Below are 115,343 nucleotides of genomic sequence, written 5' to 3'. Positions count from 1 at the left end.
GCCCGCCCGGACTATGTGGCCGATCAAGGCGCCATCTATCTGCGCGACCTTGAGCTGGTCTCGGTCAAGACCGAGCCGGCCGATATCGGGGCTGCCCTCACCCCGCTGCTGCCCACCTTCAATCAGTCCCTTTCCCTGTTCCTGTCGCAGACCCCGGTCTATCGCCTCGACAGCAGCCGCAAGAACGAAGCGAGGATCAAGGAGAAGGTCGAAGCCCTCAAGGTGGAGCCGGGCCGTCTGGTCATCCCGTTCAAGCTGCTCTGATCGCCGCCACACTGGCACTTTCATCGCAATAAACAGATAACCGTCCTCTTCGACAGCGCACATCCGGTTTAACGTGCAGCCGAATGGGACGGTTTTTTACTTCTCAAGTCCCCGTCAACACAGCATAATGCAGACCATTCTCATTTAGATTCGTTATGAGAAGCGTCAATAATAAAACCAATGGTGAGAAGGGACATGAGAAAAACCGTACTGGTTCAGGCGATCGCCTGCGCATTGATCAGCGGCGCCGCAAACGCTGCCGTCAAAGTCGAAGACAAGACATTCAATACCGCCGCCAACATGCTGGCCTATACCGAATTCGAGCTCTCCGGTGAGCCGCTGGCCGAAGCGCTGGGGCTGGATCTGGATGTGCTGGATGCCAACCGTGCCGATGAGCCGACCCCGTTCGACTTCGCTGCCGGCATCGAATCCTACGAATACTCCGAAGAGGCGATGTACGCCCTCAACTACCAATCCGGCATGGGCCCACATCTGGTGAACGGGCCGCAAAACCTGGCCCGTGGTGGCACCATGGCCTCTCTGGGGCAACGGGTGCTGGCCATGGCCGATGCGGTCGGCTTCCCGGCCGATGAAGTGCCGCAAGGCATGTATCCCCTCTCCCTGCCCTACGCCTCCGCCAATCCAGAGTTTGCCCAGGCCGTCAACGCCACTCCGGTCAATGGCGATCAGATCACCATCAAGACCGCCAAAGGGACCGAGAAGACCATCAAGACCCAGGTGCCCGCCTACTTCCGTGACTACAGCACCCTGCGCTGGAGCGGCAGTGACAACCTGCTGGTACCCGCAGCCGTGGGCGGCATCCTGCTCAAAGAGGTGATGTGGTCGCAAGACTTCCTCGGCGGCATGCACGTGGCCGAGACCGATGAAGAGGTAGAAGCCGCCTCCGCCACCATGGATCAGGATGGTAAGCACAAGCTGGGCGTCTCTGCCGCCGATGGCTTCAATGGCATGATGCTGACCGAGCAGTCCATCGACAAGCTGGCCATCATGCAGAACCAGCTCGGCTTCGATGGCAAGCAACTGGGCGCCAAGATCACCCCGCAGTACGATCCGGCCAAGGGCGTGATTTACTTCCCCCATCAGGTGAAAGTGACCGAAACCAGCAACAACGATGCCGGTGCCATCGGCAAGCTGGAGGTGGTAGATGGCTCCGCCCAGCTGCGCGATGCCTGGATGATGCTGTGGCCGCTCTCCGAGTTCTATGCCTTCAGCGATCAGCGCAGCGCCAACACCAACCAGAACCCGGCCTTCCACGCCGTGTTTGACGGCGCGCCGTTTGCCGCAGCACCGGCTGCCAACAAGGCCAATGACCTGGGCAAAGCGGTCGCGGGCAGCGATGCCTTCTCGCTGGCGATCAATCTCTCAAACCTCACCTTCAAGAACCTGGCGGCCCTGCACTTTGATGCCAAGGCTGGCACCCTGGTCGACAGCTGGCAGGCAGGCAAACAGGGCAAGCATGTCACTACCTTTGACGCCGCTTACGCACTGGTCGCCCTGCAGATCTTCCAGCGCGCTCAGGACGCGCTGCCGGTCGGTTACGCCGCCGGTGACAATGGCGAGCTGAACCTCAAGACCAAGCAGGGTCAAGAGGCGCTCGAGCTTATCCGCAAACAGGCCGATTTCATCCTTGCCAACCTCAAGGGCAAAAATGGGCTGGTGCATGATGGCATCACGCTAGGTGGCAAACTCGATGCCGGCCACTCCATCGATGCGCAGTTCGCCGCCATCCGTGGTCTGACTGCCGCCTTCCTCGCTACCTCGGATGCCAAGTACCGCACTGCCGCCCGCGAGCTGTTCATCGCTGCCGACAAGGCCTACTTCAATGCCAAAGCGGGCACCTGGCTGGTGGGTAAACAGGGTGAATACACCCCCTGGACCCAGGCTGCCATCTCCGGCGCCCTGCGCTCTGCCATGCTGAACCTGCGCAACGAAGGGGCCGAGAAGGCGCCCGAGCTGGAGCTGGCCAAGCTGACCGGTCAGTACGTCAGCTGGTTCCGTGGCACCGTCAACGGTGGCATGCAGATGGCCGAGTGGATCGGTGACTCCGGCGAGAACATCATCGAAGGTGCCGGCAGCGACACCGATGAAGATGGCGTACCGCAAGTGACCGCTGCCGGTGGCAAGCACGGCACCGCCATGGTGATGGCTGCTAAAGCAGTGGTTAGCGAGTAATCCTCGCCATTCACCAGCATGAAAAAGGGAGCCAAATTGGCTCCCTTTGCATTACAGCGTCTGACACAGTTTCAAGGGCCTTCCTCAAACCAGCTTGTCCAGCATCTCCTTGGTCACCAGCACAATCCCCTGCTCGGAGCGGTAGAAGCGGCGGCTATCCTCATCGGCATTCTCGCCCACCACCAGCCCATCGGGCAGCACACATCCCTTGTCCACCACCACCCGGCGCAGACGACAACCGGCGCCAATCTCGACCCCAGGGAAGATGATGGCCTGATCCAAGGTGCAGAAGGAGTGCACCCGCACATTGGTAAAGAGCACCGAGTTGAGCACGAACGACCCGCTGACGATGGTCCCGCCCGAGAACATGGAGTTGATGGTCATGCCATGCTGACCGTTGCGGTCCTGCACAAACTTGGCCGGTGGCGTCAGGGTCTGGCTGGTCCAGATGGGCCAGTTCTGATCGTAGATATCGAGCTCGGGCAGCACGGAGGCGAGATCCATGTTCGCTTCCCAGAAAGAGTCCAGCGTACCCACGTCACGCCAGTAGGGCTTTTGCCCCTCGCGCGCCCCGACACAGGACATGTTGAAGGGGTGAGCAAATGCCATCCCCTCCTCCACGATGCGGGGGATCACATCCATCCCGAAGTCGTGTTTGGAGTCCTGATTGTGAATATCCTCCTCCAGCAGTTGGTAGAGGTACTCCGCCTCGAAGATATAGATCCCCATGGAGGCCAGCGAGCGATCTTCACAACCCGGCATGGCGGGCGGATTGGCCGGTTTTTCGACGAAGGCGCGGATCTTGCGCTGCTCGTCGATATCCATGATCCCGAAGGCGGATGCCTCGGCCCGCGGCACCTCGATACAAGCGACCGTCACCTTGGCACCGAGGCGCACATGGTCGAGCAGCATGGCGGCGTAATCCATCTTGTAGATGTGATCCCCCGCCAGCACCACCAGGTATTTGGGGCCGTAGTCACGGATGATATCGACGTTCTGATAGATGGCATCGGCGGTGCCGCGATACCAGTGCACCTCGTCCACCCGTTGCTGGGCAGGGAGCAAGTCGATGAATTCGTTCATCTGGTAACGCAGGAAGGACCAGCCCGATTGCAGGTGACGCAGCAGGCTGTGAGACTTGTATTGGGTGACTACACCAACGCGGCGGATCCCCGAGTTGATACAGTTGGAGAGCACAAAATCAATGATCCGGAATTTGCCACCGAAATGGACGGCAGGCTTGGCGCGGTTGTCAGTCAACTGCTTCAGGCGACTACCACGTCCACCCGCCAGCACCAGTGCCATACTCTGGTTCAATAATTGTCGTGCTTTGGCACTATTTTCGGGCTCTAACAACATGATTTACCTCTGCCTTGTTTGATCTATTTTCAACTCATCTTCGCCTGTTTCGGCACCTGTGAAAGTGGTTTCACTCACATTTAACCGATCTCAATTGACCCTTTTCACCGAGTTGCGAGGAATAGCATGCTTTGCTCCGCCAGCTTGGTTAAAATTCCCCCACAAAGCAGCCACTTCAAGGATGACAAGATGGTTCACAAGCTCGGACGTACCCTCTTTCTGATCGCCACCATAGTGACCATACCCCTGCTGCTCCTGCAAGCAGTTTGGTTGGCCCTTCAGAGCACACCGCTCACTTTGGTGATTATTCTGGCCACCACACTGCTTGGCATGATCCTGCTGTTGATGCTGGCCATCCGCACCATGGATGGCATGATCCAGCATCAGGAGCTCACCTGGGTCAAGGCGATCAGAGGGCGGGATCCCTCACAACTCGATGAGCCCGCCTCCCGGGAGGTGCTGCAACAGCTGCTGGAGCAGTTCGAAAGCGCCGAGCAGAGCGCCCATCGCCAGCTGACCGAGCTCAGCAACCTGGCCACCACCGACGAGCTGACCCAGCTACTCAACCGCCACGCGTTTCGCCGCGACATGACCGAGTTGCTGCAGCGGGATCAGGACACCCAGACCGCGACCCTGGTGCTGATCCGTGCCACCGAGCTTGGCAAGATCAACGCCCAGCGCGGCTTCCAGTCTGGTGATGCCTACATCAAGGACATGGCGGCCCTTATCAAGCGGGTGGTAAGCCGCTTCCCGGGCAATCAGGTCTATCGCATTTCGGGGGCCGATTTCGCCGTGCTGGTACAACCGGTGGCCAATATTCCCCCCCATCTGCTGGGGCAGGATTTGAAGGTGGCCTTCGATCACTATCAGGATCAGCACGAGCTGGAGAGCACCGGTTACTCGGGGCTGACCAAGCTCAGCAGCGGCCAGAAAATCGAAGCCGTACTGGCCAGAGCGGATCTGGCGCTGGCTCGCGCCCAGACCGAAACCATCAACGGCTGGGCCATCCAGCAGGATGACAGCGCCTCCGATCTGCAGGGCCAACACCACTGGCGCGACGTGTTGACCGAAGTGCTGGCGCAGGAGCGCCTCAGCTTTACCTACCAGCCGATCCAGCCCCTGCACCGCAGCATGCTGGCTTACAACGAGATCTACACCCGCTTCAGCGGCAATGACGGCACCGCCCTGCCCACCGACACCCTGTTTGCCATGGCCCAGCGGCTGGATATGGTGATGCGGCTGGAGCAGCTGGTCATTACCCACATCATGCGCCAGTACCGGGCCTTTGGTGCCAACCAGAGTCGCTGGGGGATCAACCTCTCCCCCAACCTGCTGCAAAACAGCGCCTTCCTGATCTGGCTTGACCGTCAGCTGCTCAAAGATCCCAATACCAGCGCCAATCTGGTGTTCGAACTGGATGAAGAGCATCTGGAACGCAACTTGACCGGCGCCAAGCGGGTGTTTGAACTGCTGCGCCGTAACGGCAGCCGCTCGGCCATCGCCAATTTCGGCAAGGGGATCGGCTCCTTTACCCTGTTTCGCGAGCTCAAGCCCGACTACATCAAGCTGGACCCTGCCCTGATCACCGGGCTGGAGCAGGATCAGACCAACCAGCAGTTCGTGCGGATGATCGTCGATGTATCACATCGGATGGGATGTCAGGTGATTGCAGAGGGGGTGGAACAGCTTGGCCAGAAACAGCTGCTGCAGGGGATGTACGTGGATGGTTTGCAGGGCTATCTGATCGCCCGGCCGCAACCGCTGCGACCGGATATCAGCCAGCTGGGACTCTTTACTGAGGATGCTTCAGCTTCAAAAGGGTCAGAATGATGTCATTGAGCTGGCGATAGCGCTCCAGCTCTTTCTGATCGTAACGGGTCGCCAGTGTGGTGGGGTTGTGGCGGTTCTTGAGGTAACGGTTGATTTGCAGGCGATTGAACCCCGCCACCTGATAGACCAGGCCAAGCAGGGAATTGAGCTCATCGTGCTCCAGACCGGCTCTGGCCAGATAGTCCCCATCGGCGGGACTCTCGGTCTGGTGACTCCACTTGCCAATGCGACCGCTCTCTTGCAGATAGCTGAGCCACTGCTCGATATAGAGCGGTTTGCACCCCGCCAACAGGTTGAAAAAGCCCACCGCATCGCAACGACAACCGCTCAGGAGCACGACCGCCAGCTGATCGTCATCGCACTGGAAGGTCACAGGTCCGGCTTGCGCCCAATCCAGCGCCTGCACCCGAATGCTGGCCTTCTCACCCGCAGCTCCCGTTACGTCGAATACAAACATGGCGCTCCTCCCTTGGCAAAAGGTTGATGATGGACCATCCCCCTGACAGGTGCAAAGGCAAATCGGCTTTTAACTCATCAATCGGGCCATTCGACCATAAAAAAGACCGGAACCCTCACGGGGGCCGGTCTTTGTCCCGATTGCCTGTGCATTCAGGCCATCAATGGAGGCGCTTTCAGGCGTCCAGCTCAACTAGTGCCTTGGCCAGCTCGATAGGTTCGAGCTCCTGACCTTCAAGATCGGCGTTCCAGTTCGGGCCGACCAGTACATCGTCTTCGTCCAGATCGTTGATCCAGATATCGAGAAACTCTTCCAGATCGATCACTTCCGGCTCGTAATCGGCCCACTCGTCGACGCAGTGCAGACGGGCGTCCTCTTCGGCAGACCAGAGCGGCATCACGTCGGCATCTTCAAATTCGGCGGAGCGGCAGACGACCCAGTCTTCCCCATAGCGCAGACCCCACACCTGACCCGACTCGCGGACTTGTTCGATAAACAGTTGGAAATTGGCGTCAAGGTTGTCGTTAAGCATGCTCATGGGATTCTCTCTTTCTTTCGGGTGCTGCGGCATTGTCGGGCGACAATACGATGGCCAAATGGTGTCGCAAAAGTGACATGGACTCAAGCATATTGGGGTTATTCTGGGAAAAAAGCCGGGATAACCCCCATTTGCCTGCAAAAACGCCTCCCGATGGAGGCGTCTTGCAGATTCAGGAGATCAACGCTCCCAGTAAACCTCTTCCAGGCTGTCCTCTTTCTCAGGCAAACCGCGGGAGAGACGGGGGCTGCTCTGGGCCAACACCTCGTAGCTGACGCGGTTGGCGTATTTGCACACCTGGGCCAGTGAGGAGTAGGTCAGGAACTCGGAGATGTGCTTGGCGGAGTTGGGCACATTCATCCGGTGATAGGAGTTGGCCACCATGTCGTGCAGCACGGCGGAAAGCGCGCCATCCCCTGCCCCGTTGGTGTTCTTGATCTTCTCCGGGCCCCCCATATACGGGGAGATGTGGGAGTAGATGCGGGCCGGTTTACGGCACTTGGCGCGGGCCATCGGGCGGCTGAACTCATACATGTTGAACTCGGGGATAACGCCGGGCAGCAAGGTATGAGTGGTCTCGCGCTTGTAGTCCTCGTCGGTATAACTCGCCATGTAGAGGCCGATGGGGCCAGCAGTACAGAGCACCATATCGGCCCAGTCGAGCGCCTTGTCGGCAGCACCGAGCGGATCAGCGATGCCGGTCAGGGCTTCCCCTTCGTCTTCGTTCATCGCCAGCACGGTCACGTTCTCGGCAATGAAGTCGCGCCACCACTGGGGATTTTCGTCGATGACGAAACGGGTGCCCAGGGTCAGCACCACGGGAATACCGGCCTCACGGGCATAACGCACCGCGGTCATGGCCGCCTCTTTCATCGGATCACCATCGTCACCGCGTACCAGATAGGCGGTGATCACCAGGGCAGACGCCCCTTTGATCACATCCTCCGGAATGTGCTGCACATCCAGCTGGTTCATCTTGCCGGCGTTGATACCGAAGCTGCGCTCGCCGCACTCGGTAATGAAAGTGAAGCAACGGCCGATGGGGCCATCCACCGGCTGCAGATAGTCCAGATTGACGCGGGAAGAGGTGTTGCACAGATAACGGTAGGCGTAGCAGCCGATACGAATATCCTGACTCATCACACCCAGCAGGATGGAGTGGGAGTCGGCCAGTACCGAGTAGTTGTGTACCGTGTTGCCAATGGTGCCACCGGCAAACTCGCTCACTACCATGTTGTTGGCCTTGAGCTCGTCATAAATCCGTTCGGCCACGTCGTCATTGATGACGACGGAGTGCCCCTTGCTCAGACCATAACGGGTCAGAAAGTCTTCATCCACATGGGCTTCAATATCAACCAGGGTCTGATCAATCCCGACGACGTAGGCTTTGCCCAGCTCGGTTAACAGGGGATTTTGCGGAACCAGGGGATCGCGTCTGTCGACAGGGAAGTAGTGTTTGGACTTGCGCTGACCGGGAAATTTCATGGCAATGTTCTGTGCTCTGGGGGAAAGAGGGGCGGGATTTTAACACAATCCGTAGCCCCGAAAAGTCGCCCTGTTTAAATAATGGAGTCAGTATAGACAAGGCTTGCAAGGAAAAACGTTTGCCTTTTCACCATAAAAAAACCACCCTGCCCGGGGTGATTCCATAGCATAAAAAAGCGTCGGTTTTCAGGCGGCCGCCATCCCCTGCAACAGGGCCAGCAGCGAGAAGAGGCCGAGGGCTAGCCAGAACAGCAAGGTGCCCAGAAAACGGGGCACATTGGGGGCTTTGGGGATCTGGATGCCAATGGCATGCAGGATGCGGCCGACCAACAGCATGGCGCCACCGGCATGCAGCCAAAGCGCACCGGCACCGGATAGCTCGCACAGCGCCATCAGCAGCAGGGTCAGCGGCACATACTCGGCAAAATTACCGTGGGCCCGGATCGCCGCCAGCAGCTCGGGGGCCTCCCCCTGCCCTATCATCACCCCGAACTGGGCGCGGCGTTTGACCACCCAGAAGGAGAGCCCCAGAAACAGCAGCCCAAGCAGGCCTGCGTAGATCAGCGTGATATGTACCATGACTCGACTCCTTGTTTGACTGACTGCCGGTCACTCATGCCAATTCGCGGCAGATGAGCGAGACCATCATCCTGATGTGGGCCTGATCGCTGTTGAGGGCCGGAATATATTCAAACCGCTCGCCACCGGCCTCCATGAAGATCTCCCGATTCTGTACCTGAATTTCCTCGAGGGTTTCGAGGCAGTCGGCGGCAAAGGCAGGACAAATCACATCGAGCCGCTTGATACCCGCAGCTGGCATACCGGCGATGGTCACGTCTGTGTAGGGCTTGAGCCACTCCTCCTTGCCAAAGCGGGACTGGAAACTGGCCGTCCACTGCCCGGCCTCCAGCCCGAGCGCCTCGGCCAGCAAGCTGGCGGTATGGCGACACTGGTGACCATAGGGGTCCCCTTCGTTCTCGTAGCGCTCGGGAATGCCGTGGAACGACATCAGCAGGTGATCACCCTGACCGTGCTGCTCCCAGTGACGGCGCACGCTCATGGCCAGCGCCTGAATGTATTCGGGGTGGGCGTGATAATCACGAATGAGCCGTACCACCGGCAGATTGCGTTCTCTCTTCATCGCCTTGCCCCAGGCATCGAAGACCGAGGCGGTGGTACTGACCGAATATTGCGGATAGAGCGGCAACAGGATCACCCGGTTGACCCCTTTGGCCTTGAGCGCCTGCCAGCCATCATTCACTGACGGGGAACCATAGGTCATCGCCAGCTCCACCGGCACATCGACGCCCTCCCGCTTGAGCTCCTGCTCCAGCGCAGCACGCTGCTGCTTGCTTATCACCATCAGCGGCGAGCCCTGCTCGGTCCACACCTGCTGATAGAGCTTGGCCACTTTGGGCGAGCGCGTCGGCAAGATGATGAAGTGGAGCAGCGGACACCAGAGGTAACGGGGCAGGTCCACCACACGGGGATCGTGCAGGAACTGGCTGAGGAACGCTTTGACGGCAGCGGTGGTCGGTGCGGCTGGGGTACCCAGATTGACCAGCAATATTCCGGTTTTCGTGGTCACGTTGGCTTCCTGTCTATCTGTCATTATGCAAAAAGGGCCCGACAGGGCCCTTCTCTTTATTTATCTGATGGCACGGGAAACAGTGCCGGCAGCAAAGATCAGCCCAGAATGGTGGCAAGCTGCTTGCTGACCAGATCAACCGGCTGGGTGCCGTCGATCTTGACGTAACGGGTGTGGCCCGCTTCCGCCTCTTTGCCGTAGAAACCGATCAGCGGCGCGGTCTGCTGATGATATACATCCAGACGCTTGCGTACTGTGGTCTCTTCGTCGTCGGCGCGGATCACCAGATCTTCACCGGTCACGTCATCCTTGCCTTCCACTTTCGGCGGGTTGAACACCACGTGGTAGGTACGGCCGGAGCCGGAGTGAACGCGACGGCCGCTCATGCGCTTGACGATCTCTTCGTCCGGCACATCGAACTCCAGCACGAAATCAACCACGACACCGGCGTCCTTCATGGCTTGCGCCTGGGGAATGGTGCGCGGGAAACCGTCCAACAGGAAGCCTTTGGCGCAGTCCGGCTGAGCGATGCGCTCTTTCACCAGACCGATGATGATGTCGTCAGAGACCAGCTGACCTGCGTCCATCACAGCTTTGGCTTTCAGACCGAGCTCGGTGCCCGCTTTGATCGCCGCACGCAGCATGTCGCCGGTGGAGATCTGGGGAATACCGTGTTTTTCCATGATGAACTGAGCCTGGGTACCTTTGCCGGCGCCCGGAGCCCCCAACAGAACAATGCGCATACACGCTCCTATTGATTGGTTATTCAAATCTTGCGAAGGCAAAAAAGTACACGGTTTCGCCCGTTTCTACAAGGGTGAGCCACCTGAATGAGCACTTTATCACCACAATAACCGGCTGATCGAACAGGATTTCATCGCAAGGGGAAGACGCAAAAATAGCCAGAGATTCAGCATAGAGCGCCAAAAGCAGGAAGGAGGTACGACAGAAAAAAAGATCCCGGCTCAAGGCCGGGAATTGCGCTCAAAAGTAACTACTTGTCGCTCGTAGTAGGAACAGGGCAATAGTAGTTTGCCCCCTGTGCGTCAACAACTGTCAGATGTGACAGGCAGGCCGCTATGGAACCGGAACTGCGGATCCGGCGAGCAGATTAGCTCGGCTTCCAGCTTGCCAAAGAAGGCCACCCGCTCGCTGATATCCTCCCCAGCGTACTGTTCGGCCAGGCTCAGGTAATCCTGATAGTGACGCGCTTCGGAGCGCAGCAAAGAGACGTAGAAGCGGCTCAACTCCTCGTCCAGATGGGGCGCTAGCTTGGCAAAGCGCTCGCAGGAGCGGGCCTCGATGTAAGCGCCGATGATCATCTTGTCGACGATGGTGGCCGGCTCATGGGTGCGCACATGCTGCATCAACTGGCGGGCATAGCGGGAGGCCGTCACCGGCCCGTATTCGATGCCGCGGGCCTGCATGATCTCCAGCACCTGCTCGAAGTGATGCAGCTCCTCCTGAATGAGCCGCACCATGGGAAACAGCAGCGGATTGCGTTCCAGCTCGGCAAAGACGGTGCGATCAGACTCCCCCATGCTGCGTTTGCCCAAGATCTCGGCCTTCTCCGGAATGGCATCCAGCTCGCGATAAAACTCCAGCTTGGGCAGCAGATGGCGCTTGCCCTTGGGCAGGCAGTAGCGGCGCACCAGACTGTGTGCAGTGAGTGCGGCCTTGGTCTCGCAGTTGGCGTGATCGATAAGCAGGGTCGGTAAACGGGCCGGATCCCGCGCCATCTCTACCCACTCATCCGGGGTCTCGCACTGCAAAAACTGGCGCACTGGGGCTAGCAGATCATCCATCTGAACTCTCGTCTCTTAAAAGAGTATCGGTCATATATGTTGCCGCCTATGCTAGCGGATCCCGCTGGCCATGCCCATATCCGGCAAGATAAGCGGATATTTTTCAAACAGATATCTCCTCCCCCTTCTGCCGGTGTGAGGCAAAAACGACAATGGGGGCTACGGGCCCCCATCTCGCTATCCCATCCGGCAAAACCGCAAACGTTTAACTGCCTTCGTTAAAAATTTCCAGATTGCTGGTGCCTTCCTGCCATTCACGCACCGCTTTGGTGTCATCGTTGCGCAGGGCATTGAGGTGATCCAGATAGGACTGGTCCACGTCGGAGGTGACGTAGTGGCCATTGAAGACCGAGGTCTCGAAGTGACGCAGATCCGGGTTGATCTCCCGCACGGCGGCTTCCAGATCTTCCAGATCCTGGAAAATCAGACCGTCAGCGCCAATCAGCTTGCACACCTCTTCCACTTCGCGACCGTGGGCGATCAGCTCGTTGGCGGTGGGCATATCGATGCCGTAGACGTTGGGGAAGCGAATTTCCGGCGCCGCCGAGGCGAAGTAGACCTTGGCTGCCCCCGCTTCACGGGCCATCTGGATGATCTGCTCGGACGTGGTACCACGCACGATGGAATCGTCCACCAGCAACACCTTCTTGCCCTTGAATTCGGAGCTGATGGCGTTGAGCTTGCGACGCACCGACTTCTTGCGCTGGGTCTGGCCCGGCATGATGAAGGTACGGCCGATGTAGCGGTTCTTCACGAAGCCCTGACGGTATGGCAGATCCAGGGTGTGGGCGATCTCCAGCGCCACGTCACAGGAGGTCTCGGGGATGGGGATAACCACATCGACGTCGAGATCTTCCCACTCGCGGGCAATCTTCTGACCCAGCTTGCGACCCATGTTGAGGCGGGCAGCGTAGACCGAGACCTTGTCGATGCACGAATCGGGACGGGCGAAATAGACATATTCGAAGATACAGGAGCTCATCTGCGGGTTCTCCGCACACTGCTCGGAGAAGAGCTGGCCCTGCTCGGTGATGTAGATGGCTTCACCCGGCGCAATATCCCGCACCGTCTCGAAACCGATGGCGTCGAGCGCCACGCTCTCGGAGGCGAGCATGTACTCCACCTGGCCCTGCTCGTCCTGACGACGACCGAGGATCAGCGGGCGAATGCCGTTGGGATCGCGAAAACCGATGAGACCATGGCCAATCACCAGCGAGACCACCGCATAAGCACCGCGGATCTGCTGATGGGTTCTGCGCACCGCAGCGAAGATATCTTCGGGACGCAGGGCCATCTTGTCACAGCGATCCAGCTCGTGGGCCAGCACGTTCAGCAACACTTCCGAATCGGAGGTGGTGTTGATGTGACGACGGGCGACCTTGAACTGCTGCTCCTTGAGCTCCTTGGCGTTGGTGAGGTTGCCGTTATGGGCCAGCACCATGCCGTAGGGAGAGTTCACATAAAAAGGTTGGGCTTCAGCGGCACTTGAGCTGCCTGCGGTGGGATATCTGACATGACCTATGCCGATGTTCCCTTGCAAACGCTGCATGTGGCGCACTTCAAACACGTCCTTCACCAGGCCATTGGCCTTGCGTTGCCGGAAGTTTCCACTATCAATGGTCACGATCCCGGCGGCATCCTGTCCCCTGTGCTGCAACACCGTCAAGGCGTCGTAGAGGGCCTGATTGACGGGGGTGGTGCCAACTATACCGACAATACCACACATGTCTTTGCTACCTCGAAGTCACTATACCTGTTTAAGAAAACTGGATGAGTTCAACATGAACCCGAAAAACCACTGGATCACCGGCTTGAACTCCGGCACCAGCTTGGACGCCACCCACCAGTCGCTCTGGGAGAGGCTGGTGAAGGTATCCATGAAAAAAAGCAGGGCACTGACGATCAGTACCCCGCGAATTGCGCCGAAGCAGACTCCAAGCACCCGATCGGTACCGGAGAGCCCCGTCTTGTCCACCAGCAGACCCACCACGTAGTTCACCACGCTGCCCAGGATCAGGGTTGCCACGAACAGGGCCGCGATGGCCAGACCGTTGCGCACCAGCGCATCGGAGAAAGAGGTAAAATAGGCGGCGAGATCAGGATAGAAGTGGCTGGCAATAAAGAAGGCAACGAACCAGGTGACGAGAGACATGGCCTCTTTGACGAAGCCGCGCACCAGGCTGATGAGTGCAGAAAAACCGACGATGCCGATGATGGCGTAATCAATCCAGACCATAGAAAAAGATGTCCTGCGAAATTGCGGCGCAGTCTAACAAAAACGATTGCGCAATGCTTGATAAAATTGTGTTACATGTTCAAAGAGGCGCCGGAAACGCAGATTTATTCACGATAAAAACGGTTGAGCGGCGCCAGAATGCACAACGCCATGGCATGGCCATGGCGTTGTCGTCTGCAACGAGCGCTTACCCGATGTGGGTCAGGCCGCCCATGTAGGATTGCAGCGCAGCCGGGATGGCGATACGGCCATCTGCCTGCTGGTAGTTCTCGATCACGGCGACCAGAGTACGGCCTACAGCCAGACCGGAGCCATTCAGGGTGTGAATGAGCTGCGGCTTGCCATCGACACGCACGCGAGCCTGCATGCGGCGCGCCTGGAAGTCGGTGCAGTTGGAGACGGAAGAGATCTCGCGGTAAGTGTTCTGGGCCGGCAGCCACACTTCCAGATCGTAAGTCTTGGCCGCGCAGAAGCCCATGTCACCGGTAGAGAGCGCCATCACGCGATATGGCAGCTCCAGCAGTTGCAGCACCTTCTCGGCGTGACCCACCATCTCTTCAAGCGCTTCCCAGGATTTCTCCGGGTGAACCAGCTGCACCATTTCGACCTTGTCGAACTGGTGCATACGGATGAGGCCACGGGTATCGCGACCGTAAGAGCCCGCTTCGGAACGGAAGCAGGGGCTGTGAGCGGTCATCTTGATCGGCAGCTCCTGCTCGTCGAAGATCTCGTCGCGCGCCATGTTGGTAAGCGGTACTTCGGAAGTCGGGATCAGGGAGAACTTGCGCACCTTGCCCTCTTCTTCCCCTTCGCCGTCAATACCGGTATTGAACAGATCCTGGGAAAACTTCGGCAGCTGGCCGGTACCGTACAGGCTGTCCGGGTTGACCAGATAAGGTACGTAGCACTCGGTGTAACCGTGTTGCAGGGTGTGCAGATCCAGCATGAACTGGGCCAGGGCGCGGTGCAGACGGGCAATCTGGCCCTTCATCACCACGAAACGGGAACCGGAGAGCTTGACGCCGTTCTTGAAATCGACGCCCTTGGCCGCTTCACCCAGATCGATGTGATCGCGTACCGGGAAGTCGAAGTGACGCGGGGTACCCCAGCGACGCACTTCCACGTTGTCGTTTTCGTCACGACCAACAGGGGTAGTTTCGCTCGGCAGGTTGGGGATGGCATCGGCAATGGTTTTCAGCTGGGCCAGCAGGGCATCCAGCTCAACCTTGCTGGTCTCCAGCTCGTCGTTGATCTTGGTCACTTCAGCCTTGAGCGGGGCAACATCTTCACCGCGACGGGCAGCCTCACCGATGGACTTGGAGCGGGCGTTGCGCTCGGCCTGCAGCTCCTGGGTACGGGACTGCAGATCCTTGCGCTTCTCTTCCAGAGCATTGACAGCCGCTACGTCCAGAACGTAGCCACGTGTCGCCAGACGAGCGGCAGCTTCATCGATGTCGCTGCGCAGATATTTGGGATCCAGCATGGGTTACCTACTTTTTTAATAAGGGATCTGGGCCTGAGTCATCATGACGGGCTAAAAAACAGATCCGGAAGTTAACATCGGTTGGCCCCCGTCGCCTTGAGAGTCAGGCCTTCGAAATCAAGAAGATGGTATCAGGCCGAAACCAACGGGGTCAGAGGGGCAGTGTAGCAGACCGCCCCCCTGCCCGAACAGGGACTATTTGGGTCGTTTTTGCCGACTTGTGGGGTCAAACACCCCAATTATTCCGGTACCTGACCAATTTTCATTCTGCTGACAAACAAGCGGGGCTATCGGCCCCGTTTTTGCGGGCTCTGTCGATCCAGCTCGTGGAGATAATCGAGCTTCTGGCCGATCTGCTTTTCAAGGCCACGATCGGTAGGCTGATAGTACTGCTTGCCTGCAAGCTCGGGGGGAAAATACTCCTCGCCCGCGGCATAGGCGCCCGGCTCGTCATGGGCATAGCGATACTCGGCGCCATAGCCCAGATCACTCATCAACCGGGTCGGCGCATTGCGCAGGTGTACCGGCACCTCGAAGTCAGGGAGGTTTTTGGCATCATTGAGCGCTGCCTTCCAGGCGGTGTAAACCGCGTTGCTCTTGGGCGCACAGGCGAGATAGACGATCGCCTGGGCGATAGCCCGCTCCCCTTCCGCTGGCCCGATGCGGTGGAAACAATCCCAGGCAGATAGCGCCACCTGCATGGCCCGGGGATCGGCATTGCCCACATCTTCCGAGGCAATCGCCAGCAAGCGGCGTGCAATGTAGAGCGGATCGCAACCGGCACTCACCATGCGGGCATACCAGTAGAGTGCCGCATCCGGCGCCGAGCCGCGAATGGACTTGTGTACCGCCGAGATGAGGTCGTAGAAGTGATCCCCCCCCTTGTCGAAGCGGGCCACGTGCTCCCCCACCACGGCAGCGAGCAGGGCACTGTCGATCACCCGCATCCCACTGCTGTCGGTTTCGGCCATGTCGGCCAACAGCTCCAGATAGTTTAGGGATTTACGCCCGTCCCCATCCACTGCCTTGGCCAACGCCTCTTTGACGCCGGGGGCGAAGGTGAGTGCCGAATCATTGAGACCACGGGGATCGGTCATCGCCTGATCGAGCATGGCGAGGATATCCTCCTCCTCCAGTCGCTTGAGCAGATAGACCCGAGCTCGTGAGAGCAGTGCGTTGTTGAGTTCGAACGAGGGGTTTTCGGTGGTGGCACCGATAAAGGTGATGGTGCCATCTTCGATGTGAGGCAGGAACACATCCTGCTGGCTCTTGTTGAAGCGGTGCACCTCATCCACGAAGAGGATAGTGCGCACTCCGCGCCAGCTGTTCTCTTTGGCCTTGTCGATGGCGGCGCGGATCTCCTTGATGCCGGAGGTGACCGCCGAGAGCCGCTCCACTTCCGCCTGGCAGTAGTGAGCCATCAGCTCCGCCAGCGTGGTCTTGCCGGTACCGGGTGGTCCCCACAGGATCATCGAGTGACAGTGACCGGCCAGGATCGCTTTGCGCAGGGGCTTGTCAGGCCCCAGGATATGCAGCTGACCGATATACTGGTCGAGGTTTTGCGGCCGCATCCGGGCCGCCAACGGACGAAAGTCCGACGAGAAATCCAGCGAGAGATTGCTCATCAGCGCTGATCATCCAGCTCGACCCCCTTCGGGATCTTGAAGACAAATTCGTTACCCTTGAGCACCGGCTTGCGGTTGAAGCTATTGAGGGTAAATTCGGTCCACTGCCCCTGCGCCTCTTTTACATCAAAACGACTGATATTGTTGTCGCGATCGAAGGTGACGCGGAAGGAGGCTATAAGCTCGCTCGGATCCCTGCTGGTGACGGTGTAGACATCCCCCTGCTGGGTCACGTCGTAGCGCTTCCACAGCTTTTCGTCATTGCCAGTGATCAGCACGAAGGGGGTATTGAGCACCGCATCCTTCAATTTAAGGGCTGTCACCTGCTCGACGAAGGGGTCATATACCCAGACATCCTTGCCATCAGCCACGATAAGGTTCTCGTCAGGCGAGGTGGTATGCCAGTTGAAATGGTTGGGGCGCTGCACCAGCAGATCGCCGCTGGCGCGCTGCAACTCCTTGCCCTTGCTGTCGTAGACAGTCTGGGAAAACTTGGCAGAGAAGAGGCTGACACTAGCCAGCTTCTGCTTGAGATCGCTGGCCGCATCGGCCCACACCTGGCTGCTGGCTATCAGCAGCACGGTACCCATCAACAGTTGTTTTTTCATCACGCTCTTCATAAAGACGCTCTCGATAAAAGGCCACGCCCGTGGAGGGCATGGCCAGGGATAGTATGAAACGGTGAGGCTTAGTCCCGCACCGGCGGCGGTGCCAGCACGTCGCGCTGACCATTGCCACCCGGTGAGCTGACGATGCCCTGATTCTCCATCTGCTCGATGAGACGGGCTGCCCGGTTGTAACCAATCTTGAACTTGCGCTGGACGCTGGAGGTCGAGCCACGGCGGGACTCCACCACAAAAGCGACCGCTTCGTCGAACAGGGGGTCCAGCTCTTCATCGCCACCACCGCCATATTCGCCGCTGCCACCTTCACCACCCGACTCACCGGAGAGGATCTCCTCGATGTAGTTCGGCTCGCCGCGCAGTTTCCAGTCCGCCACCACCTTGTGCACTTCGTGATCATCGACGAACGCACCGTGTACCCGGGTCGGGTTGGAGGTACCGGCCGGCATGTAGAGCATGTCGCCCATACCGAGCAGAGATTCGGCACCACCCTGATCGATGATGGTGCGCGAGTCGATCTTGCTCGACACCTGGAACGAGATCCGGGTCGGGATGTTGGCCTTGATAAGACCGGTAATGACATCCACCGACGGACGCTGGGTCGCCAGAATAAGGTGAATACCGGCGGCCCGCGCCTTCTGGGCGATACGGGCGATCAGCTCTTCCACCTTCTTGCCGACGATCATCATCATGTCGGCAAATTCGTCCACCACCACCACGATGTGAGGCAGTTTCTCCAACTCTGGCGGCATCTGATCCATGGAGTCACCCGGGCGCCACAACGGATCCAGCAGAGGTTCCCCCTCCTCGATGGCCGCCAGCACCTTGTCGTTGTAGCCCTTGAGGTTGCGCACCCCGACTGCCGACATCAGCTTGTAACGGCGTTCCATCTCCCCCACACACCAGCGCAGGGCGTTGGCGGCGTCCTTCATGTCGGTCACCACCTCGGTCAGCAGATGCGGGATCCCTTCGTAGACCGAGAGTTCCAGCATCTTGGGGTCGATCATGATGAAGCGCAGATCATCGGGGGATGACTTGTAGAGCATCGAGATGATCATGGTGTTGACCCCCACCGACTTACCGGAACCTGTGGTACCGGCCACCAGCAGGTGCGGCATCTTGGCCAGGTTCACCACCACCGGCTCGCCGGCGATGTCCTGACCCAGCCCCATGGTGAGCGGGTTGCGGCTATCGCGGAAGGCATCGCAGTCAAGGGTTTCGCGCAGGTAAACGGTCTGGCGCACCCGGTTGGGCAGCTCGATACCGACATAGGTTTTGCCCGGGATCACCTCAACCACCCGCACGCTGCTGGCAGACAAGGAGCGGGCCAGATCGCGCGAGAGGTTGGTGATCTTGCTCGCCTTCATGCCCGGCGCCAGATCCAGCTCGAAACGAGTAATGACCGGGCCCGGATAGACACCGACCACCTTGGCCTGCACGTTGTAGTCGGCAAGCTTGGCCTCCACCAGACGGCCCATGCGATCCAGCTCATCCTTGCTCATCATCTGGGTCTTGGCGGGTGGACGGTCGAGCAGCTCGATGCTAGGCAACGGCGGCATTGTTGACTGCGGACGACGCTTGGGCTTGGTCGGTGCAACGGCTACCGGCGCGGCAACCTCGTCGTCCCCTTCGGCCCACGGCAGATCCAGATCGTCCTCATCATCGTCATCGGCCACAGCCAGTACCGGCTGGCGGCGACCATTGGCAGCCGCCACCGCACGTTTAGGCTTGGCAGCCGGAGCCGGCTCATCATCTTCATCATCAAACTGGGGATCGAACTCGAAGGTATCGTCGTCGAGTTCCGGCAGCCACTCTTCGGTGGCAGCCTTCTGATTTTTGGCCTTGGGCTTGCGCGTCCAGCTGGTGTGTGGCTCATCTTCCTCATCATCAAACGCGATGGCCCCTACCCCGCCTTCCAGCAAGGGATCCGGCCCCTCGTTGCGGGGTTGACGCCAGCCACCGGTCAGCCAGCGGCCGAGGGTGGTCGGGAAGTGGTAAACAGCGCTGACCGAACCGGTACAGGCCGCGCCGATCTGCTCGACGATGGTGAGCCAGGACCAGCCGGTAAACAGGGTGATACCGGTTGCCACGAAGCAGAGCAGCATCAGGTTGGCCCCGACGCCGCCAAACAGCGGCACCACGGCAGAAGCGATCACATCCCCCACCAGACCACCGGCGGAGAAGTTCTGCATATCGTTGAAGTTCATGCTGGCAATGGCCGACATGCCGAGCACGGTCAGGATAAAGCCGATGATCCGCACCCCCAGGGTGAGGTAATCCACATCGAGCAGACGGCTCGGGCGCCAGAACAGACTCCAGCCCAGCAGTACCACCAGCGGCGGCACCAGATAGGAGAAAGCACCAAAGGTAAACATGGTGATGTCGGCGAGCCAGGCACCGGCACTACCGGCGAGGTTCTTCACCTCCCCTTGCCAGGAGGTCTGGGACCAGCCGGGATCAGCGGGATGATAGGACAACAGGGCAAGCAGAAGATAAGCAGCCATCAGGGTGATGGCGATCAAGACGGCTTCGAAGATCCGTTGTGTACCTGATAAAGGAGTAAACAGCTTTTTATCGGCCAAACTCCGGCTCCTTTCTGAAAACATGTAATGCAGGAAATAAGGGGGCCTAGTATCCCCGAAAAGCCCATCGATTGTCAGCCAGAGCCTGATGGGACGGGGCCATATTTGCAATTATCTTTACAAGAAGAAACGAGCGGACCGGCCGCTCGTTTCTGACTGTCATGGTGTCTCATATGGAAAAGATACCACGGCATAACCTGCTTTATCGGGTGCTGATCACCAGACGACTGCTCTGCTTGACCTCTTCCATCACCACGTAGGTGCGGGTGTCATTGACACCGGGCAGACGCAGCAGGGTTTCCCCCAACAGACGGCGGTAAGCCGACATGTCGCTGACTCGGGTCTTGAGCAGATAGTCGAAGTCACCGGAAACCAGATGACACTCCTGGATCTCTTCGAGCACCTGAACAGCCTTATTGAACTGTTCAAACACATCAGGCGCCCCGCGATTGAGGGTTATCTCTACAAACACCAGCAGAGATGCGTCCAGATAATGAGGGTTCAGAATAGCGGCATATCCTTCGATATAACCTTGTCGCTCGAGGCGACGAACCCGTTCCAGACACGGTGTAGGACTCAGGCCAACTCGCTTGGACAACTCAACATTCGAAATCCTGCCATCCTTTTGCAGTTCATTAAGAATGTTGCGGTCAATCCTGTCCAAATCCTTTAGCCGACTCTTAGCTTCCATCATTTTATTCCATCCTTTGGCTATTTTTTGGTAAGAATCACCAGTCATTTTATAATTATGGTCACAAATCCTGTCAATACCTGAATATACTAGGCGCAAATGTTGGTTAACATTTTGGCAACATGAAACACCAATCTATAGACGAGGGATAGCATGATTATCGGTGTACCTAAAGAGATAAAAAACCATGAATACCGCGTAGGCATGGTTCCGGCCAGTGTACGTGAACTGACAGCACGAAACCATACTGTTTTCGTCCAAAGCGGTGCCGGAAACGGCATTGGCTTCAGCGATGCAGATTATATCGCTGTTGGAGCCGAAATTTTGGCCTCTGCAGCAGAGGTTTTCGCCAAAGCCGAGATGATCGTCAAGGTCAAGGAACCTCAGCCTGTCGAATGTGCCATGCTGCGTCCGGGTCAAACCCTGTTCACCTATCTGCATCTGGCGCCAGACTTGCCCCAGACCGAAGCCCTGCTGAAAAGCGGCGCCATCTGTATCGCCTATGAAACCGTCACCGACGGCCGTGGCGGCCTGCCCCTGCTGGCCCCCATGTCGGAAGTCGCAGGTCGCATGTCTATTCAGGCGGGTGCCCAGGCGCTGGAAAAATCGCGCGGTGGGAGCGGTGTGCTGCTCGGCGGCGTACCCGGTGTCGAACCGGCCAAGGTGGTGATCATCGGCGGCGGCGTGGTCGGCTCCAATGCAGCCCGCATGGCCATTGGCCTGCGCGCGGATGTGACCATCCTCGACAACAACGTCGATACCCTGCGCCGTCTCGATAACGAGTTCCAGGGAGCGGCCAAGGTGGTTTACTCCAACAGCGAGACGCTGGAGCGCCATCTGCTGGCGGCCGATCTGGTCATCGGCGGCGTGCTGGTGCCGGGTGCCACTGCGCCAAAACTTGTCCGCCGTGACCACATTGCGCGCATGAAGCCGGGTTCTGCTATCGTCGATGTCGCCATCGATCAGGGCGGCTGTGTGGAAACCTCCCACGCCACCACCCACCAGGATCCGACCTATATTGTCGATGAGGTGGTGCACTACTGTGTCGCCAACATGCCGGGTGCGGTAGCCCGTACCTCGACCGTGGCACTCAACAACGCTACCCTCCCCTTTATCATCAAGCTGGCTCAACAAGGTTACCGCGACGCCCTGTCGTCAGACGTGCACCTGCGTCATGGCCTCAACGTGATGGAGGGCAAGCTCACCTGCAAAGAAGTCGCCGTGGCTCATGGCCTTGCCTACACGGATCCCTTGACCCTGCTGAACTGATCTGCGCTGGCCTGAGCCAGTCAACGATAAGTGAAAATCCGCCCGCGATGGGCGGTTTTTTTATCTCTTTTTCATGCCCGACCGGACTGCGCAGTGATGCAGGAAGCCGATTGAAACAATCGACTCACTGGCCTTTGACCCCGGATCACGAATTACCTACAATCGCGCAAACTCATCACGTCTCGGAAATCACATCATGAGCCAAGTCACTCACAGCAAATTGCTGATCCTGGGGTCAGGCCCGGCCGGTTACACTGCCGCCGTCTACGCCGCCCGTGCCAACCTCAATCCCCTGCTCATCACCGGCATGCAGCAAGGTGGCCAGCTGACCACCACCACAGAGGTAGAGAACTGGCCCGGCGACCCGGAAGGGCTGACCGGCCCGGCGCTGATGGAGCGCATGAAAAACCATGCTGAGAAGTTCGATACCCGCATTCTGTTCGATCACATCAACAGTGTCGAATTGACCCAGCGCCCGTTCCGCCTCAAGGGTGACAATGGCGAATACACCTGTGATGCGCTGATCATCGCCACCGGTGCCTCCGCCAAGTATCTGGGCCTCCCTTCCGAAGAAGCCTTCAAGGGCCGCGGCGTCTCCGCCTGCGCCACTTGTGACGGCTTCTTCTATCGCAATCAGGAAGTGGCTGTGGTTGGCGGCGGCAACACCGCCGTGGAAGAGGCGCTCTATCTGGCCAACATCGCCAAGAAGGTACACCTTATTCACCGTCGCGACGAATTCCGCGCCGAGAAGATCCTGATCAAGCGTCTGCACGACAAGGTCGAGAGCGGCAACATCGTGCTGCACACTCACCAGACCCTGGACGAAGTACTGGGCGATCAGATGGGGGTTACCGGTGTGCGCCTGCGCAACACCCAGAACGACACCACCACCGACCTGCCACTGATGGGCGTCTTCATCGCCATCGGTCACCAGCCCAACACCCAGATCTTTGATGGCCAGCTGGAGATGCAAAACGGCTATCTGAAAGTACGTGGCGGCCTCGACGGTTTTGCCACCCAGACCAGCATTGAAGGTGTTTTCGCTGCCGGCGATGTGGCCGACCACAACTACCGTCAGGCCATCACCTCTGCCGGTACCGGCTGCATGGCAGCCCTCGATGCAGAACGCTACCTCGATGCGCAATAAATAAGCGCAGTTGTGATATAAGGCATACCCATTGGTATGCCTTTTTTATTTGAAGGAGTCTAATGAAACAGAAGATATTGATTGTCGAAGATAGCCTGACCATCCGCCGTATGCTGACTCAGGCCATTGCCCAGCAGACAGGCCTCGAGATTGACGCCTTCGATACCCTAGAAGGCGCCCGTCACTGTCGGGGCGAGGAGTATGTGGTCGCGCTGGTAGATCTGACCTTGCCGGATGCGCCCCGTGGCGAAGCGGTCAACGAGCTGCTGGCTCAGGGTTTGCCGGTGGTGATCCTCACTGCCGACATCAGCGAGGATAAACGTGCCGCCTGGCTGGAAACCGGCGTGCTGGACTATGTGATGAAGGATTCGCGCCACTCGCTGCAATATGCCGTCAGTCTGGTGCACCGCCTCTATCTCAACCAGTCCATCGAAGTGCTGGTAGTCGACGACTCACGCACCTCCCGTCACCGCACCATGGCCCAGTTGCGCAAGCAGTTGTTGCAGGTGCATGAGGCCAGCCATGCCCGTGAAGCGATGGCGATGCTGGAGCAACACCCGGACATCCGGCTGGCACTGGTCGACTACTATATGCCGGATATCGATGGCATCAGTCTGGTGCGGATGCTGAGAGAGCGATACAGCAAGCAGCAGCTCGCGATTATCGGGATCTCGGTCTCGGACAAGCGCGGTCTCTCTGCTCGCTACCTCAAGCAAGGCGCCAACGACTTTCTCAACCAGCCGTTCGAGCCGGAAGAGCTGCAGTGTCGGGTCAGCCACAATCTGGAAGCGCTCGAGCAGTTCAACAGCATTCAGGAGTCAGCCAATCGTGACTACCTGACCGGTCTCTACAACCGGCGCTACTGGTTCAACGAAGGGCAAAAATGGTTTGAAGAGCATCAGCGCCAGCAGACGCCTCTGGCACTCTGTGTGCTCGATGTGGATCACTTCAAGCAGGTCAACGATCACTGGGGCCATGCCATCGGCGATCAACTGCTCTGCCATCTGACCCGGCTACTGACCCAGTTCTTCCCCGATGCCATGATCGCCCGCTTTGGCGGAGAGGAGTTTGCCATGATGGTGCCTCACTGTACCGTCCCCGTGTTGATCAAGCGTCTTGAAGGGCTGCGTCAGCAGCTGCGCCAGCAACCTTTGTCACCGGAAACCCCGCTCTTTGTTCGCGCCAGTTACGGCGTGATCAGCGTCGGGCGGATATCCATGGACGAGGCGCTGAGCGTAGCGGATCGGCTGCTCTATCAGGCAAAGAACACCGGTCGCGACAAGATAGTCTCTCAAGAGACAGCTATCTGAATCCTCAGGGCATCAGTCCCGTGTATTACCGCCCGACAGACTTTCCAACAGGAGAGTCTGCGGGTTCCTTTCCTGCCACTGTCTCCCCATCACCGAGACTATCGAAAGTCAGTAAGTCTTGTCGACCCGCACCCCATCATCGAAGTAGAGAATGCGCACCTTGTCTCCATTGGCAAAGACCATGGCGGGATCATAATCCTGGATCACGTTGATAAGGGCATTTTGTTCGTTGCGGATCAGCAGCTCCACCAGCTTGTTTTCCACCACGGTTCCCCCGGACTGGTATTGCTGCGCAGCCGCAGCCCCCGCGAGCGCCCCGACGGCGGTGGCGATTTCACGGCCATGACCGCCGCCAAACTGGTTGCCCAGCAGGCCGCCCAACACGGCACCACCCAGCGTCTTCCAGCCAGAGTGCTCGGACTCCAGGATCTGGCGCTGGGTAATATTGCGCACCGTTTCGACCTGACCAAACACCACCTGATTGACCGGCCGCGCGGTATTGCGCTGGTAGACCTCCGCCCCGGCGGGCGCCGTGACAAAGCAGAGCAAGCTGGATACTATCAGGATAATGGCCTTCATCTATGAACCTCGTTGCCTTATGTCTCGCTATCTTACCCAACTGGATGATGAGCTTTGCTGGTTTCCCGACCCCAGCCATGCGCTGGAAGAGCCCAACGGCTTGCTGGCGATCGGCGGGGATCTCTCCCCTGCCAGATTGCTGGCAGCTTACCACAAGGGGATCTTCCCGTGGAATGAACCCCACCAGCCGACCCTGTGGTGGTCACCGGATCCCCGCGGGGTGATCCGTCCCGACCAACTCCATGTGGGGCGGACACTGCAGAAGATTATCCGCCGTACCCCATTCGATATTTCTGTCAATCGCGCCTTTAATGAAGTCATTACCGCCTGCGCCGCCCCTCGTCGCACTGCCGATGGCACCTGGATCAGCCAGCCCATGATCGAGGCCTACCAGCAGTTGCATCGGCTGGGTCATGCCCACTCTATCGAGATCTGGCAGGAGGGAGAGCTGCAAGCGGGACTGTATGGCCTCTCTATCGGCCGACTGTTTTGCGGTGAATCCATGTTCAGCCGGATTGATAACGGCGCCAAACTTGCCATGGTGGCACTCTGTCGCCACTTCGCCCGCCATCGCGGCGCTCTCATCGATTGCCAGATGCAGAACCCGTTTCTGGCGACCCTGGGTATCGAGGAGTGGCCAAGGGCCCGTTTTCTGGCCGAGCTGGCGCGCCTTGGCCATCAACCACTGTTGGCTTCCTGCTGGCAAGAGGGGGAGATCAGTCTATGACTGAAGAAGTGATCCTAAAAGTAGGGCTGACTCCCAAGCATCCCTGCAGTTATCTGGACCATGAACAGGAGCAGTTGCTGGTACTGATGGATCACAATCTGCTCAACGCCAACGGTTACGAGCGATTGTTGACTGCCGGTTTTCGCCGCAGTGGCAACGACATCTATCGTCCCCACTGCCCGGCGTGCCATGCCTGCCAATCCCTTCGTATTCACAGTGAACACTTTCGTCCCAGCCGTGGCCAGAAGCGGATCCGCCAGCTCAACAGGGATATCGAGATCGTCCTGAGCTATGATGACAAACCCGAGTATTACCTGCTCTACGAACGCTATATCCGCGAGCGACATCACGATGGCAGCATGTATCCCCCCAACCGCAGCCAGTATCGCGGGTTTCTCCATTGTGACTGGATGCCGCCACTCTATCTGGAAATGCGCAAGGAGGGCCGTCTTATCGGCGTGGCCACCACAGACCTGCTACCCCACTCCTTGAGCGCTATGTACACCTTCTTCGATCCGGATTATGCCGATCGCTCCCTGGGCACCTTTGCCATCCTTTGCCAGCTCGATCTGGCCAGGCGAACCGGGCGAAGCTGGCTCTATCTTGGCTATCTGGTAGAGGCGTGTCGCAAGATGAATTACAAACGCAATTACCTCCCTCATGAGCTGTTAATTCAGGGGGAATGGAAAAATATCGACACCAAGCCCGAGTAAACTTTACACATAGCCTTAAATCCGGCATGATCCAGCGGTTTTTTGTTGTGGCTTATCAAGAGGATTCAATGGCTAAAGAAGACAGTATTGAGATGCAGGGCACTATTCTCGAAACCCTGCCCAATACCATGTTCCGTGTGGAACTGGAGAATGGTCACGTGGTTATCGCTCATATTTCAGGCAAGATGCGCAAAAACTACATTCGTATCCTGACTGGAGACAAAGTAACGGTAGCACTGACTCCCTACGATCTCTCCAAGGGACGTATTGTTTTCCGCTCTCGCTAAGCCAGGAATTCAGCAAAAAACCCCAACCTTTCGGTTGGGGTTTTTTGTCGTTTTCTGATCACTGACGCTTAGTGGGAAACAGCTTCAACATTGACCTGAAAATCAAAGCTGAGGCTGTCATTTACCAACTCAACCTTCACAATTCCCCCGTCAACCAGTGAACCGAACAGGATCTCGTTGGCCAGGGGTTTCTTGAGGTGCTCCTGGATCACCCGCCCCATCGGTCTGGCGCCCATGGCTCTGTCATATCCCTTCTCTGCCAACCAGTGGCGGGCACGCTCGGACACCTCGAGAGAAACTCCCTTCGCATCCAGTTGAACCTGCAATTCGACAATAAACTTGTCGACCACCTGATGGATCACCGTCATATCGAGATGGTTGAACCAGATGGTGTGATCAAGCCGGTTACGAAACTCCGGACTGAAGGTCTTGTTGATCACCGCCATGGCATCGTGGCTCAAATCCTGTTGCTGGAAGCCAATCGATTTACGCTGGGTCTCCTGCACACCGGCGTTGGTAGTCATGACCAAAATCACGTTACGGAAATCCGCCTTGCGCCCGTTGTTGTCGGTCAGGGTGCCGTTGTCCATCACCTGCAACAGCAGATTGAATACGTCCGGGTGAGCTTTCTCAATTTCGTCAAGCAACACAACGGAATGAGGATGCTTGATCACCGCATCAGTCAGCAGACCACCCTGCTCAAAACCAACATAGCCGGGAGGCGCACCAATCAGACGTGAGACGGTGTGGCGCTCCATGTACTCGGACATATCAAAGCGCAGCATCTCCACCCCCAGCGCCTTGCCCAACTGCTGGGTAACCTCGGTCTTGCCCACCCCGGTCGGGCCAGCAAAGAGGAAGCAACCTACCGGGCGACGCTCGTTACCCAAACCTGAACGAGAGAGGCGAATTGCATCCGTCAGCACCTCAATGGCTTTATCCTGACCAAAGACCACCATCTTCAGATTGCGCTCCAGGTTCTTCAACACTTCTTTATCTGAAGAGGAGACTGATTTTTCCGGAATGCGGGCGATCTTGGCCACAATGGACTCAATTTCCTGCACATTGATCACTTTCTTGCGCTTGCTCGCCGGCAGCAACCGTTGACCGGCACCCGCCTCGTCGATCACGTCGATCGCCTTGTCGGGCAAGTGACGATCATTGATATACTTGGCAGAGAGCTCGGCAGCTGCACGGATCGCCTTGGCGGTATAGCGCACGCCGTGGTGAGCTTCATAGCGGCTCTTGAGCCCCATCAGGATACGGGTCGTGTCATCAATAGTCGGCTCGACAATATCGATCTTCTGGAAGCGACGGGCCAGCGCACGGTCTTTCTCGAAGATCTGGGCGTACTCCTGATAAGTGGTGGATCCCACACAGCGGAGCAAACCATTGGAGAGTAGCGGCTTGATCAGGTTGGCCGCATCCAGCTGACCACCGGATGCCGCACCGGCACCAATGATGGTATGGATCTCGTCGATAAAGAGGATGGCCCCTTCCTGACGCTCAATCTGCTTGAGCAGTACCTTGAGGCGCTTCTCGAAATCCCCACGGTATTTGGTGCCCGCCAACAGAGAACCCATATCCAGCGAATAGATGGTACTGCCCGCAATCACCTCGGGGACATCACCCTTGACGATGCGATAGGCCAGCCCTTCGGCAATGGCTGTTTTCCCCACGCCCGCTTCACCCACCAGCAACGGGTTGTTCTTGCGACGACGGCAGAGCACCTGAATCGTACGATTAAGCTCCTGATCACGACCGATGAGCGGATCGATGCGCCCTTCCAGCACCAGCTGGTTCAGGTTGGTGGCAAAGCTCTCGATCTGGGCGGCCGAAACATCATCATCAGACTCGGGATTGTTATTGCTGCCGAGATCCGGCTTGCTGTCCTTGCGCACCCCGTGGGAGAGGAAATTGACGACGTCGAGACGGCTGATCTCGGCTTTTTTCAGGAAATAGGCAGCTTGTGACTCCTGCTCACTGAAGATAGCGACCAGCACGTTGGCGCCGCTGACTTCGGTATTGCCGGAGGATTGCACATGAAAGACGGCACGCTGCAACACGCGCTGGAAGCCCAGTGTCGGCTGGGTTTCACGATCTTCATCATCGCGCGGTATGAGCGGAGTAGTTTGGGTGATGAATGCGCGGATCTCCTTGCGCATCTGCTCAATATCGGCACCACAAGAGCTCAGCGCCTCATGGGCTGAACTGTTATCCAGAAGGGCTAACAACAGGTGCTCGACGGTCATGAATTCGTGGCGCTCGTCACGGGCCAGTTTGAAAGCCTCGTTCAGCGTCTTTTCTAGATCTTTATTCAACATAGGCACCTCCCCTAGTACAGCTACAATGTGGTGTCACACTCGCCATCAAGTCATCAGATTCAAGCCTTTTCCATAGTACAGAGCAGTGGATGTTCGTTGTTACGTGCATAGGTGTTGACCTGGACAACCTTGGTTTCGGCGATCTCTGCGGTAAACATGCCGCAGACACCCTTACCACTATAATGCACACTCAGCATGACCTGAGTCGCCTTGTCCAAATCCATACCAAAGAACTTTTGCAGCACCTCCACCACAAACTCCATGGGCGTGTAGTCATCGTTGTTCAACACAACCTTATACATGGGTGGCGGCTGCAGCTTTGTTTTCTCTGCTTCTGCAATCTCTTCATTAGCAAAGAGTTCTTTCTGCTTGCTCATAATCGCGCTTTGGTACCTCTAGATTACTACCGTCTAACACAAGGTTGTCAATAGACTTGTTAACCAGATCACATCAGCTGTTAACAACTTCTTGACTCGCTCAAAAGTTAGACTAGATTGGTTACTTGCTAATCTGTGCCCGTCTGCTATGGGCCCATGTCCCTAGTTATAAAGGGCTGGCGCAGGTTACTCAACGACTTCTGGGTAATCAATAAAAGGATGTAGAAGTATGGCAACCGGCACAGTTAAGTGGTTTAACAACGCAAAAGGATTTGGGTTTATCTGTCCGGAAGGGGGCGGTGAGGATATCTTCGCTCACTACTCCACGATTCAAATGGAGGGCTACAAGACCCTGAAAGCGGGTCAAGCTGTCAATTTTGAACTGCAACAGGGGCCGAAAGGAAATCACGCCTCTGTGATTGTGCCAAACGAAGCACAAAATATGTAAATAACACCCGTTGGATAAATAAAAAACCGGTTCCTCTCTGAGCAACCGGTTTTTTATTGTCAGATTTCTGGCGAATCCTGCCTCCTCACGGGATCACAGGGTTATCACCAGCCATGATCAGTCGTGATATTCACTACAGGCGATCAGGGTATTTTCCATCAGGCTGGCGACCGTCATCGGGCCCACGCCACCGGGTACCGGGGTAATGAAGGCGGCATGGCTGCGCGCCGTCTCAAACTCTACATCCCCGACCAGCGAGCCATCAGCCAGACGGTTGATGCCCACATCGATCACCAGTGCCCCCGGTTTGATCCACTCCCCAGGAATGAAGTTGGGCTTGCCAACCGCAACAACCAACAGATCGGCACGGCGTACCTGCTCTTCCAGATCCCGCGTAAAACGATGGCAGGTCGTGGTTGTGCAGCCCGCCAGCAACAATTCGAGGGTCATGGGACGCCCCACTATGTTGGACGCTCCCACCACGACAGCATGCAGACCGTGCGTCTTCACGCCGGTGGTCTCGATCAGCGTCATGATCCCTTTCGGAGTGCAGGGGCGCAGCGCCGGAATACGTTGGGCCAGACGGCCGACGTTATACGGGTGGAATCCATCTACATCCTTGTCAGGCTGGATCCGCTCCAACACCTGAGTGGTATCAAAGTGATCCGGCAACGGCAGCTGAACCAGAATGCCATCTACGTGGCTATCCGCATTCAACTGGTCGATCAGCGCCAGCAGCTCTTCCTGACTGGCGGTTGCACTCAGATCATAGGAGCGGGAGAGAAAACCCACCTCCTCGCACGCCCGACGTTTGCTGCCGACATAAACCTGAGAGGCGGGATCCGCCCCCACCAGAATGACTGCCAGCCCTGGAGCCCGTTTCCCTGCCGCCAACCGCTGTTGGACTTGCGCCGCGACCTGGCTGCGAATCGTTTGCGCAACCTGTTTTCCATCTATGATTTTGGCAGACATCGTTCTCCACTCACCATGTGTTCAACTGCCGCGCATTGTCGCATTTTTTTAGCCGGGATGTTAGCGGCAGACGCACGCCAGACCTGTAGCGGGCAATAAGTAGGCACTTGAATTTACTGGGGGAAAAAGTCGTTGACGCTGCCCCTTACGCTTGGCTATGATGCCCGCCCGTTGCCCAGTACGACTCATGTCGATATGCTGGTCAGGGATTTTCGGTGATTAGCGCAGTCCGGTAGCGCATCTGGTTTGGGACCAGAGGGTCAAAGGTTCGAATCCTTTATCACCGACCATGTTCATCAACTTGTCGTCAAGACGTGTTGATACAAAGCGCCCTTAGCTCAGTTGGATAGAGCAACGGCCTTCTAAGCCGTGGGTCGCAGGTTCGAATCCTGCAGGGCGCGCCATTGATGTTCCCCAATCCTTCTGGATTGGCGAGCGTTGATGAAAATTTCAGTGGTGGCTGTAGCTCAGTTGGTAGAGTCCCGGATTGTGATTCCGGTTGTCGTGGGTTCGAGCCCCATCAGCCACCCCATTATTCTGTCGATAATCGTCGCAAGGTGATGTCCATCGACTTGGTGCAGTGACCTTCTGATCTGCTCCGCGAAAAACCGGCCTTGGTCGGTTTTTTTGTTTTTACGCCCGACCGCGCCTTGCCTTGTCTGCAAGGCCATCATCCTCCAGATCGATAAACGCGGCTCCGCCCATTTGTCACGATTCACGCTCCCCGTCGATACACAGCCACACTCCCCCGCACATCAGTCTGCCCGGTTCTTTTTCTGTATTTCCCAAGCGCCATTGATATGCTGATCGCTCTTCTTCTCTCCTGCTTTCCGTTGGAGCTTTTCTATGCAACGCATTCTTTTTGTCGAAGATGATCCCGAGATTGGCCAGCTCATCAGCAGTTGGCTCGGTCGCCACGATATGGACGTGATCCTCGAGCCCAGAGGGGATATGGCGCTGGCTCGGGTCGAGGCCGAACAGCCCGATCTGGTGCTGCTCGATATCATGTTGCCGGGGCAGGATGGCATGTCCCTCTGTCGGGATCTGCGGCCGCGCTTCGACGGCCCCATCGTAATGCTCACCTCGCTGGATAGCGACATGAACCAGATCCTGAGTCTGGAGCTGGGCGCCAACGACTACATCCTTAAAACCACCCCGCCCCCCGTGCTACTGGCCAGACTGAGGGTGCAGTTTCGCCAGCACCAGCAAGCATCAACCCAACCGGCAGCCACCAGCAGCGTTCCCCAGCAACTGCAATTTGGTCGGCTGCGGGTGGATGGTCCTGGACGAGATGTGCGGCTCGATGGCGAGAGCGTGGCTCTCTCGACCGCCGACTTTGATCTGCTGTGGGAGCTCGCCTGCCACGCGGGCCAAATCTTGAGTCGGGAAGCCCTTTTTCGCAGCTTGCGCGGCCGGGAGTACGACGGTCAGGATCGCTGCATGGATGTGGCCATCTCCCGCCTGCGCCGCAAACTGGGTGATAACCCCGACAACCCGACCCGGATCAAGACTGTGCGCCAGAAAGGCTACCTCTTCGTCCCCCACGCCTGGGAATAACCCTCTTTCGGGAGCACCGCCATGCGCCGTCTCTTTATCCAGTTCTATCTGTTGCTGATCGGCTGCTTCACCTTGGCCATCCTGCTGGTGGGCGTGGTCTATCAGGTGACCGCCGAACGGGCGGGTGATCGCTATCTCGAACGCATGATGCAGGGCTCTCTTGGCCTGTTGACCGGCGAGTTGGCAAGAACCCCGCCAGAGCGCTGGCCCGATCGACTGGCCGAGCAGAGCAGTCAGTCTACCCTCCCCCTCAAGATCGGCGAGCTGGTGCACCAGCCGCTGGCCAGCGAGGATCAGGCCTTTCTGGCTGCCGGCAACATTGTCATCGTCGAGGAGGATGACACCTTCCTGCAGCGCATCCCCGATACCGACCGGGTGCTGATTGTCGGCCCGGTTCCCTACCTCTCCTACCTGCACGAGCTGCACTGGGTCGATGTGGGGCTGCTGCTGGTGATCGGCCTCTCTCTCGGCCTGCCCATCCTTCTGTGGTTGCGCCCCCACTGGCGCGGATTGCAGCAGTTGGAGCAAACCGCACGTCGCGTGGGCGATGGGGATCTCTCCTGCCGAACCAATCTGCCACCGGGCAGCAGCCTGGCCCGGGTGGGACGCACCTTCGATCAAATGGCGACCCAATTGCAGGCCATGATTGCCAGCCGCAAGCAACTGACCGATGCCATCGCCCACGAGTTGCGCACCCCGCTGGTCCGGTTGCGCTATCGGCTTGCCATGCTCGATCCTGCCCCTGCCGAGCAGGAGCAGCAGGCGCTGGAGCGAGATCTGGGAGCGCTGGACGCTCTGATCGAAGAGATGCTCACCTACGCCAAGCTGGACAGGCCGGAGCTGCCGTTACAGCAGGACGAGCTGGAGCTCAGTCACTGGGCACAAGCGCATCTTGGCGACTGGCAAGCGCTGGTCCCCGAAAAGAAGCTCACCCTCGATCTGCCGCAACGCTACATGCCCTGGTGCGGCGATCAGCGTCTGCTGACCCGCGCGGTGGAGAACCTGATCGGCAATGCCCTGCGCTACGCCGAGAGCGAGGTTACCCTCTCCATCTCGCGGCTGCAGGAGAACTATCTGCTGGAGGTTAGCGATGATGGGCCGGGGATCGATCCCGCGCTGGCGCCCCAGATCTTCGAGCCGTTCGTACGCCTTGATCAGAGCCGGGATCGTCGCACCGGCGGCAGCGGGTTGGGGCTGGCCATCGTGCGCAGCATTGCCCGTCATCACGGGGGGGATGTGGCGCTGCTTGCCAGTGACCACGGCGCCCGCTTCTGCCTCACCCTGCCTGTACATTTGGATACAAACCGTCACCAACCGCTCACTGAAGGGCCGCTGCAACCGTCATAGGATGACTGTCATGGAGAACGCTCCATAACATCAACCCGAATAAGGAAATTGAACATGAAAAAGATCATTCCCCTGACCCTGGCAGCCGTCTTCGCCCTCACTTCCGGTTTCACCATGGCGGCCACTCCGACCAAGACAGCCACACCGCAGGCGACCCAGACCAAGGTGGTGAAAAAACACCATAAAACCACCCACGCCAAGACCCCTGCCGTCAAAGTCGCGCCGAAAACCAAGTGATCCAACCGGTCACTGGATAACACAGAGGGAGGCTGACGCCTCCCTTTCCATCTCTTCCCGAAATTTTCCTGACGAGCGCCTCCCTCGTCCAAACCGGATCCACGACCCGGCTCCCCCTTTGCGGGAAACGGTCAATGACCACAGGAACATGGCATGTGGCGTCATCTGCTTAAATGGCTCGGCCCCTTGTGCAGCTTGCTGCTGCTCGGCACCGCACTGACCGTGCTGTATCACCTGACTCAGGCATGGCACTGGCACGATATTCGTGTGGCCATCTGGTCCCAACCCCTGCCGCGACTGGCGGGCGCCCTGTTGCTGACCCTGCTCAGTTATGGTTGTCTCTGCAGCTATGACATGCTGGCGCTCCATGCGCTGGGCAAGCGCCTTCCCTGGCAACAGGTCAGCATCACCTCCTTTATCGCCTACACCTTCTCCAACACCCTGGGATTTGCCCTGCTGACCGGCACCTCGGTACGCTATCGGCTCTACTCAGCCCTCGGGCTGGCGACCGGTGAGGTAGCCCGAGTGGTGCTGTTCTGCTCCATCACCTTTTTCCTCGGCCTGCTGGCGTGGGGAGGTGGCGCCCTACTGACCTGCGATGTATCACAGTTGCTGCCTGACTGGCCGCAATGGGCAGATACCCTGCTCAGGCTGGCGGGCATGATGGCTCTGCTGTTGGTGGTCAGCTACCTCTGCTGGCCCACACACCGTCTCTCCTGGCGCGAACACACCCTGACCCTGCCCGGCTTCAAGTTTCGTCTGTTGCAGCTGTTGGTCGCGCTGGCCGACTGGATGGCCGCCGCCGCCGTGCTGTTCGTGCTGTTACCCGCAGATAGCGTCCCCTATCCTGTGCTGCTCAGTGCCTTCGTGCTGGCCAGCTTCCTCGGGGTGCTGGCCCACGTGCCGGGCGGGATCGGCGTGTTCGAAGCGAGCATGAGCCTGCTGCTGGCCCACTACCTGCCAACCGACAAGCTGCTCGCCTCGCTGCTGCTCTATCGCTGCATCTATTATCTGCTTCCCTTTCTCTGTGCCCTGCTGCTCTTTGCGAGTCAGGAGATGCTGCAACAAAAAGCGCGCTGGCAGCGGCTACAGGGGCTGATGAGCGCAGTACGCGAATTTCTGCCCGCCCTTATCAGCATGGGAACCTTCGCCGCCGGTAGCCTGCTGCTCTGCTCGGGGATGATCCCGACCATGCGCAGCCACATTGAAGTCTGGCTGCAGGTGCTACCGCTCCACCTGCTCGAGCTCTCCCACGTGCTCGGCAGCGTGAGCGGTATCCTCCTGATCCTGCTGGCGCGCAGCCTCTATCGCCGTCATGACGCCGCGTTTCGCATCACCCAGCTGCTGCTGGCACTGGGGATCGCCTTCTCCCTGCTCAAGGGGGGTGACTGGGAGTCAGCCCTGCTGCTTGGCAGCTTTCTGCTCATCATGACCCCCTGCCGTTCCCTCTTCTATCGCAAGGGATCGCTGCTCTATCCCCAGTACACCCCGGGCTGGCTCATCTCGGTCGGCGCCGTGCTGCTGGGGGCGCTGTGGCTGCTGCTCTTCTCCTACCGTCAGGTGGAGTATGACCACGCCCTCTGGTTCCACTTCTCGCCCCACGGCGGGGCTGCCCGCGGCCTGCGCGCCATGGGGAGCGTGGTGGCCGTGCTGGCCGTGGCCGGGGTTGCCCAACTGCTTGCACCGCTGCGCGTAGTCGGTGAAAAACCAGACAAGGAGACGCTGGCGCGCGCCCAAGAGCTGGTGGTGCGTGAAGGGGGGATCCACGGCTATCTGGCCCAGTTGCAGGACAAGTCCCTGCTGTTCCACCCCGCCGGCGACGCCTTCCTGATGTATGGCATCGAGGGCAACAGCTGGATTGTGATGGGGGATCCGGTCGGCCACCCCGATCAGATCGAAGAGCTGCTCTGGCAATTTCGCGAGCGGTGCGACGAGCACGACGCCAACCCGGTCTTTTATCAGGTCTCGGCCCGCTATCTTCCGCTCTATCTGGAGCTCGGGCTGATCCCCTTCAAGCTCGGTGAAGAGGCGATGGTCGATCTGGCCACCTTCGATCTGGCGGGCAGCCGCCTGCGCGGCCTGCGCCAGAGCCACGCCAAAGGCAAACGGGAAGGGTTGACCTTCGAGGTGGTCGAGGCCAGTGCCGTGGCCCCACTGCTGCCCAGATTGCAGACCGTCTCCGATACCTGGCTGCTGAGCAAGATGGGCAAGGAGAAGGGCTTCTCGGTCGGCCGCTTCGAGCCTGACTACCTGACCTTGAGCCCGGCTGCGCTGGTGTGGCACGAGGGGCAGATCGTCGGCTTTGCCAACCTCTGGGTGAGCGATAACAAGGAGATGCTCTCCATCGATCTGATGCGCTACAGCCTGGATACCGGCACCGCCCCCATCATGGATTTTCTCTTTGTCGAACTGCTGCTGTGGGGCAAGGCGCAAGGGTACGCCAGCTTCAATCTGGGGATGGCCCCCATGTCCGGCTTCAACGATCACCCGCTCAACAGCTACTGGGCACGCCTTGGCAATACCCTGTTTGTGCGTGGTAGCCGTTTTTACAACTTTCAGGGGCTCAGACGCTACAAGGAGAAATTTTCGCCCCGCTGGGAACCCCGCTACCTGCTCTGCAGCAGCAAGCTGGTACTGCCCAGAACCCTGACTCACCTGATCACCCTGATTAGCCGCGGCCCGCTGGGGCTGATCAAGAAATAGGAGCATGGCCAATGAGAGCCCTGATATTGCTGTTACTCAGTCTCGTACTGCCCGTTTCGTCGTTTGCGGCGCACGCCGCCCCGGTCAAGGATGACCTGAGCCTGATTGAGCTGCCGGTCAAGCAGCCATCCGACGCCCCCATGGTGATCTTTCTCAGCGGTGATGGTGGCTGGGCGGCCCTCGACAAGGGGTTGAGCGCCCAGTTTCAGCTGCACGGCATGCCGATCGTGGGCTGGAGCTCCCTCACCTACTACTGGCAGAAGAAAACCCCGGAGCAGGTGACCGCCGATCTGGAGCGGATCCTCGATGATTACCAGACTCGCTGGCAGCGCCCCCGCTGGCTGCTGGTCGGCTTCTCGTTCGGTGCCGAGATTGTCCCCTTCGTCATCAACCGGTTGCCGGAGCACTATCGTCAGGAACTGGTCGGGGCCGTGATGCTCTCCCCCTCCACCAGCTCGGATTTCGAGATCCACGTCAGCGATATGCTGACCCACAAGACACGTAGCTACCCGACCGAACCGCAGGTGAAGACCATCCGCGATCTACCGATGCTCTGCCTGCAAGGTGCCGATGACGATGACGACGACCGCCTCTGCCCCCGTCTCAACCAGCCCAACGTCACCACCGTCACCCTGTCGGGAGGACACCATTTTGACGATAACTACCCCCAGCTCTATCAGGCCATCACCACGCATCTGAACCTGTCCCTGGATCCGTAGTCTGTGGAGCATTAACCGGTATCATCACGGAATGCCTTTTAAGTACCGAGCAGGGCAAATCAGCGAACAATGAAAAGGGCCTCTCTTGCGAGAGGCCCTTGTACTGAATCGGGTGGAAACTTTAAAAGGATCGACCAATGGCTTGGCCGTGGCGTCAAAGTCACCGAGGCATTTCACTGCGATTGCCCAAGCGGTTCAGCCTGATGCGCCATCAAGAACGAAGATTCGCATTCCTATGCCAGCAACCACGCTGGGGATTGCGCCATAAAACGAAAGCCCTGATGTTTCCATCAGGGCTTTGCAATTTGGCGGTGAGGGAGGGATTCGAACCCTCGATACGTTGCCGTATACACACTTTCCAGGCGTGCTCCTTCAGCCACTCGGACACCTCACCAAATTTTGGTCTGTGGTTTAACGTGTTCAGCCAACACTGTGTTCGCTACGCTGTTGCGCTGGAACGGGGCGTAATTTAGGGGAAAGCCCCGCCCGCGTCAACGGCTTTTTTCACCTGGCGAACCGTTCGAACACTTAATGCACAGATTCCGGTGCGACCTGGATTTCCGGCAGGTTGAGGAAGCCGGAACGTTCGCATTCAGCAACCAGTTCGTGGGTAGCGGCGATAGTGCTTTGCACGAACAGCAGGAACTGCTCGACGCTGAGTCCGGCCTTGGTAAAGACGGTGTGGCCGACCACCAGCCGCGGCAGGTTGTCATCGATGATATCGAGGAACACCTTGAGGGAGGGGTACTGCATATTGAGTCGGCCCAGTTCGGCAACCAGCGGCAGCATTGCGGAGGGGCGCACTTCCAGCTCGGAGGAGAACAGCAGGCCTTCCTCTTCCACGAAGATCCGGCTCTCCTGAATACCATCGACCGACTGCAAAGAGACAATGTGGATACCGTGACACTGGTCGCAGACATAGTGCTCGATACGAGCCTGTTGCAACCAACGCATTATCATTTCGGAGCTGGGGATATTCATCATTTCCACGACAAGATTGGGATCAAGGGGCGCAGTCTAAACCAATTTGCTATCAACAAAAAGCACGCCAACCCGATAACCCTGCGGCTCGCTTCTTTTTGGCAAGCGCTATGCATATACTCAGCCAAATCCACGATGACGCTTGCCCCACAGGGGGCCCCATGACTATCCAAGAAAAGTATCGCCTTCATCTGAAATCACTCTCGGATGAGCTGCTCACCCTGCAAAAACCCATCCGCATTCTGGATGCCATCAAATGGCCACGCCATCTGCAGGATCGCTTTCTGGCAAGCGGTGGCAGGGAGCTGCCCGCTATCGACAGGCACTTCTATGATGCCCTCCCCCTCGGCTTCGATCCGCGCAACAAGTATCTGGAGCTCAAGGAGCTGCGGGACCGGATCCGCAGAAAACTGGGGCCACAGGACGATCTAGGGCGGATCCTGCAAGAGACGGTCGATCAGTACATGGTGGTGATCGAGATGCTGCGCCAGCGCGGCCAACCCGATTTTCAGCGTTACAGCCAGCTGCTTTATGGCTCTGCCAGCGATCACCTGCGCGGGGATCGCAAGACTCTCAAGGAGCTGGGCGCCCGCCTGTGCGATATCTTCTCCCTGCCCGGCGCTCGCCATCTGGTGCGCCCCTACCCCAAGGAGTTCGAAGGAGAGGCCGCGGTCGCCAAACTGCAGGGCAAGCTGTCGAGCTACTTCAGTGACGGCACTGTGCAGGTGAAGCTGAGCGATGGGATTGTCTCCGATGCAGCTGCCGGTGGCGACTACATCAAGCTCAACTCCCACGCCCGTTTCTCCGAGCTGGACTTGCAGGTGCTGGAGGTACATGAGGGCTGGGTCCATGTCGGCACCACCCTCAACGGTCGCCAGCAGCCCTATGCCACTTGGCTGAGCGCCGGTTCACCGCGGATCACCGCCTGTCAGGAGGGGCTGGCTGTCCTGATAGAGACCCTCACCTTCAGCTCCTTTCCGGATCGGGCCAAGCGTATCTCCGATCGGGTGATGGCCATCGACATGGCCGAGCGCGGCGCCGATTTTATCGAGGTGTTTCAGCACTTCGTACAGCAGGGCACCAGCGAGCACGACGCCTACAAGATCACCCAGCGGGTCTTTCGTGGCGGCATGGTGGGCGGCGGAGCCTGCTTTACCAAGGATCTCTCTTACGTGCGTGGCTATGTGGAGACGGTCAACTTCATCCGCAGCGCCGTACTGGAAGGGGTGCCCGAAATCCTGCCGATGCTGTTTGTCGGCAAGGTGACACTGGATGACATTCCGGTGCTCTATCAGCACTATCTGGAGGGGCTGATTGCCGCACCCCGCTATTTGCCGCCGATGTTTCGCGATCTCACCGGCCTCTATGTCTGGTTCGGTTTTGCCTCCGGCATGTCGCTAGTGGATATCGGTCGGGTACAGCACCATTTTCGCCAGCTGTTTCAACGCCTGCCGGTGGCCGACCCCATCATTGCGCCGGTGGATATCGAGATCGACTGAACCACAGCGATAGAAGTTGGGGAAAATAAAAAGGGCGCCAGATTGGCGCCCTGCTCAACGATTCAAATATCGCAGCCGAATTACTTGTAAGCCCGACCTTCGAGATAGTGTTTGCGACAGAGCGACACATAGCGATCGTTGCCACCGATCTCCACCTGTTCGCCATCACGCATCACCTGCCCCGCTTCATTGACCCGGGAGTTCATGTGAGCCTTGTTGCCACACCAACAGATGCTCTTCAGCTCTTCAAACTTGTCGGCCAGACAGAGCAGATGGTAGGAGCCCGGGAACAGCTCGCCGCGAAAATCGGTCTTGAGGCCATAGGCCATCACCGGAATATCCTGCTCATCGACGATGCGGGCTAACTGGTAGACCTGCTCACGGGTCAGGAACTGGGCCTCGTCCACGATGAAAACATCGATATGTTTCTTCGCATGGCGCGCTTTCACCATTTCAAACAGATCACAGCTGTCGCTGAACACGTCCACCTTCAGTTCAAGGCCTACTCGGGCACTGATCACCCCGACCCCGAAACGGTCATCGATGGCTGGCGTCATCGCCAGAGGATGCATGCCCCGCTCCAGATAGTTGAAGTGCGCCTGAATGAGCTGGGTGGATTTGCCTGAATTCATGGTGGCAAATTTGTAGTGCAGTGAAGCCATGATACTGTTCCGAAACTGAATTTATGGGGCGCATGCTAACCAAAGCCCCTGACAAAACCAAGGGGCCCGCGGGCCCCTTGCTCTATAAATGTTACGCGGTGGCCAGCACTGGCCGCGCTTTGGCCTTTTTCAGGTGATAGCCGGTAAAGAGCACGAACCAGAGGGCACTGACACTGAAACCGGCCAGGCTGGAGTGCATCAAGCCCATCGCCAGGTAACCGATGGCCGCACCGAAGGCGATGGCCAGTGCATAGGGCAGCTGGGTCATCACGTGATCGATGTGATGGCAACCGGCACCGGTAGCAGAGAGGATACTGGTGCTGGAGATGGGTGAGCTGTGATCCCCGAACACCGAGCCAGCCAGTACCGCCGCCAGCATCGGCAGCATCAGGCTGATGTCGCTGGCGGCGGCCATGTCACCGGCCAGCGGCAGCATGATGCCGAAGGTACCCCAACTGGTGCCGGTAGCAAACGCCATGGCACAGGAGAGGATAAAGACCACAGCAGGCAGCACTTCGATCGGCAGGTTGCCGTTAGCCAGCGAAGCCAGATACTTGCCGGTCTCAACGTCACGCACCACGGCACCTATGGTCCAGGCAAACAGCAGGATGTTGATGGCTGGCAGCATGGCCATGACGCCCTGCGGCGCGGCCTTGATCCAGTTCTTGGCACCCAGCTTCAGGCGCATCGCCAGACCGATGGAGACCACCAGACTGCACAGGGCACCGTAGACCAGCGAAGAGCCGACGTTGGTGTTTTCGAACGAGCCGAGCACGCTAAACGGCAGCCCTTTCTCGCTCAGCACCGCAGCACCGGAATCAATCATGAAATAGATGGTGGCGGCGGTCAGGGTCAGGATCGGCAGTACCATGTCGATCATGCCGCCGTTGCTCTCTTCCGGGCTCTCCATATCCAGACCGATGGGGCGGCCCTTGGACTCATCCCACAGCTTGCCTTCCAGCGCCCACGATTCGTGTTGACGCATCGGGCCGATATCCAGCTGACAGGCGATCACCACCAACACCATGATCAGGGTGAAGACGGCGTAGAGGTTCATCGGGATCATCTCGACAAACGCCGCGATGGGGCTCTGCTCGGTCAGACCGTGGGCCGCCATGATGCCGCCAACCAGGGCGATGATATAAGCCCCCCAGGAGGAGATGGGCATCAGCACGCAGACCGGCGCCGCGGTGGAGTCCAGCAGATAGGCCAATTTGGCACGGGAGATCTGGAAGCGGTCGGTCACCGGACGGCAGATAGCCCCCACCGACAGGCTGTGGAAGAAGTCATCGATAAAGAAGGCAAACACCATCATGCCAGTCAGCGCTTTGGCGCCCTTGCGGGTCTTGGCACGACGCTCGGCCCACTCGGCAAAGGCACGGGTCGCCCCGGAGACGCTCATCAGGCTGATGAGGCCACCCAGCAGCAGCATAAACAGGATCATGTTGACGTTGTCACGATTGAGCGCGCCATCGACCCAGAAGATCTTGAGCACGGTATTCAACATGTAATGCAGGGATTCGAGGGGTGAAAACTGATTGAGCAGCAAACTGCCGGTGACGATGCCCACACCAAGGGACAGCAGCACGCGGCGGGTCATGATCGCCAGCGCGACAGCCAACAGGGGGGGAAGAACGGACCAACCGGAGTCGGCGAAATGACTAATGTCCATGATCTCTTTGCACCTAAAGATTACAGGTGGAGATCTACCGAGAGGATCTAAAGAAACAAAACCTATGGGGAGGTCATACTCCTCAGCCCCTTCAGGTAGCGCTCCATAGTGGATGACTATGGCAGTCCTGCACCTATTAGATGCAGAACCAGCAGCCCGGTATGATGGCCTGGCCACTTCGGCGCTGACTCCTTTCCTTGTGCATCACAGGCATCACCCTCCGCACAAATACTCATAGGCAGCGCGCCTCTACTTAAAGGTATTCGCCGCACATTTTATCGAGATGGCAGCTTATAGCAAGTTTTTTGATTAAATAATCATAATAAACAAATCAAGGTCGGAAAATGGTAGTCAAATGATGCAACAACGCCAACTTTGACGCTATTTTCACCTACTGCAGCTTCATTGGCATCCAATCACCAAGCCTATTGCAGGCCATATTAAATATCTGTATTGATGTTCCCCACGGATATAATATTTAACCCGGCTTGACTTATTTAAATCACCAAGCAAGAATCAGCTGGAACATAATATTTTTCTCTGACTCGACGTGGTAACTCCTATGAATGAATTTTTAAAGGTACTGCTTAATATCCGCAGTCTGCGTGCGACCTGCCGCGAGCTTTCTCTGGAACAACTGGAAGAGGCACTGGAAAAACTCTCTACTATCGTTGCTGAACGTCAGCAAGATGAAGCTGCCGAGCGTCAGGCCCGTGAAGAGCATCTGCGGAAAATTAACGAATATAGCGAAATGCTGAAAGCCGCCGGTATTGACCCGGCAGAATTGGTAAGCGCTGTCGCTACCAACCCCGGCAAATCAGAAAAAGGCAAGCGGGCGCCACGTCCGGCCAAATATCGCTATCAGGATAATGGCGTAGAGAAAACCTGGACCGGCCAGGGCCGTATGCCTTCGGTCATTGCCAGCGCAGTGGCAGCAGGCAAATCACTGGAAGACTTTGCTATCTGATCTCAATCTCGTTGCTAATAAAAAACCTCGCCAAGGCGAGGTTTTTTATTGCCGCTTAAACGTGAAATATCAGATAGCTGATTGCGGGCGATCTGCTGCCTTGACCCACAGCACTTCACGCTCCCCTGCCACGCAGATGAGATAGCGGGCAACGGTAAAGAACCAGTCACTCATCCGGTTCAGATAGGGCAGCACCTCGGGATTGACCCGCTCTTCCCGGCTCAATGTCAGCAGCAAGCGCTCGCAATGACGCACCAGAGTGCGCACCACATGCGCTTGCGCCGCAGCACGGGAACCACCGGGCAATATAAATTGGCGCAGCGGTGGCAATGGCTCACTATAACGATCTATCTGCTGTTCAAGGCGAGTTGTCCAAGCGGCATTAACCTGCCAAATCGATTCATTCTGGGCGTCGCTGGAGAATGCCAACTCGCCCCCCAGATCAAACAACTCCTGTTGCAACAGCTGTAAATCAGCCAATAAGCCGACCTCTTGCGATGGGACGTCACAAATCAACAAACCAATATGGGAGTTGAGCTCATCGATATAACCGTAGGTCTCGACCCGCAAATGATCCTTGGGCAATGGGATACCATCGGCCAGCCGGGTCATGCCCTTGTCGCCCTGCCTCGTATATATTCTCATACCGACATCCTGTTAATAATGGGAATAATCATGGACTCGAGTCCATTGAGTTTGATTTCGTAAGCCAACGCTAGCGTCTGGCCCAATTTACCCGCCGGAAAACCGCTGCGCGCCATCCACACCAGATAGGGCTCGGGAATATCGATGATACGTCGACCCTGATATTTACCGTAAGGCATCTTGTTGGTCAGGGTCAGCAGTACCTGTTCGTCGGATAGCCAATCCATATTAATCGATATCCAGATATTTATGAGTCTGGATTGAGAGTCGCCAGTTACGCGCGATACAGGTATCCATCGCCAATTGGGTGGCCCGTGGTTTCTGGCTGATCGGCTGCAAGGCAATGACCACGTCCGGGCGCAGGGTAGCGGTAGCGAGCAGCGCATCCAGCTCTTCAATATGGTGCTCGGTGGCCACCGGATGCTTGATCTCGTTGGCCCGCTCCAGCGCCGAGACCAGCACAGGCAGCCCCCCTTTCATACCGATCTTGGGGGAGACGGTTACCCAAGTCTGCTCATGAGTCTTGATCTCGCTGGTGCCACTGGTTTCAATCTGCACCTGATAACCCGCCGCCAGTAATGCTGACGAGAGTTCGTGCAGATCGTAGAGGCAGGGTTCCCCACCGGTGATCACCACATGGCGTGCCTGATAACCCAGATCGCCAAAGCTCTTGATAATCTGCGCGGTGCTGAGTTGGCTCCAGCAATCGGATTCGTTGGAACCATCCAGTACCGCCGCCTTACCCACTTCACGAGCCGGATCAACAACCCAGGTATGACGGGTATCGCACCAGGGGCAGCCCACCGGGCAACCCTGCAGGCGAACAAAGATGGCGGGCAGGCCGGTAAAGATGCCCTCCCCCTGGATGGTCTGGAAAATCTCGTTGATTGGGTAGTGCATCTCGATCACGGCTTGTTGCAAAAGTCGCGGATTATACCCCAAGCCACGGCAAGACGCAGGCTCACTCTGCGCTTTTCTCGCCCAGCCCGGTTTTCTCAAACAGTCTGGCCATGATACCCGCCTTGTCGGCCAGATAGTTGTTCAGACCGCGACTGCGCAGTTCACACGCAGGACACGTGCCGCAACCGTCACCGGCAATGCCGTTGTAGCAGGTCAGGGTCTGCTGGCGCACCGTGTCGAGGTGACCATAGTGATCCGCCAGTGCCCAGGTTTCGGCCTTGTCGAGCCACATCAAGGGAGTTTCAAAACGGATGCCGCGATCCAGCCCCAGCGACACCGCCTGATTGAGGGCCTTGACAAACTCGTCACGGCAATCGGGATAGCCGGAGAAGTCGGTCTCGCAGACACCGGTGATCACCGCTTCGGCGCCCACCTGATAGGCATAGATGGAAGCCAGGGTCAGGAACAGGATATTGCGACCCGGCACGAAGGTGTTGGGTAGGCCATTATCCTGCAGCTCGCAGCTGACCGGGATGTCGTCACGGGTCAGGGCAGAGACCGCCAGCTCATTGAGCAGCGTCACATCCATCACCTTGTGGGCGGCGATCCCCAGAGCACTGCCCAGACGACGCGCGGTGTCGATCTCTTCCCGATGGCGCTGGCCATAGTCGAAGGTGATGGCGTGCACTTCATCATACCGGGCCAATGCCTGTACCAGACAGGTGGTGCTGTCCTGACCGCCACTGAAAACCACGACTGCTTTTTTCATCTTGATAACTCCTTGAATTGTCACGCGCGGCGGCCTTCGGCAAAGTCCTGCCACTGGGTATTCAACCGGTTAAACAGGGTCAGCAAGGGCGCATAGTGCTCCGGCCTCCCCTCCCACCGGGACAAGAGGTGATAGCCCGCCTCTATGGTAGAGAGGGCATCGGGAAAGGGTTTCTTTCGAATGGCATATTGACCGGCAATGGCACCAATGCCGATGCGGGGCAAGCGGGCCAGTGCCGGGTTGCTCTGCAACATGCGATAGGCTTTGCGCCAGGTGCCGTCAAGCAAGATAAAGGCGACGGATGCGGAGCCAGAGGATTCACTCTCCCACTGTTGGCGAAGATCGGTCAGCGAAATGGCATCCTCATCCGGCCAGAGCAAATAATAACGACGGGATTGGTCAGCCAGCAGCACATTGAGCCACTCATCGCGGGAAAAGTCCTCCCCCACATGGATCTCGCACTGTTGCAAAGAGGCCGCCAGCAGCGCGGCAGTCCCCTTGGGATGTGCCACCTCGTTGGGGTGCTGCAAGATGTAGAGGGGCGTGTGATTGTCAACCGGCACAATATAATCGCACAGGCAGGCTTTGAGGGCTCGGGTGCAACGTGTACAGTATCGACTGTTCTTGTCGTTGGACTGTTTCATGTTGTCAGACAAATCTGGATTGCTCTGGGTTATCACGCTCTCTCTCACCAGCTTGCTACTCTTCTTTACCGTTCCCAATCTTCAGCTCTCCTTCGATCGGCCCTTGATCGCCGGGGGCGAAGGGTGGCGGATCATAACAGGCAATCTGGCTCATACCAATCTGTGGCACCTGCTGCTCAATCTGGGCGGCCTCGCCATCCTCTATAGCCTGTTTCGCGACTATCTGGGTGGGGCTCACCTGCCGCTGCTGATGTTGCTGCTCTGGTTGGCAGTGGGCTTGGGGATCTGGTGGTGGTGCCCGCAGACCCAATGGTACATGGGGCTATCCGGCTCGCTGCATGGCCTGTTTGTCTGGGGGGCAATGCAGGATATTCGCCACGGACGCCGCACATCGGGCTGGCTACTGTTGGCAGGGATGGGACTCAAGCTGGCGATGGACTTCTACAACGCAGGAGAGAGCCCGATATCCACCCTGATCAATGCCAGGGTACACATCGGCTCTCATCTTATCGGGGCCGGTGCAGGCCTGTTGCTCGGCCTGCACCGCGTATCACTGAGTGAGCCTGTTACGCACCAGCCAGCTCGGCATTGATGCTGGCCAGCATGGCGGCCGGATCGGCAGCCTGCGTAATGGGGCGACCGATAACCAGATAATCGGACCCCGCCTCGACCGCCGCTTTCGGTGTCATCACCCGGCGCTGATCCCCGGCCGCTGAACCGGTCGGGCGAATACCCGGGGTCACCAGCTTGAAATCTTCGCCCAGCAAGGCTTTAAGCTCATGGGCCTCGTTGGCAGAGCAGACAACCCCATCCAAGCCGGATGTCTTGGTCAAGGTAGCCAGCCGGATCACCTGCTCGGCAGGGCTCACATCCAGACCAAGAGGGATCATGTCGGACTGCTCCATGCTGGTCAGTACGGTCACCCCGATCAACAATGGCGCCTTGTCGCCATAAGGCAGCAGCGCCTCTTTGGCGGCACGCATCATCCGCTCACCACCACTGGCATGCACGTTGACCATCCAGACACCGAGCTCGGCACTGGCTGCCACGGCTTTGGCAACGGTATTGGGAATATCGTGAAACTTCAGATCCAGAAAGACATCAAATCCCTTGGCCACCAGCTGGCGTACAAATTGCGGGCCAAACAGGGTAAACATCTCCTTGCCTACCTTGAGACGGCACTGGGCCGGAGAGATACGTTCAACGAACGCTAAGGCATCTGCCTCGTGCTGATAATCCAGCGCTACCAGTACTTTGGGATCTTGCATCTCACATCCTATTGCTTGTTATTCACCGTCCAGACCACGGATCGGCTTGATGGAACCCCACTGGCGACAAGACGGGCACTGCCAGAACAGCGAGTGAGTGGCAAAGCCGCACTGCCGACACTTGTGGGTTGACTTGATTTTGATCTGCTCGCCGACCAGCTGTTGCAGCAGTTCGAGGCTCTCCTTGGCAGGCCCCTCTTCCGCACTGGCCAGCTGAAAACCCACCAGCTGGTAAAAACCTTTCATCGACGGATGACGACGCAGCTGACGCAACACCAGCGAACGGGCCTGGCTCAGGCCATCACGCTCTTCAACCAGCTTGGCAAGGGCCAGGGTCACGCTGACACCGGCGTGATCTTCCACAGCCTTCTCAAGCAGCGGGATCAACGCAGGCGTGCGCCCCAACTGCTGATAGCACTCGAGCAATTTGGGCATTGCCTCGGAGGCAAAGTCGATATCCTGCTCGAACACCCGCAGCAGCTCCTTGCTGGCCTGCTCATACTCCCCCTCTGCCATGGCGAGCTCAGCGAGGCGCAAACTGGCCCGGGCACATGCCGGATTGATACTGAGCGCCCGTTTGAGCTTGGCCAGCCCCTCCCCTTTATTGCCCTCACGCAGCGCGGTCTCGGCTTGCTCGCAATAGAAATGGGAGATGGGGTCGGCCAGCTTCTTGCCCTGGAATTTTTGCAGACGAACCGCCACATCGATGGCCTTATCCCAGTCCCGCAACTGCTGATGGATGATCAACAGCTGTGCCAGCGCCGTCTCTTCATAGTCGCTGTCATCACACAGCTCATTCCAGAGCGCTTCCGCTCGGTCCAGCAGACCAGCAGCCAAAAAGTCGCGCGCAAGCTCCTGCAGGGCAAGCTGACGCTGCTCCCGGGTCAGTTGGCGGGTTACCAGGTTCTGGTGGATCTTGATGGCACGATCGACCTCCCCACGCTGGCGAAACAGGTTGCCGAGGGAGAGGTGTGTTTCGATGGTTTCACTGTCCACCTCAAGCAGCTGGATAAAGAGATCCACCGCCTTGTCGGATTCATCGGACAGCAAATAGTTGAGGCCCGCCACATACTGGCGGGAAAACTGGTTACTCTGTTTTTGGGTGTCCTGGCGAACACTCCTGCGACCCATGTACCAGCCATAACCGGCGGCGATGGGTAACAGCAGGAAAAGCAGTTCAAGCATTGAGGAACATTATTCCTTACCCGGTGACCGGGCCAGCTCCAACTCGCGGGATTGACGACGCATGGTGCGGTTGAGGGTGCGGTTTTGCATTTTCAGGCGCAGGAACAGCAGGCCGAATACCAGCCAGCCCAGCAAAAAGCCGCCAGCAAAGAAGAAGCCCAACAGCATGGCAAGTGAAAACTCACCCTGAGCGATCAGGTAATTGAACTGAACCAGCTGGCCATTTTGTGAGCCCAGCGCCAGGGTCAGAACAAACACCAGCACCAGCGGAATGAGGGCCAAAATACGCTTCATAAGAGCTCCCTGTCAGTATCTAATGAGAGGCTGATTATCCTTAAAATCGCAGGCAGACTCTAGAGTGAATGGGAAAAGAGTTTAAGAAACAAGACGATTGGCACAGGAATCGGTGCCAAAAAGAAAAAAGGCATACCCGAGGTATGCCCATTTCTGCATTATTCAATGATGTTGACGCGCTCGCGCAACTCTTTGCCAGGTTTGAAGTGCGGGACATATTTCCCGGTCAGTTCAACCTTGTCCCCAGTCTTGGGGTTGCGGCCCACACGGGGCGCACGATAGTGCAGTGAAAAACTGCCAAATCCGCGGATTTCAATCCGGTCGCCGTTTTGCAAGGTCGACGCCATCTGCTCAAGGATCTCCTTGATGGCGGCTTCGACATCCTTGGCCGGCATATGCATGCGGCTGGCTGCCAGTTGTTCGATGAGATCTGATTTGGTCATAACGTTAAATCTCCTTCCCCGATCACATGCAATATTCATTTTGCCAGGATAAAAAAGGGCGGCGCAATGCCGCCCTTTTCTTGCATCAAGGATTACTCACCCTTGGCGGCTTTGAACGCTTCCATCATAGCATTGCTGAACACAACTTCTTCTTGCTGGTTCAGGTTATCGATGGCAACACGCTCATCAGCCTCGTCCTTAGCACGGACAGACAGGCTTACGGTGCGGTTCTTACGATCAACGCCCATGAATTTAGCTTCAACTTCGTCACCAACAGACAGCACCAGAGTGGCGTCTTCTACGCGGTCACGAGCAGCGTCGGAGGCACGCAGGTAGCCTTCTACGCCATCAGCCAGTTCGATAACGGCACCTTTGGCATCAACCTCGGTAACCTTACCCTTCACGATAGCACCTTTCTTGTTGTCAGCCAGGTACTTGTTGAACGGGTCTTCTTCGATCTGCTTGACACCCAGGGAGATGCGCTCACGCTCCGGATCCACTTGCAGAACAACGGCTTCGATCTCGTCGCCTTTCTTGAATTCACGCACGGCTTCTTCGCCCTGGTTGTTCCAGGAGATGTCCGACAGGTGAACCAAGCCGTCGATGCCGCCATCCAGACCGATGAAGATACCGAAGTCAGTGATGGACTTGATCTTGCCGGAAACACGGTCGCCTTTGGCGTGAGTTTCGGCAAACAGCTGCCACGGGTTGGATTTGCACTGCTTCAGACCCAGGGAGATACGACGACGCTCTTCGTCGATGTCCAGAACCATCACGTCAACCACGTCGCCAACGTTAACAACTTTGGACGGGTGGATGTTCTTGTTGGTCCAATCCATCTCGGATACGTGTACCAGGCCTTCAACGCCTTCTTCGATTTCAACGAAGCAGCCGTAGTCGGTCAGGTTGGTCACGCGGCCAGACAGACGGGTGGTCTCCGGGTAACGCTTGGCGATAGCAACCCAGGGATCTTCGCCCAGCTGCTTCAGACCCAGGGATACACGGGTACGCTCGCGGTCGAACTTCAGAACCTTGACAGCGATCTCGTCGCCAACGTTGACGATTTCGGAAGGATGCTTAACGCGCTTCCACGCCATGTCGGTGATGTGCAGCAGGCCGTCAACACCGCCCAGATCTACGAATGCACCGTAGTCGGTCAGGTTCTTGACGATACCCTTAACTTCTTGACCTTCTTGCAGGTTAGCCAGCAGGCTTTCGCGCTCGGAGGTGTTCTCGGTCTCGATCACGGCACGACGGGAAACAACAACGTTGTTGCGCTTCTGGTCCAGCTTGATGACTTTGAACTCGAGTTCTTTGTTTTCCAGGTGAGCGGTGTCACGGATCGGACGCACGTCAACCAGAGAACCCGGCAGGAAGGCACGGATGCCGTTCAGTTCAACGGTGAAACCACCCTTGACCTTGCCGTTGATGATACCGATAACGGTAGCTTGCTCTTCGTAAGCCTTCTCAAGCTGCAGCCAGGCTTCGTGGCGCTTGGCTTTTTCGCGGGACAGCTTGGTTTCGCCGAAACCATCTTCGATAGAGTCCAGAGCCACGTCAACGGTGTCGCCGACGTTGATTTCCAGCTCGCCCATGGCGTTCTTGAATTCTTCAGCCGGGATAGCGGACTCGGATTTCAGACCGGCGTCAACCAGTACGAAACCGTTCTCGATAGCAACGACAGTACCCTTGACGATGGAACCTTGACGGGTTTCAACGGCGTTCAGGGACTCTTCAAAGAGTTGAGCAAAAGATTCGATCATTGTTTATGTCACAAATGAAACATCCACTTGCAATCCGGCACAAGCGGGGCTGTTTTAAATAATCTGCGCCATCCTTGGTGCAGACGACCGGATGTCAGCTTGCGCTGGCATCACCAAGTTGTTGCTCTGCATAGGCGAGTACTGTTGCCAGCACTTCATCTATGGTCATGGCGGTAGAGTCTACCACCAGAGCATCTTCTGCCGGTTTCAGGGGTGCTGTAGCGCGATTTCTGTCGCGATCGTCACGTTCCCGAATCTCGGTTAAAAGACGCTCAAAGTTAACATCAAAGCCCTTATCTTGCAACTGCTTATAGCGACGCTGGGCCCGTTCTTCGGCACTGGCGTCGAGGAAAATCTTCACCTCGGCCTCGGGGAAAACAACTGTGCCCATATCACGACCATCGGCAATCAGACCCGGGGCCTGACGAAAAGCACGCTGACGGCGCAACAATGCTTCGCGCACCCGGGGGAAGGCGGCGATTTTACTGGCAGCATTACCCACTTCTTCGGTGCGGATGGTGCGGGAGACATCTTCCCCTTCCAGGATCACCTTGACCAGATCGCCCTCAACCTGAAATTGCACATCCAGATTGGCAGCCAGTGGCACCAGTGAAGCTTCACTATCCAGCTCTACATCGTGATGCAGGGCGGCCAGGGACAACACCCGATAGATGGCGCCCGAGTCCAGCAAGTGCCAACCCAGCTTCTCAGCAAGCAGCTGACACAAGGTGCCTTTACCTGCACCACTGGGGCCATCAATTGTCATTACGGGGGCCATCTGAGGCATAACTTCTCTCCTGCACTGTGTTGCTCCCATCCCGAAGGGGTGGGTTAATGGGCGCCGATTATACCCGAATGTGGTGAGCCTGGCAGTCATCAATCCGCACAAAGGGCCAAAACCCGTCGGACAGCTGTGCTTGTATCTCATTTGGAGATTTCATTAAGCAATGCAGGGACTTGTTCTTATGGTCGTTCCTGACAAGGCGCGCTAAACTGGCCCCCCTTTTTTGAGCCGTTAGTAGTAAGGAGCAACCTATGAGCAGCGTTACCCTCGTGGCCAAATCCAAATTGCCAACCCCCTGGGGCACCTTCACGCTGGTAGGTTTTCAGGAAACCGGCACAGGCAAAGATCACGCCGCACTGGTGATGGGCGACATTACCGGTGAAGAGCCCGTGCTGGGCCGGATCCACTCAGAGTGCCTGACCGGCGACGCCCTGTTCAGCCTGCGTTGTGACTGCGGTTTCCAGTTGCAGGCGGCCATGGAGAATATCGCCAAAGCCGGTCGTGGCGTGTTGCTGTATGTGCGTCAAGAGGGCCGTGGCATCGGCTTGCTCAACAAGATCCGCGCCTATCACCTGCAGGATCAGGGGGCCGATACCGTGGAAGCCAACGTGGCCCTTGGTTTCGCCGCCGATATGCGCGACTACACCATCTGCGCCGATATGCTCAAGCAGCTTGAGGTCAAGTCTCTCAAACTGATGACCAACAACCCGCGCAAGATGAAAGCCATGGAATCCTTCGGTATTCCGGTGGCCGAACGGGTACCGTTGCAGGAAGGGCGCAATCCCCACAACGAGTTCTATCTGTCGACCAAGGCCAACAAGCTGGATCATATGCTGAAGAAGTGAGCCTGAATTGACGAATGTCAGATAGTCAAACGCCTCCCGAACGGAGGCGTTTTTCTTGGGACGACCCTAGCTATCGCTGTGGTACGGTCAGATTGGCCAGCAGAGCTTCAAGCTCTTCGCCAGTGCGGGCAGCACAGTATTGTTCGACCCGCTCGCGGGTCAATTGCGGCGCGAGACGTTCAATCAGGTCATACAGATAGCCGCATAAAAATGCCCCTCTGCGCAACCCGATAGCGGCCACACCGCCTGGTAGCCAGGGCGCCGTTTTGAGCACCAGCTCGCCATCGCGCTGGGGCTCCCAGGCAAAGGTTGCCATCACCCCGATGCCCATCCCTTGTCTGACATAGGTCTTGAGCACATCGCTGTCGCTCGCACAGCAGGCGATCCGGCTCTCGGCATGAGCGCAATCAGTGCCATGTGCAGCAGAGAGCGCCCTTCCATCGGTCACCAGCGCAAACTCCACCAGTTCGGCCGGGGTCAGCGAGTTTGCTTTGGCCAACGGATGATCCTTGGGCAGCACCAAGCCCCGTTGCCACTGAAAAGAGGGGAGCATGAGCAGATCGCTCCCCTCCTCCGGTTCATCCGCCAGCAGCAGATCGGCGGCGCCATCATGCACGGCTACGCGGCACTGCGCCGCACTCCCCTGCATCACAGTTACGGCAACTTTGGGAAAGCGGGCCATAAAACCCTTGAGGATGGCGGGCAAAATATAACGGGCTTGCAGATGAGTAGCGGCAATGGTGAGGGTTCCCTGCTCCGGATGCACATGCTGCCTGGCCATTACCTTGATAGTGGCGACCTTGTCCAGCACCTCCGCGGCCACTTTGATCACATCCCGACCTATGGGGGTGATTTGGGTCAGGTGTTTACCGCTGCGCTCGAAGATCTGGATCCCCAGCTCATCCTCCAGCATCCGCACCTGTTTGCTGATCCCGGGCTGGGAGGTAAAGAGGCTCTCGGCGGTGGCCGACAGATTCAGCCTGTGGTTGGCCACCTCGACGATATAGCGCAATTGCTGCAGTTTCATGGTGTAGCCCTCAAGCGAACCCACCGTTAATAGTAACAAACTTTCAGCTATGGCCCGCCGCCATCAGGCCGGGCGCTCCTTGAGTAGAAAATCACGCAAGGCACGGTTGGCCATGGATAGCGGATCACCACGCCGCCACGCCACACAGAGGTCGAGGTAGATGGGCGGGTCGAAGGGTACGCCACTCAGATCCGGCTCCTCTTCCAGCACCATCCGCAAGAAGGTGGTCACCGCAAAGCCTTGCCGCACCACCGCCTTGAGCAGAGGGATCAGATTGCTCTCGAAGGCGATATCGGGTTCAACGCCCAGGCTCTGGGCCAGCGCCTCCATATGCTCCCGGTGATAAAAGCCACGGCGAAACAGCGCCAGCTCCTGAGCGAAAAACTGCGAGAGGGTGACGGCCGATGCGCCACGCAAGGGGTGATCGTCCCCCACCACCATCAACATCTCTTCGCTCAGCAGATGTGCCCCCTCGAGGGCGGGGGGGAGATCACTGGTGATGAGAATGGCCAGATCGAGGGAGCCATCCACCATCCGGCTGAGCAGCTCGCGGGTACCGGCCTCCTCAACACGGATCTTGAGGCCGGGGTAGCGGTGCTTGAAGGCCATCAGACGAGGGGGGAAATAGTAGGAGCCCATCATGTAGGGGATCCCGATCCGCACTTCCCCCCGCTCCAGCCCCTTGAGCTCGGCCATCTCGGCCTCGGCCTGATGCATCTGCAGCAACAGACGCTCTGCATGGCGACAGAGCACCTCTCCCTCCGGTGTGAGCCGTACCGCCCGGTCCTGTCGATCAAACAGCCGCAATTCGAGCTGCTGCTCCAGCTTGGCGATGGCCATGCTGATGGCCGGCTGTGCCACATGCAGACTGTTGGCTGCCTTGGTAAATGAGCCGGCATCCCTGACCGCCAGCAGATAGGTGAGCTGCTTCAGATCCATGTATCAATTCATCTTATGAGATAGATAACTTAAATATATTATATTTATAACCGCAAGGCCTCTACCCTGACCAAAAGCAGTCAGGACAATACGCAATGATTGAAGTTGGAAGTCGCGAGTGGATACGTGCAACCCTGGCCCTCAGCCTGGGCTCTTTTCTGGTGTTTCTGAACCTCTACCAGACCCATCCCCTGTTACCCCTGATTGCCGAGGTCTTCTCGGTCAACTCCCTCTCGGCCAGCTGGACCCTGGCAGGATGCACTGCAGGCCTCGCCGCCTCCCTGCTGATCTGCGCCAGACTGGCGGATCGCCATGGCCGTCGGCAGGTCATGCTGGGTACCCTCACCCTGGCGATCTTGCTCTCACTGTTAATCCCGCTGGTTGAGCAGTTTGGCACCCTGCTGCTGCTGCGTATCCTGCAGGGCGCGCTGCTGGCCGGGTTACCAGCCACTGCGATTGCCTATATGGGGGAAGAGTTCAGTAAACGGGCACTGCTCTCGGCGGTGGGGGTCTATATTGCCGCCAACTCCCTCGGTGGCATTGCCGGTCGGGTGGTCGGCGGCCTGCTGGCGGGCTGGTTTGGCGACTGGCAGCATACCTTTCTGGGGATCGGTGTGATCAGCCTGTCACTACTGCCGCTGGTCTTCTGGCTGCTGCCCCATCAGACCCGCTTTGTGGCGAGCGCCCCCGTTCGCGGCCAATTTGCTCGCGCCTTGCAGCAGCACCTGACCAATCCCTTGCTGGTAGGGGCTTACCTTATCGGGGGACTCAACTTTATGGTGTTTCTGAACCAGTTCAGTTATCTCACCTTCCTGCTGGCCAAGCCCCCTTTCTCCTTGCCCACCCAGTGGCTCGGCATGCTGTTTCTCACCTATCTCTCGGGGACGGTGGCCTCCTCACTGAGCGGCCGCTTTGCCAACCGCTGGGGGGCACAACGCATGCTGCTGGTCGGGATCGCCCTGATGGCCCTCGGCAGTCTATGGCTACTGCAAGCTAGCCTGCTCGGGATCCTGAGTGGCTTGCTGATCTCCAGCTTCGGCTTTTTCCTGGCACACGCCTGCGCTAGTGCCTGGGTTGGTCATCATGTCGAACACAACCGGGCCCTCGCCTCCTCTCTCTATCTGGTGGCCTACTATCTGGGAGCCAGTCTGGGGGGACTTTACCTGCACCCCTTCTGGGAGCAAGGCGAGCTGGGCGGTCTGGTCATGGGAATTGAACTGGTCCTCATCCTGACGGCGGGCTTGAGCCTCTGGCTTGGTCGCCTCAAGCAGCGAAGCCAATCGCCACTCTCTGCCCAGCAACCCCACCGGCACGGGTAACGGGCTCAGCGCAAACAGGGTCACCCACGAGCAGATAGCGCTCTCGCAACCCAGCACCGCCAGATAGCAAAAGGGGTCACACCGGTGACCCCTTTTACTGCGTTATTCAAGAGCCTGTCAGGCTCGCACCGCATTTAGAGCAGGATCACTCCTGATCGAAATAATCCGCCGGCACCGCGACCACAGCACCGGTCGCCACCTCTTCGGCGATCACCTCAGCCAGCGAGCGCAGATGAAACTTGATCTGGCCGGAGGGCAACATCAGGCCGATATCGGGGTTGCGGGTATCCTGCATATTGCCGGTTTTGAATGGCTGCTCGGGATAGCGCGCTACCAGATCCTGCAGTGAAGTGACCACCAGCTCGATATGTTCCAGTCCAGCCTGATGGACGCGCCCCGGTTTCGGCGCCGCCAGCTCGATACAGGGTACCTGCACCTCACCAGCCAGCAGTGGCTGATGCAACTGATAAGTGGCAATCGGGCGACCGCCGATCATCCCCTCCACCAGCAAGGAGCCCGCTTCAGCCAATACAGTACATAGCGCGCGGTACTCCTGCAAGGTCGCCGCCCGATAACAGAGGTGATCGACCGTTGGCTGGGAAAATGTGACGCCAGCAGCGGCCAGTTCGGTCAACAGCTGAGAAACAAATGGGGCCATTGGCCCCAGTGTGGAATCGAGTGGGTGGGACATGCTTACCATTTCTTCTTGGGTTGAAACAGGACATCGAGCTCGTCGGCTTCCTTGTCCTTGATGTTTTGCAGATCCTGCGCGCTGTTTTGCTGCTGCAGCTCTTCAAGCTCCTTGAGCCCCTGACGCATATCCTCTTCACGAGCCAACAGATAGGGATCCTTGTCGCCAATGCTGGCCATTGCCGACAACCCCTTGGTATAGAGCTGGCGGCAAGTACCATATTGGCCCTGAATGCGGGCATCCATCGCCCGCTTGACCAGATTCGAGATGTTGATTTTGAGCTGCATCAGCTCGAGACGACGATCTTCCTGAGCAAACCCCTGCGGATCAATTTTGCCCTTGTTGTGCTCGACACGCAGTACGGCACGTAGCTTTTTTACCAGCTGCAACATCTGGATCGCCTGACGATCAGACTCGGGGGTTTTGAAGTGCCCCTCATCCTGCGCACTGTAATTTTCCTGCACGTTCTTGATCTGGATCTGCACATCGGCGATGCGCTGCTTGATCTGGTTGTTGGGCATCACCTGGGCGATGGCGCGATAGGCATCAAGGATCCGGTGCTGCAACAGCAACACCATGTTTTTGGAGAAAGGCACCAGATTGACGTTCAGCAGTACCTCTTCGGTCTCGTCGGCTACCGTCTTGTGTCTGGCAACGGCGTGACGCTTTTCAGCCTCCGCCTTCTGCTTATATTGCTGTACCACGTTATAGGCGATAACCAAAAACAGGAGCGCGCCGATAGACAGCAATACCAAAGTTAAAATCATAGGATGTCCAAACCCCTGTCCCAATCCAATTGCGTGATCCTACAACAGCTTATCTACTTAAGGTAGCCTGTAGATCCCCCCTTGCCCACGATTTGTCGCCAAGCTGTATACCCGGTCTCAGGGAAAGATTTCAGGATCACGGGAAAATGACCATGGTGGTCATCACTCCCATAGTATCGCCCATCAGCGCCATTACTTGAGGTTAAAGCCCTGCGATTGCAGGAATCCCAGCATGAAAGGGCGGGACTCCTTGCCCAGAATGGCGCGGATCTGGCTACTCCAGGTCTGCTGTTTGTTGTTGCTGCTGCGGGCCTGATAGTAGTCCGCGATCTGCTGATCGTACCGGGCCAGCAGGTCGCGATCCAGCTCGTGCTGGTAGCGCTCCTGATGCACCACCAATCCCCTGGGCAGGCGGGGTTTCTGCTCCGGCTGCTGGGCAGGGTGGCCAAGGCAGAGGCCAAACAGCGGGATCACCTGATGGGGCAAGCCCAGTAGCTCGCTCACCTCGGCAGGATGGTTGCGAATGCCGCCGATATAGACCCCGCCCAGTCCCAACGACTGCGCCGCCAGCAGGGCATTTTGCGCCATCAGGGCGCCGTCAATGGCACCGATCAACAACTGTTCCGCATAACCGGTCTGGGCCTCGGGCACGATCTGGCTGTGACGATGGTAATCGGCGCAGAACACCAGAAACTCGGCCGCCTGCACCACATAGGGTTGATTGCCCGCCAGCATGGCCAGCTGCTGACGCGCCTCGGGTTCACTGACTCGCACAATACTGGTCACCTGCAAAAAGCTCGAGGTCGAGGCGGACTGGGCGGCGGCGAGAATGACATCCAGCTGCTGCGGGGCGATCGGCTCGGCAGTGAACTGACGAATGGAGCGATGGGAAAGGATAAGATCGATGGTCTGATTCATGGCACCTCCAAAATGAGGTAACACCATAGCGAAAAAAACGAGGGAGCCCAAGGCTCCCTCGCACACCCAGCTTAAGGGGCCGGATAGACGTAAGGGGCTTGCAACCCGAGCGGGAAGCCGAGCGCCCAGTAGAGCAGCAGGAAAATCGTCCAGCTCACCAGGAAGGCCAGCGAGTAGGGCAGCATCATGGAGACCAGAGTACCGATCCCGGTGCTCTTCACATACTGCTGGCAATAGACCACCACCAGCGGGAAGAAGACCATCAGCGGGGTGATGATATTGGAAGCAGAATCCCCGACCCGATAGGCCGCCTGGGTCAGCTCGGGGGAGATCCCCACCGCCATCAACATGGGCACTAGGATCGGGCTGATCAGCGCCCACTTGGCGGAGGCCGAGCCGACTACCAGATTGACGCTGGCTGTGAGCAGGATCATCCCGACGATAGTCACCTCACCGGGCAGCGCCAGCGCATGGAGCACTTCGGCACCGGAAAGGGCCAGCAGAGTGCCCAGATTGGAGTCACCAAACGCCTTGATGAAGAGCGCGCAGAAGAAAGCCATCACCATGTAGGAGCCCATCTTGTTCATGGTGGCCGACATGGCATCGATCACATCCTTGCCGCTCTTGAAGCTGCCTGCGACAAAGCCGTAGACAATCCCGGGCAGGATAAAGAGCAGGAAGATGAGCGGCACTATGGACTTCATCACGGGGGCAGCGAAGGTGGTCAGGGAGCCATCGGCAGCACGCAGCGGGGAATCGTTCGGGGAGAGCGCCAGCGCCAGCAGCACGATAGCCGCCAGCATGGCAAACCCGGCCCAGTTGAAGGCTCGGCTCTCTTGCGCGCTGTAGCGCCCCATCTCGTCGGCACTCTCCAGATCCTCGTTAAGCGCCACATGCTTGAGGCGCGGCTCCACCACCTTTTCGGTAATGAACCAGCCGACGCAGATGATCAGCAGCGAAGAGGCTCCGGTAAAGATGATGTTGCAAAGGGTGTTGACCATATAGTCAGGATCGAGCAACTGAGCGGCGGACTGGGTAAAGCCCTGCAGCAACGCATCCCCGCCGGAGGGCAGGAAGTTGGCGGCAAAACCGCCGGAGACACCGGCAAAGGCAGCGGCGATCCCCGCCAGCGGATGGCGTCCGGCAGCGTGGAAGATGATGCCACCGATGGGGATCACCAGCACATAACCCGCATCTGCGGCGGTGTGGCTGACGATCGCTACCAGGATCAGCATGGGAGTGAGAAAACGGGCAGGCGTCACTTTGAGCAACTTTTTCAGACCGGTATTGATAAAACCGGACTGCTCGGCCACCCCGACCCCCAGCATGGCCACCAGCACGATGCCCAGCGGGGCAAAGCCGGTGAAAGTGGTCACCATGGTGGAGAGAAACTCGGCCAGACCGGCACCGGTCAGCAGGTTGTTGACCACTACCGCCTCCCCGGTACGGGGGTTGACCAGATCAAACTGGAATTGTGACAACACCCAGGAGCCGACCCAGACGATCAGCAAGGCGTAGAGGAACAGCATGGCGGGGTCGGGTAATTTGTTCCCGGCTTTCTCGACGCCATTGAGGAAACGGTTCAGCCAACCTTTGGGAGGGCTGGCCGGACGGTCATTGACAGCAGCATGACTCATTATTGCGATACTCCTTTCCCTAGAAACGAGGTCGCATGCTAGCAATTCCAGCCAATCCGTCTCATGACCGATCGCAAAAGAATGATTAATTTTGATTAAATATTGCGGAATAAAATTCCAAGTTGTGGCCTAACGCACACTTGTTACTCTGCCATCACGGCATCTAACAGTGGATAACGCCCAACCTGACACTCCACCACGAAACCGCTTGCCTCGACTTGTGCCACCGTCAGCGGCTTGCTGAACAGATATCCCTGGAACACATGGCACCCCTGGGTCTGCAGTGCGGCCAGTTCGTGAGGCTCCTCCACCCCTTCCGCCATGATCCCCAACCCCAGATTGGTGGCCATGGCGGCGGTCGCCCGGATCACCGGCAGGTTGAGGCCGACCACGAAAGAGCGATCCAGCTTGATCGTATCGATGGGCAGGCGATTGAGATAGGCAAGGGATGAGTAGCCGGTACCAAAATCGTCGATGGCAATCTTGATCCCCAGTTCACTCAAGTCATCGAGAATATCGAGGCACCCCTTCATATCCAGCATAAGCACGGTTTCGGTCAGTTCCAGCGTCAACAGGGAAGCATCCACTCCGTGCAGAGCCAGCTGCTGGCGCACTTGCCCGGGCAGTGCCGACGAGAGCTGGAAACCGGAGAGGTTGACGGAGACTGGCACCCGGTGATGGAGGCGCTTCTTCCAACTGGCCATCTGGGCAAGTGCGGTAGAGAGCACCCAGCTGCCGATCTCGCGGATCAGCCCCATCTCTTCGGCCAATGGGATAAATTCCACTGGCGAGACATGGCCAAGCACCGGGTTATACCAACGCAGCAGCGCCTCGTAACCGATCAGACGCCGTTTGGCGACATCGACCTGTGGCTGGTAACAGAGGCTCAGCTCCTGACGACCGATAGCCTTGGCCAGAAACTGCTTAAGATTGAGCTTGCGCTGCAGGGTCTGCTGCATGCTGGGGGTAAAACGCTGCCAGCGCAGCCGCCCCATCTGCTTGGCCTGATACATGGCCATATCGGCGCGGGTGATGAGGTTATCACCATCGTCCGCATCATCGGGATAGATGGCAATGCCGATACTGCCGCCGATGGTTACCTCCGGCAGACCGCTCAGTTGCAGCGGCTTGGTCATCTGGGAGAGCATCTGATCGGCCACATCCTGGGCTCGTTCACTCTGGTTTCCCAAGGGAACCAACGCGGTAAACTCGTCCCCGCCAAGACGGGCCAGCTCAACATCGCGGGGGCAAATCTGTTTGAGGCGACCGGCAACCCGCTCCAGCAAGCGGTCTCCCGCCTTATGGCCGTAGTTGTCGTTGACCAGCTTGAAGTTGTCCAGATCCATGAATACCAGCGCGAAACGCTCCCCCAGCCCGCAATAGGCCTCGAGAGATTTCATCAAGCCATAACGGTTGAGCAGGCCGGTCAGGGAGTCATGCCAGGCGAGGTGGCGATGCTCCAGCTCCTCGAGTTTGCGATCGGTAATATCGCGCATGGTGAGCAGGATCCGTGCTCCTTGCTGGATATAGCGGAACTGATACTGGAACCAGCGCATCCCCTTGAGGGTTCGGCACTCCCCTTCGGTCACTACTTCATCGAGTCGGGAGAGCTTCTGGTAAAAACTGTCGTCACTACCGGAAAAAACCTGGGAGAGCGTGGCGATCCGGTGACCGAAACACATCTCGAAGTGATAGTTGCCGCTTTCGAACGCGCCATTGCTATCGAACAGGCAGGCCAGGGTATCACCGGTTGCCAGCGAGGACTCCTGATAGAGGGTATCGGAGTCGAGCACCGCCTCGGTCATCATCATCAGACGGCCAGCCAGCTGAATGCCGGAGAGGCGTAGATAGATCTGCTTCTTGACCCCCTTTGGGGAGATAGTCCACCACTCGTTGTAACTTCGCCCCTGCTGAAAATCACCGAGGTAGCGTTGCAACAACAGCGCTATGGCTGTGGCCATATCAGCCGAAAAATCCCTGGAACAGAGCTCGTCAAGGGAGGTGGCCTCCCAGAGAGGAAGTGCTGCGCGGTTTGCCCAGAAAATATGGTGATGTTCGATGTCATATACCCAGATAGGGGTATGCAGAACATCCATTGTCTTCAGTAACCGTTCGTCAAGCGTATTCATCTGGTCAAAATCATTCATGCTGGATGGTCACTGGTGAACCGGAAAACAAATGGGCAAACCGCCGTATGCAGAATGCAAGGTGACAACACCTCTCGGCCACTATTTCTCGCGATGGCCAAAAGCAGATAACTGATTTCAGAAATCAACAACAGGAGAGCCAATCCAGCCACAGAAAAAAGGACTCAGCCAATACTCCTGTCAATCAGAACAAATCCCTCGTTCGTTTTTAACTTTTTTTCCCAGCAAAAACAAGCACTAAGAATTGCACTCTGGATACTTCAAAAAACATTTTTACGATTCACAACAAACACTTATTTACTGACAAAAAAGTCAACTAAAAAAAGTGCCGGCATTTCCCTCGTAAAACTTTCATTTATTAACCAGCGCGTTGAATAAACAGACAAAAAAGAGCAAAACCGGCCCCAAATAGCGACTTAACAAGGAACTTAAATACCTCAAAACCGAATATCTACCTTCACCAGACCGGCATGATGAATATGCGACTGTCATCACATTCACATCGCCGAAAAAAAGAACTGCTCTTGACCAGCGCGATCCTCTTTTTTCCTGAGGATGGGTCGTATTGTAGTCATACCATGTCGCCTCTCTCTCTTGAGCTAACGGGTGACATCTCGCAACAATGACTGTGGCGCAGAAAATAATCCTCATTCGAGAACAATTGAAAATTTAAACTGGTATCAGTAGAAATCGAATCCAGATCAATTAAACGCTGAATTACCCTTGCCAAGCGATAAGGCTCTTTTTATGGTTGCCCCCTTGTTACACCCAGAACAGCGTTTATGAAGCACATCGAAGAGTTCTACCTGTTCGTCAAGGTGGTGCAAGAGGGAGGATTCTCCCATGCTGCAGCCGCACTGGGCATGCCAACAGGCACCATCAGTCGACGCATTTCCCAGCTGGAAGAGCAACTGGGTTGCTCCCTGCTACATCGCTCTACCCGTAAACTCCGTCTTACCGATGAAGGGCTCAGATACTACGAGCGTCTCTGCACACCGCTTGCACAAATCGAGCAGGCCACCAGCGAGATCCGGGGTAAAGAAGCAGACATCACCGGGCTTATCCGGATAGCCGCGCCGATCGCGCTCTCCAACACCATCCTCATCGATATGCTGGCCGAATTCGGGCTGCACTATCCCGAGGTACAGTTCGATATCACCCAGACCAATGATCACCAGCACCTGTTCGACAATGATCGGGATCTGGTGTTCTTCAACGGTGAGCTGCCCCAGTCGCTGCCCAATGCGATCTGTCTCGGTCATATCGAGTACGGCCTGTTTGCCTCGCCACTCTATCTGACCAAGAAGGGAACCCCCTCCCACCCCAGCCAGCTGGAAGAACATGATCTCATCTACTGCTGGCCACACCAGCACTGGCAACTGACCGACAAGGATGGCCAAAACATCTGCATCAAACGCAGCGCCAAACTGACCGTCAACCAGACTCAGGCCGCCGTGCGCGCAGCCCGGCGTCATCTGGGGATAGTCAACGCCCCGCTGCACTATCTGAGCAGCTTCCTCCATGACGAGCAGCTGGTACCGGTACTGACCGACTGGCAGACCGGCAATCGCCCCTTCTACATGTTGTGTTGCCAGCACCAATTCGCCCCGTTGCGTGTTAAGATGTTCGCTGAATTTGTTGAGAAATACTCCGCACGCTATCGTAACCGGCAATGGGATAACCAATTTTCACAGGGTGACAACCTCCCACATTGCATCTGACTGTTAGCGGGCCACACTTATAGCAATCCTTGCCAACAGAGCCTGCCTAACGCCATGAATGTATTGATATGTGATGACTCCGGGTTCGCCCGCAAACAGCTGGCACGAGCGCTACCGGCTGACTGGAAAGTCGATTTGCACTATGCGGCGAATGGCCTTGAAGGGATCGAACAGGTGCTGATGGGCCATGGGGATCTCATCTTTCTCGATCTGACCATGCCGGAAATGGACGGTTACGGCGTGCTGGAGACCCTCCAACGGGAGGGTCTACGCAACAAGGTGATCGTGGTCTCCGGGGATATCCAACCAGAGGCCTATCAACGGGTCATGGGGCTAGGGGCGCTCGATTTCATCAAGAAACCTGCCGCCCCAGAAACCCTGCTCGCCCTGCTCAAAAAGCATGATTTCTGGAGTGCCACCCCGAGCGGTCAACCAAGCGCCCCCGAGCAGCAGCCAAACGGAGTGGTAGCCGATGCAGGCGTCAAGATCACCCCCGAAATCCGCGATGTCTATCAGGAGCTGGCCAACGTCTCCATGGGTCAGGCCGCCGACTTGCTGGCTCGTCTGCTCAACGCCTTCGTGGTACTGCCCATCCCCAACGTCAACGTGCTGGAAGTATCAGAGTTGCATATGGCCCTCTCGGCCGCTGCGGATTCAGATACCCTCTCCGCCGTCTGTCAGGGGTTTATCGGAGCTGGGATCGCCGGTGAAGCGCTGATCCTGTTCCATGACTCCAGCTTCAAAGATTTGGCCAAGCTGATGAACCATCAGGGGACGCTGGATCGCACCGCCGAACTGGAGCTGTTGATGGATACCGCCAACGTGCTGATCGGCGCCTTCCTACGCGGCTACGCCAACCAGCTCGACACCCCCTTCAGTCAGGGGCACCCGGTGGTGCTCGGCCAGCACAGACCCATCAACGAGCTGATCAACACCAACAAGAGTCGCTGGCGCCGCACGCTCGCCATCGAGATCAACTACCGGATCCAGGATTACGCGGTGCAGTGTGATCTGCTGCTGCTGTTTACCGAAGATTCCATCGCCACCATGAACAACAAAATCATGCACATGCTCTAGGAGTGACTATGGAAATCCGTGAATTTCATTGGCTGATGAACATAGTCCAGAACCTGGACGTAGGCCTGGTAGTGCTCGACAAGGAGTACAAGGTACAGGTGTGGAACGGCTTTATGGAGAGCCACAGCGGCCGACTGGCCAGTGACGTGCGCGATGGCGTACTGTTCGAGCTCTTCCCCGATGTGGACAGAGCCTGGTTCGAGCGCAAGGCCAACATGGTCTTCAAGCTCAACAACCGCGCCTTCAGCACCTGGGAGCAGAAGCCCTATCTGCTACGTTTCTCCAACTATCGCCCCATTACCGGCTCGGCCCCCCATATGTTCCAGAACCTGACGCTGGTGCCACTGGCCGATTTCGGCGGTCAGGTGACCCACATCGCGGTGATGATCTACGACGCTACCGATGAGGCCATGCTGATGAGCGGCCAGCGGCAGGCTTGAGCTTGCAGCAAATAACAGAGGGCGCCGCGGCGCCCTCTTTTATTTCGGTATGAACAGGTCTCGGTATAACCTCTACCTCACCAGCCGTCTCAACGCGCCCCGAGATACTCGGTGAAGGCGTCGATCACCTCTTCAATATCGTCATCGTTGATTTGCAGATGGGTCACCAACCGCAGCTCGCCGTAACCGGAGAAGAGGATCCCCCTCTCCTTCATAAAAGCGAGCAGAGGGGCTGATTCCCCCTCACGCAGCCGCAGGAACACCATATTGCTCTGCACCAGCGAGAGGTCGAGCTCGATGCCCGGCAGTGCAGCCAACCCTTCGGCCAGCCGTTTGGCACGGCGGTGATCATCGGCCAGGCGGGTCACGTGCTGCTCGAGGGCAAACAGACCGGCTTGCGCCAGAATCCCCGCCTGACGCATGCCGCCCCCCAGCATCTTGCGCAGTCGGCGCGCACGGGCGATGAAGTCGTGTCTGCCCACCAGCAGCGAGCCCACCGGTGCGCCCAACCCCTTGGAGAGACAAATCGAGATGCTATCAAATGGAGCGGCGATCACCTCGACCGGGGTCTCGCTGGCCACGGCGGCGTTAAAAAGCCGGGCGCCATCGAGATGAAGCTTCAAGCCGCGCTCGGCAACGAATGCCCCCATCTCCTGCAGATAGGAGAGCGGCAGCACCTTGCCGTTGTGGGTGTTCTCAAGGCAGATCAGGCGAGTCTGGACGAAGTGGGCATCATCAGGGGCCAGCGCAGCCCTGATATCATCGAATGCCAGTGTGCCATCGCGCTGCATCGGCAAGGGTTGCAGGGCTACGGAGCCCAGCACGGCACTCCCCTGCGCTTCATAGCGATAGATGTGAGCGGCGTTGCCGAGGATGGCCCCCTCACCGCGCTGACAGTGGCTCATCACCGCCAACAGATTGGACATGGTGCCGGACGGCACAAACAGCGCCGCCTGTTTGCCCAGCAATCTGGCCCCAAAGGCCTCCAGCGCGTTGACGCCCGGATCTTCACCATAGACATCGTCACCGACTTCGGCGTGGAGCATGGCTTGACGCATGGCGTCAGTAGGCTGGGTGACGGTGTCACTTCGTAAATCGATATAGCGCATGAGATCCCTCCTGAAACAGGAGAGTGACGTTAGCCATGCGCCCCTCGCTTGGCAAGGGGCGCATGAGCAGAATGTGAAGCCAATAGACGTCCGTAGAACCCGCAGGCGGGATTTACCAAGGCAGCGGCTGACCGTTCAGATCCAGTAGCTGGCCCGATTGAGTCAATGATAACCCCTTGATGAGATTGAGCAGTTTCACCGCCACCTCGGCAGGATCCAGCAATTGATCCGCGGGCAACTCGCTCAGAAAGGGGGTATTCATCGGGGAGTCCATCAAGCCGGGCGCAACGGCCACCACCCCTGCTTGCGGGAAACGCTGCGTCCACTCAAGGGCCAGGGTTTTCACCCCCATGTCGAGGGCCGCTTTGCTCATCCGGTAGCTGTAACGTCCCCCCTCCAGATTGGCGGTGATGGAGCCCGCCAGATCGGAGATGGCGCAGAGCCACAGCGGATGGTCATTGCCCATCAACCGGCTGAAACGGGCAGCCAGCGCCAGTGTTGGCCAGGCATTGGCCAGCAGGCTGTCGCACAGCCACTTGGGGTGCACCTCTTCGACCCGCCGCTCCGGCATAAAGCTGACATCGTGCAACACGCCGATGGTATTGATCACAACGGTGGGAAGCGGATCGCAATCGTAGAGGGTAAACAAGGCATCGAACGAGATGGCATCGACATCTGGCAGCGGGAAGAAGTCCTCCATCTCGATCCCTTTGGGATAGTTGCGCCCGGCCAGCAGGAATGACTCCCCCCTTGCCATCAGCTCTCTTGCCAGCGCCGAGCCCAGCGCACCACTTCCGAGGATCAAGTAGCTCATCGCCCATTCCATGGAGACTTATCTTGCTTAGAGCGTATCAGAATAATCAACCGGCCGTGACACGACCAAAGGGTAATATGCTCCTCATCACGCTTCCCCCAGATGGCGGCCAAACTCCCGCGCCAGCGCCAAGTCGAGAAAACCGTCCGCTTTCTTGTGGGTGCGCAAAAACTGGTAGTAGGCGAGCAGGGTGACCAGCGCCTCCTCATCGGGCAGCCCCACCCCGGGTTGCTGCTCGCCCAGCAGTTGCTGCGCCGCAGCCAGCGCCTCCCTGTCCACCACTTCCGCCTGACGGTAGAGATAACCGCATCCGGTCGCCAGCCACTCCAGCGAGCAGTTGGCCCCCATGGCGATCTGGTTGGCCCGCGCCAGGCCAGGCTCGGCCCCCTTCAAATATTTGCGGATCAGCGCTTCACTGAGCCCCACCTTGCGGGCAAAGGCGCTCACGCTCATCTCCCCGATCAGGCTCTGCAAGCGCTCGGCAAATCCTTCCATCCAATTATCTCCCCAACTCTCTTCGGTCAGAACCAAAGTTCGAATCATGCCACTGTCCATTATTGCTTTGCCAGCCACATGGGGCCAAGATGCCCGCAGTCATCCATGTTGCACATCGTTTTCGCATCGCGTTTTTAAAGGAGTCAACCATGTCTGTATCCCGTGTCGCCCTGCATCCGCAAGGCCCCACCTTCTCTCGCCTCATCATGGGTTACTGGCGCCTGATGGAGTGGCAGCTCTCTCCGGCCGCTCTGCTCGATCTGATGAAATATCATCTGGATCTGGGGGTCACCACCATCGATCACGCCGATATCTATGGTGGCTACCAGTGCGAAGAGGCCTTTGGTCACGCCCTACGCCTCGAGCCTTCCCTGCGCAGCCGGATGGAGATCGTCACCAAGTGCGGTATCGCCCTCACCGCCAAGCCGGAGCATGCTCTCAACCACTACAACACCGGCAAGGACCATATCATCGCCAGCGCCGAGGCCTCGCTGCGCAAGCTCGGCACCGACCATCTGGACCTGCTGCTGATCCACCGCCCGGATCCCCTGATGAACGCCGATGATGTGGCCGACGCCTTTATCACCCTGAAACAGGCGGGTAAGATCAAGCACGCCGGGGTATCCAACTTCACCGCCCGTCAGTTCGAGCTACTGCAATCGCGCCTCCCCTTCCCGCTAGTCACCAACCAGCTGGAGATCTCGCCGCTTCATCAGGAAGGGACCCTCGATGGTACCCTGGATCAGTGCCAGCAGCTTGGCATCAAGCCGATGGCCTGGTCATGTCTCGGCGGCGGCCGACTGTTCAGCGATGAGGCCTATGCCCCGCTGCGTGCCGAACTGGAGCAGATCCGTCAGGAAGTGGGCGCCCAGACTATCGAGCAGGTGGTCTACGCTTGGGTAATGATGCTGCCAAGCCAGCCGCTGCCATTGATTGGCTCCGGCAAGCGGGAGCGGATTGCCGCCGCCGTGGCCGCCGAATCCATCGAGCTTAACCGCCAGCAGTGGTTCCGCATCCGCAAGGCGGCACTCGGTTACGACGTCCCCTGATCACAGCAAAACATTCAGAAACAAAAACGGCATGGGGGAAACCCATGCCGTTTTTTTATTGCCGAGGTACCTTAGCGGTGGCGCTGTTGCGGGCGACCACGGGGAGCATCTGTCTTCGGTTTGGCCTGGTTGACGGTGATGGTACGGCCACCGACTTCTGTGCCATGCAGACCAGCGATGGCCTTTTCGGCATCACCATTGACCGGCATTTCAATAAAACCAAACCCCTTTGACTGGCCGGTATCGCGGTCGATGATGATATCAACCTTGTCGACCTGTCCAAACTGGCTGAACAGGGTTTTCAGTTCGTCGGCCGTCATCCGGTACGACAGATTTCCTACGTAAATCTTCATGCCATCCACTCTCGATTCAAGGTGCCTTCTCTATGCAATTCCCAGCATAACGGTAAGGGCACAACCCCTATGCCGGACCTGCCATGGCTTCATGCCGTGGCCTTCTCCACACTGTCGTCAAGTGATTGATCTCTTGGGTTAACAGTGCAGACAAGATCAATTCGAGTCACTGGCAGTATCTGAGCTTTGCCGGGAATTGTCGAGAAAATAGTCGACTCAGGCCGATTGCAGATCTGACAACCGTTGCGCCAGCATCCGGCGACCGTGCCAGGCCCGTTTAAAGCCGAAGCGATAGACAGACGGGCTCACCAGATGCAGCTCCCCCGCCTTGAGATCCAGCAAGGCCATGGCCGCCGCCAGCTCATCTTCACTCAGTTGCAGATCGAGGCTGAAGTCGAGCCACTGGCCGTCGTGACCCACTCGTCGCTCCCGTTCAAGCGCCACCAGCTGGTTGCGGGGCAGCGCCAGCGCCTCATCCTTGTTGCCATTGAGCAGATAGATATGCTGTTCATCCCACCCCAGCTCCGCCAGGCGCCAGGGCTGCCAGCTGCGGGGCAGCGACACCATGATCCCGGTGATGCCACCAAAGACCACGCCCACCCAGTTGAGCAGCGCCATGGCGCCCCAGCCATCCCACAAGGAGGCCGCTACCACGCCCCAACTCACCAGCAACAGCAGAAAAATGACGCAGCGATAGCGAACCGCTGGCGGCATCAACAGCTGCACCTGCGAACCGGCAAGCAAGGATGTAATACGCATGAAAAGCTCCTGTCATCACGAAATGGCGCCATTGTGAATAGGCATCAGGATGCTGACAAGGGGGTTTTCTTTGTCATCCCCCTATAAAATCAATACCATGGCGTAAATGATTCTCAGTGGAACCCGCTTCTTGACCAGCTCGCAACCCTGTGTGCGCTTTTGTGGCGTCGACAAATTCTATGGCGATTTTCAGGCTCTTCATCACATCGATCTCACCATTGAACGGGGAGAGAAGTGGGTTATCTGTGGCCCGTCAGGCTCGGGAAAATCGACCCTGATCCGCACCATCAACGGGCTGGAGGGGATCGACGACGGCCAGCTGTTCCTGTTTGGCGAGCCGGTGACCCCTTCCTACCTGCGCCGCCTGCAAGGTCGGGTTGGCATGGTGTTTCAGCAGTTCAACCTCTTCCCCCATATGACGGTGCTGGAAAACCTGATGGTGGCGCCGGTGCATACCCTGGGGTTGCGACCTCAGGAGGCCAAAGCCCGGGCGCTCGGGCTGCTCGAGCGGGTGCGCATTCAGGCACAGGCCGACAAGTACCCACACCAGCTCTCCGGCGGCCAGCAGCAGCGGGTCGCCATCGCCCGCTCCCTCTGCATGCAACCCGAGCTGATGCTGTTTGACGAGCCCACCTCCGCCCTCGACCCCGAGATGATCCGCGAAGTGCTCGATGTGATCCGCGAGCTGGCTGACGAGGGGATGACCCTGATCTGCGTTACCCACGAGATGGGCTTTGCCCGTCAAGTGGCGGATCGGGTGCTCTTTATGGACGAGGGGAAGATCATCGAGTCGGCCCCGCCCGCCCAACTGTTCAACGCCCCTCGGCACCCGCGAACCCGGGCCTTCCTCGAACAGGTGCTCAGCTATCATGGCTAGGCTCAATCGCCCCCGCCTGCTCGGCTGGTTGTCAGGCACTGTGATGCTCTTTGCGCTACTGGGCTGGACGCTCTATAGCGGCGCTCGCCAGATGGGCTATGAGTGGCAGTGGCCGCGGATGTTGCCCTTTCTCGGCGAGTGGGATGAGGGAACCTTTTATGCCGGCCCCTTGCTAAACGGCCTGCTGGTCACTTTGCAGGTGGCGCTGCTCAGTCTGTTGGGCACGATGGCGGTCGGTGTGTGCGTGGTCAGCCTGCGGTTGCTTCCCTCCCGGCTCGGCCCCTGGCTCGCCATCACCTATCTGGCGCTGGTGCGCACCACGCCCCAGTTGGTGCAGCTCTATATTCTCTATTTCTTGCTGGGCCCCATGCTGGGATTGGCCCCCCTTGCCTGCGCCGTGTTGAGCCTCTCCCTCTATCAGGGGGCCTTCACCGCCGAAGTGCTGCGTGCAGGTGTACAGGCCATTCCCAAAGGGCAGTGGGAGGCAGCCCAGTCGCTTGGCTTGTCACGGGCCATCACCCTGCGCAAGGTGATCCTGCCCCAGCTGGTGCGCATCACCTTGCCGCCACTCACCAACGAGCTGGTCTCCCTTATCAAACATTCGGCGCTGGTGAGTGTGATCGCCATCTTCGATCTGACCAACGAAGGGCGTACTCTGGTTGCCGATACGTTTCTGACCTTTGAGGTGTGGTTTACCGTAGCTACCCTCTATTTGCTGTTAACCCTGACGCTGTCAGCCTGTTCGCGGGCGCTGGCCCGTCACCTGAATCCGGATCAACAAGGACGCTAACCATGAATCTGTCATTCAAGACCACCCTGTCGGGCGCTGCCCTGCTACTGACAAGCCTGCTCACTCCGGCACTGGCACAAACTGCCCCCTCCGACACCCAGGCACAGATCGAGCAGAGCGGTACCCTGCGGGTCGGCATGTCCACCTTCGCCCCCTGGGCGATGCGCGACAAGCAGGGGGCCCTGATCGGTTTCGAGATTGACGTGGCCCGTCGCCTCGCCACAGATAACGGCTGGCAGGTAGAGTTCGTGCCTACCGCCTGGGATGGCATCATCCCCTCCCTGTTGGCGAAAAAATATGACGTCATCATCGGCGGCCTCACCATCACCCCCGAGCGGGAGAAGAGCGTGCGCTTCACCCAGGCCTACTCCCATTCGGGGGTGCAGCTGGCCGCCTCCAGCACCCTGGCCAAAGAGAAGAAAACAGTGGCGGACTTCAACCAGCGCGGGGTGATCCTGGCGGTACGCCGTGGCGCCTCACCGGTACAGGTGGCAAAAGAACACTTCCCCAAGGCCACCCTGCGCCAGTTTGATGACGAGTCACAGGTATTTCAGGAGGTGCTGAACGGCCGCGCCCACGGCGCCCTCTCCTCTTCCCCGAAACCCGAGCAAGAGGCGCTGCGCCACCCGGATGCCCTCTTTATGCCGTTTGCCAAACCGCTGGCAGAAGGGAGTGAAGGCTTTGCCCTGCGCAAGGGGGATGATGCCCTGGCTGAGCAGTTCAACGAGTGGATCGCCGCCCGTCAGGCCGATGGCTGGCTCAAAGCGCGCCATGACTACTGGTTCAAGTCGCTGGCGTGGGAAGCGCAGGTCGCCAATCCCTGATGCTGATTTCTCTAAAAGACACCATCCGGCGCATCATCCGTGGGGCATGTCGGAACATCAACTGGCTGGATGGGGCGATCGCCCTGATCCTGCTGCTGGCTGGTCTCTGGCTGGCCAGCCGCCTGCACATCGGGGTGGCCTATCAGTGGCGCTGGCATGAAGCCTTCGACCTGCTGTTCACCCCCGGCCCTCACGGCGAGTTGCCCTACTTTTTCAGCGGTCTGCTCACCACCTTGCGTATCGCGCTGCTTGGCATGGTGCTGGCGCTGCTGCTCGGCACTACGCTGGGGGTGGCGGCGTTCAGTCGTCGCCCGTTTCTGGTTCTGCCAGCCACCCTGTTTATCCAGCTCATCCGCAATCTGCCGCCGCTGGTCTTTATCTTCATCTTCTACTTCTTTATCGCCAACCAACTGTTGCCCGCGAGCGGTCTATCAAGCTGGCTCGGCAACATCTCTATTTCTCCCTGGCTGGAAGTTCTGTTTGGCCCGCCGGCTCGCTGGGAGAACCTCATCTCAGGCACCCTCTGCGTCGGCATGATCAGCGCGGCCTTCGTTGCCGAGATCGTCCGTGCCGGTCTTGCCGCCATCCCCAAAGGACAGTGGGAAGCAGCCCACAGCCTCGGATTATCCCCCTGGGTGCGGCTGCGCCATGTGATCCTGCCACAGGCTATGCTGCTGATGTTGCCCCCCCTCACCGGGCAGCTCATCGCGCTGGTGAAGGATACCGCCATCGTTTCCCTTATCTCGGTGCAGGAGCTCACCTTCGTCGGCACCGAGATGGCCAACTCCAGCGGACTGGTCTACGAGATCTGGCTGCTGGTGGCCGCGGCCTATTTATTTATATGTTTGAGTCTGTTCGTATTGCTGAGCCGACTTGAAGCAAGACAAGGAGCACGCCCATGCTGACGTCCCTGTTGCTGGCGACTGTATTGCAAGCGGAAGCCATCGGTGGTTATGCCGCCGGTTGCCTGAAAAACGGCGTATCCCTACCCCTCGAAGGGCCGGGTTATCAGGTGATCCGCACCAAGCGGCTACGTTACTACGGCCATCCCGATCTCATCCACTATCTGCAGACACTGGCCAACCAGACCCGCATGGCCGGATTGCCGGATCTCTACATCGCCGATCTGGCGATGGCCCATGGAGGCCCCTTTACCACGGGCCATCGCAGCCACCAGACCGGCCTTGATGCCGATATCTGGTTTCGCATGGCCAACCGCCCCATCAGCAAATGGGAGCAGGATGCCCCCAAGGAGTGGGCGCTGATCGACGAACCCAGCTACAAGATGCTGCCGGGCCGCTTCGGGCCGCAACAGCTCACCCTGCTGCGGCTGGCGGCCAGCAAACCCGAGGTGGCCCGCATCTTTGTCAATCCGGTGATCAAGTCGGCGGTCTGCCAGCAGGCTGGTGATGAACCCTGGGTTGCCAAGCTTCGCCCCTGGGTTGGCCACTTCAGCCATTTTCACGTGCGGCTGCGCTGCCCGGCGGGCAGCCCCGATTGTGAACCCCAGGCTCCCATTCCGCCCGGCAATGGCTGCGGGGAAGAGCTGGCCTCCTGGCTCAAAGACAAGCCCCAGTTACCCAAGGTCTCCGGCATCAACAAGCGACCTGAGCTACCTGCGCGTTGTGGCAACTGACCCCAAGCTGGTATGGTGGTGCACTCTTGGTCGTACACCATCCATGGCGCACTATCGACTCGAAATACCAAAGGAGAACAACAAGATGGCCACATCACTCTGGCGCAGAACCACGCAGAGCCTGTTGACCCTGACCCTGCTGCTCGGCCTGACCGGCTGCGGCATGAACAATATTCCGACCCTGGATGAGCAGGTCAAGGCGAGCTGGGGGCAGGTGGAGAACCAGTATCAGCGCCGCGCCGACCTCATTCCCAATCTGGTCGCCACCGTCAAGGGGTACGCCAGCCATGAGCAGGAGACCCTAAAGGCGGTCACCGATGCCCGTGCCCGGGTCGGCAGCGTGCAGGTGAGCGATCCTGCCCAGCTCAAGGAGTTTGAAGCGGCACAGAACCAGCTCTCCAGCGCCCTCTCCCGCCTGATGGTAGTGGTAGAACGCTACCCCGAGCTGAAAGCGGATCAGCAGTTCCTTGCCCTGCAGGCCCAGCTGGAAGGAACCGAGAATCGCATCTCGGTGGCACGCCGCGACTATATCGAGGCGGTACGCCAGTTCAATACCGAGATCCGCACTTTCCCCGGCGTCATCTGGTCCAAGCTGCTCTACTCGGATCTGGAAGCCAAACCCAGTTTCAGTGCCAAACCTGGTGCCGATGAGGCGCCCAAGGTCAGCTTCCAATGAAGATGATGCTGCGCTGGTTTCTTCCCTGTCTGCTGCTCTGGGCCAGTGCCCTGCAAGCGGCACCGGACTTCCCGACGCTGAGCGGACGGGTGGTGGATGAAGCCAGTCTGATGTCCCGCAAACAGGCCCATCAACTGACCCAGCAGCTGGCCGCCTTTGAAAAGCGCAGCGGCATCCAGCTGGTGGTGGTCTCCGTCGACAGCCTCGATGGGGAGACCATCGAGGAGTACGGCTACCAGCTCGGTCGCCACTGGGGGATCGGCCAGAAAAGCAAAAACAATGGCGTGCTGTTGCTGATCGCCCAGGATGAGCGCAAGGTTCGCATCGAGGTGGGATACGGGCTGGAAGGTGCCCTGCCCGACGCCATCGCCGCCAACATCATCCATGGCCACATCCTGCCCGCCTTCAAGCGCGGCGATATGGTGGCCGGGATCATGGCGGGCAGCCAGAGCATCATGAAGGCACTCGCCGGAGAATATCAGCCGGTCGAGCAGCCAAAGAGTGACAACGGTGGCGGCCCCTGGCTGTTTATTCTGGTGGTGATTGCGATGATCGTACTCCACAACCTGCGCGGGGGGGGTGGCGGTGGGCCGGGAGGACGACGTCGGTCGGCCTACATGGCCGGTGGATTGGGTGCCGGCTCCTTTGGTGGTCGCTCCGGCGGCGGATTCAGCGGTGGCGGCGGCAGTTTTGGCGGCGGCGGAGCCTCCGGTGGCTGGTAACAGGAGTAAAGAGACAAATCATGATTTCTAAACAGTTCTTCCACACGCTTCAGGCAAAGGTGCGCGAAGCGGAGCTAGAGACTGATGCTGAACTGGTCACCGTGCTGGCCCCGGCCAGCGATGGCTATCGCTACATTCCCACCCTCTGGGCGGCGCTGCTGGCGATGCTCACCCCGCTGCTGGTGTTCCAGCTCGGCTTCTGGCTCGGCTGGTACGAAATCCTGCTGGTGCAGTGGTCGGTCTGGCTGCTGCTGAGCCTGCTGTTCCACTGGACCCCCATCAAGATGCGACTCATCCCGAAGACGGTTCGCCAGCACCGGGCGGCCCTGATGGCTCGCCTGCAATTTGTCGAGCAGGGGCTGCACCGCACCCGCGACCGGCTCGGGGTGCTGATCTTCGTCTCGGCCGCCGAGCACTATGTAGAAATACTGGTGGATGACGGCATCGCCCAGCATATCGACAACGGCCAGTGGCAGGAGATCATCGACGACTTCGTGGCGCGCGTGCGCAACAAGGAGATCGAACAGGGTTTTCTGGAGTGCGTGGAGCGCGTTAGCGCCATTCTGACCGATGCCTTCCCGGCCACCCGGGATCAAAACGAGCTGCCGGACAGTCTGATCATCCTCGACAAGCCCTGATCCGGTTTAAAAAACCGGCATTCTGCACAAGGGTTAGGCATTCGGAAAAGATTATGAAAAATAAGGGGAAAAGAGGTTGACCCACACAGCCCTTTCCCCTAAATTACGCCCCGTTCCAGCGCAATAGCGCAGCGAACGAAAAATTGGTGAGGTGTCCGAGTGGCTGAAGGAGCACGCCTGGAAAGTGTGTATACGGCAACGTATCGAGGGTTCGAATCCCTCCCTCACCGCCAAATTTAAAAAAACCGACCTCAGGGTCGGTTTTTTACTTTCCGGAAAACACAAACATCGGTGCCGACAACGGCAACAACGACAAAAACAGGTGAGCACTCTCGCCAGACCATCGCCTGTATGAGCAACACCTCCCCGGCACTTCCCATGGAGCAGCTGGTTGGGCATGGGCTTGCTCATCGCCGTTGTGTCATTAGCCGGCATGCCCCCCTTTTCTAACGCTCAGCGACGGGTACCCAGCAAACCACCCTCAGGGCGATGGTGAGGCATGCCACGTCGGCGTCATCTATCTCCTCAGCATGACAGCTTTATGGCAGCCTGAGCGCTCACCACAAGGCTCTGAGCACAGTTTTCCTGTTATCCTCGGCGCACCAGCACCTTACCGCCTCGCGAGAGGCTGGCACAAAAAAAGGCCGCTCAATGAGCGGCCTTCTTCATAACGGGATCAGCAATCAGCTTTCGCGGCGCTTGCCACCGAATTTGCGATCTTTGTTGAAACCACCTTCGCGGCGCTCCTTGTTGAACGGACGGTCACCCTGCGGACGGCGATCCTTGTTGAAAGGACGGTCGCCACGGAACGGACGATCACCGCGCGGCGGACGGCTGCTGGTGTTGCCACCGGCCGGCACCTCGGTGTAGCGAGTGATCTGCAGCGGACGCTGGCAAACACGGGCTTTCTTGATCACTTCCAGCACATCGGCGCTAATGCCCTTGGGCAGGTCAACGGTGGAGAAGTCGTCAGCGATGTCGATGTTGCCGATGAAGCGGCTCTCGATATTCGCTTCGTTGGCGATGGCGCCCACGATCTGGCCCGGCTTGACGCCGTGATGGGCACCCACGTCGACACGGTAGCGCTCCATCTCCACGTCCGGGTTGTCTTTCAGCGGACGCGGCTCCAGGGACGGCATGCGACGGGCCGGACGATCGCCACGGTCACCGAAGTCACGACCGCCGCGATCGTTGAAGTCACGACGCTCGAAGCCACCACGATCGTTGCTGTTGTTGAACAGCGGATCCGGGATGGAGTCATCCAGCAGCAGCGGTTGGTCGCCCTGTACCAGCTTGGCCAGTGCGGCAGCCAGCTCCAGCGGATCGGCAGAATCTTCTTCGATCAGCTCGTTTACCAGGTTGTGGTAGATCTCGAGCTCTTCGCCCATCATGGTTTCGCGGATGCGCTCCTTGAACTTGGCCAGACGGTGCTGGTTGATGTCCTCGGTGCTCGGCATCTTCATCGGCTCGATGGCCTGACGGGTTGCGTGCTCGATGGCGCGCAGCATGCGGCGCTCGCGCGGAGCCACGAACAGGATGGCCTCGCCCTTGCGACCGGCACGACCGGTACGGCCGATACGGTGAACGTAGGATTCGGTGTCGTACGGAATGTCGTAGTTCACTACGTGGGTGATACGCTCAACGTCCAGACCACGGGCAACCACGTCGGTGGCGATCAGGATGTCCAGCTGGCCCTGACGCAGCTTGTCAACGGTACGCTCACGCAGCTTCTGCGGGATGTCACCGTGCAGCGCTTCACAGGCGTGGCCACGTGCGGCCAGCTTGCCAGCCAGCTCTTCGGCAGCGTTCTTGGTACGTACGAATACCAGCAGGGCTTCGTAGGATTCCACTTCCAGCAGGCGGGTCATGGCGTCCAGCTTGTGCAGACCGGTTACCTGCCAGTAACGCTGGCGAATAGTGGTAGCGGTAGCAGTCTTGGAGGCGATCTTGATCTCTTTGGGCTGCTTCAGGTGCTTCTGGGCCACGCGACGGATCTGCTCCGGCATGGTGGCAGAGAACAGAGCAACCTGACGAGAGCTCGGGCACTGCTCCATGATCCAGTCCACGTCGTCGATGAAGCCCATACGCAGCATTTCATCAGCTTCGTCCAGTACCAGAGCTTTCAGGCCGGAGAGATCCAAGTTCTTGCGACGGATCAGATCCATCACGCGGCCCGGAGTACCGACGACAACCTGGGCACCACGACGCAGGGCGCGGGTCTGGGTTTCGTAGGAGGCACCACCGTAGATCGGCAGCACGTGGAAATCAGGCATGTGGTGTGCATAGCGTTGGCACGCTTCAGCCACCTGCAGCGCCAGTTCGCGGGTAGGCGCCAGCACCAGGATCTGGGTGTTGCGGTTACCAGCTTCCAGACGAGACAACAGAGGCAAGGCAAAAGCAGCGGTCTTCCCTGTACCGGTTTGCGCCTGCCCCAGCAGATCGTGTCCCGCCATCAGGTGGGGAATTGCTGCGGCCTGGATCGGTGACGGGCGCTCATAGCCCACGTCCTGCAGCGCTTTCAATACAGGCGCGGCCAGTCCAAGCTCACTAAAAAGGGGCAGTTGTTCGGTATCAGACATAGATTCTTCCAGATTAAGGCAGGCGGCTAACACCGCGGAATAGCAAAAAGGCGGCGATTATAGCGCCACTTTGTTCTGCTGTCTTGAAAAATGTGATAAGCCTCTCAAGACGTTGGCAATTATAGAGGGATCTGGCGAGTATGGCTTGCTTATTTTGCACTCATAGTGCGTTATTGCAGATCACTCCTCTCTGGAGTCCTTGCCCCGCTTGTGTTTGAGCACCGCCATGGTCAGTCGGCTGGTGCACAATAAACGCTCACGTTCGTCCCGAATTTCAATCTGCCACACCTGGGTCGTTGCTCCCAGATGGAGCGGCGTGCAACGCCCGGTCACCACCCCTTCCCGCTTGGCTCGCAGATGGTTGGCATTCACCTCCAGCCCCACACAGTAGCTATCTGGCCCGACAGCCATATTGGCGGCAATCGATCCCAAGGTTTCCGCCAGCACCACGGATGCGCCGCCATGCAGCATGCCAAGGGGCTGGTGCGTACGGTGATCCACCGGCATGATCGCTTCCAGCCAATCGGAGCCAAAAGCCGTGTAGACGATATCGAGATGGGCCATCAGGGTGTTGCGAGAGGTGGCGTTGAGCCCCTCCAGACTCATGGGTTTACGCCAGATGGGCGCAATATCGTGGCTCATTGCGAGCAGACTCCTTATGTAAGCGATGAATGCGTACCGATATGAGTGAAACGCCCTCCATCGACAAAATGGTTCGGTTATATGAGTTGTTGGTTACCGGGTGACATGTTAACAACGCAGCCCCGACTCGGAACTGCGTGTTACACAATCATGCCCTTAAGCGGGATGTCACCAGGGGTAGGTAACGCCGGGCCACTCAGCCCAGGGCACTTCTCGCCCCGGCAAGCGGGGGTCTGGCCACTGCCAAACGTTGGCGAGCCAGTCGCGCAGCTGAATCTCCAGCTCCTCATCCGTGATTGGCGCCTCGGCCACCTTCCAGAAGAAGAGCTCCACCGCTACCTCAGGCAACACCGAGGGGTAGAGATAAACCCCGCCCCAAAATTGCGGCTCCCGATCCGGGCTCCAGAGGCCATAGGCAAAGGAGCGCTTGGCCAGAAACTCCGACTGCTGCAACTCCAGATCCCCTTCGTGCTGGCTCAGGCTGAAGTTGGCGGAGGGCCAGATATCATTCGGGCGAAACAGCTGATGGAGCTGCTCACGCTCGCGCAACATGGCGACAAACTCCACCACCGCCTGAGCGGGGGTGGCGGGTAATAGCAAGAAACGCGGGTGCCGATAGGCCTTCGGCACCCGAAACCGCTTGGGAAACGTCAGCATCAGAGCAGCTCCAGCAGGGCTTGCAATGGATGTTTGAGCTTTTCCCCCTCCATCCGCTTGACCTGACTGCGGCACGAATAGCCGGTCGCCAGACAGCGCGCTTTGGGTAGACGGGCTAGCGGGTCAGCCCAGCTCAACCCATAAATGCCCTTGGAGTTCTCCACCTGTTTGACGTCGTGACCATAGGTGCCCGCCATACCGCAGCAACCCACAGAGACTGGCTGCAAGCTGGCCCCGAAGCGGCCAAACAGGGTGCTCCAGTCGCCGTGAGTGGAGGGCTTGGCGGTCTTCTCGGTGCAGTGGGCAAAGAGATACCAGGGCTCGCCCCCCTCCTCGCTCTTGGTCTTGTCAGTGCGAGCAGGCAGTTGATCTGCTGGCAGCGAGAGCAGCCACTCCTGCGGCAACAACACCTGAAAATCACCGCGGGCCGACCCCAGCGCCTTGGCATACTCGTCGCGATAGCAGAGCACCATGGCCGGATCCACCCCCACCATGGGAATGCCAAGCGCCGCCACCTTGTTGAGGAACTGGGCGCTGTTGGCCGCTGTACGGGCAAAGGCGCGCAGGAACCCCTTGATATGCTGGGGTTTACCGTTGGGTTTAAAGGGCAGCAAGTAGGGCTGGAAGCCGAGCTTGCTGGCGAGTTTCACCAGGTCGCGCACCACAGGGGCGTCGTAATAACTGGTGAAGGGATCCTGCACGATGAGCACCACCTGCTTGCGCTGCTCGACGCTCATCCGCTCCAGTCCCGGCAGATCAAAATAGCGGGCACGGTTATCGTGCAGGCTCTCGGCAAGGGTCGGCACTGAGAGCAGCGGCACATCCACCATGCCGATGCTCTTCTCGGTCGCCTTCTGGGCCCACTCTTTTTCGAGGAAGAAGTTGACCAGCTTCGGCGCCTTGGCAAGCAACGGAGCATAGCTTTCAACGGTGCCGACGAAGTAATCCTTCGGCGCGCGCAGGTAGCGGCCGTGATAGAGCTGCATAAAGCGGGCGCGAAAATCGGGCACATCCACCTTGATCGGGCACTGGCTGGTGCACGCCTTGCAGGCCAGACAGCCCGCCATCGCCTCCATCACCTCATGGGAGAAATCATACTCGCCGCGCTGTTTGGCCCAGCTGTTGCGCACCTTGTCCACCAGCTGTTTGAAGCGCACACCACCGGATTGCAGTGCCACCTCTTCCGCCAACGGATCGAAACCCTGCTCCGCCAACTGACGCAACCATTCACGCATCAGGCCCGCCCGCCCCTTGGGGGAGTGGCGGCGATCGCGGCTGATCTTGACCGAGGGGCACATGGGGGAGTCGGTCTCGAAGGTGAAGCAGAGACCATTGCCGTTGCAATCCATGGCGCGGGTGTAGCTGGTGCGCACCGCGAGCGGGATCTGGCGGTCATACTTGCCGCGCTTGGGGCCATCCACCGACACCAGCTCGGCGCCGCTACCGTAGGGGATACATATCTTGCCCGGGTTGATGCGGTTGGCCGGGTCGAACGCCCCCTTGACCCGCTGCAACTCTTCCCACAGCTCGCCAAAGAAGGCGGGGCTGTATTCGGAGCGAAAGCCCTTGCCGTGCTCCCCCCACATCAGGCCGCCATATTTGGCGGTGAGCGCCACCACCTGATCGGAGATGCGGCGCAGCAGCACCTCCTGCTCGGGATCGCACAAATCCAGCGCCGGACGCACATGCAGCACACCGGCATCGACGTGGCCAAACATGCCGTAGTCGAGGCCGTGGGCATCCAGCAGGGCACGAAACTCCATGATGAAATCGGCCAATGACTCTGGCGGCACGGCGGTGTCTTCAGTGAAGGCCACCGGCTTCTTGCGCCCTTCGGCGTTGCCCAGCAGCCCCACCGACTTCTTGCGCATGGTGTAGATGGTTTCGATGCTCGGCAGGTGGTCACATACCTGATAGCCGATAATCCCGGCTTCACTCTTGGCCAGCAGCTCGTCGATACGGCGGCAGAGCTCAGCCACCTTGGCCTTGTGTTCTGCCTCGTCGGTATCGGCAAACTCGACGATGTTGAGCCCCTGCAGATCCTTGCCGGGCACATCCTGAATAAGTTCTTTCACCGAATGCCAGATGATGTCGGCGCGGGCCAGCCCGAGCACCCGGGAGTCCACCGTTTCCACCGAGAGGGCCTGCGCCTGCACCATAAAGGGGGCATTGCGCAGGGCGGAGGGGAAGCTGTCGTACTTGACGTTGACCAGGGTGCGGTAGCGCGGGATTGGCGTGATATTGAGTTTGGCTTCGGTGATAAAGCCCAAGGATCCTTCAGATCCGCACAGCACCCGGCTGACATCCAGCGTGTCGGTATCGGGTTGATAGAGGTGCTTGAGATCGTAACCGGTCAGAAAGCGGTTGAGCTTGGGGAAGGTCGCCTCAATGTCGGCGCGGCGCTCCTTGCCGATGCGATAGAGGGTGCGATAGATCTCCCCTTCCCGACTCTCCAGCGCCAGCTTGTCGGCCAGTCGCTCACCGGTCAGCGGCTCGGTCGCCATGATGTCACCGTTCTCCAGCACCGCCTTGAGACCCAGCACGTGATCCGAGGTTTTACCGTAAACGAGGGACCCCTGCCCCGAGGCATCTGTGTTGATCATGCCCCCTAAGGTGGCGCGGTTGGAGGTGGAGAGATCCGGCGAGAAGAAGTAGCCATGGGGCTTGAGATAGGCGTTGAGCTGGTCTTTCACCACCCCGGCCTGGGCGCGCACCCACCCCTCTTCCAGATTAATTTCCATGATCTGGTTCATATAACGGGAGAGATCGACGATAATGCCGCCGCCCAATGACTGACCATTGGTGCCGGTACCGCCACCGCGAGGGAAAAAACTCAGAGTGTGGTACGCCGGCTCTGCGGCCAGCTTGAGCATTGCTGCTATGTCGTCCGCACTGCGCGGATAGAGAACCGCCTGAGGTACTACCTGATAGACGCTGTTATCCGTCGCCATCGCCAACCGGCTTGCATAAGACTTTTCGATATCACCACGAAATGCGCTGCGCTCTAGCAACTCAAGAAACTGCAGGGTTGCGGGTGACAAACTGTCCTGGTAATCGAGTCTCGGGATCATGAATCCTTGTTCCCATCCTTTGCTTGATGCCGGCACGCCGGCGACAACGACTGGCCAGCCGCCTGTCAATGGCAGTCAGGCCAGTCCGCTCACATGTGAGCGGGCAGTATATCAGCTAGAAAACCGCTTGCGCTTGGCAATATTCACCATTTGAAAGGAGGACTTTTATGGCTCACCACAGCCATGTTATCAGTACGCTGGTCACCACCGAAAAACAGGCGCTTACCCTGTCGCTGTTCGGTTGTATCACCTTTGCCATCTTCGGCATCGGCTACGGCCTCTTCGTCGGTTCCAACGCCATCATGCTCGATGGTATCTTCACCCTGTTCAGCATGGGCATGACAGGCCTCGGTCTTGTTACCGCCTATCTCGTTACCCGCCCTTCCGATGCGCGCTTCCAGTATGGCTACGCCCACTTCGAGCCCATCACCAACGTCATCAATGGCACCATTATTCTGCTGCTCTGCCTTGGCGCTCTCTATAGCGGCATCACCACCCTGCTGGATGGCGGACGGGAGATCGATCTCGGCCACGCCCTCATCTATGCCGCCGTCTCCACCTTCTTCTGCGCCATCATCTATCGCATCGAAGCCCAGGTCGCCGAGCAGGTAGACTCCGAGCTGGTGCGGGTCGACTCCAAAGAGTGGCTGGTGGATACCCTGCTCAGCGCCACCCTGCTTATCGGTTTCGTGGTCGCCATCGGCCTCGATGCCATCGGCTACGGCCAATACAACCGCTACATAGACCCGGTGCTGGTCTCGCTACTGGCCCTCTGTGCCACCCTCATTCCCATCAAGGTGCTCGGTCGCAACCTGCGGGAAGTGTTGAAGATCGCCCCCAAGGGGGATGTGCCACGGCAAGTCGAACAGGAGATCGAAGCGCTGCGCCAGCGCCACGGCATAGAGTGCTACAGCCATCTGGCCAAAAGCGGTCGCCGCTTCGATCTGGAATTGAACATTCTGGTGGCGCCGGGTCAGGAGTGGCCCGTCGAACGTCAGGATGCCCTGCGTCAGGAGCTCTGGTCTCGCCTTGGCGACACCCTGGGGGATGCCTGGCTGTCGGTCTGTTTCACCCGCGAAAAGCGCTGGTTGTAACGACCGCACGGGGAGCGCGGCACCGCTGCCTCCCCCTGTCGCATCACAACCCCATCACGCCTCGCTGACGCTGCTCTTGCCAAATTGGCGCCAGCCGCTATCATCAGGGCTCATTTTTCACCCGAGGTTTTATTGCCCATCATGGACAATCCCCGAAGTTGCCCTTCGTCTCTCTCTGTCAAAGCCTATCTTTTTCTGCTTAATCAGCGCCTCTGAATAACACCTTTGCCTTGCTGTTACTGCGGCCATCGCGCGCCGTGATCACTCTCTGCTCTGTCTGTTTTTATTGAGGTCATACAATGGAATTGCTGCTGGATCCCCATATCTGGATCGGTCTGTTTACCCTGATCATTCTGGAAATCGTGCTGGGGATCGACAACCTGGTCTTTATCGCCATTCTGGTGAAAAAACTGCCTCCCGCCCAGCGGGACAAGGCACGCGTCATCGGCCTGTCGCTGGCCCTGCTGATGCGACTTGGACTTCTGAGCGTCATGTCATGGCTGGTCACCCTGACCACCCCGATTTTGCACCTGTGGGATCACCCCTTCTCCGGTCGGGACCTGATCCTGATGGGGGGCGGCCTGTTCCTGCTGTTCAAGGCCACCTCCGAGCTACATGAGCGGCTGGAAGCCAAACCCCAGGATGACGGCCCGGTCGGCGCCTACGCCAGCTTCGGTGTGGTGATCGCCCAAATTCTGGTGCTCGATGCGGTCTTCTCGCTCGACTCCATCATCACTGCCGTCGGCATGGTGGAACACCTGGGCGTCATGATGGCCGCCGTGACCATCGCCATGGTGGTGATGGTGCTCGCCTCCAAGCCGCTGACCCGCTTCGTCAACGCCCACCCCACCGTGGTGGTGCTCTGTCTGAGCTTCCTGCTGATGATCGGCTTCAGCCTGGTGGCGGAAGGGTTCGGCTTCCATATTCCGAAGGGCTACCTCTACGCAGCCATCGGCTTCTCGGTGCTGATCGAGTTTTTCAACCAGCTTGCCCAGCGCAGTGCCATGCGTCACGAATCCAAGCTGCCCCTGCGTGAGCGCACCACCGCCGCCATCTTCAAGCTGATGGGGAGCAAGGCCTATCAGGATCAGCCGGATGACGATCTGGATGCACCGGCGCCTGCGCCGCTCAGCTTTGGCGAGGAGGAGCGCTATATGGTGACCGGCGTGCTGTCGCTGGCCGAGCGCTCCATTCGCACCATCATGACCCCGCGCTCCGAGATGGCCTGGATCGATATCAACGACTCCAGCGACGAGATCCGCGCCCTGCTGCAGCACGAGCCCCACAGCCTGTTCCCTATCTGTGACGGGGATCTGGACGAGGTGATCGGGGTGGTCAAGGCGCGCGACCTGCTGTTTGCCTTGAACGAAGGGCAATCCTTGAGCGAACTGGCCAAGCAGAACGACCCCATTATCGTGCCGCAGACCATCAACGTGATCCGCCTGCTGGCGGAGCTGCGCAAAGCCAAGGGGAGCCTTATTCTGGTCTCCGACGAGTTTGGCGTGATCCAGGGGCTGGTCACCACCCACGATCTGCTGGAGGCCATCGTCGGCGAGCTGCCGGACGAGGACGAAACCCCGGATATCGTGCGCGATGGTGAAGGGTGGCTGATCAACGGCAGCACCAACATCCATCATGTGGAGCAGGTGCTGGAGCATGAGGGGCTGGTGAGCGAGAGCGATGAATACGTGACCCTGGCGGGCATGCTGCTCTCCCACTTCGGCACCCTGCCCACCCCGGGCCAGCAGTTGCAACTGCAGCAACTCAACTTCGAGGTGATCGAGGTGAGCGAGCGGCGCATCGAGCGGGTGAAAGTGATGCCCACCACCGCTTGAGCCTGCCACCAGCAGAATACAGAAGAGGGCCAGACGGCCCTCTTTTTTATGCTTCAACTTTATGCCTCAACGCCTCTTTCCCGACGGTTTGCACTGATTGCTGCATCGATTGCTGCATCAAGCACAATTCTCTTGTGCAATTACCCCCCTTTTTCACAACAAGATGGCGGCATAAAGTGGCCTCACTTCCACCATGAGGAACTCAAGATGAGCCACGATCACCTGTTCTGCCCGCTGCGCCTCGGCCAGCTGCACCTTGCCAACCGCATCGTCATGCCCCCCATGACCCGCTCCCGTGCCAGTCAGCAGGGTGATGTGGCCAACGCCATGATGGCGAGCTACTACGCCCAGCGCGCCGAGGCGGGCCTGATCATCAGCGAAGGCACCCAAATCGACCCCATGGGCAAGGGCTATGCCTGGACGCCGGGGATCTACAGTGCCGAGCAGATCGCTGGCTGGAAGCTTGTGACCGATGCCGTGCACGCCAAGGGGGGCACCATCTTCGCCCAGCTCTGGCACGTGGGCCGGGTCACCCATCCGGACAACATCGGCGGCGCCCAGCCCATCTCCGCTTCAGCCCTGCCCGCAGTGGGCGTCAAGGTGTTCGTCGATAACGGCAGCGATGCGCCGGGCTTTGTCGAGACCGTCACTCCGCGCGCCATGACTCAGGCCGATATCGATGCGGTGGTGGGCCAGTTCCGTCAGGCAGCACGCAACGCCATCAGCGCCGGTTTTGACGGCATCGAGCTTCACGCCGCCAACGGCTACCTCATCAACCAGTTCCTCGACTCCGAGTCCAACGCCCGCACCGATGGCTACGGCGGCTCGCTGGAAAACCGGCTGCGCTTCCTCAAAGAGGTGACCGAGGCAGTCAGTAGCGAAATCGGCGCCGATCGGGTCGGGGTGCGTCTTGCGCCGCTCACCACCCTCAACGGCACAGTCGATGCCAATCCGCAGGAGACCTATCTGGCGGCCGCCCGTCTGCTGGGCCAGCTCAACGTGGTCTACCTGCACATTGCCGAGGCGGACTGGGACGATGCCCCCCTGATGCCGGAGAATTTCAAGCTGGGTCTGCGGGATGCCTTCCCCAACACCCTGATCTACGCCGGTAAATATGATGGTGATCGCGCACGCGCCGCCCTCGAAGCGGGCTGGGCCGACATGATTGGTTTTGGTCGCCCCTTCGTTGCCAACCCGGATCTGCCGAACCGGCTGCGCCACGGCTATCCGCTGGCCCCCCACGATCCGGCCACCCTGTTTGGCGGCGGCGAGAAGGGGTTGACCGACTACCCCGTCTATCAGGCCGATGACGCAGCTACCAGCCGCTGATTGCCGATGGCCAACCGGCCACGTAACGCAGGCCCCACAGGTTGGGGCCTGCTGTATTGTTGCGCATTAGCAACAGTGATATGACTGACCGAATCACTGTTGCAATGATCTCGTTGTTCTCTCCCCTCGCTTTCACAAGGAGTCATCATGAATCACACCCAAGCCTGGTGCTGGCATGCCCCCGGTGAACCGACCCAGCTTACCCTCGCCGATCTGCCCCTGGCACCGCTCGCCCCTGACGAGGTACTGGTAGCCAACCGGGTTATCGCTTTCAACCCGGTGGACTGGAAGCTGATCGAATATGGCCACTCCAACTGGCAGGAGGGTCAGGTGCCCGGCGTCGATGGCATGGGCACTATCGTGGCCCTCGGCGCCAACGTCAGCCATCTGCGCCTCGGTGCCCGGGTCGCCTATCACACCGACCTGCGCCACCACGGCAGCTTTGCCCGCCACACCCGGGTACCAGCCCGCGCCCTGCTGCCAGTGCCCGATGCCCTGAGTGACGAGGCGGCCGCCGCCCTGCCCTGTCCCGGCCTCACTGCGTGGCAGGCGCTGGCCAAGCTGCCGCGCCTGCACGGGGAAGCGCTGCTCATCACAGGTGCTGGCAGCAGTGTCGGCCGCTTTGCGGTGCAGCTCGCCCTCCAGCAAGGAGCGCGAGTCTTTGCCAGCGCCAGCCCACGCCACCATCACTGGCTCAAACAGATCGGCGTGCAGGGGGTGGCCGATTATCGGGATCCCGAGTGGCTCGCCACTTTGCAGGCGGCCAACGGCAACGAGCCGTTTGAGGGGATCATCGATCTGGTCTCCAGCCAACAGGCAGAGAGCTTGCTGCCCGCGCTGGGCTACTACGGCCATATGGTGACTGTGCTGGGGCGCATCCCGCACAATCCGCTACCCGCCTTTGCCCATTGCCACTCATTGCACGAGATTGCGCTCGGTGCCCAGCACGCCTTTGGCACCGACAAGCAGTGGAGCCGACTGGTGGCCGCCGGTGTCGCCATGATGGAGCAGATGACGAGCGGCAAGCTGACCCTGCCGCCGCTGGTGGTGGGCAATTTCGAGGCACTGCCCACCCTGCTCGAGCGCTTCAAGCGTGAAGGACAGGGTGAGAAGTTTCTGGTGCGAGTGGCATAACGCTGACCTGCCCCGATAACCACACCGACCATTGAAACGAAAGAGGCACGCCAGTGATGGCGGGCCTCTCTTTATATAGTGCATGTCATCTCGACTTCATTGGCGCCTGACTCAATGCAGGATCACCCCGTGAGTCTCGGCATAACTGCGGATCTCCCGGGTCAGCCGCGCCTTGTCGGCCAAGCTTAGCCAGCTCGCCTCAACGGCATTGAGCGACAAGCGGCAGAGCTGACTCATGGTCGCGCCAAGGCCATCGGCCAGCGCCACAAAGTTGGCATTCATATAGCCGCCAAAGTAGGCGGGGTCGTCCGAGTTGATGGTGACGCAGAGCCCCTGCTCCAGCAGCCGCAACACATTGTGCTGGGCCATATTGCCGAACACCTTGAGCCGGGTGTTGGAGAGGGGGCATACGGTGAGCGGCAGCCGGGTATCCGCCAGATAGCGCAGCAGCTCGGGATCGTCTGCCGAACGCACTCCGTGATCGATGCGGCATACCTGCAGCTCGTTGATCGCCTGCCAGATGTAGTCGGCAGGGCCCTCTTCACCTGCGTGGGCCACCACCGGCAGCCCCAGCTCGCGGCATTTGGCAAAAATACGGGCAAATTTGCTGGGCGGATTGCCCTTCTCCCCCGAGTCGAGGCCGATGCCATGAATGCGTGACAGGAAGGGCATAGCCTCTTCCAACGTCGCAAAGGCATCCTCTTCGCTGAGGTGGCGCAAAAAGCTCATGATAAGGCGCCAGCTGATGCCAAACTCCTGCTCTCCGATCTGCAGCGCCCGCTCGATGCCGCCCAGCACAGTAGCAAAAGGGACACCGCGGGCGGTGTGGGTCTGCGGGTCAAAGAAGATCTCCACATGCACCACCTTGTCGGCAGCACAACGTTCAAGATAGGCCCAGGTGAGGTCGAAAAAATCCTGCTCGGTCACCAGCACGCTGGCGCCGCGATAGTAGAGGTCGAGAAAGGATTGCAGGCAGTCAAAGTCATAGGCGGCGCGCACGCTGGCCACATCGGGCCAGGGCAGTGGCACATTATTGCGGCGGCCCAGCTCAAACATCAGCTCGGGTTCGAGGCTGCCCTCGATATGCAGGTGCAGCTCCAGTTTCGGCAGTCCGGCGATAAATTGCGCGGCGGTGAGGTGTTCGGGGGTGACTGGCTTGGGAATCGGGGTGTCCATGGCAACGGCTCCATCAGCAAAGTGATCCGGCGTCAGCCCCTCCACCAGACTGACCCGACGGCAGCTTTATTGTGCACCGAAGTGGCGAGACAGGGGAGACTTGTCATCAAACAGACTTATAATGGCGTCACAAAAATCATAAATGATTGAACATCTTAACGATTGGCGGCTCGCCTGCGCCCTGACAAGGAGTTTTCATGAAGAAGAACGTCATCTGCGATATCGACGGTGTCATCCTGCACAACAACGATCTCATCCCCGGTGCCGACCGTTTCGTCCATCGCCTGCTGGAGCAGGGCAGCAAGCTCTTGTTCCTCACCAACTACCCGGCCCAGACCCAGAAAGATCTGCAAAACCGCTTCCGCTCCGCCGGGATCGAAGTGCCGGAGGAGTGCTTCTATACCTCCGCCATGGGCACCGCCGACTTCCTCAAGCGTCAGGATGGCAAGAAGGCCTATGTGATCGGTGAAGGGGCGCTGACCCACGAGCTCTACAAGGCCGGTTTCACCATCACCGACATAGACCCCGACTTCGTGGTGGTGGGGGAGACCCGCAACTACAACTGGACCATGATGCAACAGGGGGCCAAGTTCGTCGATCAGGGGGCCCGCTTTATCGCCACCAACCCCGATACCCACGGCCCCATGATGCACCCGGCCTGCGGCGCCCTGTGCGCCCCCATCGAGCGGATGACCGGCAAGAAGCCGTTTTATGTCGGCAAGCCAAGCGCCTGGATCATCCGTGCGGCGCTCAACCGGATGGAGGCCCACTCAGACGACACCATCATCATCGGCGACAACCTGCGCACCGACATTCTGGCGGGCTTTCAGGCCGGTCTCGAGACGGTGCTGGTGCTCTCCGGGGTGAGCAAGGTAGCGGATATCGACCGTATGCCGTTTCGACCGAACCATATTTTCGACTCCGTGGTCGACATCGATATCGTCTAATCACCACCCAAGCGTTAAACAGGGCGGGTCTCTCCTGCCCTTGCAGGATCTGTTATGGAACCCATTCTGATCGCCGTGGCCTTTGGCTGCGGCATGCTGGTCAATCTGATTGGCCTGCCCCCTCTGCTCGGCTTTCTGGCCGCCGGTTTTATCCTCAATGGCATGGGCTATCACAACACCCCAGCCCTCAACGAGATCGCCGATCTCGGCGTCACCCTGCTGCTGTTCACCATCGGGCTCAAGCTCAATATCAAGACCCTGATGCGGCGCGATGTGTGGGGCACCACCAGCCTGCATCTGCTGCTCTCCACCCTGCTCTTTACCGTGGTACTGCTGGTCTGCAAGGGGCTAGGACTGGTACTGGCCCTGTCGCTGGACTGGAAGCTGGCACTACTTCTGGGCTTTGCCCTCTCCTTCTCCAGCACCGTTTTTGCGGTCAAGGTGCTGGAAGATCGCAGTGACATGAATGCCCTCTACGCCCGCATCGCCATCGGCGTGCTGGTGATGCAGGATGTGTTCGCGGTGGCATTTCTGGCCTTCTCCAGCGGCAAGTGGCCCAGTATCTGGGCGCTCTGGGTGCTGGGACTGCCGCTGCTGCGCCCGCTGCTGTTCAAGCTCTTGGAGCGGGCCGGTCACGGCGAGTTGCAGGTGCTGTTCGGGGTCTTTCTGGCACTGGTGGTGGGTGCAGCCGGGTTTGAAGTGGTCGGCCTCAAGCCGGATCTGGGGGCCCTTATCATCGGCATGATGCTCGCCTCCCATCCTGCCGCAGCAGGCCTTGCCAAGGCGCTCTTCAACCTCAAAGACCTGTTTCTTATCTGCTTCTTCCTCACCATCGGACTCAACGGTCTGCCGACCCACGACACCATGTTGCTGGCGCTGGCACTGGTGCTGGCCCTGCCGCTCAAAAGCGCGCTCTACTATCTGGTCTACAGCGGCGCTCACCTGCGGGTGCGTACCGCGCTGCTCTCCACCCTGGCGCTCACCAACTTCTCGGAGTTTGGCCTGATCGTCGCGGCCATCGCCGCCAAGGCGGGCTGGCTCTCCTACGAGTGGCTGGTGGCGGTCTCGCTGGCGCTGGCGGCAAGCTTCATGATCTCCGCCCCGCTCAATGCCCAGAGCGAGCGGATCTACCACCGTATCGGTCACTGGCTCAAGGGGCTGCAGGCGAGCAACCTCCATCCGGAAGACAGGCCCATCGAGCTTGGCGATGCGGAGGTGATCATCCTCGGTATGGGACGGATCGGTCAGGGGGCCTACTTCGAGCTGGAGAACAAGTACGGCAACGTCATCCTCGGGGTGGAGAACGACAGCGAGAAGCTGCCGACCCTGCGCGCCCAGGGGATGAACGTCATCGAGGGGGATGCCACCGATACCGACTTCTGGGACAAAGTGCTGCTCTCCAATCAGGTCAATCTGGTACTGCTGGCGATGCCCCACCACTCGGGGAATCTCTACGCCATCGAGAAACTGCGCAGCCACGGCTTTGCCGGCAAGATCGCCGCCATCGTCCGCTTCGAGGATGATATCGCCTCCCTCAAGGAGCAGGGGGTGGATGCTGTGTTCAACGTCTACAACGAAGCGGGCAGCGGCTTTGCCCGCCATGTGATCCGCCGCTTGCAGCCACTTTGAGTCGTCGACCAGCAGCCCTTGGCAAGGGCTCTTGGCAAGCAGGAACGCATCGTTTAAGTTATGCATAACCTCGTTTAATAAAACGAACAAACGTGGGGCCGGGATGGCCCCGCGTTCCTATCTGCCGCAGCCAAGGAGGCACCATGAAGACCCTCAACGACTGGATTTTGCTCGACCGCCATGAGGCGGCCCCTACCCCGCTGATGCCAGCCCCCGAGCGCATTAAAGCAGGCCATCCGAGTCAGACGGTGTGGAACCACTACTCCGACCCCAGCCAGCAGTTTCACATCGGCTTCTGGGCTTGCGAGCCTGGCCGCTGGGCCATCCACTACACCGAGCACGAGTATTGCCAACTGCTGGAGGGGGATGTGGTGATCCACGACAATCTGGGCGGCCAGCTAGCCCTCAAACCCGGCGATCAATTCGTGATTCCGGCAGGCTTTGTCGGAGAGTGGGAGACCCTTACCCCCTGTCGCAAGGTCTATGTGATCTTCGAACCCGCCTCAGCTTGACGTTCACGTCACCCGGCCCCGTTGCAGCAACCCTTATCCTGTTGATCTGCTTGACGCTTACGGCATGATTTTCTGCGGTTTTCCCGCTTGCAAAAGGTTTTTCCGCTAGGCATTGTGTCTGACGAGGAATGTAAATGGAATTTCGAGCCCAAACGTGGGGGGCTCATATAAAAATCAAGAGGATTACCGCCAATGTGTTCAATTTTCGGCATTCTGGATATCAAGTCCGATGCAGTAGCCCTGCGCAAATCGGCGCTGGAGATGTCCAAGCGACTGCGTCACCGCGGGCCTGACTGGTCCGGCGTCTACAGCTCAGACAAAGCCATTCTGGTGCATGAGCGTCTGGCCATCGTCGACCCGGGCAATGGCGCCCAGCCGCTCTACAACCCCGAGCGCACCCATGTGCTGGCGGTCAATGGCGAGATCTACAACCACAAAGAGCTGGAAAAGACCCTCAAGGTCGACTTCCAGTTCCAGACCAAATCTGACTGTGAAGTGCTGCTGGCCCTCTACAAGGAGAAGGGCCCGGCGTTTCTCGACGATCTCAACGGCATCTTTGCCTTTATCCTTTATGACGCCGAGCAGGATGCCTACCTGATTGGTCGCGACCACATGGGGATCATCCCCCTCTATACCGGTCGTGACGAGCACGGCAACTTCTATGTCGCATCCGAAATGAAGGCGCTGGTGCCGGTCTGCAAGAGCGTCGAAACCTTCCCGCCGGGACACTACCTGTGGAGCAAGGATGGCGAGCTCAAACAGTGGTACAAGCGCGACTGGATGGAGTACGCCGCGGTCGAGCACAACGTCAGCGACAAGGCCGAGCTGAAAGCGGCGCTGGAAGCGGCGGTCAAACGCCAGCTGATGTGTGACGTGCCTTATGGCGTGCTGCTCTCCGGCGGACTGGACTCCTCCGTTATCTCCGCCATCACCAAGCTCTATGCGGCGCGTCGCATCGAGGACGATGGCAAGAGCGAAGCCTGGTGGCCGCAACTGCACTCCTTCGCCGTCGGTCTGGAAGGGTCGCCGGATCTCGCCGCCGCCCGCAAGGTGGCTGATCACCTCGGCACCATCCACCACCAGATCCACTTCACCGTGCAGGAGGGTCTGGATGCCCTGCGCGACGTCATCTATCACCTCGAGACCTATGACGTCACCACCATCCGCGCCTCCACGCCCATGTACCTGATGGCCCGCTACATCAAGGCGATGGGGATCAAGATGGTGCTCTCCGGTGAAGGCTCCGACGAGCTGTTCGGTGGCTACCTCTACTTCCACAAGGCGCCCAACGCCCGCGAATTCCACGAAGAGAACGTGCGCAAGCTCGCCTCTTTGCACCTCTATGACTGCCTGCGCGCCAACAAGTCGATGGCAGCCTGGGGTGTGGAGGGTCGCGTGCCCTTCCTCGACAAGGAGTTCATGGACGTGGCGATGCGCCTGCAGCCCGCCGACAAGATGTGTGGCAAGGGCAAGATCGAGAAGCACATCCTGCGCGAAGCGTTCGAAGATCTGCTGCCCCACGAAGTGGCGTGGCGCCAGAAGGAGCAGTTCTCCGATGGCGTGGGCTATTCGTGGATCGACAGCCTGAAAGCCATGGTGGAACAGGAAGTGACGGATCAGATGTTCGAGGCGGCCGCATTCCGCTTCCCCATCAACACCCCGCTCACCAAAGAGGCCTACTTCTACCGCGCCATCTTCGACGAGCACTTCCCGCTGGAAGCCGCCGCCCGCACCGTGCCCTACGGCAAGTCGGTCGCCTGCTCCACCCCCACCGCGCTGGAGTGGGATGCCAAGTTCAAAGAGATGGCCGACCCGTCAGGCCGCGCCGTAATGGACGTGCACCAGCAGGGCTACTAAGCCAGAGCGGGGCGACCCCATCGGCTAACGCCAGATAGCAAAAAGCCCTTCACCATGGTGAAGGGCTTTTTATTTTTAAATGTTCCAGATGCAATCAATATTGATAAATGAATATGCCACTTAGCTCATCTTGAAATAAATCCACAATAATTGTTGCTCAGATAAAATGGGGCACCATTTTATGACTCACAAGTCAAAATCTGGCCTGAAATATATTTCACACAGCTTGCCAGATTATATCCACCACAAATGTGTATTAAAAAAACGTGACAAAATGACAAAGTACAATGCGTAATGGCGATCATATTTCGCTAATATTACAGCGTCCATCGCAATGAGAAGGTGGTGACCGCGACATGGTCTCCCCCAGGTACCCAATCAACCTTGGGTGCATAACCGACTTCCAATGCAACTGACTTGTAACCCAGTATCACTATCGGCAAAGCGGCAAAACCATCAATACCCGAACCGTTGAGATAACCAGCCTGCGCCCCTACCCCAGCAAAAACATGTTCGGTGAGATACCACTCTTTCCGATAAGAAAAACCCGCATAACCAGCTGTATTTTCTAGAGAATCCCGATAAAGCCCGCCGCGCAGCGCAAGTTTTCCCGTGTCGTTGTCACCCAAGAACACCCACGCCAATCCCAATCCCGGGTTAAAACCATTAAAGTCACAGGTTTTGCTTTTTTTTCCTGTTCCCTGCGAACAATCACTGTGTATTGATGCCCCGTGAATAATGAGTGAAAGATCATGTTCAGCTGCCATGGAAAAAGTCGGCAACCCCAAGAGTCCAATGGATAACAAGCAACCGTGAATGTTCATGTTAACCTTCCTGGTTTTATTTACCTCTCACTAACACACTAAATCAAAAATAGGCAGACATCAAACGAGTAACATCAGAGCGGTTGAACCGATAGATGTAAACGGGTCGCTAATACCATCGAGAGTGGCCAGCCAGGGTAATGTAAGGCACATGGTATTATTCACCCTCATACGGCGTTCCGGCGATACAAGCTCATCACGCATATTCGGCGCTGAAAGCTTCATTTTTTCCATGACCGCCAGCGCACTCATTTTCAGATGACGGTAAAAACTGGCATTGAGCTGGGTCAGATGGAGCAAGGAGTGGCGCACCCGTTTGAATGTCTCGGCACATACCGGGCTCTGCGAGTGCCAGAAGGAGGCCAGCGAACCTTTGGTGGTCAGACCGTCAATATCATAGAGTGCCCGCCCCATGCAGAAGGTGGGTACATCATGGAGCAAAGCAGAGAGACCGACCGTGCTGTTGATGGTGATCACCCCTTTGAGCAAGGGATACAGGGTTGGCAGCGGCAGTTCATAACCGTAAAAGACCCTCCCCTCCAGGCCAAGCACCGCAATGAGTCTGTTTATCTGGGCACGATAACTGACATAGCCCCGATCCATGGGGTGGTGCTTGAACAGCAACACATCTTCGGGTTTGGCATGCTCCGCAAAGGAGTTGATCACCTGCGCAACCATCTCCTCCACCCCGCTCAGGTCAGAGTGCTCCCGGATCTGAAAATCCTCGGTCACTTGCAGTGGCACAAAGAAGATCCGCCCGGCGTGCTGCGGCAACGCCTTGAGCAGGGCGCGATCCTGGCGCAAGTTGCCGTATTTCACCATGGCGCCACAGACCCACCCCATCGCCTCCTGCACCAGACTCCAGGGACGGTGATTCACAAAGTGGGGATAACGCCAACGGAACAGCGACTTGTTGATGTGGTAGCGACTGGCATACCAGGCGCGCACCGCAAAGGTCTTGCCCACCTTGAGCGAGCTGTCATAAGGCACAGGCCAATCCAGTTGGGCAAGTTGATCGCGCCGCTCATACCAGGGGCTGAAGGCATTGACCCCACCCTGCTCCAGCGTGACGAAATCGGGTCTGAGATAGCCCTCCTCCATCGCCCAGAATGGCACTCGCTTCAACTTGCAGATACGGCCAGCCTCCAGATGGTAATAACGGCAGTCCCCGTAACAGATCACCGTATCGATACCCTGCTGCTTGAGCACCCGGCGGAAAAAGGCGTTCCAGCTTTCCGGTTTCCCGCGAAAACGCAGATTTTTTCCGGCACAGGGCCAGCACTCATCCCCGCCATTGAAATGGATCTTCACCACCTGATGTCCCGCCTCGGTCAACTGGCGACTCAGGGTCTGAAAGAAAGGGCCAAGCGGGCCTTGCAGTAACAAAATCTTCATTGACGACTTATCTCAAAAACGGGGAGAGAGAGGGGCGCTGCATGAGCGTCTGGAACAAGTAACCGAGCTTGAGCTGCCAGCGTTGCCAGCGGCTCGCTTTTTGGGCCGATGAGTGTCCCTGCTTCGCCAGTTGGTGGATCAACTGCTCCGGACTTATCCAGAGCCCGGTCTGCCAATCGAGATAGAGCGGATAGGCAACCAGCGTCAGATAGACCAGCGCCGCCAGCGGCAGACTACGTCGACGACGAGCAGGCGGATTGGCATCCGTGGTCAACCCCCAGCCACTGTAGAAGGGTTGGCCCCAGGTCGTCACCTTGACCCCCTGCACCAGCGCCTCGAAGCCACTGAGCGAGGTCATGGTATGCAGCTCATCCACATGGGGATAGAGGCTGGTGAGCCCAATATCCAGCACCTGACTATCGACACACTCCGCCAGACAGGCCGCAGAAATCGCCCCACCACGATTGCCCGCCACCACATCAGGGTGTGGCTTGTAGAGAATATGAGCGTCGGGTTTAGCCGCTCGCACCGCCCACAGCAACTGCTCGTTGCTGCGAATATGGGGGCTCCCGGTTAGGATGGAGGCATCGCCATCCACCTGACCCACCACCAGCACCAGCTCACGGCCATCATCAGGCCTGGTGTAGTGCTGCGGCTCGCCCACATTGTATTTGCTGACCCTGTGTTCCCGTAGCAAGGCGAGCAGCGCATCCCCGCGCTTGACCTCTGCCTCTGTCAACTCCTGATAGTTGAGCAACTGTTCCAGCCCGCTGGGAGTGCGACTGTCGAAATAGATCCCGACCGGGTCCAGTGACAAGGAGGAGGGACGACAGAGATTGGAGCCCAGCCCCCTCGAGCGAATAAAACCATCCTCGACCCTGATTGCAGAGGCGAGATCGGGGTGGCGGCTACCCCACACCAATATCTGCTCGTCACCGGTCAACCGCTTGGGTGGCTTGCGCACAAAGCGCAACTCATCGGCCAAATGCTGGCAAAACGCCTGCATAAATGCCCGCTTCCACAGCGAGAAACCGACCAGATAAAGCCTGCGCCAGCGCGGCGCGGGGCGGCGCTGATTGGCAATAATGGCGATCACCTCCTCTACCTCGCAACGCTGGCCCAGCACAGGGTCGAGATAGCGGGGATAGCGGATCAAGGCTGCCGCGACCAGCTGGGCGAGCGACACTTTTACGTTGCGCCGTTCACACTGCTTGCTGTCATGGGTCAGCCCCCAACCGGCATAAAACGGCATACCGAAGCAATAGACCGGCTTGCCAAGCAACAGGCCCTCAAAACCAAGCTGGGATGACACCGTATAGACAGCATCCACCACATTGAGCAGCGCATGGGGATGGCAGTGATCGGCCAAAATCTCCACATCATCCAGGTTCAGACGGGCCAACACCCCGCGCTTCTTGCCAAGGCGAGTATCGGGATGGGTGCGCAGCAACAGGCGCGCATCGGGATGATTGCGGCGGGCCGCCTCCACCATCGCCACAAAATCCGCTTCACTGGCCAGGGCGCCCGGGATGGAGAGATCCCCTGCGACCTGATCGACCAGCAGGACCCTGGGTTTGGCGCTCTGCTGCAACCGCGCGGCCAGTGCCGATGGCAAGCCGCCATAGTCCCCGACAGCAGAGAGGGCGGTCACGCTGCCGCTGGCAATCGACTGAGCGGGGTAAGTGGCATAACAGTTGTATTTGGTGACCCCGAGGCGAACCAACTCACCGATAAGTCGCTCGGCCCGAGCCAACATCTGTGGCTCGCACGGGGTGGCAATCAACTGCTCAAGCTGGCTGGGCTGGCGGGCATCGTAATAGATCCCCACCGGATCGGCGATCAGCGAGACCGCCTTGCCCCCCCTGGCGGGATGGCCGATATAACCGATAAAGCCGTCTTCCAGCTGCCAATAGGGCAAACTCAGGGCCTTTGCCTGCTCCTTGATCTGGTGGGTATTGGCCTTCTGGCCCCAGCCGACCAGCACATCCCCCAGCTGTACGGCATCAGGGGAAGCAAAGCGCGCCAAGGGTTGTCCCAGACATGCGCTGATTTGAGCGCTGCGGGCCAAAATGCCGCTGGATTGTGTCCATAGAGTCATGCAAATTGCTCAGATAAAAAGAGTTCAGCGAGACGTGGTCTTAAACATATCTCTGAAAAAGGCCCGAGGGTTGAGGTAGAGCTTGCGCAGCTTGCGCCACAGTGGCCGCTTGCGCTGTACCCCCTCTTGCCAGCGCAACAGACCCGGATATTCACTCACCGGATAGCCAGCCTCCTCCTGCAAGCGGATCATCCACTCCCGAAAATCCGGCAGTTCCCCGCCAAGGTCGTTACAGGGCACCACGGGCCCTTTCAACGGGCCTCGCTCTGCTTCGCTGCGAGCCAGCATCTGCTCAAGCAGCTGATCATTGTTAGCCCGACGTTTGTGGTAAGGGTGAGTCAGGGGGCGCGGATGCCACTGGTGAACCAGAAACCGACCGGCAAACAGATGGGGCAGCGCATAATAACTGAAATAGCGGCGAAACCCCTGATAATCCCCCGGATGCTGTGCCTTGATATTGAGGGCATAGTCATCCGGTCTCGGCCCGATGGGGTAATGACGGGTGAGCCGGTCAATCAGTTCGAGATCTTCGCCGCCATGGCCGACAAACTGCTCGTCAAACCCCCCCAGCTGCAAAAACCACTCGCGATTCATCAGCAAGCAACTGCTGGCCAGGGCGATTCCTTCCACCCTGTGATTTTCTCCCCGCAAAAAAGACTCCAGGCAGCCCTGAAAATCCCCGTCAAAGTGCTCTGTCTCTTCTTTGGTCAGATAGAGGCAGGGGTACATTTCAAATTCAGTTTGTTGTTCTAATTTGCTTACAAGACATTGTTCATTCAGCGAGTTAACTAATACTGGAGAACAGATCAAATCGGCATCGACAAAAAAAACAAAGTCTGTTCTGGACTGTAAGACCGCCTTGTTTCTTGCTTGTCCTGGTGAATATACTCCCTCAGAAGGGATGTAATTTACAAAATACCTTTTAGATGTCTCACAAAACAAGCTACGTTTGTTGGTAGGCACGATTAACTGCAACTGTGACATATTATCAACAACGCTTAAACACTTAGTCATTCTTTTAATTGCCTCGGCACTCCTTCTGGCAAAAGGCTGGTCATGAAAGGGAATAATCAAACTCAATTGACTCATGAATATAACATCCTGTGTTTGCAGCAGGGATGTGCCGAGACTAAGTCACGCATAAAATACTTACTACATTATTGACTTAACACTTTATAGTAAATTGTGGACTCAGATTGCCAATGCAATATGCCTATGTCAACACAAGATAGATAGTCTAACGAAACATAAAACATATCATTTTCAGAATCTTCTTTTGTCGCATATTTGCATAACCCTATCTTAGGTGAGTTCATCCACCCCTTTTGTAAAAGCGTGTCCGCAGTTTCATCAGAAACTTGCCCCTTAAGAAAGATAAGAGCTTTGTCATTAACTCCACTCATTTTAAATAAAATTTTGTTCTTTTGGGTGTATAAAGTTATTGTTGGCACATCATTTATTCTTTTCTGTGCAGTCAGATATGAATGTGAGTATTCTTTCTCTATATATGGCATTGACTCATACACATTCAGAATAGCGTTATGACCTTTATCATTAGTAAACTCGGCGACTAAAAAATCACCAAAAGTTGATAATTCACTTGACTTAGATAGGTACCATTTCATGAAAGGGACAAAGTGTTCTTTATAATGAAGATGGTCTTGCCTATTCTGAATCAATGTAATTCTAGGAATATATTTCCGCTCATCCATATATGATGTAACAGCTAGAAGTGGAGACTTCTCATCATGCCCCGTATCTAATATAAATTTATCATAAACTCTTCTTATATAATTTTTTAGAATTATTTGAGGGTTTATTGATATTGAGCCACTCCCTATTAGCAATGTACTCAGTATGAGTGCCGCGTATCCACCACCGGATGAGCCATAAAAGGTAATCGATTCGTTGTCTATATTTAATTCGCTTGCCGTATTAGTAACTAGTTTAGCTATGCTATGTATGTAATCGCTATTTGATTGACCTAAATACCAACCAAGCTCAAGAGAGTCATTGATCTCAACTGTTTTATCAGGAATTATTAATACATTGTAAGGCATGTATTCCAGCCAAGTTTTTCTCTGAAAAACTGGAGGCTGGCTAATATTTCTGTTTATTGCTCCATTCAACATAACAACTAGTTTTTTGGAAGCCGGATTGCTTTTTTTAATAGCAACAAGAACATCCCCATCAAATAACTCTTCGAGGTTATTATCGATTTTATCACCTTCGTTATGATTCAATTTTCACAACCCTCTTCTCTCTTTCATCCCCTTTTTTGCAAAAAGCGATTACTTGATGTGTTCCATGATATTTTGCCGGAAATGAAAAATGCAATTCATCAGAATAATTAGTTGTAATTATTTTATTACCATTCAAGTCTATTAAATAGAATGCCATCTCTATATCTATCTCTTTATTTTTATTGTAAGATATAATTATATTATTGTTTTTAAAAGTGACTAGTTCAGATAGATATTCAAATATCGATATTTTCTCTCCAGTGACTCCAAATAGCGATTCCACCTCTTCCGTCTCAGATATAGGATTTGGGAAGTGTTTTTTTCTTATCTGACTAAGTTCATCTTCATATGCATAGCTGGAACCAAGAGAAAATCCATCATTATCTCTACCCATAGTTCTCAAAAAAGTATGCTTTCTACCATCTAGAATGACTGGTATGCGTTTATCCATGTCAATATGAGTACCTGGTGGGAAAAGATATTGAGAAGTAAAAGATGAGTTTTTTAAAGAGTAACTCGTTATTATGGCCATACCGTATGCATTATTTGGAATGTTCTCATAACTAAAACAAAGGTACTTATCTCCATCATATAGGCCTCTGTAGCCACGTGGTGTAGATATGCAATAGTCTACAAATTCACTTTTCTGATATTGATCTATAGTTTCAAAGTAATTAGAGGATAGCAAGTCATCATCATCTAGCCTAAGGCTAGCAATTATGATGTTCTCTTGAGCTAACTTTTTTGAAAGTTTATCTGCCGCTTTGGATATTTCTCTGTTCAAGTTATATCCAGTATCAGGGTCTACATAGACTATATCAAGCCAATCATATTTATTTGAGCTTTCATCAAGCTCTTTCTTACACCAATCAGGCAAAAGCGTTGAAGTAACAACGATATGTTTGATATTTCTAGTTTTACTTGCCACATCAATTATTGGCAGGGAATGTCGAGTAAAAATATTAGTCCTTGACCTCAATCTTTTTTCTTCAAAGACTCTATTAACAACATCCTTGATGTCACTGTTGGATGAAATTCTCCAAGCGGACAAGGTGCTTTTCATTATAACACTGAATCTAGTTAGTATAATGTAGTTTTTCATCTATATATCCACTAGTATTTAAAGGTAATTAAATATGAACTTAAACATCTTGGAAGTTGTAAGAAATGCTTAATCCGCTTTTACGTAAAAATCAAAATGAATTTTAAACTATTTATTTGATTATGAGACTTAACTCTTTACTGATAATATTCCTGTGGCTAGATTTATTTCTAACCATATCATTGGATTTAAATGACATAGTTGTGAATTTATCTGGATTATTGTATATGCTTATGATCCCATTGACGATCTCTGTGGAGTCATTTTCACTAGCCAGAACTGCGCAATTTATATCTACAAACTCAGGTATCGCTGCCACATTATTTGTCAATGGAATCAAACCTGAAGACATTGCCTCATCCCGTGATACACCTTGTGTATCCATACGGGTGGGGCACATAAAGAGACCATATTGCTGATGGAGCGCCTTGATCTCATGACGATTGACAAAGCGCCGTTCGATAATGACGTTGTCCAGTCCGGCGATGGGAGCGAGGATCTCGTCAAATAGTGGGCCGTCACCAATGATTCTGAATTCGAGCTCTTTAAAGAACTCGTATCGCTGCAACTCCAAAATGGCTTTGACCATCAGGTCATTAGCATAAACGCGGGAGGCATAAGGTCGGATAGAAAGAATTTTCTTTCTCTGCTCAACACTTTTTGGTTTGTATTCAAAGAAGTCAGTGTCAATCGGATTATGGATGATTGCATATTGCTGCGGTGGGATCTGGATTCCCAGATCTTCCATAGAGGTTTCCGCCAAATACCGTGACACAAAGACTATCTTCAGATTTGGGTGCATGGGGCTGAGCATCTCTCGCCACAGAGAAAGACGGGCATCGCTCAAGGTCTGTGCTTTGGCATGTTGCTCAGGTGTGTCATAGAGGAAGGCTCGTCGCTCATAGGACTGAATATCAGCGCCATGGGTCCAGACGGTCACCTGCACCTGGTCCAGATGCTGCTTGATAACATCCCATATTCCGCGATCGATAAAGTGGATCACGATGTGCTTGTAACGACCGTGCCGTAGTTGTACCTCGAGCGCTTCGGCTCCCCCTGTGGTGACATCTATGTCTTCGAACTCATGATAAGAGAGCGCTGTATCGGCCTTGAAGCGGAAGACATCGCAGACTACACCAGCCTCTTTATAAGCCTTGACGCGACTGTGAACGAAGGCATTTTTATAAAGGTCGTTGTAGCTGGGATAGTTGTTGGTAATCACCAGGTACGGGTTGCACGCCAGTTGCTGGCAGGGTGTCTGAGGCTTGAAGTCAAGAATGAGCGATGACAGCGACGCCGAGCCAGCAGCATAGATCCGCAGGCCAAACTTGACCGATGCCGTCCCGCTGGGGAGTGGAATCTCCACATTGCGATTGGCAGGTTTCACCACATGAGAAAGCCGCTCCTTGTTACTGTCCATAAAGAAGAGGACAAATTGCAGATTCAGCCCCGGTGTGGTTTCCATGTGCAGGCGTAGCTTGCCATCTTGTACATTGAATTCCGACAGGTGGTGTTCGCGCTTGGCATACCAGTATTCATGTTTTCCGTCCGGAAGAGAGGAACTCAGGGTCAGCAGGCCATTTTCCATCACGGCTGAAACTTGCGTATTTTTGGCCGGTACCAGCAACTCATTCAGGGTTGTTGCGTGCAGGGCGGGCAGTTCATCAACACTACGCTCAAATGGCTGACAATTTTCTGCGATCTGGTTGAGCTCGGACAGGCCATAACCGGTTTCCAGTGTGGGGGCATTGAACGCATCGAAGCGTTCAGCAACCTCAGCACCATTCATGCAGTAGTTGAATTCATCCACCGAGAAGGCGAGAACATTTTCATAGTGATAGGTATAGAGGCTGGTGACCCATTCGCGAAGGTTGTTCTCGGGGATCACTGAACCAAACGCCAGGCTGCTACGCGCCGGCAGGCTAGCCACCTCTTGATAAATTCGCTCACCATAATTTAATTGCAGTTCATCACTCTTGACCTTATAGAGGGCTCCTTTACCGATGACCTGTGCGTCGGTATAGCGAGTCGCAATGATGATGTCAGTCAGATAATGGGGGCCATAGTAATCTTCAGCGACCATGACCGACAGCCAGGCGCCACCGCACACCTCGCGTAGTCGCAACTGCTCTGCGTCGGAAGCACTGAGCAAGGAGATCGCGTCCTGAGGCGCGAGACCAGAGGTGTCCAATCCATTGCTTGTGACAATAACCATACGCTTGTTGTCATACTGCTGACGATTGAAGTGCTGCATCAGGAGAACACACTCTTCGATGCTTCTGGCGTAGCCCGTGACGCAGATAGCGGGCAGCATGTTTTCAAGCTGAGTGTCGCTGACTTTGGAGTAGATATAGGCAAGACGATCTTGGTAGGTATGTTCCAGCATGATCTTGCGTAGGGCTATCAGTCGTAGCTGCTTCACCTTTAGCGGATTGCCGACGACATTCTGCAACCGCCTGACCAACTCACTCCCGGAATCCCCTGTGAAGACCAAATCGCCAAACATGGCGCGAACTCCACGAGAGAAGTTACTGACGGTGATCGTGTTGGAAGCAAGCAACTCGAAAACTCGGCGCGCAAACATCGATTGCGACTGTTTGATCGAGTTCAAATTGATAGAGTAGTAATAACCCTTGTAGGCCTTGTCGATCTCGCTATAAGGGAGCGTACCGACAATAAAAGGTTGATACTCTTCTGGGAATTGATAATCAGGAATATTTTTTCCAAAATTACGATCATATATTTCAACTGGTTTAAAATTGGGCAGACTCAACAAAAAATCCCCGAGGTCACGGGTACGTTCAGGATATTTCGTATAGTAGGCACCGGCAAAGCAGAATGCATCCTTACGCTGATACTTCTCAATCGGGTTATTAACCTTTGGTTGGGCAGCAAATGGCAGAAAATAAACACGACCGTGCCCAAGAGCTGTCTTATATCGACTAATACAATCGATGTCTGTGGTAAAGACATAATCAAAGAGCTTTGCTGTATTAAGAAAGGTTTCAAAGTGAACCGGATCTTCTTTATTCCAGAAGACTGTGGGTACACTGTTATTGCGGCACCATTCGACAATATTGACGACTTCCTGGCTCATATGGCCGACTTTACTGCCCCAGAGGTCATTTTTACCGCGCCAGGCAGACTCGATCATGAGCAACTCTGGCCGGAATGACTCAAGCTCGGTCAACCAATTCTGCGGGGTAAGCTGAAGCAGGTTGCACTCAGGCTCGTAGGATAGATAGGTGAATTCATCCATAATACTGGCGACTTTTAGACGTCTTAACGCGTTGGAGATACCATCGCCCGTATCCAAAACCAGTTTCTCGATAGCACGTTCAAGATGAATCAGATCGGCACGACTGGTAACACCTGTCGTGTCAAGCAGTAACTTGGGCAAGATGTTTGGGGAGGAGGTAATTCCACGACGTTCTTTAGCTGTCTTCTTCAGTGCCAATAATTTGAGTGGTAAAGAGAAGAAGCCCTTCCAGCTCTTGGTCGAGAAAATAAGTGCGTGGCCGAGTTGATAAGAGAGGGTATTTTTAAGTTTGGCAGCTTTCATCCGCTGCTCTTCCAGTTCATGATGAACACGCGCCAACTCTTGCCTCATTTCATGAAGGGCAAGCCTTGAACGCAAGAAGTCCATTTTCATGTGTTCTTGATCAGACTGAATAGATTGTGTTATCGCCGTATTGACAGACAGGATGCTGTCTTTTTTCAATAGGTGTTCATTGAGTTGCTCAACCTGATTATTAAGCTGGTGAAGCTGTGCCTCAAGAGCATCCCTCTGTACACGAACTTCATCATACTCCTTTTCTAGGAGTGAGACTTTCCTCTTATAATTGGCGACCTGCTGGGTAATGTTTCTATATTTAACCCTGGCTTCATGCAATTGGGTTTTAGATAGAGAAACCTCACCTTCAAGAAGATCTATCTTTTCTGCAGACGTATTGGTCGCAATATCCAGTTGCTTTATCAGATCAGCTTTTGACGTTGCAGCTGTCTTTCTCTTTTTAATTCTATTATTTATTTGTTTTTTCATGTTTTTTATATATGTGAACGGGGCCATGTTGACATGGCCCCGTAGTTAATTACTGAATGGCGTTAACGTAGTCGAGTATCTCGCTGGACCTTGCATCGTGCAGGGTCATGCCCAGGAATTGCTTGTGCTTGACCAAAATCACGATTACATCAGCCTGTTGCAGGGCATTGGATAGTGTGGAAAGAACGACGTTGTTACGGTTTTCCAGTACCGGCGGCAGTGCTTCGATATTGGGCTCAACCGCCAGAATTTTATAAGCCGGGTTATTTGCCAGGGTCTTGGTGATATCCAGCGCCGGGCTCTCACGCAGATCGTCGATATCCGGTTTGAAGGCCAGACCCAGACAGGCAATTTTCGGATTGCTCAGACCGGCAACCGCTTTTTCTACCTGCGCCACCACATAGTGCGGCTTGTAGTCGTTGACCAGGCGAGCCTGGTGGATGATTTTGGCAGTGTCAGGATTCTGGTTGACGATAAACCAGGGATCGACTGCGATGCAGTGGCCACCCACGCCGCAACCCGGTTGCAGAATATTGACTCGCGGGTGACGGTTGGCAAGGGAGATCAGCTCCCACACATTGATGCCCTGCTGGTCACAGATCAGTGACAGTTCATTGGCAAAAGCGATATTGACGTCGCGGAAGGCGTTCTCGGTCAGCTTGCTCATCTCGGCGGTGCGCGCTTCGGTGGCGATGCACTCACCCTTCTTGACAAACATCTTGTAGACCTGAGTGGCGGCTTCGGTACTGGCCTTGTCCATGCCACCGATGATGCGATCGTTCTCCACCAGCTCGCGGATCACCTGACCGGGCAACACGCGCTCCGGGCAGTGGGCAACAAAGATGTCAGGGGTCTGGCCTTCTGCCACTGTGTGCGGGAAGGTCAGATCGCTGCGCTCTTCGGCCAGCCATTTGGCCATCTGTTCGGTGGCCCCCACCGGAGAAGTGGACTCCAGTACCACCAGATTGCCTTTCTCCAGCATGGGCGCCAGGGCACGGGAAGCACTCTCGATATATTTCAGATCCGGTTCGTGATCTTCACCCTTGAACGGGGTCGGCACAGCAATCAGGAAGGCATCCGCCTTCTGCGGGCTGGTGTATGCGCTCAGGTGGCCATCCTGCACCGCCTGCTTGACCAGATCTTCCAGGCCCGGTTCCACGATATGGATCTTGCCCTGATTGATGGTGTCTACCGCATGCTGGTTGACATCGACTCCGATAACCCGAATGCCGTTGCTGGCGATGACTGCTGCTGTTGGCAAACCGATATAACCCAGACCAACGACGGAGATGGTTTCGAATTTCATTATTTTGTGCTCTCAAAAGGAAAACTGGGGGCAATATGCCCCCAAGGACAGTTATGTAATCTGTAAATCAGGCCACTTGCAGGCTGCTATCGATCTGCTGGCCGAGGGCGCCGCTCAAGCCGATGACGGCCTCAACGATGCGCTGACTGGTTCTGCCATCCCCATAGGGGTTGTTGGCATGGCTCATCACCTGGTAGGCCAGCTCGTCATCCAGCAGGCGAACGGTTTCTGCAACGATAGTCTCGTCACAGGTCCCCACCAGACGAACTGTTCCGGCCTTGACTGCAGCCGGACGCTCTGTGGTGTCTCGCATGCACAGCACCGGTTTGCCCAAGGTGGGCGCCTCTTCCTGAATACCGCCCGAGTCGGTCAGGATCAGGTAGCTCTGCTTCATCAGATAGACGAACGGCAGGTAATCTTGCGGCTCGATCAGATGCACATTGTCGAGCCCCTTGAGGTTGCGGTTGACCGGCTCTTGTACATTGGGGTTGAGGTGCACCGGATAGACGATTTGCACATCATCTCGCTGGGCCAGCACGGAGAGCGCCTTGCAGATCCGCTCAAAGCCATCGCCGTGATTCTCGCGGCGATGACCGGTGACCAGGATCAGCTTCTTGCTCTTGTCGAGGAAAGGGAAGCGCGCGGCCAGCTCAGCCTTCATGCCATGGTTTTTATCAATGCGTTGGGAAACCTCAATCAGGGCGTCGATCACCGAGTTACCGGTGACGAAGATGGTCTCCGGAGCGATGTTCTCCATGATGAGGTTTTTCAGCGAGCTGATCGTCGGGGTGTAGTGTTGATCGGCGATGCCGCCAGTCAAACGACGCATCCCCTCTTCCGGCCAGGGAGAGTAGATGTTGCCGGTGCGCAGCCCTGCTTCAACATGGCCAACCGCGATACGGTGGTAGTAGGCGGCCAGTGTCGCCGCAAACGACGTAGCCGTGTCACCATGCACCAGAATGCGGTCCGGTTTGAACTCGGCAAAAACGGGTTTGAGCCCCTGCAAGATGGCGGTCGTGACATCGGTCAGATCCTGGCCCGGCTTCATGATGTTGAGATCATATTCCGGTTCAATTTCGAACAGGTTGAGAACCTGATCCAGCATCTCCCGGTGTTGCCCGGTCACACAGACCCGCACGTCAACCTTGCGATTGGCCTGGAAAGCCTTGACGATAGGGGCCATCTTGATGGCTTCCGGTCTAGTACCAAAAACGATCAATACTCGCTGCGCCTTAATTGGCATAATAATCACTCCCGTGTGAGCTAATTGGTTTTATCTATCCGAAATTAACTAATAAAGACTGAGTTCACTGTTGAGCTGTGTCAGCCTGTGTTGCCAGGTGTGTTGGGCCAGCACGATTTCCATCGCGTTTTGACCCAATTCGTCTCTTAGTCGAACGTTTTTTTGTAATTGTTCACACCATTCGCGCGCCGCGGCACCATCCTGCACTGCGACAATGCTCTTGCCAAAAATGTTATCCATGGCGATCGAAGGGGTGCTGATAATAGGGCAGCCAGCAGCGGCCAATTCAAACACCCGACGGGATAGCATGGTTGAAGATTGACTAATCGTATTGAAGTTTAAATATATTTGATATTGCTGATATGCCTTGGCAACCGACATTTGAGTGATCGCAGGTTTACAGTAGGGTTGTAGTTGCTCAGGATAGCTGCAGCCATTTCCCTTCTGCCAAAACCGGTCAAAAATAATCAGATTCTTATCTCGCAATGCCAGAAGAATATCCTCCTGAACCCTGCTTCGCTCAGCCAGCTCGTTACCATAATAGCCCCCCAGAAATGCGACCTCCTGACCGCGCACTCCCTTCTCTGCAGGTTGATACCAGCGTGGCTGGGCAGCAAACATCAGCACACCGACATGCTGAAAACGCTGATGGGGGAGCGCATGATAGCGCTCCAGTGAGCCGGAGTCCGTGGTGTAGACTACATCAAACAACGCGGCCGCATCAGCAAAGCGTTCGAAGTGAAACGGATCTTCTTTGTTCCAGAAGATTGTTGTGATTTTCCGCTTTTGGCAGAATTCCAGCACCCTCCGCAGCTCTGGTTTATTGGGCGAACTATGGGCATAGCTGGCTATTTTCCCTTTCCAGCTATCCTTATAACCACGCCAGGCTGATTCGACAAATAAAAAGTCAGGTTTGTAAAATCTTAACTTCCATTGCCAATCTATCGGTGTTATTTGAATTAAATCTGCGTCTGGAGCCAAACTGAATGTAGTAAACTGGTCGGCCACTAAAGCAATACATGGTCGTTGATTATTGCCCAAAGAAATTGATCCACATATATAATCCAGTAAAAATCACAACCACCTATTGTCTATATAGTGTGGAATATGAACAGCATGCTGGTTTTTATAAAAAAACCAATAAATTTTTATAAAATAGTCACTTGGCTATATTCTGACAGGCAGACCTCATTCCTCAACATATCTCTTTGGCAGATGATATTCTCATCTGCCAAGAATACAGACCTGACCTATCTTGCATCACCTTATCAATCCTGGTGTTCACGCAAGGTCGCCAGCCCCATAACAATCAGGCCATAGAAGAGGCAAAGCAGAACACCAATCGTGACCAGGTTATACAAGCGGCGTGGGTATTCGGCTTCTTCCGCCAAGGTTGGCTGCGTCACGACCAGCAGGTGTTTCAGCTTGCGATATGCCTCAACGCGGGCTTGCTCCAGACTGATAAGGCCCGTCTTGTAGAGATCAGCAGCCAGAGTGGCCTGGGTTTTCAGATCCATATATTGGGCAGTGATTTCGTTCATTGCCTCAGGTGCCAACTGAGTGCCAGCACCGGCATCATTGGTGGTCAATTTCGCCTTTTCCTGTTTCAGTTGCTTGCTTAACGCATCAACACGACTTTGCACCGATACCACCCCTGGTGCGCTCTCTTTCATATAACTGCGCAATTGCTTCAGTTCTGCCTGCTGGCGCACCAGCTCGGCTTCAATTTCACTGACCACACCAAGGCGTGCAGTGCTGGTCGATTCCGGGCTGATTAGCTGATGGCTATTTTGAAACGCCAGTACCTTGGCTTTCTCTGCCTGCAAGCGTTGATGGGAACGGTTAACCTCTTGCTCGACAAATGCGAGCTGATCCATGGCGACCTGATGGCCCAGCTTGTTGATAAAACCTTCCGCCTCTTTCAGCATCATGCTCACTACCTGCTGGCCATATACGGGATCAAAAGCCTGCAGTTCGATAGTTAATACCCCGGAGAGTTCATCAAGACGCAAGGTCAGGTGATCACGGTAATATTCAAGAAACTCTTCGCGGGTCGCCTCCCCCGATAAACGGGAGAAGAAGTCGGCATCATGGCTTTGGTAGTGCGCTTTGAGCGCCAATTCGCGATCCAGCTTGGCCAGCAGATCCCAGGAGCGCAGGTACTCTTGTACCAGCAATACGTCCTGATGATTGCTACCACCCAGCCCCAGCATAGACAGAGCATCGGGCAACATTTTGATCTGATCTGCCTGCTTGATAATGATGTCACTTCGGCTGACATAACGGTCTGAAGCAATCCCGCCAAAATAGATCGATGCCATGGTAAAGCAGGCTACAACCCACAAAAAGCTGCCCAGTTTCAGACTCTGTTGCCAGGACCTGTGGGCAATTTTATAACCGTTGGAATCAATGAAGAAACGCTTCGGCTCTTTGCCAAGTTTGCGAAGCTTCCGCACGAAGCGTGATGGCTTTTCTGTTCTGATAGGTTGTGTCATGTTTAATTGTGCTTATTATAGATTTTGATAAATACGGATCGCATCGTCGATATTGTCAAATACCTCCAATCGGCTATTTCGTAATAAAATACCCATATCACACTGCTGACGCAGGTTTTTCATATCGTGCGACACCATAATAAGGCTGGCAGTTTCACGTTTCTGGTTAAATACATCGATACACTTCTGTTTAAAGCGGGCATCCCCCACCGAGGTGATTTCGTCAGTCAGATAGATATCGAAATCAAACGCCATGCTAACCGCAAAGGAAAATTTGGAACGCATACCACTGGAGTATCCCTTGATTGGCAGCTCGAAATGCTGACCGATTTCCGAGAACTCCTTGACCCACTCTTCCACGGCAGCTGTCTCGCGTACCCCGTGGATGCGGCAAACAAAGCGGGTATTTTCACGCCCCGTCATGCTGCCCTGAAAACCGCCCCCCAATGCCAGTGGCCAGGAGACCCGGCAATGCCGGCTCACCTTGCCACGGTTGGGCATATCCATGCCCCCGAGCAGTCGTAGCAGGGTCGATTTGCCCGCCCCGTTGACCCCCAGAATGCCGATATTGCGGTCCCGAGGCAGGGTGAGCGAGACATCGCGCAGCACATAGTTACGACCAAATTTGGTCGGGTAATACTTGGTAACTGAATCAAGAACAATCATGTGGATCACTTTAACTGGCAATCAAGCGGCGGTGGCTTAACCGATAGCAACTCATGGCGAAGGTGAGCAGTATCAGGGTGACCGCAGCCAGATACTCCCAACTAACATATGGGCTGCTATAGCCGGCAATCCAGCCACTGCGAATCAGCTCGAGGGCATGCACCAGCGGATTCCATAAAAACCAGTGCCGATATTGGGCCGGAATAGTGGCTAGCGGATACATGACACAAGAGACAAACATGAATGGCATCATCAGCAGACCGAGAAACTTGTCGGCCTCTTGCATCAGGTTGCAGATAACACAAAAAACAATGCCGAGGGAAAACGAGAATACCATCAGAAGCAGATAGATAAGAAGCACCTGCAGCGGGTCGGCGGGGATGGCATCAAAACCAAACCAGATTAGCCCCAATATCAATACCCCCCCCACCATCATCCCCACCATGGTTTCGAGCATAAAGCGCGCGATGAAGGTCGAGAATGGGGTGACCTGACGGTAGCAAAACAGCCCCATATTGGAGCTAACTGCCGTTTGCAGTTTACTCACCACATTTTTAAAAAAGATAAAGGGCAAATACCCGGCGGTGATAAAGAGTGGTGCTGGCGCGCCGCCAAAGCCACTGTGGTTCCGCAGGCCAAAAATCAGGCTGAAAAAACCAATCATTAGCAGCGGATCCAGCAGAGCCCAGGCATAACCCAACCGGTAACTACCAAAGCGGGTTTTAAGCTCACGAATAAGCAGGCCAAAGACAACATCTCGCAACACCTGCAAGGATGTGCGCGGCGTTTGATTAAGAATCGGTTTATTCATTAGTTCGCTTTACCCATAGCAGACTCGCCCATTGGCGAGTCTGCTTTTTTACAGCAAGAAGCGCCTTAGTTAATTGCTACGTTAGCAGCCACGGCGATCTGATAAATGATTTGGGTAATATCCTTGACCGATTGCATGGTTTTGCTGTCAACCTTGGGCAACACCAAAATCTGATCACCGGGCTGGACACTCCCCTTATCTTTAAACTCCACCAATCCGTTGGCATGAACCACGGCAATCCGCTGGTCATTCGCACGCTCGGTAAATCCACCCGCCCAGGCCACATAGTCATCGAGAGTCGCATTGGCGTTATAGACCACAGCCTGTGGCATCAAGACTTCCCCACCGACCTGAATCAGGTCCGTTCTGTTCGGTATGACAATCTGGTCACCCTGTTCCAACTGAATGTTCGCGACAATCCCCTTGTCTGCGACCACCACCTTGCCAAGAGGCTGGATTTTTCTGGCCTTTTCGACAAAGCGCATCACCAGTTCTGCCTCTTTGGCACGGATCGCCGCTTCACCATCCGAGCTGGCAGGAGCAGTAAACACACTGCGCTCCAACCGGTTGAGCGACTCTTCCAACATCTCTTTTTGCCGCGCAGCGACACTCTTGCGCATCAGGTAGATGGATTGGTAATCGGCAAGCTGTGGGTCAATGGGAATATGGTTGAGCAGCTCATGCAGCTTGGTCTGCTTGCGCACAGTGAAATATGAGGGCCCCATATAGCTACCTGCGACCTGCACATCATAAACCTGTGCATGCATGTCATCATTGAACAAGACTTTGTCACCATCCTTAAGCTGGAGGCTGGCAAAATCCTTGTAAGGTAAATAGATGGAGAATGGACCACTTGGACGGTCACCTATCACCCCGACATGACTCACCTTGGCAAGCGGCAGTGCGTAGTTAACCAGCTCCGAGCCTAGCGTATTACGCTGAGTCAATTCGAAACGGAAGGGATTACGAACCTTGCCCGCAACATTTATCATCGGGCCCTGTGGCTCTACCAGGATGACATCCTGATCTTTAAAAGAGAGCTTGGGCATTTTGCCCTGCTGCATGAATTCATACAGATCGATTTTTTGGATGACCTGATTCTGGCGTAATACCTTTATTTGACGATAGCTGCCGCGCTCCGAGTCGATCCCCCCAGCCCGCTTTAGAAAATAGAGCACACTGTCAGAGGATTGACCCGCATACTGGCCTGGCCGTATTACCGGGCCAGTGACAAACACACTCACGGGAGTTGTTGTCAGCAGGTTGACGTAGATATTGACATTATTTGTAAAAACATCGCCAATCCTGCTGGTCACCAGATTATTGACCTGGCTGGCAGGTACATTCTTGACATTTATCGGGCCGACATCAGGGATGAAAATATTGCCCTGATTATCTACCGTCACTACATTTGAAAAATTGACGGCACCCCAGATCCAGATATTAAGCTTGTCCCCTGGCGCTATCAGATAATTGTCATTCAAGCCATCGCTGCGTTCGGTCTCATAGCCACCGGCAAACAGATTGGCGCCATAGGGAGGAGGTAATCCAGCCTCTGCCAGGGGCAGTAATTTACGTACATCTGCCTCACCGGGTAACAACATCCCTTGACGATTCTGTTGGGTAAAACTCCCGGTCGTTGAACTTGTGTTGGCCTGCCCACTCAGTGCTGCTTGACCACCAAGCTGGGTGCCGGTGTTTTCAGCAGCCTTTCCTGAAAGGGTGTAACCAAATGATGATCCATTTGCTTGCGCTAAATCCGGGGCGGCAATGGCCATGGTTGCGCAGGATGTACTGATGAGAAACAGAAGTGTGCCGAGCTGATAAATTTTCATTTTGTTCAAAACATGTGCCTTCATTTTATTGCTCAGCAAGAAGGTTGCTGACAGAGGTCTGTTCCAGTTGAGGTATCAGATACCATTGTTCTTCAGTCTTGCATGCCGCGCGCCTTTGCGAATGGCCTTGCATGCTGTTAAACAACAACTCAACGCACTCAAGACCCAGAGCCGAAACATAGCGTTGCCCCAGGGTATAGGTAACATTGTTTCTACTGAATGCAGCGCCTTGTGGCAGTGTATTCAGCGCCTGCTGCAGATCGGGAGGCATGGCATACAATTCAGTAGCAACTGACGGGTTGACGAGAGGACGAGACGCTTCTACCTGCTTTGGCTCATATGCACAGCCACCAACTTGTATGGCTAACGATATGGCCAATAACCGGGTTGCAAAATTCATGTGTCAATATTTCCCATGGAGTCAAGTGTTGATCTGTTAAAGCCAGGTCGCCTTATGGTCTGGCAACGCTATTGCCGATCGACTCATTATCTTTCATGACCAAAAAACGAACTGACATGTGGCTGTTCATCCCCAGCCCTGCAACTGCAAAAGCGGGTTTTGAGTTCCTCATCAACAGACAATCTGCCGAGACTGCGAAG

Annotated in this window: 105 protein-coding genes, 5 tRNA genes and 1 riboswitch (1 of these 111 only partly in view); of the genes, 44 read left to right on the top strand and 66 right to left on the bottom strand. The window is 56.9% G+C overall.

The window, feature by feature from the left end; genetic code table 11:
• Positions 1 to 264: the 3' portion of a lipoprotein gene (locus G5137_RS08480; RefSeq protein WP_005337065.1), read on the top strand. Its footprint begins 288 nt before the window's first position; the window shows 264 of its 552 coding nt (coding positions 289-552); its start codon lies beyond the left edge, outside the window; the stop codon is at positions 262 to 264.
• Positions 265 to 459: 195 nt separating this feature from the next.
• Positions 460 to 2,457 carry a hypothetical protein gene (locus G5137_RS08475; RefSeq protein WP_421212132.1) on the top strand — a complete coding sequence of 666 codons (1,998 nt, stop codon included), beginning with the start codon at positions 460 to 462 and terminating at the stop codon, positions 2,455 to 2,457.
• An 84-nt stretch (positions 2,458 to 2,541) separates the two neighbouring features.
• Here the strand turns inward: G5137_RS08475 and glgC are convergent, their stop codons facing one another.
• On the bottom strand, positions 2,542 to 3,816 hold the full coding sequence (gene glgC / locus G5137_RS08470) for a glucose-1-phosphate adenylyltransferase (RefSeq protein WP_005337070.1): 1,275 nt from the start codon (positions 3,814 to 3,816) through the stop codon (positions 2,542 to 2,544).
• Positions 3,817 to 4,005: 189 nt separating this feature from the next.
• On the opposite strand from glgC, the gene G5137_RS08465 reads away from it, so the two are divergent.
• Positions 4,006 to 5,646: an EAL domain-containing protein gene (locus tag G5137_RS08465; RefSeq protein WP_376902831.1), complete on the top strand. Its 1,641-nt coding sequence runs from the start codon at positions 4,006 to 4,008 to the stop codon at positions 5,644 to 5,646.
• On the opposite strand, the gene G5137_RS08460 is transcribed toward G5137_RS08465, so the two are convergent.
• The 14 genes from G5137_RS08460 to lrp form a co-directional block, all read right to left on the bottom strand.
• Complete coding sequence (locus G5137_RS08460; protein WP_265783649.1) at positions 5,609 to 6,103, bottom strand: hypothetical protein; 495 nt, start codon at positions 6,101 to 6,103, stop codon at positions 5,609 to 5,611. The two genes, G5137_RS08465 and G5137_RS08460, sit on opposite strands and share 38 nt — an antisense overlap.
• Before the next feature lie 175 nt (positions 6,104 to 6,278).
• Positions 6,279 to 6,641, bottom strand: coding sequence for a DUF2750 domain-containing protein (locus tag G5137_RS08455; RefSeq protein WP_005337077.1), 363 nt, complete (start codon positions 6,639 to 6,641; stop codon positions 6,279 to 6,281).
• Between the two features lie 180 nt (positions 6,642 to 6,821).
• Complete coding sequence (locus G5137_RS08450) at positions 6,822 to 8,126, bottom strand: inosine/guanosine kinase (RefSeq protein WP_005337079.1); 1,305 nt, start codon at positions 8,124 to 8,126, stop codon at positions 6,822 to 6,824.
• Between the two features lie 186 nt (positions 8,127 to 8,312).
• Positions 8,313 to 8,705 (bottom strand): MAPEG family protein, encoded by a 393-nt coding sequence (locus G5137_RS08445; RefSeq protein ID WP_064336267.1) that lies wholly within the window; start codon positions 8,703 to 8,705, stop codon positions 8,313 to 8,315.
• 34 nt (positions 8,706 to 8,739) lie between these two features.
• Positions 8,740 to 9,714 carry a ferrochelatase gene (gene hemH / locus G5137_RS08440; RefSeq protein WP_042080404.1) on the bottom strand — a complete coding sequence of 325 codons (975 nt, stop codon included), beginning with the start codon at positions 9,712 to 9,714 and terminating at the stop codon, positions 8,740 to 8,742.
• 98 nt (positions 9,715 to 9,812) lie between these two features.
• Entirely contained in the window at positions 9,813 to 10,457 is a 645-nt protein-coding gene (gene adk, locus G5137_RS08435) for an adenylate kinase (protein WP_005337083.1), read from the bottom strand.
• Between the two features lie 303 nt (positions 10,458 to 10,760).
• Entirely contained in the window at positions 10,761 to 11,519 is a 759-nt protein-coding gene (miaE, locus tag G5137_RS08430; RefSeq protein WP_005346385.1) for a tRNA isopentenyl-2-thiomethyl-A-37 hydroxylase MiaE, read from the bottom strand.
• Between the two features lie 205 nt (positions 11,520 to 11,724).
• Positions 11,725 to 13,245, bottom strand: coding sequence for an amidophosphoribosyltransferase (purF, locus tag G5137_RS08425; protein WP_005351229.1), 1,521 nt, complete (start codon positions 13,243 to 13,245; stop codon positions 11,725 to 11,727).
• Positions 13,246 to 13,266: 21 nt separating this feature from the next.
• Positions 13,267 to 13,755 (bottom strand): CvpA family protein, encoded by a 489-nt coding sequence (locus tag G5137_RS08420; protein ID WP_181221988.1) that lies wholly within the window; start codon positions 13,753 to 13,755, stop codon positions 13,267 to 13,269.
• A 187-nt stretch (positions 13,756 to 13,942) separates the two neighbouring features.
• A complete protein-coding gene (gene serS, locus G5137_RS08415; RefSeq protein WP_216978961.1) occupies positions 13,943 to 15,238 on the bottom strand; it encodes a serine--tRNA ligase in 1,296 nt (431 codons plus the stop codon).
• Positions 15,239 to 15,525: 287 nt separating this feature from the next.
• Positions 15,526 to 16,863, bottom strand: a complete 1,338-nt coding sequence (locus G5137_RS08410; protein WP_421212135.1) for a replication-associated recombination protein A — start codon at positions 16,861 to 16,863, stop codon at positions 15,526 to 15,528.
• Positions 16,863 to 17,471 carry an outer membrane lipoprotein chaperone LolA gene (gene lolA / locus G5137_RS08405; RefSeq protein ID WP_421212136.1) on the bottom strand — a complete coding sequence of 203 codons (609 nt, stop codon included), beginning with the start codon at positions 17,469 to 17,471 and terminating at the stop codon, positions 16,863 to 16,865. Before lolA ends, G5137_RS08410 begins: the two co-directional genes overlap by 1 nt.
• Before the next feature lie 80 nt (positions 17,472 to 17,551).
• On the bottom strand, positions 17,552 to 20,068 hold the full coding sequence (locus G5137_RS08400) for a DNA translocase FtsK 4TM domain-containing protein (protein ID WP_421207054.1): 2,517 nt from the start codon (positions 20,066 to 20,068) through the stop codon (positions 17,552 to 17,554).
• A 202-nt stretch (positions 20,069 to 20,270) separates the two neighbouring features.
• Positions 20,271 to 20,762, bottom strand: coding sequence for a leucine-responsive transcriptional regulator Lrp (lrp, locus tag G5137_RS08395; RefSeq protein WP_005300047.1), 492 nt, complete (start codon positions 20,760 to 20,762; stop codon positions 20,271 to 20,273).
• Positions 20,763 to 20,912: 150 nt separating this feature from the next.
• On the opposite strand from lrp, the gene ald reads away from it, so the two are divergent.
• The 3 genes from ald to G5137_RS08380 all read left to right on the top strand — a co-directional run bounded on the left by ald (position 20,913) and on the right by G5137_RS08380 (position 24,485).
• Entirely contained in the window at positions 20,913 to 22,028 is a 1,116-nt protein-coding gene (gene ald / locus G5137_RS08390; RefSeq protein WP_421207056.1) for an alanine dehydrogenase, read from the top strand.
• Between the two features lie 196 nt (positions 22,029 to 22,224).
• A complete protein-coding gene (trxB, locus tag G5137_RS08385; RefSeq protein ID WP_421207058.1) occupies positions 22,225 to 23,175 on the top strand; it encodes a thioredoxin-disulfide reductase in 951 nt (316 codons plus the stop codon).
• A gap of 62 nt (positions 23,176 to 23,237) precedes the next feature.
• Positions 23,238 to 24,485 carry a diguanylate cyclase gene (locus G5137_RS08380; RefSeq protein WP_257697060.1) on the top strand — a complete coding sequence of 416 codons (1,248 nt, stop codon included), beginning with the start codon at positions 23,238 to 23,240 and terminating at the stop codon, positions 24,483 to 24,485.
• Between the two features lie 108 nt (positions 24,486 to 24,593).
• Here the strand turns inward: G5137_RS08380 and G5137_RS08375 are convergent, their stop codons facing one another.
• On the bottom strand, positions 24,594 to 25,064 hold the full coding sequence (locus G5137_RS08375) for a glycine zipper 2TM domain-containing protein (protein WP_005337104.1): 471 nt from the start codon (positions 25,062 to 25,064) through the stop codon (positions 24,594 to 24,596).
• Between the two features lie 19 nt (positions 25,065 to 25,083).
• Between G5137_RS08375 and aat the strand changes: the two genes are divergently transcribed.
• The 3 genes from aat (at position 25,084) to infA (ending at position 26,791) form a co-directional block, all read left to right on the top strand.
• Positions 25,084 to 25,791, top strand: a complete 708-nt coding sequence (aat, locus tag G5137_RS08370; RefSeq protein WP_019445527.1) for a leucyl/phenylalanyl-tRNA--protein transferase — start codon at positions 25,084 to 25,086, stop codon at positions 25,789 to 25,791.
• Positions 25,788 to 26,504: an arginyltransferase gene (locus G5137_RS08365; RefSeq protein ID WP_005351203.1), complete on the top strand. Its 717-nt coding sequence runs from the start codon at positions 25,788 to 25,790 to the stop codon at positions 26,502 to 26,504. The genes aat and G5137_RS08365 overlap by 4 nt, the downstream gene beginning before the upstream one ends.
• Positions 26,505 to 26,572: 68 nt before the next feature.
• Positions 26,573 to 26,791: a translation initiation factor IF-1 gene (infA, locus tag G5137_RS08360; protein WP_005300033.1), complete on the top strand. Its 219-nt coding sequence runs from the start codon at positions 26,573 to 26,575 to the stop codon at positions 26,789 to 26,791.
• Between the two features lie 68 nt (positions 26,792 to 26,859).
• On the opposite strand, the gene clpA is transcribed toward infA, so the two are convergent.
• Entirely contained in the window at positions 26,860 to 29,115 is a 2,256-nt protein-coding gene (gene clpA / locus G5137_RS08355) for an ATP-dependent Clp protease ATP-binding subunit ClpA (protein WP_421207061.1), read from the bottom strand.
• Positions 29,116 to 29,174: 59 nt separating this feature from the next.
• Positions 29,175 to 29,492 (bottom strand): ATP-dependent Clp protease adapter ClpS, encoded by a 318-nt coding sequence (clpS, locus tag G5137_RS08350; RefSeq protein WP_005337111.1) that lies wholly within the window; start codon positions 29,490 to 29,492, stop codon positions 29,175 to 29,177.
• Between the two features lie 229 nt (positions 29,493 to 29,721).
• On the opposite strand from clpS, the gene cspD reads away from it, so the two are divergent.
• Positions 29,722 to 29,940, top strand: coding sequence for a cold shock-like protein CspD (cspD, locus tag G5137_RS08345; RefSeq protein ID WP_005300025.1), 219 nt, complete (start codon positions 29,722 to 29,724; stop codon positions 29,938 to 29,940).
• 117 nt (positions 29,941 to 30,057) lie between these two features.
• On the opposite strand, the gene folD is transcribed toward cspD, so the two are convergent.
• Complete coding sequence (gene folD / locus G5137_RS08340) at positions 30,058 to 30,912, bottom strand: bifunctional methylenetetrahydrofolate dehydrogenase/methenyltetrahydrofolate cyclohydrolase FolD (protein WP_064338144.1); 855 nt, start codon at positions 30,910 to 30,912, stop codon at positions 30,058 to 30,060.
• 213 nt (positions 30,913 to 31,125) lie between these two features.
• Here folD and G5137_RS08335 point away from each other — a divergent pair.
• From G5137_RS08335 to G5137_RS08300, 8 genes are all read left to right on the top strand, one after another.
• Positions 31,126 to 31,202 (top strand) — tRNA-Pro (locus tag G5137_RS08335).
• 37 nt (positions 31,203 to 31,239) lie between these two features.
• Positions 31,240 to 31,316: transfer RNA gene (locus G5137_RS08330), tRNA-Arg, on the top strand.
• A gap of 52 nt (positions 31,317 to 31,368) precedes the next feature.
• Positions 31,369 to 31,444: transfer RNA gene (locus G5137_RS08325), tRNA-His, on the top strand.
• A gap of 314 nt (positions 31,445 to 31,758) precedes the next feature.
• A complete protein-coding gene (gene rstA / locus G5137_RS08320) occupies positions 31,759 to 32,469 on the top strand; it encodes a two-component system response regulator RstA (protein ID WP_216950971.1) in 711 nt (236 codons plus the stop codon).
• A 21-nt stretch (positions 32,470 to 32,490) separates the two neighbouring features.
• Positions 32,491 to 33,816, top strand: a complete 1,326-nt coding sequence (gene rstB, locus G5137_RS08315) for a two-component system sensor histidine kinase RstB (RefSeq protein ID WP_421255226.1) — start codon at positions 32,491 to 32,493, stop codon at positions 33,814 to 33,816.
• A gap of 54 nt (positions 33,817 to 33,870) precedes the next feature.
• Positions 33,871 to 34,053, top strand: a complete 183-nt coding sequence (locus G5137_RS08310) for a hypothetical protein (protein ID WP_076494658.1) — start codon at positions 33,871 to 33,873, stop codon at positions 34,051 to 34,053.
• A 153-nt stretch (positions 34,054 to 34,206) separates the two neighbouring features.
• On the top strand, positions 34,207 to 36,756 hold the full coding sequence (gene mprF, locus G5137_RS08305; RefSeq protein ID WP_421255225.1) for a bifunctional lysylphosphatidylglycerol flippase/synthetase MprF: 2,550 nt from the start codon (positions 34,207 to 34,209) through the stop codon (positions 36,754 to 36,756).
• Positions 36,757 to 36,767: 11 nt separating this feature from the next.
• Positions 36,768 to 37,475 carry an AcvB/VirJ family lysyl-phosphatidylglycerol hydrolase gene (locus tag G5137_RS08300; RefSeq protein ID WP_421255224.1) on the top strand — a complete coding sequence of 236 codons (708 nt, stop codon included), beginning with the start codon at positions 36,768 to 36,770 and terminating at the stop codon, positions 37,473 to 37,475.
• Positions 37,476 to 37,781: 306 nt separating this feature from the next.
• Here the strand turns inward: G5137_RS08300 and G5137_RS08295 are convergent.
• Both G5137_RS08295 and G5137_RS08290 read right to left on the bottom strand, forming a co-directional pair.
• Positions 37,782 to 37,869: transfer RNA gene (locus G5137_RS08295), tRNA-Ser, on the bottom strand.
• A 134-nt stretch (positions 37,870 to 38,003) separates the two neighbouring features.
• Complete coding sequence (locus G5137_RS08290) at positions 38,004 to 38,459, bottom strand: YbjN domain-containing protein (RefSeq protein WP_005337119.1); 456 nt, start codon at positions 38,457 to 38,459, stop codon at positions 38,004 to 38,006.
• Between the two features lie 158 nt (positions 38,460 to 38,617).
• Between G5137_RS08290 and G5137_RS08285 the strand changes: the two genes are divergently transcribed.
• A complete protein-coding gene (locus tag G5137_RS08285) occupies positions 38,618 to 39,955 on the top strand; it encodes a flavohemoglobin expression-modulating QEGLA motif protein (RefSeq protein WP_005337120.1) in 1,338 nt (445 codons plus the stop codon).
• 80 nt (positions 39,956 to 40,035) lie between these two features.
• On the opposite strand, the gene G5137_RS08280 is transcribed toward G5137_RS08285, so the two are convergent.
• On the bottom strand, positions 40,036 to 40,617 hold the full coding sequence (locus G5137_RS08280) for a thymidine kinase (protein WP_005351181.1): 582 nt from the start codon (positions 40,615 to 40,617) through the stop codon (positions 40,036 to 40,038).
• Between the two features lie 91 nt (positions 40,618 to 40,708).
• The gene (locus G5137_RS08275) at positions 40,709 to 42,289 is read right to left on the bottom strand and encodes a Na+/H+ antiporter NhaC family protein (RefSeq protein WP_216953394.1); all 1,581 of its coding nucleotides are present in this window, start codon (positions 42,287 to 42,289) and stop codon (positions 40,709 to 40,711) included.
• Positions 42,290 to 42,377: 88 nt separating this feature from the next.
• Positions 42,378 to 42,549: riboswitch (Lysine riboswitch) on the bottom strand.
• Between the two features lie 302 nt (positions 42,550 to 42,851).
• Between G5137_RS08275 and G5137_RS08270 the strand changes: the two genes are divergently transcribed.
• Positions 42,852 to 43,256, top strand: coding sequence for an H-NS family nucleoid-associated regulatory protein (locus G5137_RS08270; protein ID WP_279490670.1), 405 nt, complete (start codon positions 42,852 to 42,854; stop codon positions 43,254 to 43,256).
• Positions 43,257 to 43,325: 69 nt separating this feature from the next.
• Here G5137_RS08270 and G5137_RS08265 read toward each other — a convergent pair whose 3' ends face one another.
• The 5 genes from G5137_RS08265 to G5137_RS08245 form a co-directional block, all read right to left on the bottom strand.
• Complete coding sequence (locus tag G5137_RS08265) at positions 43,326 to 43,901, bottom strand: cob(I)yrinic acid a,c-diamide adenosyltransferase (protein ID WP_106844486.1); 576 nt, start codon at positions 43,899 to 43,901, stop codon at positions 43,326 to 43,328.
• Positions 43,898 to 44,128: a DUF3820 family protein gene (locus tag G5137_RS08260; protein ID WP_005337126.1), complete on the bottom strand. Its 231-nt coding sequence runs from the start codon at positions 44,126 to 44,128 to the stop codon at positions 43,898 to 43,900. The genes G5137_RS08265 and G5137_RS08260 overlap by 4 nt, the downstream gene beginning before the upstream one ends.
• Before the next feature lies 1 nt (position 44,129).
• On the bottom strand, positions 44,130 to 44,801 hold the full coding sequence (gene queE, locus G5137_RS08255) for a 7-carboxy-7-deazaguanine synthase QueE (protein ID WP_421206539.1): 672 nt from the start codon (positions 44,799 to 44,801) through the stop codon (positions 44,130 to 44,132).
• A 61-nt stretch (positions 44,802 to 44,862) separates the two neighbouring features.
• Entirely contained in the window at positions 44,863 to 45,570 is a 708-nt protein-coding gene (queC, locus tag G5137_RS08250; RefSeq protein ID WP_005359893.1) for a 7-cyano-7-deazaguanine synthase QueC, read from the bottom strand.
• Positions 45,571 to 45,590: 20 nt separating this feature from the next.
• On the bottom strand, positions 45,591 to 46,214 hold the full coding sequence (locus G5137_RS08245) for a tRNA-uridine aminocarboxypropyltransferase (protein ID WP_421206541.1): 624 nt from the start codon (positions 46,212 to 46,214) through the stop codon (positions 45,591 to 45,593).
• Between G5137_RS08245 and rrtA the strand changes: the two genes are divergently transcribed.
• A complete protein-coding gene (gene rrtA / locus G5137_RS08240) occupies positions 46,213 to 46,806 on the top strand; it encodes a rhombosortase (RefSeq protein ID WP_270657478.1) in 594 nt (197 codons plus the stop codon). The two genes, G5137_RS08245 and rrtA, sit on opposite strands and share 2 nt — an antisense overlap.
• Here the strand turns inward: rrtA and pyrF are convergent.
• From pyrF to cmk, 6 genes are all read right to left on the bottom strand, one after another.
• On the bottom strand, positions 46,781 to 47,482 hold the full coding sequence (pyrF, locus tag G5137_RS08235; RefSeq protein ID WP_042083286.1) for an orotidine-5'-phosphate decarboxylase: 702 nt from the start codon (positions 47,480 to 47,482) through the stop codon (positions 46,781 to 46,783). The two genes, rrtA and pyrF, sit on opposite strands and share 26 nt — an antisense overlap.
• Before the next feature lie 18 nt (positions 47,483 to 47,500).
• Positions 47,501 to 48,667, bottom strand: coding sequence for a lipopolysaccharide assembly protein LapB (lapB, locus tag G5137_RS08230; protein ID WP_047438342.1), 1,167 nt, complete (start codon positions 48,665 to 48,667; stop codon positions 47,501 to 47,503).
• Positions 48,668 to 48,676: 9 nt separating this feature from the next.
• A complete protein-coding gene (locus G5137_RS08225) occupies positions 48,677 to 48,961 on the bottom strand; it encodes a LapA family protein (RefSeq protein ID WP_005337143.1) in 285 nt (94 codons plus the stop codon).
• Between the two features lie 158 nt (positions 48,962 to 49,119).
• Positions 49,120 to 49,404: an integration host factor subunit beta gene (gene ihfB / locus G5137_RS08220; RefSeq protein WP_005299934.1), complete on the bottom strand. Its 285-nt coding sequence runs from the start codon at positions 49,402 to 49,404 to the stop codon at positions 49,120 to 49,122.
• A gap of 92 nt (positions 49,405 to 49,496) precedes the next feature.
• Entirely contained in the window at positions 49,497 to 51,167 is a 1,671-nt protein-coding gene (gene rpsA, locus G5137_RS08215; RefSeq protein WP_005337148.1) for a 30S ribosomal protein S1, read from the bottom strand.
• 94 nt (positions 51,168 to 51,261) lie between these two features.
• Positions 51,262 to 51,954 carry a (d)CMP kinase gene (gene cmk, locus G5137_RS08210; protein WP_019444698.1) on the bottom strand — a complete coding sequence of 231 codons (693 nt, stop codon included), beginning with the start codon at positions 51,952 to 51,954 and terminating at the stop codon, positions 51,262 to 51,264.
• Between the two features lie 248 nt (positions 51,955 to 52,202).
• Here cmk and ribA point away from each other — a divergent pair, with 248 nt between their 5' ends.
• Positions 52,203 to 52,796 carry a GTP cyclohydrolase II gene (ribA, locus tag G5137_RS08205; protein WP_005337152.1) on the top strand — a complete coding sequence of 198 codons (594 nt, stop codon included), beginning with the start codon at positions 52,203 to 52,205 and terminating at the stop codon, positions 52,794 to 52,796.
• Between the two features lie 70 nt (positions 52,797 to 52,866).
• Here the strand turns inward: ribA and G5137_RS08200 are convergent, their stop codons facing one another.
• Positions 52,867 to 53,823 carry a LysR substrate-binding domain-containing protein gene (locus tag G5137_RS08200; protein ID WP_346215327.1) on the bottom strand — a complete coding sequence of 319 codons (957 nt, stop codon included), beginning with the start codon at positions 53,821 to 53,823 and terminating at the stop codon, positions 52,867 to 52,869.
• 63 nt (positions 53,824 to 53,886) lie between these two features.
• On the bottom strand, positions 53,887 to 54,762 hold the full coding sequence (locus G5137_RS08195) for a LysR family transcriptional regulator (protein ID WP_421255223.1): 876 nt from the start codon (positions 54,760 to 54,762) through the stop codon (positions 53,887 to 53,889).
• A gap of 95 nt (positions 54,763 to 54,857) precedes the next feature.
• Between G5137_RS08195 and G5137_RS08190 the strand changes: the two genes are divergently transcribed.
• Entirely contained in the window at positions 54,858 to 56,081 is a 1,224-nt protein-coding gene (locus G5137_RS08190) for an MFS transporter (RefSeq protein WP_421255222.1), read from the top strand.
• Between the two features lie 145 nt (positions 56,082 to 56,226).
• On the opposite strand, the gene G5137_RS08185 is transcribed toward G5137_RS08190, so the two are convergent.
• The 5 genes from G5137_RS08185 to G5137_RS08165 all read right to left on the bottom strand — a co-directional run bounded on the left by G5137_RS08185 (position 56,227) and on the right by G5137_RS08165 (position 62,190).
• Complete coding sequence (locus tag G5137_RS08185; protein ID WP_421255221.1) at positions 56,227 to 56,781, bottom strand: VOC family protein; 555 nt, start codon at positions 56,779 to 56,781, stop codon at positions 56,227 to 56,229.
• Entirely contained in the window at positions 56,775 to 57,539 is a 765-nt protein-coding gene (locus G5137_RS08180) for a DNA repair protein (protein WP_216953387.1), read from the bottom strand. The genes G5137_RS08185 and G5137_RS08180 overlap by 7 nt, the downstream gene beginning before the upstream one ends.
• A gap of 192 nt (positions 57,540 to 57,731) precedes the next feature.
• Positions 57,732 to 58,457 carry an oxygen-insensitive NADPH nitroreductase gene (gene nfsA / locus G5137_RS08175; RefSeq protein WP_216978983.1) on the bottom strand — a complete coding sequence of 242 codons (726 nt, stop codon included), beginning with the start codon at positions 58,455 to 58,457 and terminating at the stop codon, positions 57,732 to 57,734.
• A 71-nt stretch (positions 58,458 to 58,528) separates the two neighbouring features.
• Positions 58,529 to 60,094: an AbgT family transporter gene (locus G5137_RS08170; RefSeq protein WP_216978984.1), complete on the bottom strand. Its 1,566-nt coding sequence runs from the start codon at positions 60,092 to 60,094 to the stop codon at positions 58,529 to 58,531.
• 143 nt (positions 60,095 to 60,237) lie between these two features.
• Positions 60,238 to 62,190: a putative bifunctional diguanylate cyclase/phosphodiesterase gene (locus G5137_RS08165; RefSeq protein ID WP_216978985.1), complete on the bottom strand. Its 1,953-nt coding sequence runs from the start codon at positions 62,188 to 62,190 to the stop codon at positions 60,238 to 60,240.
• A gap of 833 nt (positions 62,191 to 63,023) precedes the next feature.
• Here G5137_RS08165 and G5137_RS08160 point away from each other — a divergent pair.
• From G5137_RS08160 to G5137_RS08150, 3 genes are read left to right on the top strand one after another with little or no spacing between them, the layout of a single operon-like run.
• The gene (locus G5137_RS08160) at positions 63,024 to 63,962 is read left to right on the top strand and encodes a LysR family transcriptional regulator (protein ID WP_216978986.1); all 939 of its coding nucleotides are present in this window, start codon (positions 63,024 to 63,026) and stop codon (positions 63,960 to 63,962) included.
• A 54-nt stretch (positions 63,963 to 64,016) separates the two neighbouring features.
• On the top strand, positions 64,017 to 65,039 hold the full coding sequence (locus G5137_RS08155) for a response regulator (RefSeq protein ID WP_043823589.1): 1,023 nt from the start codon (positions 64,017 to 64,019) through the stop codon (positions 65,037 to 65,039).
• Between the two features lie 8 nt (positions 65,040 to 65,047).
• The gene (locus tag G5137_RS08150; protein ID WP_005337175.1) at positions 65,048 to 65,479 is read left to right on the top strand and encodes a PAS domain-containing protein; all 432 of its coding nucleotides are present in this window, start codon (positions 65,048 to 65,050) and stop codon (positions 65,477 to 65,479) included.
• An 89-nt stretch (positions 65,480 to 65,568) separates the two neighbouring features.
• Here G5137_RS08150 and ltaE read toward each other — a convergent pair whose 3' ends face one another.
• The 3 genes from ltaE to G5137_RS08135 form a co-directional block, all read right to left on the bottom strand.
• Positions 65,569 to 66,588, bottom strand: coding sequence for a low-specificity L-threonine aldolase (gene ltaE / locus G5137_RS08145; protein WP_216953383.1), 1,020 nt, complete (start codon positions 66,586 to 66,588; stop codon positions 65,569 to 65,571).
• Between the two features lie 112 nt (positions 66,589 to 66,700).
• Complete coding sequence (locus G5137_RS08140; RefSeq protein ID WP_216953382.1) at positions 66,701 to 67,402, bottom strand: short-chain dehydrogenase; 702 nt, start codon at positions 67,400 to 67,402, stop codon at positions 66,701 to 66,703.
• A gap of 87 nt (positions 67,403 to 67,489) precedes the next feature.
• The gene (locus G5137_RS08135) at positions 67,490 to 67,897 is read right to left on the bottom strand and encodes a helix-turn-helix domain-containing protein (RefSeq protein WP_033137628.1); all 408 of its coding nucleotides are present in this window, start codon (positions 67,895 to 67,897) and stop codon (positions 67,490 to 67,492) included.
• Between the two features lie 149 nt (positions 67,898 to 68,046).
• Between G5137_RS08135 and G5137_RS08130 the strand changes: the two genes are divergently transcribed.
• Positions 68,047 to 68,946: an aldo/keto reductase gene (locus tag G5137_RS08130; protein WP_227342566.1), complete on the top strand. Its 900-nt coding sequence runs from the start codon at positions 68,047 to 68,049 to the stop codon at positions 68,944 to 68,946.
• A 71-nt stretch (positions 68,947 to 69,017) separates the two neighbouring features.
• Here the strand turns inward: G5137_RS08130 and G5137_RS08125 are convergent, their stop codons facing one another.
• Both G5137_RS08125 and G5137_RS08120 read right to left on the bottom strand, forming a co-directional pair.
• Complete coding sequence (locus G5137_RS08125; protein ID WP_005337180.1) at positions 69,018 to 69,299, bottom strand: RNA recognition motif domain-containing protein; 282 nt, start codon at positions 69,297 to 69,299, stop codon at positions 69,018 to 69,020.
• Positions 69,300 to 69,515: 216 nt separating this feature from the next.
• Positions 69,516 to 70,058, bottom strand: coding sequence for a hypothetical protein (locus G5137_RS08120; RefSeq protein ID WP_416004608.1), 543 nt, complete (start codon positions 70,056 to 70,058; stop codon positions 69,516 to 69,518).
• A 106-nt stretch (positions 70,059 to 70,164) separates the two neighbouring features.
• On the opposite strand from G5137_RS08120, the gene G5137_RS08115 reads away from it, so the two are divergent.
• The 9 genes from G5137_RS08115 to G5137_RS08075 all read left to right on the top strand — a co-directional run bounded on the left by G5137_RS08115 (position 70,165) and on the right by G5137_RS08075 (position 76,454).
• On the top strand, positions 70,165 to 70,935 hold the full coding sequence (locus tag G5137_RS08115; protein ID WP_075115892.1) for an amino acid ABC transporter ATP-binding protein: 771 nt from the start codon (positions 70,165 to 70,167) through the stop codon (positions 70,933 to 70,935).
• Complete coding sequence (locus G5137_RS08110) at positions 70,928 to 71,725, top strand: amino acid ABC transporter permease (protein ID WP_421255220.1); 798 nt, start codon at positions 70,928 to 70,930, stop codon at positions 71,723 to 71,725. Before G5137_RS08115 ends, G5137_RS08110 begins: the two co-directional genes overlap by 8 nt.
• A 2-nt stretch (positions 71,726 to 71,727) precedes the next feature.
• The gene (locus G5137_RS08105) at positions 71,728 to 72,549 is read left to right on the top strand and encodes a transporter substrate-binding domain-containing protein (protein WP_374861473.1); all 822 of its coding nucleotides are present in this window, start codon (positions 71,728 to 71,730) and stop codon (positions 72,547 to 72,549) included.
• Positions 72,549 to 73,454 (top strand): amino acid ABC transporter permease, encoded by a 906-nt coding sequence (locus tag G5137_RS08100; protein WP_421255219.1) that lies wholly within the window; start codon positions 72,549 to 72,551, stop codon positions 73,452 to 73,454. The genes G5137_RS08105 and G5137_RS08100 overlap by 1 nt, the downstream gene beginning before the upstream one ends.
• Positions 73,448 to 74,185, top strand: coding sequence for a penicillin-insensitive murein endopeptidase (gene mepA / locus G5137_RS08095; protein WP_421255218.1), 738 nt, complete (start codon positions 73,448 to 73,450; stop codon positions 74,183 to 74,185). The genes G5137_RS08100 and mepA overlap by 7 nt, the downstream gene beginning before the upstream one ends.
• Positions 74,186 to 74,270: 85 nt before the next feature.
• On the top strand, positions 74,271 to 74,861 hold the full coding sequence (locus G5137_RS08090; RefSeq protein ID WP_005346564.1) for a LemA family protein: 591 nt from the start codon (positions 74,271 to 74,273) through the stop codon (positions 74,859 to 74,861).
• Entirely contained in the window at positions 74,858 to 75,583 is a 726-nt protein-coding gene (locus G5137_RS08085; RefSeq protein WP_421255217.1) for a TPM domain-containing protein, read from the top strand. Before G5137_RS08090 ends, G5137_RS08085 begins: the two co-directional genes overlap by 4 nt.
• 20 nt (positions 75,584 to 75,603) lie before the next feature.
• Positions 75,604 to 76,221 (top strand): TPM domain-containing protein, encoded by a 618-nt coding sequence (locus G5137_RS08080; RefSeq protein ID WP_120414070.1) that lies wholly within the window; start codon positions 75,604 to 75,606, stop codon positions 76,219 to 76,221.
• Positions 76,222 to 76,366: 145 nt separating this feature from the next.
• Positions 76,367 to 76,454, top strand: a tRNA-Ser gene (locus tag G5137_RS08075).
• 450 nt (positions 76,455 to 76,904) lie between these two features.
• On the opposite strand, the gene G5137_RS08070 is transcribed toward G5137_RS08075, so the two are convergent.
• From G5137_RS08070 to G5137_RS08055, 4 genes are all read right to left on the bottom strand, one after another.
• The gene (locus G5137_RS08070) at positions 76,905 to 78,800 is read right to left on the bottom strand and encodes a DEAD/DEAH box helicase (RefSeq protein ID WP_421255216.1); all 1,896 of its coding nucleotides are present in this window, start codon (positions 78,798 to 78,800) and stop codon (positions 76,905 to 76,907) included.
• Positions 78,801 to 78,980: 180 nt separating this feature from the next.
• Positions 78,981 to 79,442 (bottom strand): hotdog fold thioesterase, encoded by a 462-nt coding sequence (locus G5137_RS08065; RefSeq protein WP_227342547.1) that lies wholly within the window; start codon positions 79,440 to 79,442, stop codon positions 78,981 to 78,983.
• A 168-nt stretch (positions 79,443 to 79,610) separates the two neighbouring features.
• Positions 79,611 to 80,099 carry a hypothetical protein gene (locus G5137_RS08060; RefSeq protein WP_421255215.1) on the bottom strand — a complete coding sequence of 163 codons (489 nt, stop codon included), beginning with the start codon at positions 80,097 to 80,099 and terminating at the stop codon, positions 79,611 to 79,613.
• The gene (locus G5137_RS08055) at positions 80,099 to 83,170 is read right to left on the bottom strand and encodes an FAD-binding and (Fe-S)-binding domain-containing protein (protein ID WP_421255214.1); all 3,072 of its coding nucleotides are present in this window, start codon (positions 83,168 to 83,170) and stop codon (positions 80,099 to 80,101) included. Before G5137_RS08055 ends, G5137_RS08060 begins: the two co-directional genes overlap by 1 nt.
• Positions 83,171 to 83,337: 167 nt before the next feature.
• On the opposite strand from G5137_RS08055, the gene G5137_RS08050 reads away from it, so the two are divergent.
• The 4 genes from G5137_RS08050 (at position 83,338) to G5137_RS08035 (ending at position 88,562) form a co-directional block, all read left to right on the top strand.
• A complete protein-coding gene (locus tag G5137_RS08050; RefSeq protein WP_005361338.1) occupies positions 83,338 to 84,264 on the top strand; it encodes a cation diffusion facilitator family transporter in 927 nt (308 codons plus the stop codon).
• A gap of 299 nt (positions 84,265 to 84,563) precedes the next feature.
• On the top strand, positions 84,564 to 86,099 hold the full coding sequence (locus tag G5137_RS08045) for a TerC family protein (RefSeq protein WP_421255213.1): 1,536 nt from the start codon (positions 84,564 to 84,566) through the stop codon (positions 86,097 to 86,099).
• Positions 86,100 to 86,306: 207 nt separating this feature from the next.
• Entirely contained in the window at positions 86,307 to 87,428 is a 1,122-nt protein-coding gene (locus tag G5137_RS08040) for an alkene reductase (protein WP_421209150.1), read from the top strand.
• A gap of 147 nt (positions 87,429 to 87,575) precedes the next feature.
• Positions 87,576 to 88,562, top strand: coding sequence for a zinc-binding dehydrogenase (locus tag G5137_RS08035; RefSeq protein WP_421209149.1), 987 nt, complete (start codon positions 87,576 to 87,578; stop codon positions 88,560 to 88,562).
• A 111-nt stretch (positions 88,563 to 88,673) separates the two neighbouring features.
• Here the strand turns inward: G5137_RS08035 and G5137_RS08030 are convergent, their stop codons facing one another.
• Positions 88,674 to 89,738 (bottom strand): adenosine deaminase, encoded by a 1,065-nt coding sequence (locus G5137_RS08030; protein ID WP_421255212.1) that lies wholly within the window; start codon positions 89,736 to 89,738, stop codon positions 88,674 to 88,676.
• Between the two features lie 197 nt (positions 89,739 to 89,935).
• Between G5137_RS08030 and G5137_RS08025 the strand changes: the two genes are divergently transcribed.
• The 4 genes from G5137_RS08025 (at position 89,936) to asnB (ending at position 94,683) form a co-directional block, all read left to right on the top strand.
• A complete protein-coding gene (locus G5137_RS08025) occupies positions 89,936 to 90,685 on the top strand; it encodes an HAD-IIA family hydrolase (RefSeq protein WP_005337281.1) in 750 nt (249 codons plus the stop codon).
• Positions 90,686 to 90,739: 54 nt separating this feature from the next.
• Positions 90,740 to 92,314 (top strand): cation:proton antiporter family protein, encoded by a 1,575-nt coding sequence (locus G5137_RS08020; protein WP_041209381.1) that lies wholly within the window; start codon positions 90,740 to 90,742, stop codon positions 92,312 to 92,314.
• 143 nt (positions 92,315 to 92,457) lie between these two features.
• On the top strand, positions 92,458 to 92,826 hold the full coding sequence (locus G5137_RS08015; protein WP_213387010.1) for a cupin domain-containing protein: 369 nt from the start codon (positions 92,458 to 92,460) through the stop codon (positions 92,824 to 92,826).
• 192 nt (positions 92,827 to 93,018) lie between these two features.
• Positions 93,019 to 94,683 carry an asparagine synthase B gene (gene asnB / locus G5137_RS08010; protein ID WP_005352808.1) on the top strand — a complete coding sequence of 555 codons (1,665 nt, stop codon included), beginning with the start codon at positions 93,019 to 93,021 and terminating at the stop codon, positions 94,681 to 94,683.
• A gap of 317 nt (positions 94,684 to 95,000) precedes the next feature.
• Here asnB and G5137_RS08005 read toward each other — a convergent pair whose 3' ends face one another.
• The 15 genes from G5137_RS08005 to G5137_RS07935 form a co-directional block, all read right to left on the bottom strand.
• Complete coding sequence (locus G5137_RS08005) at positions 95,001 to 95,507, bottom strand: hypothetical protein (RefSeq protein WP_227342501.1); 507 nt, start codon at positions 95,505 to 95,507, stop codon at positions 95,001 to 95,003.
• 60 nt (positions 95,508 to 95,567) lie between these two features.
• A complete protein-coding gene (locus G5137_RS08000; RefSeq protein WP_216953368.1) occupies positions 95,568 to 96,902 on the bottom strand; it encodes a capsule biosynthesis protein in 1,335 nt (444 codons plus the stop codon).
• A 7-nt stretch (positions 96,903 to 96,909) separates the two neighbouring features.
• Positions 96,910 to 99,000 (bottom strand): capsular polysaccharide biosynthesis protein, encoded by a 2,091-nt coding sequence (locus G5137_RS07995; RefSeq protein WP_421255211.1) that lies wholly within the window; start codon positions 98,998 to 99,000, stop codon positions 96,910 to 96,912.
• Positions 99,001 to 99,024: 24 nt separating this feature from the next.
• On the bottom strand, positions 99,025 to 100,089 hold the full coding sequence (locus G5137_RS07990; protein ID WP_421255210.1) for a galactosyltransferase-related protein: 1,065 nt from the start codon (positions 100,087 to 100,089) through the stop codon (positions 99,025 to 99,027).
• Positions 100,090 to 100,157: 68 nt separating this feature from the next.
• Positions 100,158 to 101,243: a hypothetical protein gene (locus G5137_RS07985; protein WP_421255209.1), complete on the bottom strand. Its 1,086-nt coding sequence runs from the start codon at positions 101,241 to 101,243 to the stop codon at positions 100,158 to 100,160.
• On the bottom strand, positions 101,233 to 102,345 hold the full coding sequence (locus tag G5137_RS07980; RefSeq protein WP_421255208.1) for a glycosyltransferase: 1,113 nt from the start codon (positions 102,343 to 102,345) through the stop codon (positions 101,233 to 101,235). Before G5137_RS07980 ends, G5137_RS07985 begins: the two co-directional genes overlap by 11 nt.
• A 112-nt stretch (positions 102,346 to 102,457) precedes the next feature.
• Positions 102,458 to 106,414: a glycosyltransferase gene (locus G5137_RS07975; protein WP_421255207.1), complete on the bottom strand. Its 3,957-nt coding sequence runs from the start codon at positions 106,412 to 106,414 to the stop codon at positions 102,458 to 102,460.
• A 22-nt stretch (positions 106,415 to 106,436) separates the two neighbouring features.
• On the bottom strand, positions 106,437 to 107,693 hold the full coding sequence (gene wecC, locus G5137_RS07970; protein WP_421255206.1) for a UDP-N-acetyl-D-mannosamine dehydrogenase: 1,257 nt from the start codon (positions 107,691 to 107,693) through the stop codon (positions 106,437 to 106,439).
• 67 nt (positions 107,694 to 107,760) lie between these two features.
• A complete protein-coding gene (wecB, locus tag G5137_RS07965; protein ID WP_216953360.1) occupies positions 107,761 to 108,936 on the bottom strand; it encodes a non-hydrolyzing UDP-N-acetylglucosamine 2-epimerase in 1,176 nt (391 codons plus the stop codon).
• 48 nt (positions 108,937 to 108,984) lie between these two features.
• On the bottom strand, positions 108,985 to 109,977 hold the full coding sequence (locus G5137_RS07960; protein WP_421255205.1) for a CgeB family protein: 993 nt from the start codon (positions 109,975 to 109,977) through the stop codon (positions 108,985 to 108,987).
• Between the two features lie 227 nt (positions 109,978 to 110,204).
• A complete protein-coding gene (locus G5137_RS07955) occupies positions 110,205 to 111,431 on the bottom strand; it encodes a sugar transporter (RefSeq protein ID WP_421254613.1) in 1,227 nt (408 codons plus the stop codon).
• Between the two features lie 15 nt (positions 111,432 to 111,446).
• Positions 111,447 to 112,097 carry an ABC transporter ATP-binding protein gene (locus tag G5137_RS07950; RefSeq protein WP_368193545.1) on the bottom strand — a complete coding sequence of 217 codons (651 nt, stop codon included), beginning with the start codon at positions 112,095 to 112,097 and terminating at the stop codon, positions 111,447 to 111,449.
• Between the two features lie 10 nt (positions 112,098 to 112,107).
• Entirely contained in the window at positions 112,108 to 112,908 is an 801-nt protein-coding gene (locus G5137_RS07945) for an ABC transporter permease (protein ID WP_421255204.1), read from the bottom strand.
• 65 nt (positions 112,909 to 112,973) lie between these two features.
• Complete coding sequence (locus tag G5137_RS07940) at positions 112,974 to 114,767, bottom strand: polysaccharide biosynthesis/export family protein (RefSeq protein WP_421255203.1); 1,794 nt, start codon at positions 114,765 to 114,767, stop codon at positions 112,974 to 112,976.
• 1 nt (position 114,768) lies between these two features.
• The gene (locus G5137_RS07935; protein ID WP_201996467.1) at positions 114,769 to 115,143 is read right to left on the bottom strand and encodes a hypothetical protein; all 375 of its coding nucleotides are present in this window, start codon (positions 115,141 to 115,143) and stop codon (positions 114,769 to 114,771) included.
• Between the last annotated feature and the right edge of the window lie 200 nt (positions 115,144 to 115,343).

Source organism: Aeromonas sp. 600282 (assembly GCF_049175755.1).
In the GTDB taxonomy this organism is placed as follows: domain Bacteria; phylum Pseudomonadota; class Gammaproteobacteria; order Enterobacterales; family Aeromonadaceae; genus Aeromonas; species Aeromonas veronii_A.
This window is presented reverse-complemented; position numbering and strand designations above follow the sequence as displayed.

Coding starts and splice junctions, on each gene's coding strand:
- G5137_RS08475 (WP_421212132.1), top strand. CDS start 460: ATGAGAAAAACCGTACTGGTTCAGGCGATCGCCTGCGCATTGATCAGC.
- glgC (WP_005337070.1), bottom strand. CDS start 3,816: ATGTTGTTAGAGCCCGAAAATAGTGCCAAAGCACGACAATTATTGAAC.
- G5137_RS08465 (WP_376902831.1), top strand. CDS start 4,006: ATGGTTCACAAGCTCGGACGTACCCTCTTTCTGATCGCCACCATAGTG.
- G5137_RS08460 (WP_265783649.1), bottom strand. CDS start 6,103: ATGTTTGTATTCGACGTAACGGGAGCTGCGGGTGAGAAGGCCAGCATT.
- G5137_RS08455 (WP_005337077.1), bottom strand. CDS start 6,641: ATGAGCATGCTTAACGACAACCTTGACGCCAATTTCCAACTGTTTATC.
- G5137_RS08450 (WP_005337079.1), bottom strand. CDS start 8,126: ATGAAATTTCCCGGTCAGCGCAAGTCCAAACACTACTTCCCTGTCGAC.
- G5137_RS08445 (WP_064336267.1), bottom strand. CDS start 8,705: ATGGTACATATCACGCTGATCTACGCAGGCCTGCTTGGGCTGCTGTTT.
- adk (WP_005337083.1), bottom strand. CDS start 10,457: ATGCGCATTGTTCTGTTGGGGGCTCCGGGCGCCGGCAAAGGTACCCAG.
- miaE (WP_005346385.1), bottom strand. CDS start 11,519: ATGGATGATCTGCTAGCCCCAGTGCGCCAGTTTTTGCAGTGCGAGACC.
- purF (WP_005351229.1), bottom strand. CDS start 13,245: ATGTGTGGTATTGTCGGTATAGTTGGCACCACCCCCGTCAATCAGGCC.
- G5137_RS08420 (WP_181221988.1), bottom strand. CDS start 13,755: ATGGTCTGGATTGATTACGCCATCATCGGCATCGTCGGTTTTTCTGCA.
- serS (WP_216978961.1), bottom strand. CDS start 15,238: ATGCTGGATCCCAAATATCTGCGCAGCGACATCGATGAAGCTGCCGCT.
- G5137_RS08410 (WP_421212135.1), bottom strand. CDS start 16,863: ATGAGCAATCTCTCGCTGGATTTCTCGTCGGACTTTCGTCCGTTGGCG.
- lolA (WP_421212136.1), bottom strand. CDS start 17,471: ATGAAAAAACAACTGTTGATGGGTACCGTGCTGCTGATAGCCAGCAGC.
- lrp (WP_005300047.1), bottom strand. CDS start 20,762: ATGATGGAAGCTAAGAGTCGGCTAAAGGATTTGGACAGGATTGACCGC.
- ald (WP_421207056.1), top strand. CDS start 20,913: ATGATTATCGGTGTACCTAAAGAGATAAAAAACCATGAATACCGCGTA.
- trxB (WP_421207058.1), top strand. CDS start 22,225: ATGAGCCAAGTCACTCACAGCAAATTGCTGATCCTGGGGTCAGGCCCG.
- G5137_RS08380 (WP_257697060.1), top strand. CDS start 23,238: ATGAAACAGAAGATATTGATTGTCGAAGATAGCCTGACCATCCGCCGT.
- G5137_RS08375 (WP_005337104.1), bottom strand. CDS start 25,064: ATGAAGGCCATTATCCTGATAGTATCCAGCTTGCTCTGCTTTGTCACG.
- aat (WP_019445527.1), top strand. CDS start 25,084: ATGTCTCGCTATCTTACCCAACTGGATGATGAGCTTTGCTGGTTTCCC.
- G5137_RS08365 (WP_005351203.1), top strand. CDS start 25,788: ATGACTGAAGAAGTGATCCTAAAAGTAGGGCTGACTCCCAAGCATCCC.
- infA (WP_005300033.1), top strand. CDS start 26,573: ATGGCTAAAGAAGACAGTATTGAGATGCAGGGCACTATTCTCGAAACC.
- clpA (WP_421207061.1), bottom strand. CDS start 29,115: ATGTTGAATAAAGATCTAGAAAAGACGCTGAACGAGGCTTTCAAACTG.
- clpS (WP_005337111.1), bottom strand. CDS start 29,492: ATGAGCAAGCAGAAAGAACTCTTTGCTAATGAAGAGATTGCAGAAGCA.
- cspD (WP_005300025.1), top strand. CDS start 29,722: ATGGCAACCGGCACAGTTAAGTGGTTTAACAACGCAAAAGGATTTGGG.
- folD (WP_064338144.1), bottom strand. CDS start 30,912: ATGTCTGCCAAAATCATAGATGGAAAACAGGTTGCGCAAACGATTCGC.
- rstA (WP_216950971.1), top strand. CDS start 31,759: ATGCAACGCATTCTTTTTGTCGAAGATGATCCCGAGATTGGCCAGCTC.
- rstB (WP_421255226.1), top strand. CDS start 32,491: ATGCGCCGTCTCTTTATCCAGTTCTATCTGTTGCTGATCGGCTGCTTC.
- G5137_RS08310 (WP_076494658.1), top strand. CDS start 33,871: ATGAAAAAGATCATTCCCCTGACCCTGGCAGCCGTCTTCGCCCTCACT.
- mprF (WP_421255225.1), top strand. CDS start 34,207: ATGTGGCGTCATCTGCTTAAATGGCTCGGCCCCTTGTGCAGCTTGCTG.
- G5137_RS08300 (WP_421255224.1), top strand. CDS start 36,768: ATGAGAGCCCTGATATTGCTGTTACTCAGTCTCGTACTGCCCGTTTCG.
- G5137_RS08290 (WP_005337119.1), bottom strand. CDS start 38,459: ATGATGAATATCCCCAGCTCCGAAATGATAATGCGTTGGTTGCAACAG.
- G5137_RS08285 (WP_005337120.1), top strand. CDS start 38,618: ATGACTATCCAAGAAAAGTATCGCCTTCATCTGAAATCACTCTCGGAT.
- G5137_RS08280 (WP_005351181.1), bottom strand. CDS start 40,617: ATGGCTTCACTGCACTACAAATTTGCCACCATGAATTCAGGCAAATCC.
- G5137_RS08275 (WP_216953394.1), bottom strand. CDS start 42,289: ATGGACATTAGTCATTTCGCCGACTCCGGTTGGTCCGTTCTTCCCCCC.
- G5137_RS08270 (WP_279490670.1), top strand. CDS start 42,852: ATGAATGAATTTTTAAAGGTACTGCTTAATATCCGCAGTCTGCGTGCG.
- G5137_RS08265 (WP_106844486.1), bottom strand. CDS start 43,901: ATGAGAATATATACGAGGCAGGGCGACAAGGGCATGACCCGGCTGGCC.
- G5137_RS08260 (WP_005337126.1), bottom strand. CDS start 44,128: ATGGATTGGCTATCCGACGAACAGGTACTGCTGACCCTGACCAACAAG.
- queE (WP_421206539.1), bottom strand. CDS start 44,801: ATGCACTACCCAATCAACGAGATTTTCCAGACCATCCAGGGGGAGGGC.
- queC (WP_005359893.1), bottom strand. CDS start 45,570: ATGAAAAAAGCAGTCGTGGTTTTCAGTGGCGGTCAGGACAGCACCACC.
- rrtA (WP_270657478.1), top strand. CDS start 46,213: ATGTTGTCAGACAAATCTGGATTGCTCTGGGTTATCACGCTCTCTCTC.
- G5137_RS08245 (WP_421206541.1), bottom strand. CDS start 46,214: ATGAAACAGTCCAACGACAAGAACAGTCGATACTGTACACGTTGCACC.
- pyrF (WP_042083286.1), bottom strand. CDS start 47,482: ATGCAAGATCCCAAAGTACTGGTAGCGCTGGATTATCAGCACGAGGCA.
- lapB (WP_047438342.1), bottom strand. CDS start 48,667: ATGCTTGAACTGCTTTTCCTGCTGTTACCCATCGCCGCCGGTTATGGC.
- G5137_RS08225 (WP_005337143.1), bottom strand. CDS start 48,961: ATGAAGCGTATTTTGGCCCTCATTCCGCTGGTGCTGGTGTTTGTTCTG.
- ihfB (WP_005299934.1), bottom strand. CDS start 49,404: ATGACCAAATCAGATCTCATCGAACAACTGGCAGCCAGCCGCATGCAT.
- rpsA (WP_005337148.1), bottom strand. CDS start 51,167: ATGATCGAATCTTTTGCTCAACTCTTTGAAGAGTCCCTGAACGCCGTT.
- cmk (WP_019444698.1), bottom strand. CDS start 51,954: ATGCCTCAGATGGCCCCCGTAATGACAATTGATGGCCCCAGTGGTGCA.
- ribA (WP_005337152.1), top strand. CDS start 52,203: ATGAGCAGCGTTACCCTCGTGGCCAAATCCAAATTGCCAACCCCCTGG.
- G5137_RS08200 (WP_346215327.1), bottom strand. CDS start 53,823: ATGAAACTGCAGCAATTGCGCTATATCGTCGAGGTGGCCAACCACAGG.
- G5137_RS08195 (WP_421255223.1), bottom strand. CDS start 54,762: ATGGATCTGAAGCAGCTCACCTATCTGCTGGCGGTCAGGGATGCCGGC.
- G5137_RS08190 (WP_421255222.1), top strand. CDS start 54,858: ATGATTGAAGTTGGAAGTCGCGAGTGGATACGTGCAACCCTGGCCCTC.
- G5137_RS08185 (WP_421255221.1), bottom strand. CDS start 56,781: ATGGTAAGCATGTCCCACCCACTCGATTCCACACTGGGGCCAATGGCC.
- G5137_RS08180 (WP_216953387.1), bottom strand. CDS start 57,539: ATGATTTTAACTTTGGTATTGCTGTCTATCGGCGCGCTCCTGTTTTTG.
- nfsA (WP_216978983.1), bottom strand. CDS start 58,457: ATGAATCAGACCATCGATCTTATCCTTTCCCATCGCTCCATTCGTCAG.
- G5137_RS08170 (WP_216978984.1), bottom strand. CDS start 60,094: ATGAGTCATGCTGCTGTCAATGACCGTCCGGCCAGCCCTCCCAAAGGT.
- G5137_RS08165 (WP_216978985.1), bottom strand. CDS start 62,190: ATGGATGTTCTGCATACCCCTATCTGGGTATATGACATCGAACATCAC.
- G5137_RS08160 (WP_216978986.1), top strand. CDS start 63,024: ATGAAGCACATCGAAGAGTTCTACCTGTTCGTCAAGGTGGTGCAAGAG.
- G5137_RS08155 (WP_043823589.1), top strand. CDS start 64,017: ATGAATGTATTGATATGTGATGACTCCGGGTTCGCCCGCAAACAGCTG.
- G5137_RS08150 (WP_005337175.1), top strand. CDS start 65,048: ATGGAAATCCGTGAATTTCATTGGCTGATGAACATAGTCCAGAACCTG.
- ltaE (WP_216953383.1), bottom strand. CDS start 66,588: ATGCGCTATATCGATTTACGAAGTGACACCGTCACCCAGCCTACTGAC.
- G5137_RS08140 (WP_216953382.1), bottom strand. CDS start 67,402: ATGAGCTACTTGATCCTCGGAAGTGGTGCGCTGGGCTCGGCGCTGGCA.
- G5137_RS08135 (WP_033137628.1), bottom strand. CDS start 67,897: ATGGAAGGATTTGCCGAGCGCTTGCAGAGCCTGATCGGGGAGATGAGC.
- G5137_RS08130 (WP_227342566.1), top strand. CDS start 68,047: ATGTCTGTATCCCGTGTCGCCCTGCATCCGCAAGGCCCCACCTTCTCT.
- G5137_RS08125 (WP_005337180.1), bottom strand. CDS start 69,299: ATGAAGATTTACGTAGGAAATCTGTCGTACCGGATGACGGCCGACGAA.
- G5137_RS08120 (WP_416004608.1), bottom strand. CDS start 70,058: ATGCGTATTACATCCTTGCTTGCCGGTTCGCAGGTGCAGCTGTTGATG.
- G5137_RS08115 (WP_075115892.1), top strand. CDS start 70,165: ATGATTCTCAGTGGAACCCGCTTCTTGACCAGCTCGCAACCCTGTGTG.
- G5137_RS08110 (WP_421255220.1), top strand. CDS start 70,928: ATGGCTAGGCTCAATCGCCCCCGCCTGCTCGGCTGGTTGTCAGGCACT.
- G5137_RS08105 (WP_374861473.1), top strand. CDS start 71,728: ATGAATCTGTCATTCAAGACCACCCTGTCGGGCGCTGCCCTGCTACTG.
- G5137_RS08100 (WP_421255219.1), top strand. CDS start 72,549: ATGCTGATTTCTCTAAAAGACACCATCCGGCGCATCATCCGTGGGGCA.
- mepA (WP_421255218.1), top strand. CDS start 73,448: ATGCTGACGTCCCTGTTGCTGGCGACTGTATTGCAAGCGGAAGCCATC.
- G5137_RS08090 (WP_005346564.1), top strand. CDS start 74,271: ATGGCCACATCACTCTGGCGCAGAACCACGCAGAGCCTGTTGACCCTG.
- G5137_RS08085 (WP_421255217.1), top strand. CDS start 74,858: ATGAAGATGATGCTGCGCTGGTTTCTTCCCTGTCTGCTGCTCTGGGCC.
- G5137_RS08080 (WP_120414070.1), top strand. CDS start 75,604: ATGATTTCTAAACAGTTCTTCCACACGCTTCAGGCAAAGGTGCGCGAA.
- G5137_RS08070 (WP_421255216.1), bottom strand. CDS start 78,800: ATGTCTGATACCGAACAACTGCCCCTTTTTAGTGAGCTTGGACTGGCC.
- G5137_RS08065 (WP_227342547.1), bottom strand. CDS start 79,442: ATGAGCCACGATATTGCGCCCATCTGGCGTAAACCCATGAGTCTGGAG.
- G5137_RS08060 (WP_421255215.1), bottom strand. CDS start 80,099: ATGCTGACGTTTCCCAAGCGGTTTCGGGTGCCGAAGGCCTATCGGCAC.
- G5137_RS08055 (WP_421255214.1), bottom strand. CDS start 83,170: ATGATCCCGAGACTCGATTACCAGGACAGTTTGTCACCCGCAACCCTG.
- G5137_RS08050 (WP_005361338.1), top strand. CDS start 83,338: ATGGCTCACCACAGCCATGTTATCAGTACGCTGGTCACCACCGAAAAA.
- G5137_RS08045 (WP_421255213.1), top strand. CDS start 84,564: ATGGAATTGCTGCTGGATCCCCATATCTGGATCGGTCTGTTTACCCTG.
- G5137_RS08040 (WP_421209150.1), top strand. CDS start 86,307: ATGAGCCACGATCACCTGTTCTGCCCGCTGCGCCTCGGCCAGCTGCAC.
- G5137_RS08035 (WP_421209149.1), top strand. CDS start 87,576: ATGAATCACACCCAAGCCTGGTGCTGGCATGCCCCCGGTGAACCGACC.
- G5137_RS08030 (WP_421255212.1), bottom strand. CDS start 89,738: ATGGACACCCCGATTCCCAAGCCAGTCACCCCCGAACACCTCACCGCC.
- G5137_RS08025 (WP_005337281.1), top strand. CDS start 89,936: ATGAAGAAGAACGTCATCTGCGATATCGACGGTGTCATCCTGCACAAC.
- G5137_RS08020 (WP_041209381.1), top strand. CDS start 90,740: ATGGAACCCATTCTGATCGCCGTGGCCTTTGGCTGCGGCATGCTGGTC.
- G5137_RS08015 (WP_213387010.1), top strand. CDS start 92,458: ATGAAGACCCTCAACGACTGGATTTTGCTCGACCGCCATGAGGCGGCC.
- asnB (WP_005352808.1), top strand. CDS start 93,019: ATGTGTTCAATTTTCGGCATTCTGGATATCAAGTCCGATGCAGTAGCC.
- G5137_RS08005 (WP_227342501.1), bottom strand. CDS start 95,507: ATGAACATTCACGGTTGCTTGTTATCCATTGGACTCTTGGGGTTGCCG.
- G5137_RS08000 (WP_216953368.1), bottom strand. CDS start 96,902: ATGAAGATTTTGTTACTGCAAGGCCCGCTTGGCCCTTTCTTTCAGACC.
- G5137_RS07995 (WP_421255211.1), bottom strand. CDS start 99,000: ATGACTCTATGGACACAATCCAGCGGCATTTTGGCCCGCAGCGCTCAA.
- G5137_RS07990 (WP_421255210.1), bottom strand. CDS start 100,089: ATGAGTCAATTGAGTTTGATTATTCCCTTTCATGACCAGCCTTTTGCC.
- G5137_RS07980 (WP_421255208.1), bottom strand. CDS start 102,345: ATGAAAAACTACATTATACTAACTAGATTCAGTGTTATAATGAAAAGC.
- G5137_RS07975 (WP_421255207.1), bottom strand. CDS start 106,414: ATGGCCCCGTTCACATATATAAAAAACATGAAAAAACAAATAAATAAT.
- wecC (WP_421255206.1), bottom strand. CDS start 107,693: ATGAAATTCGAAACCATCTCCGTCGTTGGTCTGGGTTATATCGGTTTG.
- wecB (WP_216953360.1), bottom strand. CDS start 108,936: ATGCCAATTAAGGCGCAGCGAGTATTGATCGTTTTTGGTACTAGACCG.
- G5137_RS07955 (WP_421254613.1), bottom strand. CDS start 111,431: ATGACACAACCTATCAGAACAGAAAAGCCATCACGCTTCGTGCGGAAG.
- G5137_RS07950 (WP_368193545.1), bottom strand. CDS start 112,097: ATGATTGTTCTTGATTCAGTTACCAAGTATTACCCGACCAAATTTGGT.
- G5137_RS07945 (WP_421255204.1), bottom strand. CDS start 112,908: ATGAATAAACCGATTCTTAATCAAACGCCGCGCACATCCTTGCAGGTG.
- G5137_RS07940 (WP_421255203.1), bottom strand. CDS start 114,767: ATGAAGGCACATGTTTTGAACAAAATGAAAATTTATCAGCTCGGCACA.
- G5137_RS07935 (WP_201996467.1), bottom strand. CDS start 115,143: ATGAATTTTGCAACCCGGTTATTGGCCATATCGTTAGCCATACAAGTT.